This is a genomic window from Hominilimicola fabiformis, assembly GCF_020687385.1.
Classification (GTDB): domain Bacteria; phylum Bacillota; class Clostridia; order UBA1381; family UBA1381; genus Hominilimicola; species Hominilimicola fabiformis.
The window spans coordinates 57,672-166,591 of the sequence record NZ_JAJEQM010000008.1 but is presented as its reverse complement, the minus strand read 5'-3'; the positions used below and the strand labels follow the sequence as shown (position 1 = coordinate 166,591).

The 108,920-nt window shown below is 39.1% G+C and carries 98 protein-coding genes, 1 tRNA gene, 1 pseudogene, 1 riboswitch and 2 other annotated features (1 of these 103 only partly in view); of the genes and pseudogenes, 30 read left to right on the top strand and 70 right to left on the bottom strand.

Translation table 11 applies throughout. The features are described 5' to 3' along the window. Nucleotides 1-1,672, bottom strand: a 1,672-nt coding sequence (locus LKE05_RS07540; RefSeq protein ID WP_308456428.1) for an InlB B-repeat-containing protein, incomplete at its 3' end; no start/stop codon positions are given. A 312-nt stretch (nucleotides 1,673-1,984) separates the two neighbouring features. Beyond that, a riboswitch (FMN riboswitch) is annotated at nucleotides 1,985-2,110 on the top strand. Nucleotides 2,111-2,240: 130 nt separating this feature from the next. Between LKE05_RS07540 and LKE05_RS07535 the strand changes: the two genes are divergently transcribed. Further along, nucleotides 2,241-2,846 (top strand): ECF transporter S component, encoded by a 606-nt coding sequence (locus tag LKE05_RS07535; RefSeq protein WP_308456427.1) that lies wholly within the window; start codon nucleotides 2,241-2,243, stop codon nucleotides 2,844-2,846. Between the two features lie 79 nt (nucleotides 2,847-2,925). Next, the gene (locus LKE05_RS07530) at nucleotides 2,926-3,426 is read left to right on the top strand and encodes a COG2426 family protein (RefSeq protein ID WP_022230475.1); all 501 of its coding nucleotides are present in this window, start codon (nucleotides 2,926-2,928) and stop codon (nucleotides 3,424-3,426) included. A 101-nt stretch (nucleotides 3,427-3,527) separates the two neighbouring features. Here LKE05_RS07530 and LKE05_RS07525 read toward each other — a convergent pair whose 3' ends face one another. From LKE05_RS07525 to aroC, 3 genes are all read right to left on the bottom strand, one after another. After that, nucleotides 3,528-4,718, bottom strand: a complete 1,191-nt coding sequence (locus LKE05_RS07525) for a hypothetical protein (RefSeq protein WP_308456426.1) — start codon at nucleotides 4,716-4,718, stop codon at nucleotides 3,528-3,530. 65 nt (nucleotides 4,719-4,783) lie between these two features. Continuing rightward, nucleotides 4,784-5,371 carry an RNA polymerase sigma factor gene (locus LKE05_RS07520; protein WP_147513570.1) on the bottom strand — a complete coding sequence of 196 codons (588 nt, stop codon included), beginning with the start codon at nucleotides 5,369-5,371 and terminating at the stop codon, nucleotides 4,784-4,786. A 24-nt stretch (nucleotides 5,372-5,395) separates the two neighbouring features. Continuing rightward, the gene (gene aroC / locus LKE05_RS07515) at nucleotides 5,396-6,541 is read right to left on the bottom strand and encodes a chorismate synthase (protein WP_147513569.1); all 1,146 of its coding nucleotides are present in this window, start codon (nucleotides 6,539-6,541) and stop codon (nucleotides 5,396-5,398) included. A 239-nt stretch (nucleotides 6,542-6,780) separates the two neighbouring features. On the opposite strand from aroC, the gene LKE05_RS07510 reads away from it, so the two are divergent. Then, nucleotides 6,781-7,467 carry a TIGR00266 family protein gene (locus LKE05_RS07510; protein WP_117964993.1) on the top strand — a complete coding sequence of 229 codons (687 nt, stop codon included), beginning with the start codon at nucleotides 6,781-6,783 and terminating at the stop codon, nucleotides 7,465-7,467. Nucleotides 7,468-7,522: 55 nt separating this feature from the next. On the opposite strand, the gene LKE05_RS07505 is transcribed toward LKE05_RS07510, so the two are convergent. The 4 genes from LKE05_RS07505 to LKE05_RS07490 all read right to left on the bottom strand — a co-directional run bounded on the left by LKE05_RS07505 (nucleotide 7,523) and on the right by LKE05_RS07490 (nucleotide 13,125). Beyond that, complete coding sequence (locus tag LKE05_RS07505) at nucleotides 7,523-9,529, bottom strand: S-layer homology domain-containing protein (RefSeq protein ID WP_308456425.1); 2,007 nt, start codon at nucleotides 9,527-9,529, stop codon at nucleotides 7,523-7,525. 353 nt (nucleotides 9,530-9,882) lie between these two features. Continuing rightward, nucleotides 9,883-10,632, bottom strand: coding sequence for a TPM domain-containing protein (locus LKE05_RS07500; RefSeq protein ID WP_147513566.1), 750 nt, complete (start codon nucleotides 10,630-10,632; stop codon nucleotides 9,883-9,885). Between the two features lies 1 nt (nucleotide 10,633). Then, nucleotides 10,634-11,200 carry a LemA family protein gene (locus LKE05_RS07495; RefSeq protein ID WP_147513565.1) on the bottom strand — a complete coding sequence of 189 codons (567 nt, stop codon included), beginning with the start codon at nucleotides 11,198-11,200 and terminating at the stop codon, nucleotides 10,634-10,636. A 143-nt stretch (nucleotides 11,201-11,343) separates the two neighbouring features. Beyond that, nucleotides 11,344-13,125, bottom strand: a complete 1,782-nt coding sequence (locus tag LKE05_RS07490; protein ID WP_308456424.1) for a phosphoenolpyruvate carboxykinase (GTP) — start codon at nucleotides 13,123-13,125, stop codon at nucleotides 11,344-11,346. 530 nt (nucleotides 13,126-13,655) lie between these two features. Here LKE05_RS07490 and LKE05_RS07485 point away from each other — a divergent pair. Beyond that, on the top strand, nucleotides 13,656-14,408 hold the full coding sequence (locus LKE05_RS07485; protein ID WP_308456423.1) for a DUF6062 family protein: 753 nt from the start codon (nucleotides 13,656-13,658) through the stop codon (nucleotides 14,406-14,408). Nucleotides 14,409-14,436: 28 nt separating this feature from the next. Here the strand turns inward: LKE05_RS07485 and uxuA are convergent, their stop codons facing one another. The 4 genes from uxuA to LKE05_RS07465 all read right to left on the bottom strand — a co-directional run bounded on the left by uxuA (nucleotide 14,437) and on the right by LKE05_RS07465 (nucleotide 21,575). After that, nucleotides 14,437-15,504, bottom strand: coding sequence for a mannonate dehydratase (gene uxuA / locus LKE05_RS07480; protein ID WP_308456422.1), 1,068 nt, complete (start codon nucleotides 15,502-15,504; stop codon nucleotides 14,437-14,439). Nucleotides 15,505-15,517: 13 nt separating this feature from the next. Continuing rightward, on the bottom strand, nucleotides 15,518-17,530 hold the full coding sequence (locus LKE05_RS07475) for a beta-galactosidase (protein ID WP_308456421.1): 2,013 nt from the start codon (nucleotides 17,528-17,530) through the stop codon (nucleotides 15,518-15,520). After that, entirely contained in the window at nucleotides 17,527-19,482 is a 1,956-nt protein-coding gene (locus LKE05_RS07470; protein WP_308456420.1) for a beta-galactosidase, read from the bottom strand. Before LKE05_RS07470 ends, LKE05_RS07475 begins: the two co-directional genes overlap by 4 nt. A 101-nt stretch (nucleotides 19,483-19,583) precedes the next feature. Beyond that, on the bottom strand, nucleotides 19,584-21,575 hold the full coding sequence (locus LKE05_RS07465) for a glycosyl hydrolase 115 family protein (protein ID WP_308456419.1): 1,992 nt from the start codon (nucleotides 21,573-21,575) through the stop codon (nucleotides 19,584-19,586). Between the two features lie 143 nt (nucleotides 21,576-21,718). Here LKE05_RS07465 and LKE05_RS07460 point away from each other — a divergent pair, with 143 nt between their 5' ends. After that, nucleotides 21,719-22,531 (top strand): helix-turn-helix domain-containing protein, encoded by an 813-nt coding sequence (locus tag LKE05_RS07460; RefSeq protein WP_308456418.1) that lies wholly within the window; start codon nucleotides 21,719-21,721, stop codon nucleotides 22,529-22,531. A 37-nt stretch (nucleotides 22,532-22,568) separates the two neighbouring features. Here LKE05_RS07460 and LKE05_RS07455 read toward each other — a convergent pair whose 3' ends face one another. The 4 genes from LKE05_RS07455 to LKE05_RS07440 form a co-directional block, all read right to left on the bottom strand. After that, a complete protein-coding gene (locus tag LKE05_RS07455; RefSeq protein WP_022230459.1) occupies nucleotides 22,569-22,745 on the bottom strand; it encodes an alpha/beta-type small acid-soluble spore protein in 177 nt (58 codons plus the stop codon). A 91-nt stretch (nucleotides 22,746-22,836) separates the two neighbouring features. After that, nucleotides 22,837-24,870, bottom strand: coding sequence for an ATP-dependent DNA helicase RecG (recG, locus tag LKE05_RS07450; protein WP_308456417.1), 2,034 nt, complete (start codon nucleotides 24,868-24,870; stop codon nucleotides 22,837-22,839). 17 nt (nucleotides 24,871-24,887) lie between these two features. Further along, nucleotides 24,888-26,621, bottom strand: a complete 1,734-nt coding sequence (locus tag LKE05_RS07445; protein ID WP_308456415.1) for a DAK2 domain-containing protein — start codon at nucleotides 26,619-26,621, stop codon at nucleotides 24,888-24,890. Nucleotides 26,622-26,633: 12 nt separating this feature from the next. Continuing rightward, nucleotides 26,634-26,999 carry an Asp23/Gls24 family envelope stress response protein gene (locus tag LKE05_RS07440; RefSeq protein WP_308456414.1) on the bottom strand — a complete coding sequence of 122 codons (366 nt, stop codon included), beginning with the start codon at nucleotides 26,997-26,999 and terminating at the stop codon, nucleotides 26,634-26,636. A gap of 207 nt (nucleotides 27,000-27,206) precedes the next feature. Here LKE05_RS07440 and LKE05_RS07435 point away from each other — a divergent pair, with 207 nt between their 5' ends. Beyond that, nucleotides 27,207-28,253, top strand: a complete 1,047-nt coding sequence (locus LKE05_RS07435; protein ID WP_308456413.1) for a tyrosine-type recombinase/integrase — start codon at nucleotides 27,207-27,209, stop codon at nucleotides 28,251-28,253. A gap of 104 nt (nucleotides 28,254-28,357) precedes the next feature. Here LKE05_RS07435 and LKE05_RS07430 read toward each other — a convergent pair whose 3' ends face one another. Then, the gene (locus LKE05_RS07430) at nucleotides 28,358-32,467 is read right to left on the bottom strand and encodes a GDSL-type esterase/lipase family protein (RefSeq protein WP_308456412.1); all 4,110 of its coding nucleotides are present in this window, start codon (nucleotides 32,465-32,467) and stop codon (nucleotides 28,358-28,360) included. 231 nt (nucleotides 32,468-32,698) lie between these two features. On the opposite strand from LKE05_RS07430, the gene LKE05_RS07425 reads away from it, so the two are divergent. Genes LKE05_RS07425 through LKE05_RS07410 form a run of 4 tightly spaced genes read left to right on the top strand, consistent with a single transcriptional unit; the run spans nucleotide 32,699 to nucleotide 36,825 of the window. After that, nucleotides 32,699-33,400, top strand: coding sequence for an AzlC family ABC transporter permease (locus tag LKE05_RS07425; protein WP_308456411.1), 702 nt, complete (start codon nucleotides 32,699-32,701; stop codon nucleotides 33,398-33,400). Beyond that, nucleotides 33,397-33,696, top strand: a complete 300-nt coding sequence (locus LKE05_RS07420) for an AzlD domain-containing protein (RefSeq protein WP_308456410.1) — start codon at nucleotides 33,397-33,399, stop codon at nucleotides 33,694-33,696. Before LKE05_RS07425 ends, LKE05_RS07420 begins: the two co-directional genes overlap by 4 nt. 48 nt (nucleotides 33,697-33,744) lie before the next feature. Next, entirely contained in the window at nucleotides 33,745-35,706 is a 1,962-nt protein-coding gene (locus LKE05_RS07415) for a fructose-1,6-bisphosphatase (RefSeq protein ID WP_308456409.1), read from the top strand. A gap of 21 nt (nucleotides 35,707-35,727) precedes the next feature. Further along, nucleotides 35,728-36,825, top strand: coding sequence for a rhamnogalacturonan acetylesterase (locus LKE05_RS07410; protein ID WP_308456407.1), 1,098 nt, complete (start codon nucleotides 35,728-35,730; stop codon nucleotides 36,823-36,825). A gap of 270 nt (nucleotides 36,826-37,095) precedes the next feature. On the opposite strand, the gene pheT is transcribed toward LKE05_RS07410, so the two are convergent. Both pheT and pheS read right to left on the bottom strand, forming a co-directional pair. Then, entirely contained in the window at nucleotides 37,096-39,477 is a 2,382-nt protein-coding gene (gene pheT / locus LKE05_RS07405; RefSeq protein ID WP_308456406.1) for a phenylalanine--tRNA ligase subunit beta, read from the bottom strand. 34 nt (nucleotides 39,478-39,511) lie between these two features. Beyond that, nucleotides 39,512-40,531, bottom strand: coding sequence for a phenylalanine--tRNA ligase subunit alpha (gene pheS, locus LKE05_RS07400; protein ID WP_022230448.1), 1,020 nt, complete (start codon nucleotides 40,529-40,531; stop codon nucleotides 39,512-39,514). A 42-nt stretch (nucleotides 40,532-40,573) separates the two neighbouring features. Then, nucleotides 40,574-40,809: a binding site (T-box leader), on the bottom strand. Between the two features lie 125 nt (nucleotides 40,810-40,934). Here pheS and LKE05_RS07395 point away from each other — a divergent pair. Together LKE05_RS07395 and htpG are read left to right on the top strand one after the other, a co-directional pair. Further along, on the top strand, nucleotides 40,935-41,891 hold the full coding sequence (locus LKE05_RS07395; RefSeq protein WP_308456405.1) for a biotin--[acetyl-CoA-carboxylase] ligase: 957 nt from the start codon (nucleotides 40,935-40,937) through the stop codon (nucleotides 41,889-41,891). 134 nt (nucleotides 41,892-42,025) lie between these two features. Then, complete coding sequence (gene htpG / locus LKE05_RS07390) at nucleotides 42,026-43,912, top strand: molecular chaperone HtpG (RefSeq protein WP_308456404.1); 1,887 nt, start codon at nucleotides 42,026-42,028, stop codon at nucleotides 43,910-43,912. Between the two features lie 47 nt (nucleotides 43,913-43,959). Here htpG and LKE05_RS07385 read toward each other — a convergent pair whose 3' ends face one another. The 4 genes from LKE05_RS07385 to LKE05_RS07370 form a co-directional block, all read right to left on the bottom strand. Further along, nucleotides 43,960-44,580, bottom strand: a complete 621-nt coding sequence (locus LKE05_RS07385; RefSeq protein ID WP_147513547.1) for an HAD family hydrolase — start codon at nucleotides 44,578-44,580, stop codon at nucleotides 43,960-43,962. After that, nucleotides 44,577-45,824, bottom strand: a complete 1,248-nt coding sequence (locus tag LKE05_RS07380; RefSeq protein WP_308456403.1) for a glutamate-5-semialdehyde dehydrogenase — start codon at nucleotides 45,822-45,824, stop codon at nucleotides 44,577-44,579. Before LKE05_RS07380 ends, LKE05_RS07385 begins: the two co-directional genes overlap by 4 nt. Further along, on the bottom strand, nucleotides 45,824-46,639 hold the full coding sequence (proB, locus tag LKE05_RS07375) for a glutamate 5-kinase (protein WP_117965064.1): 816 nt from the start codon (nucleotides 46,637-46,639) through the stop codon (nucleotides 45,824-45,826). Before proB ends, LKE05_RS07380 begins: the two co-directional genes overlap by 1 nt. Nucleotides 46,640-46,724: 85 nt before the next feature. Then, a complete protein-coding gene (locus tag LKE05_RS07370; RefSeq protein ID WP_308456402.1) occupies nucleotides 46,725-48,041 on the bottom strand; it encodes a copper amine oxidase N-terminal domain-containing protein in 1,317 nt (438 codons plus the stop codon). 1,388 nt (nucleotides 48,042-49,429) lie between these two features. Here LKE05_RS07370 and LKE05_RS07365 point away from each other — a divergent pair. From LKE05_RS07365 to LKE05_RS07340, 6 genes are read left to right on the top strand one after another with little or no spacing between them, the layout of a single operon-like run. After that, nucleotides 49,430-50,014 carry a hypothetical protein gene (locus LKE05_RS07365; RefSeq protein ID WP_022230440.1) on the top strand — a complete coding sequence of 195 codons (585 nt, stop codon included), beginning with the start codon at nucleotides 49,430-49,432 and terminating at the stop codon, nucleotides 50,012-50,014. Between the two features lie 19 nt (nucleotides 50,015-50,033). Beyond that, a complete protein-coding gene (gene dxs / locus LKE05_RS07360) occupies nucleotides 50,034-51,869 on the top strand; it encodes a 1-deoxy-D-xylulose-5-phosphate synthase (RefSeq protein ID WP_308456401.1) in 1,836 nt (611 codons plus the stop codon). 13 nt (nucleotides 51,870-51,882) lie between these two features. Beyond that, nucleotides 51,883-52,686: a TlyA family RNA methyltransferase gene (locus LKE05_RS07355; RefSeq protein ID WP_022230438.1), complete on the top strand. Its 804-nt coding sequence runs from the start codon at nucleotides 51,883-51,885 to the stop codon at nucleotides 52,684-52,686. Nucleotides 52,687-52,703: 17 nt separating this feature from the next. Beyond that, nucleotides 52,704-53,585 carry a 4-(cytidine 5'-diphospho)-2-C-methyl-D-erythritol kinase gene (gene ispE, locus LKE05_RS07350; RefSeq protein ID WP_308456400.1) on the top strand — a complete coding sequence of 294 codons (882 nt, stop codon included), beginning with the start codon at nucleotides 52,704-52,706 and terminating at the stop codon, nucleotides 53,583-53,585. 15 nt (nucleotides 53,586-53,600) lie between these two features. Further along, nucleotides 53,601-54,290 (top strand): hypothetical protein, encoded by a 690-nt coding sequence (locus LKE05_RS07345; protein WP_308456399.1) that lies wholly within the window; start codon nucleotides 53,601-53,603, stop codon nucleotides 54,288-54,290. A gap of 18 nt (nucleotides 54,291-54,308) precedes the next feature. After that, nucleotides 54,309-54,920: a hypothetical protein gene (locus tag LKE05_RS07340; RefSeq protein WP_308456398.1), complete on the top strand. Its 612-nt coding sequence runs from the start codon at nucleotides 54,309-54,311 to the stop codon at nucleotides 54,918-54,920. Nucleotides 54,921-55,175: 255 nt separating this feature from the next. On the opposite strand, the gene LKE05_RS07335 is transcribed toward LKE05_RS07340, so the two are convergent. The 13 genes from LKE05_RS07335 to hprK all read right to left on the bottom strand — a co-directional run bounded on the left by LKE05_RS07335 (nucleotide 55,176) and on the right by hprK (nucleotide 69,000). Further along, on the bottom strand, nucleotides 55,176-56,132 hold the full coding sequence (locus LKE05_RS07335) for an NAD(P)-dependent oxidoreductase (RefSeq protein ID WP_308456397.1): 957 nt from the start codon (nucleotides 56,130-56,132) through the stop codon (nucleotides 55,176-55,178). Between the two features lie 3 nt (nucleotides 56,133-56,135). Further along, the gene (locus LKE05_RS07330) at nucleotides 56,136-56,558 is read right to left on the bottom strand and encodes an acyl-CoA thioesterase (protein WP_308456396.1); all 423 of its coding nucleotides are present in this window, start codon (nucleotides 56,556-56,558) and stop codon (nucleotides 56,136-56,138) included. A gap of 57 nt (nucleotides 56,559-56,615) precedes the next feature. Continuing rightward, a complete protein-coding gene (gene pyk, locus LKE05_RS07325; RefSeq protein WP_308456395.1) occupies nucleotides 56,616-58,370 on the bottom strand; it encodes a pyruvate kinase in 1,755 nt (584 codons plus the stop codon). A gap of 115 nt (nucleotides 58,371-58,485) precedes the next feature. Beyond that, nucleotides 58,486-59,463, bottom strand: a complete 978-nt coding sequence (pfkA, locus tag LKE05_RS07320; protein ID WP_022230420.1) for a 6-phosphofructokinase — start codon at nucleotides 59,461-59,463, stop codon at nucleotides 58,486-58,488. A gap of 25 nt (nucleotides 59,464-59,488) precedes the next feature. Beyond that, a complete protein-coding gene (locus LKE05_RS07315) occupies nucleotides 59,489-59,689 on the bottom strand; it encodes a hypothetical protein (protein ID WP_022230419.1) in 201 nt (66 codons plus the stop codon). A gap of 30 nt (nucleotides 59,690-59,719) precedes the next feature. Further along, entirely contained in the window at nucleotides 59,720-59,932 is a 213-nt protein-coding gene (gene mtrB / locus LKE05_RS07310) for a trp RNA-binding attenuation protein MtrB (RefSeq protein WP_022230418.1), read from the bottom strand. A gap of 130 nt (nucleotides 59,933-60,062) precedes the next feature. Further along, on the bottom strand, nucleotides 60,063-63,530 hold the full coding sequence (locus LKE05_RS07305) for a DNA polymerase III subunit alpha (RefSeq protein ID WP_308456394.1): 3,468 nt from the start codon (nucleotides 63,528-63,530) through the stop codon (nucleotides 60,063-60,065). Between the two features lie 16 nt (nucleotides 63,531-63,546). Beyond that, the gene (gene whiA, locus LKE05_RS07300; RefSeq protein ID WP_022230416.1) at nucleotides 63,547-64,404 is read right to left on the bottom strand and encodes a DNA-binding protein WhiA; all 858 of its coding nucleotides are present in this window, start codon (nucleotides 64,402-64,404) and stop codon (nucleotides 63,547-63,549) included. Between the two features lie 26 nt (nucleotides 64,405-64,430). Further along, nucleotides 64,431-65,411, bottom strand: a complete 981-nt coding sequence (locus LKE05_RS07295; protein WP_308456393.1) for a gluconeogenesis factor YvcK family protein — start codon at nucleotides 65,409-65,411, stop codon at nucleotides 64,431-64,433. Nucleotides 65,412-65,465: 54 nt separating this feature from the next. Continuing rightward, nucleotides 65,466-66,323 carry an RNase adapter RapZ gene (gene rapZ / locus LKE05_RS07290; RefSeq protein WP_308456392.1) on the bottom strand — a complete coding sequence of 286 codons (858 nt, stop codon included), beginning with the start codon at nucleotides 66,321-66,323 and terminating at the stop codon, nucleotides 65,466-65,468. Between the two features lie 14 nt (nucleotides 66,324-66,337). After that, on the bottom strand, nucleotides 66,338-67,237 hold the full coding sequence (murB, locus tag LKE05_RS07285; protein ID WP_308456391.1) for a UDP-N-acetylmuramate dehydrogenase: 900 nt from the start codon (nucleotides 67,235-67,237) through the stop codon (nucleotides 66,338-66,340). Nucleotides 67,238-67,256: 19 nt separating this feature from the next. Next, nucleotides 67,257-67,988, bottom strand: a complete 732-nt coding sequence (locus LKE05_RS07280; RefSeq protein ID WP_147513532.1) for a phosphatase — start codon at nucleotides 67,986-67,988, stop codon at nucleotides 67,257-67,259. Nucleotides 67,989-68,052: 64 nt separating this feature from the next. Then, complete coding sequence (hprK, locus tag LKE05_RS07275; protein ID WP_308456429.1) at nucleotides 68,053-69,000, bottom strand: HPr(Ser) kinase/phosphatase; 948 nt, start codon at nucleotides 68,998-69,000, stop codon at nucleotides 68,053-68,055. A gap of 243 nt (nucleotides 69,001-69,243) precedes the next feature. Between hprK and rpmB the strand changes: the two genes are divergently transcribed. The 4 genes from rpmB (at nucleotide 69,244) to rlmH (ending at nucleotide 72,222) form a co-directional block, all read left to right on the top strand. Further along, nucleotides 69,244-69,432 (top strand): 50S ribosomal protein L28, encoded by a 189-nt coding sequence (gene rpmB / locus LKE05_RS07270; RefSeq protein ID WP_022230410.1) that lies wholly within the window; start codon nucleotides 69,244-69,246, stop codon nucleotides 69,430-69,432. A gap of 181 nt (nucleotides 69,433-69,613) precedes the next feature. Continuing rightward, nucleotides 69,614-70,894 (top strand): UDP-N-acetylglucosamine 1-carboxyvinyltransferase, encoded by a 1,281-nt coding sequence (gene murA / locus LKE05_RS07265; RefSeq protein ID WP_022230409.1) that lies wholly within the window; start codon nucleotides 69,614-69,616, stop codon nucleotides 70,892-70,894. A gap of 62 nt (nucleotides 70,895-70,956) precedes the next feature. After that, complete coding sequence (locus tag LKE05_RS07260; RefSeq protein ID WP_308456390.1) at nucleotides 70,957-71,733, top strand: MBL fold metallo-hydrolase; 777 nt, start codon at nucleotides 70,957-70,959, stop codon at nucleotides 71,731-71,733. Between the two features lie 12 nt (nucleotides 71,734-71,745). After that, a complete protein-coding gene (rlmH, locus tag LKE05_RS07255; protein ID WP_117965099.1) occupies nucleotides 71,746-72,222 on the top strand; it encodes a 23S rRNA (pseudouridine(1915)-N(3))-methyltransferase RlmH in 477 nt (158 codons plus the stop codon). Nucleotides 72,223-72,264: 42 nt separating this feature from the next. Here the strand turns inward: rlmH and LKE05_RS07250 are convergent, their stop codons facing one another. Genes LKE05_RS07250 through argC form a run of 3 tightly spaced genes read right to left on the bottom strand, consistent with a single transcriptional unit; the run spans nucleotide 72,265 to nucleotide 75,917 of the window. After that, entirely contained in the window at nucleotides 72,265-73,971 is a 1,707-nt protein-coding gene (locus tag LKE05_RS07250; protein WP_022230406.1) for a proline--tRNA ligase, read from the bottom strand. A 20-nt stretch (nucleotides 73,972-73,991) separates the two neighbouring features. After that, a complete protein-coding gene (gene argB, locus LKE05_RS07245; RefSeq protein ID WP_022230405.1) occupies nucleotides 73,992-74,864 on the bottom strand; it encodes an acetylglutamate kinase in 873 nt (290 codons plus the stop codon). 15 nt (nucleotides 74,865-74,879) lie between these two features. Continuing rightward, on the bottom strand, nucleotides 74,880-75,917 hold the full coding sequence (gene argC, locus LKE05_RS07240; RefSeq protein WP_022230404.1) for an N-acetyl-gamma-glutamyl-phosphate reductase: 1,038 nt from the start codon (nucleotides 75,915-75,917) through the stop codon (nucleotides 74,880-74,882). Between the two features lie 220 nt (nucleotides 75,918-76,137). On the opposite strand from argC, the gene LKE05_RS07235 reads away from it, so the two are divergent. After that, nucleotides 76,138-77,385, top strand: coding sequence for a hypothetical protein (locus LKE05_RS07235; protein ID WP_308456388.1), 1,248 nt, complete (start codon nucleotides 76,138-76,140; stop codon nucleotides 77,383-77,385). A gap of 325 nt (nucleotides 77,386-77,710) precedes the next feature. Here LKE05_RS07235 and LKE05_RS07230 read toward each other — a convergent pair whose 3' ends face one another. Together LKE05_RS07230 and LKE05_RS07225 are read right to left on the bottom strand one after the other, a co-directional pair. Beyond that, nucleotides 77,711-78,610, bottom strand: a complete 900-nt coding sequence (locus LKE05_RS07230; protein WP_308456387.1) for a putative ABC transporter permease — start codon at nucleotides 78,608-78,610, stop codon at nucleotides 77,711-77,713. Between the two features lie 149 nt (nucleotides 78,611-78,759). Next, complete coding sequence (locus LKE05_RS07225; RefSeq protein WP_308456386.1) at nucleotides 78,760-80,025, bottom strand: chloride channel protein; 1,266 nt, start codon at nucleotides 80,023-80,025, stop codon at nucleotides 78,760-78,762. A 200-nt stretch (nucleotides 80,026-80,225) separates the two neighbouring features. Here LKE05_RS07225 and LKE05_RS07220 point away from each other — a divergent pair, with 200 nt between their 5' ends. After that, nucleotides 80,226-80,417 (top strand): alpha/beta-type small acid-soluble spore protein, encoded by a 192-nt coding sequence (locus tag LKE05_RS07220; RefSeq protein WP_022230400.1) that lies wholly within the window; start codon nucleotides 80,226-80,228, stop codon nucleotides 80,415-80,417. 74 nt (nucleotides 80,418-80,491) lie between these two features. Here LKE05_RS07220 and spoIIR read toward each other — a convergent pair whose 3' ends face one another. Further along, the gene (gene spoIIR / locus LKE05_RS07215; protein WP_308456385.1) at nucleotides 80,492-81,112 is read right to left on the bottom strand and encodes a stage II sporulation protein R; all 621 of its coding nucleotides are present in this window, start codon (nucleotides 81,110-81,112) and stop codon (nucleotides 80,492-80,494) included. Nucleotides 81,113-81,341: 229 nt separating this feature from the next. Here spoIIR and LKE05_RS07210 point away from each other — a divergent pair. From LKE05_RS07210 to metK, 3 genes and pseudogenes are all read left to right on the top strand, one after another. After that, nucleotides 81,342-81,686, top strand: a pseudogene (locus tag LKE05_RS07210) (cell wall hydrolase); the annotation flags it as partial. A gap of 21 nt (nucleotides 81,687-81,707) precedes the next feature. Continuing rightward, nucleotides 81,708-83,057, top strand: a complete 1,350-nt coding sequence (gene ypeB, locus LKE05_RS07205; RefSeq protein WP_308456384.1) for a germination protein YpeB — start codon at nucleotides 81,708-81,710, stop codon at nucleotides 83,055-83,057. A gap of 91 nt (nucleotides 83,058-83,148) precedes the next feature. Beyond that, nucleotides 83,149-84,333 carry a methionine adenosyltransferase gene (metK, locus tag LKE05_RS07200; RefSeq protein WP_308456383.1) on the top strand — a complete coding sequence of 395 codons (1,185 nt, stop codon included), beginning with the start codon at nucleotides 83,149-83,151 and terminating at the stop codon, nucleotides 84,331-84,333. Nucleotides 84,334-84,427: 94 nt separating this feature from the next. Here the strand turns inward: metK and LKE05_RS07195 are convergent, their stop codons facing one another. Beyond that, entirely contained in the window at nucleotides 84,428-85,609 is a 1,182-nt protein-coding gene (locus tag LKE05_RS07195; protein ID WP_308456382.1) for an iron-containing alcohol dehydrogenase, read from the bottom strand. Between the two features lie 168 nt (nucleotides 85,610-85,777). Further along, a complete protein-coding gene (gene mgtE, locus LKE05_RS07190; protein WP_022230394.1) occupies nucleotides 85,778-87,118 on the bottom strand; it encodes a magnesium transporter in 1,341 nt (446 codons plus the stop codon). A gap of 178 nt (nucleotides 87,119-87,296) precedes the next feature. On the opposite strand from mgtE, the gene LKE05_RS07185 reads away from it, so the two are divergent. Continuing rightward, a tRNA-Asp gene (locus LKE05_RS07185) sits at nucleotides 87,297-87,373 on the top strand. 76 nt (nucleotides 87,374-87,449) lie between these two features. Here the strand turns inward: LKE05_RS07185 and LKE05_RS07180 are convergent. The 26 genes from LKE05_RS07180 to rpmG form a co-directional block, all read right to left on the bottom strand. Next, complete coding sequence (locus tag LKE05_RS07180) at nucleotides 87,450-87,938, bottom strand: prolyl-tRNA synthetase associated domain-containing protein (RefSeq protein ID WP_308456381.1); 489 nt, start codon at nucleotides 87,936-87,938, stop codon at nucleotides 87,450-87,452. Nucleotides 87,939-87,941: 3 nt separating this feature from the next. Next, complete coding sequence (locus tag LKE05_RS07175) at nucleotides 87,942-88,385, bottom strand: YaiI/YqxD family protein (protein WP_117965123.1); 444 nt, start codon at nucleotides 88,383-88,385, stop codon at nucleotides 87,942-87,944. Beyond that, the gene (locus LKE05_RS07170; RefSeq protein ID WP_147513520.1) at nucleotides 88,385-88,831 is read right to left on the bottom strand and encodes a divergent PAP2 family protein; all 447 of its coding nucleotides are present in this window, start codon (nucleotides 88,829-88,831) and stop codon (nucleotides 88,385-88,387) included. Before LKE05_RS07170 ends, LKE05_RS07175 begins: the two co-directional genes overlap by 1 nt. Before the next feature lie 12 nt (nucleotides 88,832-88,843). Beyond that, nucleotides 88,844-89,728 carry a polyprenyl synthetase family protein gene (locus tag LKE05_RS07165; RefSeq protein ID WP_308456379.1) on the bottom strand — a complete coding sequence of 295 codons (885 nt, stop codon included), beginning with the start codon at nucleotides 89,726-89,728 and terminating at the stop codon, nucleotides 88,844-88,846. Further along, nucleotides 89,721-89,951, bottom strand: coding sequence for an exodeoxyribonuclease VII small subunit (gene xseB / locus LKE05_RS07160; protein ID WP_022230385.1), 231 nt, complete (start codon nucleotides 89,949-89,951; stop codon nucleotides 89,721-89,723). Before xseB ends, LKE05_RS07165 begins: the two co-directional genes overlap by 8 nt. Nucleotides 89,952-89,953: 2 nt before the next feature. Continuing rightward, the gene (xseA, locus tag LKE05_RS07155; RefSeq protein WP_147513518.1) at nucleotides 89,954-91,138 is read right to left on the bottom strand and encodes an exodeoxyribonuclease VII large subunit; all 1,185 of its coding nucleotides are present in this window, start codon (nucleotides 91,136-91,138) and stop codon (nucleotides 89,954-89,956) included. A gap of 2 nt (nucleotides 91,139-91,140) precedes the next feature. Further along, the gene (locus LKE05_RS07150) at nucleotides 91,141-92,079 is read right to left on the bottom strand and encodes a Kae1-like domain-containing protein (protein WP_308456378.1); all 939 of its coding nucleotides are present in this window, start codon (nucleotides 92,077-92,079) and stop codon (nucleotides 91,141-91,143) included. After that, a complete protein-coding gene (gene nusB / locus LKE05_RS07145) occupies nucleotides 92,076-92,489 on the bottom strand; it encodes a transcription antitermination factor NusB (protein WP_147513516.1) in 414 nt (137 codons plus the stop codon). Before nusB ends, LKE05_RS07150 begins: the two co-directional genes overlap by 4 nt. 117 nt (nucleotides 92,490-92,606) lie before the next feature. Then, the gene (locus LKE05_RS07140) at nucleotides 92,607-93,137 is read right to left on the bottom strand and encodes an Asp23/Gls24 family envelope stress response protein (RefSeq protein WP_308456377.1); all 531 of its coding nucleotides are present in this window, start codon (nucleotides 93,135-93,137) and stop codon (nucleotides 92,607-92,609) included. 59 nt (nucleotides 93,138-93,196) lie between these two features. Further along, nucleotides 93,197-93,853, bottom strand: coding sequence for a SpoIIIAH-like family protein (locus LKE05_RS07135; protein ID WP_147513515.1), 657 nt, complete (start codon nucleotides 93,851-93,853; stop codon nucleotides 93,197-93,199). Nucleotide 93,854: 1 nt separating this feature from the next. Next, nucleotides 93,855-94,349 carry a SpoIIIAG-related protein gene (locus LKE05_RS07130; protein ID WP_308456376.1) on the bottom strand — a complete coding sequence of 165 codons (495 nt, stop codon included), beginning with the start codon at nucleotides 94,347-94,349 and terminating at the stop codon, nucleotides 93,855-93,857. After that, the gene (locus tag LKE05_RS07125; RefSeq protein WP_022230378.1) at nucleotides 94,339-94,788 is read right to left on the bottom strand and encodes a stage III sporulation protein AF; all 450 of its coding nucleotides are present in this window, start codon (nucleotides 94,786-94,788) and stop codon (nucleotides 94,339-94,341) included. Before LKE05_RS07125 ends, LKE05_RS07130 begins: the two co-directional genes overlap by 11 nt. 145 nt (nucleotides 94,789-94,933) lie before the next feature. Next, complete coding sequence (locus tag LKE05_RS07120) at nucleotides 94,934-95,998, bottom strand: stage III sporulation protein AE (RefSeq protein ID WP_308456375.1); 1,065 nt, start codon at nucleotides 95,996-95,998, stop codon at nucleotides 94,934-94,936. After that, a complete protein-coding gene (locus LKE05_RS07115; protein ID WP_022229967.1) occupies nucleotides 95,979-96,371 on the bottom strand; it encodes a SpoIIIAC/SpoIIIAD family protein in 393 nt (130 codons plus the stop codon). The genes LKE05_RS07120 and LKE05_RS07115 overlap by 20 nt, the downstream gene beginning before the upstream one ends. A gap of 9 nt (nucleotides 96,372-96,380) precedes the next feature. Beyond that, a complete protein-coding gene (gene spoIIIAC, locus LKE05_RS07110; protein ID WP_022229966.1) occupies nucleotides 96,381-96,575 on the bottom strand; it encodes a stage III sporulation protein AC in 195 nt (64 codons plus the stop codon). 13 nt (nucleotides 96,576-96,588) lie between these two features. Then, on the bottom strand, nucleotides 96,589-97,080 hold the full coding sequence (gene spoIIIAB, locus LKE05_RS07105) for a stage III sporulation protein SpoIIIAB (protein ID WP_308456374.1): 492 nt from the start codon (nucleotides 97,078-97,080) through the stop codon (nucleotides 96,589-96,591). Next, nucleotides 97,074-98,000 (bottom strand): ATPase, T2SS/T4P/T4SS family, encoded by a 927-nt coding sequence (locus tag LKE05_RS07100; protein WP_308456373.1) that lies wholly within the window; start codon nucleotides 97,998-98,000, stop codon nucleotides 97,074-97,076. Before LKE05_RS07100 ends, spoIIIAB begins: the two co-directional genes overlap by 7 nt. A gap of 140 nt (nucleotides 98,001-98,140) precedes the next feature. Beyond that, on the bottom strand, nucleotides 98,141-98,323 hold the full coding sequence (gene rpmF / locus LKE05_RS07095; RefSeq protein ID WP_022229963.1) for a 50S ribosomal protein L32: 183 nt from the start codon (nucleotides 98,321-98,323) through the stop codon (nucleotides 98,141-98,143). Between the two features lie 33 nt (nucleotides 98,324-98,356). Continuing rightward, nucleotides 98,357-98,866: a YceD family protein gene (locus LKE05_RS07090; RefSeq protein ID WP_022229962.1), complete on the bottom strand. Its 510-nt coding sequence runs from the start codon at nucleotides 98,864-98,866 to the stop codon at nucleotides 98,357-98,359. Nucleotides 98,867-98,901: 35 nt separating this feature from the next. Continuing rightward, nucleotides 98,902-99,273 carry a 50S ribosomal protein L7/L12 gene (gene rplL / locus LKE05_RS07085; protein ID WP_022229961.1) on the bottom strand — a complete coding sequence of 124 codons (372 nt, stop codon included), beginning with the start codon at nucleotides 99,271-99,273 and terminating at the stop codon, nucleotides 98,902-98,904. 41 nt (nucleotides 99,274-99,314) lie between these two features. Then, on the bottom strand, nucleotides 99,315-99,899 hold the full coding sequence (rplJ, locus tag LKE05_RS07080) for a 50S ribosomal protein L10 (protein WP_308456372.1): 585 nt from the start codon (nucleotides 99,897-99,899) through the stop codon (nucleotides 99,315-99,317). A gap of 58 nt (nucleotides 99,900-99,957) precedes the next feature. Continuing rightward, nucleotides 99,958-100,092: a sequence feature (ribosomal protein L10 leader region), on the bottom strand. A 113-nt stretch (nucleotides 100,093-100,205) separates the two neighbouring features. Then, nucleotides 100,206-100,898, bottom strand: coding sequence for a 50S ribosomal protein L1 (rplA, locus tag LKE05_RS07075; protein ID WP_022229960.1), 693 nt, complete (start codon nucleotides 100,896-100,898; stop codon nucleotides 100,206-100,208). Between the two features lie 59 nt (nucleotides 100,899-100,957). Further along, on the bottom strand, nucleotides 100,958-101,383 hold the full coding sequence (gene rplK, locus LKE05_RS07070) for a 50S ribosomal protein L11 (protein WP_022229959.1): 426 nt from the start codon (nucleotides 101,381-101,383) through the stop codon (nucleotides 100,958-100,960). Nucleotides 101,384-101,517: 134 nt separating this feature from the next. Beyond that, entirely contained in the window at nucleotides 101,518-102,042 is a 525-nt protein-coding gene (gene nusG, locus LKE05_RS07065; protein ID WP_022229958.1) for a transcription termination/antitermination protein NusG, read from the bottom strand. A 35-nt stretch (nucleotides 102,043-102,077) separates the two neighbouring features. Continuing rightward, entirely contained in the window at nucleotides 102,078-102,308 is a 231-nt protein-coding gene (secE, locus tag LKE05_RS07060) for a preprotein translocase subunit SecE (RefSeq protein ID WP_308456371.1), read from the bottom strand. A 26-nt stretch (nucleotides 102,309-102,334) separates the two neighbouring features. Beyond that, nucleotides 102,335-102,484 carry a 50S ribosomal protein L33 gene (gene rpmG, locus LKE05_RS07055; protein WP_022229956.1) on the bottom strand — a complete coding sequence of 50 codons (150 nt, stop codon included), beginning with the start codon at nucleotides 102,482-102,484 and terminating at the stop codon, nucleotides 102,335-102,337. 241 nt (nucleotides 102,485-102,725) lie between these two features. Between rpmG and LKE05_RS07050 the strand changes: the two genes are divergently transcribed. Together LKE05_RS07050 and addA are read left to right on the top strand one after the other, a co-directional pair. Further along, nucleotides 102,726-106,226 carry a PD-(D/E)XK nuclease family protein gene (locus tag LKE05_RS07050; RefSeq protein ID WP_308456370.1) on the top strand — a complete coding sequence of 1,167 codons (3,501 nt, stop codon included), beginning with the start codon at nucleotides 102,726-102,728 and terminating at the stop codon, nucleotides 106,224-106,226. After that, nucleotides 106,219-108,920: the 5' portion of a helicase-exonuclease AddAB subunit AddA gene (gene addA, locus LKE05_RS07045; RefSeq protein WP_308456369.1), read on the top strand. 1,000 nt of this gene lie beyond the right edge of the window; 2,702 of the gene's 3,702 nt are visible here — the first part of the coding sequence; it begins with the start codon at nucleotides 106,219-106,221; its stop codon lies beyond the right edge, outside the window. The genes LKE05_RS07050 and addA overlap by 8 nt, the downstream gene beginning before the upstream one ends.

Below are 108,920 nucleotides of genomic sequence, written 5' to 3'. Positions count from 1 at the left end.
TAGTAGGTTTTATTTCTCCACCTGTATATGTTTGATCTGCAATGTCTGTTATGTTGTCATTTGTAAGTGTTTTCTTTTCTATCACAAATTCAACTGCATCACTTTCAAGTCCCGAATAGTCTGCTGTTTTTTCGACTGTTGCTTTTACATAATGTGTACCTGCATTTGTCGGGACTTTTTCGGTATACGTTCCGTCTGCCGTATTTGAATATGTATATTTAATTGTTCCGTATTTCGCCTCTGCTGTCGGTGTATTTGCTGTTTCACCGTATGTCCAACCTGTTATTGTAAGCGGTTGTGTAAATTCATTTGTTTCAAAAGTCGATATTTTTTTCCAAACTGCATATAGTGTTGTATTGGAACTTATTGTAATACTGCCACCCGAACGGTATTCTGCTGATGTTGCATCTTTATCTGTCGCCCAACCAAGAAAATCATACCCTGTTCTTGTCGGCACACTGTCACTTATTGTAAAAGTTGCACTGTCGCCCGCAACTATTTCGGCACTGCTACCGTCCGGTGCATTTGTACCATTGTTTGCATCATAGCCGAGATAAACAGGAAATGTTGTTACTCCGCTTGATGTTTGAGTAAGCTTTATTTTATTATCCTCAAGTTTCAATGCGTAAGAGCTGTTGCTAACTCCAATCTTTGCCATATCATTGTATGTAAGCACAACGCCTTCTGCCGCATCAGCAATAACTCTGCCTTCTGATTCGCCCTCTACCGTAAGTATTAACGGATTTTTTATTGAAGATGTTATTTCAACATATTTAGTAGCAGATGAATCAGACATCAAATAAATATCATTTCCTACATTAATATTTGCATTACCGCCTATTTGCAATGTAGCCTCTCCTGTTGTTTTACAACTATGAAAAATTGCAGAACCACTTGGTGAATCGCCTACCGCCGTGTTACCCTTTATCACACCGCCGTTTATTATCGTTGTACCGAATGATGTATTATAGATTGCGCCGCCGGAATTTGACGAATTATTTTGTATAAGACCGTCATTTATAATAAGAGTAGCATCTCTTACATAAAACGCTCCTCCACCATATCCGGCACTTGAAAGTGTCGTCTTATTATTTTCAATAATACCGCCGTTCATTTCAAAGCTACCGCCATCTAAATATATAGCACCACCGTAATTTCTGCTTTCGCAACCCGAAATTGTGCCGCCCTTCATTTTAAAATTACCGCCGTCCATATACACTGCGGGTCCATAACCGCTGGTTCTTTTATGATTTGTAATCTTTGCCCCATCATTCATTATAACAGTACCGCCGGCCATATTAATCGCAGCTGCTGCCCCACTGTCAGAAATTATCACGTTGTTACCGTCTATTGTAACATTGCCAAGTGTAAGACTTCCGCTTACAACTTTTATCAAATTTCCCGATGTACTCATTCTGTTAAGCGTTCCGCCACCCGTGAATGTAACATCGCCTTTGATAGTAATTGCCGCCGTGATACCGACATTACCGTTTATTGTCACGGTTCCGCCTGATATTGTAACACCGCCTACCGTATCACCGTCATTCCATGTTGTGTCTGCGGAAATTGTTTCCGTAATTGCCTCGGCATGTACCAAAACGGTACTTGCAGGCAACACAGAAAACATCATTGCCAACGCCAGTATGATTGATAATAATTTTTTAGATTTCATGATTTTCCCTCCTAAAATTATATTATTCCCTCAAAAATATTTTCTAAAGAATTTATTATATTTATGTATCTATTCATACTTAAATTATACACCGTACACTGATGTACGATGCAATAATTTTTGAGTATTTTTCTTCCTTTTCGACATTACATTTTTGTTACAGAGCATTGCAGTTTGAACCTGTCAATAATCTGTCAACAACTCACGAAATCACATTTTATGATGTAATTTTTGAGGATTTTCAAAGCAGACAAACTGATAAATTTAAAAAAACAGTTGCAAAATTGAAAAAAACGTGTATAATATAAGTGAGTGTATCTTCAGGGCAGGGTGCGATTCCCTACCGGTGGTTAAAGTCCACGACCCTACTCAGTACAGTAGGCTGATTTGGTGAAATTCCAAAACCGACGGTTAAAGTCCGGACGGAAGAAGATGTTTTTTTGTGTATGGTTTGCCCTGTAGCTATGCTATGGGGCTTTTTTATTTCCCATTCATAGTGTCAAGACAAAATTTATGCGAAGAACTTTTCCTAAAGATACAAAATAAATTTTTAGGAGGCTTTTTAATTATGGAAGCAATCAACAATGTTCAAAACAAAACAAGGTTTACACCGAAATTTATCGCAAGTGTAGGAATACTGTCGGGTATATCTATTGTACTTATGCAGATTTTAGAATTTCCTATCCCGTTTATGCCGCCGTTTCTAAAGTTTGATTTTTCAACTTTACCTGCTTTGATAGGCGGATTTGCATACGGTCCTGTTACCGGTATTGCGATAGCATTCATCAAAGCGGCTCTACACCTGCTAAGAACAGACACAGGCGGTGTCGGTGAACTTGCCGACTTCCTTGCAAGCGGTTCACTTGTATTTGTTTCATCACTTATTTACAAGCGTATCAAAACAAGAAAAGGTGCTGTTTTAGGTCTTGTTCTCGGTGCAATAGCAATGGCAATCGTAGGCGGACTTGCAAACTACTTTATCTTGATACCGTTCTATACAAACGTTATGCCTATGGAGCAAATTATATCGCTTTGCGGCAAGGCTAATCCGCTTATAACAAACACTTTGGGATATGTTTTATACGGAGCAATTCCGTTTAATTTAATAAAAGCACTGTTGTTATCAATCATAACATTCGTACTATACAAACAAATTTCAAAGATTTTACATTAATTTGATATAGTAATAATTGCATTTTAGAAAAATATAGTGTATAATGAATTCTGTAATTTTTATTTTAAGGAGAAGTTTTATGGATTCTATTGTACAATCTATTGTCACAGCACTTTCAGGAAAAATATCAAAGGAATTAATTGTTTTTCTTGTATCAATGGTACCGTTGTTGGAGCTTAGAGGAAGTATTCTTGCGGCAGGACTTATGAAAATGAGTTTCTTCCCATCATACATTGCCGCAGTACTGGGTAATATGCTCCCGATACCGTTCATATTGCTGTTTATTGAAAAGATATTTGCGTGGATGAAAAAAAGTAAACGCTTTCACAAAATTCCCGATTGGCTTGAAAAGAAAGCACTTTCAAAATCGGCTCAAATCGAAAAATACGGCTATCTCGGCTTATTCCTTTTTGTAGCCATTCCGCTGCCGGGTACAGGTGCTTGGACAGGAAGTCTTATCGCAGTATTATTCGGTATGAAACCTAAAAAATCACTTTTGTTTATCTTTTTAGGTGTACTTACTGCAGGACTTATAATGTCGCTTTTATCATTCGGCGTTTTAAAACAACTTATTTCTTAGACATATCAAAAAATCGGACTGACAGTCCGATTTTTTTGTTCTGTTTTTCCAAACAAAAATGCCCTCCACAACAGATAATGCTGTCGTGAAAGGCATTTATATTAACTTATAACAAGTTTAAATGTTACTTCACCCTCATAAGCAGGTGTATAGTTACTGTAACCGATTCCCTGAACGGATAATACTGAAAGCATTGACGTCAATCTGTCAGAACTCGTTGTATAAAATTCACCGTCTTCATCGTATGAATATTGTCTTATAACGCTTAACGCCTCGTCTGCGTCTTTTGCGGAAATTACGATTGAACCGATAGGTTTATTTTCTTCTGGGGCTTCAATCGGATTGCCGTCTTTATCCAACTTATAGTATCTGCCGTATGCGATTTGGGCTCCGCCCGCAAGCGAATAATCATCTTCAACACTTGATTTTACTGTTCTTGAATTATTGATATTGTCAGCAGTTCCGTCATATACGGAACGATCGTCCGACTGAACATCAATACTTGCAATCGCTATTCCGTCATCTTGTGAATAAGCTTGAATATCGTTTGAATTATCAGCAACCTCAGCAGTTGTTTTCTGCGAAACCGCACCTTCGTCCGACTTTTCAGGTTCTGCAGAAACAGACGGTACCGCATTATTTTGTACCTTTGGACTTACAGACGGAGCAGATGTGGATTTACTGTTATTTGCAACCACACTGCTTTTTACTGAATTTGTACTCGCACTTGTTTGCGGCTTTGCCGTTGCAAGCGATGATGTACTTTTCGCTGTTTTATTTTCGGGAATAGTGTTTTCAACCGTTTCTTCAAATACTGTCGGTTGATTTTCTTCCGCATTGTCTTGAGCAGCCACTGCCGGTGCTGTCGTACTTACGGCAGCATTTCCGTCACTGTCAGTCACGACTGTTTCCTCTTGAATAACACCGTCATCATTTCCGTTCATCTTATCGACGAACATATTGCTGTTAGCCGTTACAACAGCTACCAACGCAAAGCAAGCCGCAGCCGCAGTATACTGTTTCCAATTACGGCGAACATTACGCATTACACGTCTTGTTATTCGTGCTTTTTTCTTTTCCTCTTCATCTATGCGGACATTTAATTTCTCCATAAAATCCACAGGAACATTTATGTCAGGGAGAGATTTAGCCGTTGAAATAATTGAACGCATAAATTCAAGTTCACTTTTGCAATTTGCACATTCCAATGCGTGTTTATCCATTTTCTGCTTTGTTTCGTCACTCAAATTTTCATAGTTGTCCAAGCATTCGTTAAATTTATCACAATTCATTTTTACTCCCCCTTTCTTTAAATTTTCATTAATTTCTTTTTACAATATATTAGACGTAAGAAATATCAAAAAAGTTCCCGTTTATTCATTAAATTTTTCTTTAATGCACTTCTCGCACGATTAATTCGCGACTTAACCGTTCCCGACGGTATTCCGAGTACCTCAGCTATGTAATCGTAACTCAATCCCTCAATATCGCATAGTGTTATTACAGTTCTGTATTCTTCTTTGAGTTCGCTTATCGCCTCACGTACAGCTCTCTGACGTTCCGATATTTCCATATTTTCTTCCGGTGTAGGACTTTCGTCCTTAATATCCATATCTTTTTTTTCGTCAATCGCCTGATTGATACTTATTACACCCGAATGTTTCTGACGTTTTCTCAGAATATCAGAGCAAACATTCTTAGTTATCCTATAAAGCCACGTGGTAAAGGAAGATTGCTCCTTAAATGACTCTATACTTTTATACACCCTTACGAATACCTCCTGTGCCGCGTCATATGCATCCTCTTGATTTGAAAGCATTCCGTAAGCGATATTTATAACTTGCTGTTGGTAATTTGAAACTAATATATTAAAAGCTTCTCGGCTACCTTTTTTACACTTTTTAATCAAATCATTTTCGGTCAAAAATCCCTCACCACCTCTCATGGTTTATTTGCCCTACGTTTGATTTTAGAAATTCTTAATTCTGTTCATATATACATCGTAATATGCCTTTACGTCAGCCATACAGTCACCGCTGAATTTATCCAAAAACGCCTTTGCGATTTCAAATGCGATTACCGCCTCAACGACAACCGAACAAGCCGGTACAGCACACACATCGGAACGTTCGACAGTTGCCTTATGCTCCGATTTATCGTCAATATTGACTGTTCTAAGCGGATTATACAAAGTAGGTATCGGTTTCATTGCCGCCTTAACAATAATCGGCTCACCGTTTGACATACCGCCCTCAATACCGCCGGCATTGTTGGTAAGTCTGTGGAAGTCGTCCGAATATTCGATTTCATCATGTACCTTTGAACCCGGTATTTCGCTCACACCGAAGCCCATACCGATTTCAACGCCCTTGATAGCCTGTACACTCATAACACCGAAAGCAAGGTTTGCATCAAGTTTTCTGTCGTAATGAACATAACTTCCCAACCCGGCAGGCACACCTTTTACGATAGTTTCCACTATTCCGCCTACGCTTTCACCGCTTGCCTTGATTTTGTCTATGTATTCCATAGCCTTTTGAGCGGCATTTTCATCGCCAAACCCAACAGGTGAATTTTTTACTTTTTCAAAGAAATCTGCCGCAGTAAAATCAGCTGTATCTTCAACTTCGCCTATTCTCTTAACATGGCTTAAAAATTCTATTCCAAACGGTTTTAAAACCTGTCTTACGAGTGCGCCGACAGCCACTCTTGCTGCAGTTTCACGGGCACTTGCTCTTTCAAGCACGTTTCTCAAATCTCTGTGATTGTACTTCATACCTCCGGTAAGGTCTGCGTGTCCCGGTCTTGGGCATTCGACAGACTTTTCGTTATTCGCCGTTTCAGTACCCATTATACTTTCCCAATTCGCCCAATCTCTGTTTTCGATTTTAATTGCGATAGGACTTCCGAGAGTCACTCCGCCTCTCACACCCGAAAGAATTTCGGCAGTATCTTTTTCAATCTTCATTCGTCCGCCTCTGCCATAGCCCTGCTGACGCTTTGCAAGCTGTTCGTTTATCTCATCAAGGCTTATCTCAACACCTGACGGCATACCTTCGATTATAACTGTAAGACACTTACCGTGTGTCTCTCCCGCTGTGAAATATCTAAGCATATTTTTATCTCCATTCGTAACTACAATTTGTATTTTTTTTATATATAAACTACAACATAATGTATATAATCTATTTTATCACTTTTTCGTTACTTTTGCAAGTTTTAACGACAATTTTACAAAACTCGCTTTGTGTAATTGTAATAAAAAAGATATATTTAAAATAGGAATATTATGATATAATTTGAATATCACTAAAGTCACTGAGCTATTTCATACAGAAAGGAAAGGTAATTTTTATGAAAACTACAATCTGGGGAAATATTCTTCCTGCCGTAACAATCGACCTTGAACAAGGCGAAAGCATTTATACCGAATCGGGCGGTATGACATGGATGTCGGACAAAGTAAAAATGGACACCAATATGAAAGGCGGATTTATGAAAGGTCTTGGACGTATGTTCAGCGGTGAGTCATTGTTTATGGCTACATACACCGCCGAGGCACCGAACCAATCTATCACAATCGCCTCATCTTTTCCCGGAGAAATCAAAGAACTTCACATTTCTTCCGACAAAGAATTTATTTGTCAAAAATCAGCTTTTTTGTGTGCCGAGCAAAGTGTTGAACTTTCAACATATATAACAAGCGGCATAAAGAAAGGCTTGTTCGGCGGTGAAGGCTTTGTACTTCAAAAGCTTTCCGGAAACGGTACTGCTTTCATTGAGCTTGACGGTTCAGTTAAAGAAATCGACCTTGCTGCAGGCGAAAAACTTAAAGTCGATACAGGCAGTGTTGCGATTTTTGAATCAACCGTCAAATATGACGTTGAAACAGTAAAGGGCTTTAAAAATATGTTGTTCGGCGGTGAAGGACTGTTCCTTACAACTCTTACCGGTCCGGGTAAGGTATATTTACAAACAATGAATATGGCTGAATTTGCAAATAAAATTATCCCGTATCTTCCGACACCGTCATCAAAATAGCAAATAGAAATTATAACTAAAGAAGTGGCAAAAATATTTTGCCACTTCTTATTTTTTATCTGGTTAAATAATTATAAATCATAATTATACTTTCCGCTCTTGTCATTTCACGGTTTGGATTGAAATTACCGTTACCGTCACCGCTTAACACTCCCATAGCCGAAAGCAATGCGATATATCCCTTATTTTCCGTAACATCATTGAACGGTGTAACGTAAATATCGTTATATTTCGCGTAATTTTCAGCACCGATTGCACGAATCATATACACAGCAGCCTCCTCACGAGTTACTGCCGCTTCGTCATCACGTTCATCTTCCGAAATAATACTGTTTTGTGTTGAATTTCTGTACACCCAATTTGCCTGTTCCAAATTGTTTTTCAATACGATTATATCGTTACCGTTTATACTCATCAAAAGTGCAAGAAAATCCTTTTGAGTAATCTTTTCGTCAGGCTTAAATTCACCGCCCTCAAAGCCTATTCCGTAATAAGCAAGCTCTTTGATATACTTTTCGGCATAGTGACCGTCTATATCCGAATATTCAAGTTTACTGCTTGCATTCTCCGTAATTTCTTTGTTTTGATAGTCAACAAACTTACCTGTAAACGGATTGATATTTTCTGTATCTATTGTGTATACAGGGATAATCTCTCTTGTGTTGTCAGTATAATTCTGCATATATACAATGCTGTAATCCTTTACGTCAAACAAAATATTTTCAGCATCTTCCTTGCTCATTGCATTTTCGATTGACGGAAATTCGGTGTCGGTATAATTCATCCTGAAATCAGTAAGTACGCCGTTGTTTGTTGTCACGTTAGCATAGTCGCCTGTTACCTTAATACCGTTTACATATCGGATATACTGATGTGAATTTTCATCATATTTGTATTCTTTTGCCTTATCGCCTGCAAGTGTCTTTAAAGCCGAATCATCATTATTTTTTACCTCACTGTCATCTTCTCCCCAACGTGAATAATACTTTATTTCACCTGTTTTAGCATCAACAGAAGTATATATGTTGCACTTGTCATTTGACATTGATACAGCATATGTATATTCATCGTCATAATTTTTATATAAAGAAATGCTGTCTGTATTTATATTCTTAGGGATTGACAAAAGCTTGTTCGACTTTAATTTATTTTCCAAAGCGGTTCTTGAAATAAGTCCCTCTATATTGTCAAGCTCTTTTATTTCCTGTTCGGTAAGTCCGCCGTCTGCTGCTGCATCATTTGCACTTTCAGATTTGTTGCCGATGAAATATCTGTAATTTGTAACATCAACCGCATCACCCGTAAGTGCATTAATGTATTTGTCGTAGTCGTATTCCTGTGTGTATACAGGATAAGCTAACACGTTACCGTCCTCGTCAACATATGTACGATAAACCAACTCAAGTCCGAGTTTATCACTGTACGCTTTTTTTGCCTCATCAACGCTTATCGCATTATTGATTGACGGAAAATCCGCTTGTATATAGCCCAAATCAAAACCCATTACATATCCGTCTGTACCGTCAATATTAACCGAGCCGTTTCCGTTCGTGAACAATACACCGTTTACATAAGTTTTAATATAGAATGTATATCCGTTACCAAAAATACTGCCGTTGCTTCCATAAATTTTTATTTCATATGGAAAATCGGGATTAATTTGTTTTAAGAAGTTTTCCGCCGTCTTTTTTGCATCACTTTCGCTAATTTTCGGTAAATTCGGTGTGTTATTTTTATCATCAGATTTAAAACCGAGAATTGAATAGTTGGTTATAACTCCGTCTGCCGTACAAGTTATATTAACACTCTTGTTTCCGTCTTTTTCATTCCATGTAAAGTTATAAATTTTTTCGCCGTACTGTTCCTCTGTTCTGCTCGAAAATTCACTGCACTCACTCGGAATTTCAACTCTCTGTTTAACGCTTTCCAATATTTTCTGCATATTCTCTCTTGCAGATGTTTCTGTTTGCTGTGTGGCTAACGTTTCAGCGGCTAAAACTGCCGGTGATACTGCCGATACAGTAAGAGCCAACGCTGACGCTACCGCTAATAATTTTTTCATAACTTTTTCCTCCTTTTTAAATTTATCGGATTATTTTTCCTTTCATATATAATACTTTTCAGCACACCAAAAGGTTGCATTAAATTGAAAAATTTTTTTTGATTTTTTAATTAACACAAAATGGTGTTATATTAACACCCTTTCAGACTGTCGACAAATTGTCCGGAGCGTGCAAAGCATTATTTTTTATATTTACAACTTAATTTATAGCTATAACAAATAACAGGCAAGCCTATCTTCGATATACGGCTTGCCTGTGCACTTTTTGCGAAAATAAACTCTAACGTACCAACGTACGCCGATGAGTTCATTTTCACAAAATCCGAACTAATTTCTCGACATCTGATTCAATATTAAAATTTACCGCTGGCACCGCCGCCGCCGAAACTTCCGCCGCCGCCGGAGAATCCGCCTCCTCCGCTGCTGCTTCCGCCGGAAAATCCGCCGCCATAGTAACCGCCGCCGCTACGATAGCCGCCATGTCCGCCACGTCCGCCACGTCCTTTGATATTAGTGATAAATACCACAATCGCTAAAACTATGAAAAACACTACATATGTCATTATTTCAACCATAGTGTCATCATCATCTTCTTCATCGGGTGTCGGGTCTTCGAGTTCGCCGATTACCGAATCATAAATCTGCTTAATACCCTCGCTGTAATCACCTGCCGACAAAGAATCTGTTGCATTTCTGATAAATCGACCGCACTTACCGTCATTTAAAACGCCCTCAAGTCCGTAACCGACTTCGATACGAATATCACGACTATCCATAACAAGGAGAATAAGAACTCCGTTATCCGCGTCTTTATCGCCAATCCCCCATTTTCTCGCCGTTTCAATCGAAAAGTCTTCAAGGTCGTTTCCGTCTATACTTTCCATTGTCAAAACAACAACTTGCGGTCCGCCGTTAGCATTGTACGCCTTACCTTTTTCAAATATATAATCCTCTGTTTCACTGTCAATAACATTCGCATAGTCATTTATAAAAAATCTATCCGTATGATTCGGTATATCAACCTTCGCAAACGCACAAATATTTATAAATAAAACAAATATTGCGGAAATTAATGCCGCGAAACGTATCTTCCCCCTACTCATATCAATCAAAACTTACAGAAGGAGCAGATTGTGCCGCACTGTCTGCCTCAAACTGCTGTTTCTTTTCAAAACCAAGCATATTTGCAAATATGTTTGTAGGGAATGAACGTATTTTTACGTTATATTTTTGAACGGCGTCATTATAATCCTTTCTTGCAACACCTATGCGATTTTCCGTACCTGCAAGTTCATCTTGAAGTGACAAGAAGTTTTCGTTTGACTTTAATTCCGGATATGATTCCGAAATTGCAATCAATCTGCTAAGTGCCGATGAAAGTTCTTCATTTGCCTCACTTGCCTCCTCAACCGTTCCCGCACCGGCAAGTTTTGCACGAGCATCAGAAACTGCAGTAAACACTTCTGTTTCGTGTGCCGCATATCCCTTTACCGTATTAACAAGGTTCGGTACAAGATCCATACGTCTTTGAAGTTGAACCTGTATATCGGAATATGCCGTGTTGGTCGATTCTTCTAAACTTATAAGTCCGTTGTAACTTCCTATAATGCTTACCGCTATAATTACGATTACCGCTATTATAACACCGATAATTACACCTTTTTTCTTCATATTTTCTCCTCTTTTCTATAAATAATCTGTATATATTATACACTTACATTTTAACCTATGTGTCTATAAATGTCAACAAAAAAAGCAGACAAAACCATAAGGATTTTGTCTGCTTTTAAATTCTTAATACACTGTAATTAAAATTACTTAGAAAGGTTAGCCTTTAACTTAGCAAGTTCGTCAGCCATTTCCTTCGGAAGTTTATCTCCGAACTGTGCAAAATATTCTTCGATATTTGCAACGTCTTCAAGCCATACCTGCTTATCGATTGTAAGAAGACCCTTAATATCAACATTTTCGTCTTCAAGACCTGTTAGGTCGATATCTTCAGGCTTTGGTAGGTAACCGATTTCGCTTTCAACAGCGTCAACCTTACCTGCACATCTGTTAAGAATCCAAAGAAGTACACGCATATTGTCACCGAAACCAGGCCACATGAAGTGTCCTTCGTCATCTTTTCTGAACCAGTTAACGTGGAAGATTTTCGGAGCTTTGTCGCCAAGCTTCTTACCCATTTCAAGCCAGTGACCCCAGTAAGTAGCCATATTGTAGCCTACGAACGGTTTCATAGCCATTGGGTCACGTCTAACAACACCTACTGCACCTGCAGCAGCTGCTGTTGTTTCTGATGCCATTGTAGCACCAACGAATGTACCGTGCTGCCAATCTCTTGATTGATATACAAGCGGAGCACACTTAGCACGTCTGCCACCGAATACAATAGCCTCTACAGGAACGCCCTGTGGGTTTTCGAATTCAGATGAGATACATGGGCAGTTGATAGCCGGAGCTGTAAATCTTGAGTTAGGGTGAGCAAGATTGTTACCTGCTGCAGAGTATTCAGGACCGTTAACCTTTGAACCCTTCCATTCTGTTGCATCAACAGGAGGATTCTTGTCAAGACCTTCCCACCAAACTGTATTGTCTGCATTGTTAAGAGCAACGTTTGTGAAGATTGTGTTCTTCTTTGTTGATTCAAGAGCATTGAAGTTTGTCTTTACTGATGTACCAGGAGCAACACCGAAGAAACCTGCTTCAGGGTTGATAGCATATAGTCTGCCGTCAGGACCGATGTTTAGCCATGAAATATCATCGCCGACTGTCCATACTTTGTAACCTTTGTTCTTTAGGTATTCCGGTGGAATAAGCATTGCAAGATTTGTCTTACCGCAAGCTGATGGGAATGCAGCACAGATATACTTAACTTCGCCTTGAGGATTTTCAAGACCAAGAATTAGCATATGCTCAGCCATCCAACCTTGGTTCTTACCAAGATATGATGCAATTCTTAGAGCGAAACACTTCTTACCAAGAAGAACGTTACCGCCGTAAGCCGAGTTGATTGACCAAATTGTGTTATCCTGTGGGAATTGAACGATGTATCTGTCATCAGGATTTACGTCTTTCTTAGCGTGTAGACACTTGATGAATTCAGCGTTTTCGTCATTTCCAAGCTGATCAAGAACCTTTTGACCGATTCTTGTCATAATAGCCATATTAAGTACAACATAGATACTGTCTGAAAGCTCAATACCGATCTTTGAGAAAGGTGAACCTATAGGACCCATTGAATAAGGGATAACGTACATTGTTCTGCCCTTCATTGAACCTGTATATAGTTTCTTTAGCTTTGCATACATTTCGTCAGGAGCCATCCAGTTATTGATTGGGCCGGCTTCTTCTTCCGTAGGAGTACAGATAAATGTTCTGTCTTCTACACGAGCTACGTCGTTTTCAGCTGTTCTGTGATAGTAACATCCAGGAAGCTTTTCTTGATTTAGTTTAATCATTTCACCTGTTTCAACAGCCTCTGCTCTTAGAGCCTCAAGCTGTTCTTCACTTCCGTCAATCCAAACAACATTGTCAGGTTGACACATAGCTTTCATTTCTTCAAGCCATGCAAGAACTGTCTTGTTTTCTGTCATGGTAAAAATCCTCCAATACATTTTTTAATTTTATACAGTGTTATTTTGTAACATTGTTTTCTATTTTACTTACGAATATATTATAACATATTTTTTGTTTTTTTTAAAGAATTTATAATGATTTTTTTATTTTTTTATCATTTACTATCAGAAATACGTTACTTTTTCGTTAAAAATGTGACGTTTTGCACAAATAAATCATAACCTTTTTGAATTTGCAGAATACAACTTTCGTTTTTGTCCTTGAAAGGCAGTCTTTTAGGTGTTATAATAACCATATAACCGAGTCTGTCGACAAAATGCCGACAGCTCCAAAAATCACATCACAGATGTAATTTTTGAGTGTTTTCAGAGAAAAAATCACAAAGTTCCTCCAAAGTCGAAACTTTAGATTTTAAGCCATTTCTGCCGCACAGGTCGCCGGAAATGATTTTCAGTGAGGTTGCACCTCACACTCCAAAAAACATTGCAGACAAAACCACAGCGGTTTTATCTGCAATATAGCTATTTGAAAGGCAGATTTATTACTTATGAAAGAACAAATTTATACAATACCGGTAAATGAAGTTTACGATACAGACTGCGAATGTCCGCTTTGTGAACTTGAGAAAAAACTTGAAAAAGAAACGCTTGACTACGCACTCGGTGCGGCAATGATGGAGCCTGAATTTCGTATGGAATCAAACGAAAAAGGCTTTTGCAACCATCACTGTTCAATGCTTTTCGGTATGTCAAACAAACTTGCACTGTCGCTTGTGCTTGACACACATTTAGAGGAAATACGCAAAAAGCTTGATACGCTGAAAAAATCCGCGTCGGCTTTAAAAAATCAAAAAGGCGGTCTTTTTAAGAAAACAGGCTTGGCTGATTTTTCAAAAGCACTTTCCGAAAAGCTTGACGGTATATCGGACGGCTGTGTTGTGTGTGACAAAATCAATCACACTATGGAAAGATATGCCGATGTGCTTTTGTATATGTGGGCAAATGACGAAAAGTTTAAAGAAAAATTCAATAAATCAAAAGGTGTATGCTTAAAGCATATGAAATTGCTTGTTGATACAGTGCCGAAATCATTAAAAGACTCACAAGCAGCTCAATTCCTTGCCTGCCTGTTTGAAAAGCAAGAGACTGAACTTTCAAGAATACAGCAGGATATACATAAATTCACACTTAAATTCGACTATCGCAACAAAGATATGGAATGGGGTACCGCACAAGACGCACCAATCAGAACAATCGACAAAATTTCAGGTTTTATCAATAATGACTATGAAGAAAAATAAAAGTGGGGCTATTATAGCCTCACTTTTGTTATTTTGAACTTTTTTCAATAGCCTCCCACAAACCGTTTAGATATGTCGCACCCAACGCTCTGTCGTAAAGTCCGTAACCCGGCATAGCCACTTCGTCCCATATCATTCTTCCGTGGTCGGGACGGATAGGACCGTCAAATCCGATTTCGTAAAGTGCTTTCATTATTTCGTACATATCAAACGAACCGTCGGATGACAAGTGTGCCGCCTCCTCAAAATCGGTCGGTGAATTAAATTTAAGATTTCTGACGTGCGCAAAATGTATTCTTCCCTTTAATGAACGAATCATATCGGGCAAATCGTTTTCAAGGTTTGTTCCATACGAACCGGAACAGAAAGTAACGCCGTTATGCACATCGTCAACCATTTTCATCATACGAAGTATATTCTGCTTATTAATGATAATTCTCGGCAAACCGAAAACGCTCCAAGCTGGGTCATCGGGGTGAATTGCCATTTTTATATCGTACTTATTACATACAGGCATTATTCTTTCAAGAAAATACTTCAAATTTTCAAAAAGCTTTTCATCGTCAACATCCTTATACATTTCAAAAAGCTCTTTTACTTTTTCCATTCTCTCAGGTTCCCAACCCGGCATAACAGTGCCGTTCATATCCTTTGAAATAGATTCAAACATCTTCTCGGGAACGATTTTATCAATATCATCTTGATTGTATGCAAGCACGGTTGAACCGTCGGGACGTTTTCTTGCAAGCTCACTTCTTGTCCAGTCGAACACGGGCATAAAGTTATAGCACACAAGATGAATGTCCTCTTTTCCGAGATTTTCAAGAGTTTCAATATAATTGTCTATGTACTTATCTCTGTCCGATGTTCCGACTTTAATTGCGTCATGAACATTTACGCTTTCAATTCCGCTTATATGAAGTCCGCTTTTTTCGACTTCATCTTTCATTTCTTTAATTCTTTCTCTGCTCCATACTTCACCCGGTGCGGTATCGTAAAGTGTTGTTATAACGCCCGTAACGCCCGGTATTTGTCGTATTTGCTTTAACGTTACGGTATCAAATTCTGAACCGTACCAACGTAATGTCATTTCCATTTTATCTCTCCTGTTAAAATTCCTTATAAAAATCGTCTTTCATTTCCGATATTACCATATAACATTCTTTGCCGTAAAGCAATTTACAAGGCACTCGCCACGTCTTGCCATAATAGTAATCATCTGCAACAAGTTCACCGTCCGCATAAATTTGCGCCACGTCACCGACATAGTCAATCTCGGCAAATCCGTATCCGCCGTCAACATTGATTTTCTTCCATGTCAGTTCTCTTTCTCCGCCAATGCACAATTCTTCTTTATACTTCGGCTCAAACGGTGCATTTTCCACACCTGTGATTTCAACATTTGATTGCTTTGCCGACTGACCGATTTTAAGTGTTTCAAATTCACTGCCGTTCCATTTTTGACAAATATATTCGCCGTCCTCAACAGAGTGTATTTGTCCGTTTTCCTCATACAAATTACAACCTCCGCCAATATACACCGTTCCGTTTAATTTACGCATATACTTAGCATTTTCAAACGGCACTGTAACAATATTTGCACTGCCTTTGCTGAATTTGTATTCCGCTTTGATATTCGGTATTTCCGCAAAGAAATATGTATCATCGCACTTGCATAACGGCTGTGCTGTCGCATATTCAAGCACACTGTCGCCCATTTTCATATTAAACGGCATAAAGAAACTCACTTCTCCCTTTACGTCAATCGGCGTAAACTCAACATTTCCCGCACTTATCACCGCATTTTCAATATCTGCAAGTTCTGTCAATCTCTGATAATGATTTACAAACACAAACCCACTTTTGCCGTTCGTTCTCATACCGTAACGCAAAGAATTTGTATCGTCTGCCGCCACCGAATTTGCAGAATCAACCGCAATCATCGGTGCAAATTCTTCGCCGAAATCGTTTACAAACATATGCAGCATATTAAGCAATCCGTACTGTTCTCTGACCTCTCCGTACTCCGACAACGGTGCTTGAAAATCATACGAAAGTATCGGATAATCATTCGGATAGCCTGTCGCCTTTGTTTCGTTAAAAGTTGACAGTTCGCCTATTTTGTTCGTACCGCCGTGATACATATAATAGCCGACAAGATTGTTTCCGTCACCGAGCTTTACAAGCGACACCGCATATATATCCATAGGCTTTATAATCGGTCTGCGGTGATGTGTAACCTCTATACCGCCGCCAAGCTCACACGTTGCGAACGGATAACGCTCATACGGCAGCTGCCAGCCGTCACTCTGAGTTTTTGCGATAAGATCCGTTCCGATTGCGGAATCGTTTCTCATTCTGTTAAAGAAATAGTGCGGTGACGGCGACAGTCTGTTCATATGATTTTCCCACGGTGCCTCACAATAACCGCCGAATACAGGCACAACCTCATCAACGGGAATTTTCGCACCCGATGCACTGTTCCAGCCTGTAACTGTGTATATCGGTGCAATAAATCCACATTCTACGGCTATTTCTTTAAGTTTTGCCAAATGCTCGGCATTGTCGACAAATTCATTTTCAATCTGTACCGCAATTATGTTTCCGCCGTCCTTGTAGAACAGTCCTTTCACTTCGTTATATATGCTCTGATACCACTTCTTAACAACCGCCAGATATTCTTCGTTGTTGTCACGAAGTTTATAATCCTTTTTCAAAAGCCAATCGGGGAAAGCGCCGTTTCTGCACTCGCCGTGCGCCCAAGGGCCTATACGAATTACAACGTCCAAGCCGACATCTTTACATTCTTCGATAAACGCTCTGATGTCATTGTCGCCGCCAAAATCCATTTTACCCTCAATTTCTTCGTGGTATATCCAAAACAGATACGTTGAAACAATAGTTATACCGCCGGCTTTCATTTTTGCAAGTTCTCTGTGCCAATTCTCTCTGCTGTACCTCGAAAAATGGAACTCGCCCATAACGCCTATCCAAGGTTTTCCGTTTCGTGTGAAATATCTGCTTGTGACATTAATTTCTTCACCTTTCGGATTTTTACCGCCCATATTCAAATGATTTATCAAAAGCGGTTCATCTTTAAATTCTTTAAATTTGTATATCATATACTGCCCTCCAAAAATTGTACTCCGTAGCCGTCCAATACTCCGTCAAATTCCGAACCGTCAAACAGCGACACTCCTTTAATGTTTGTATCAACTTCATTTTCATTGTGATTTAAAATAATTATGCAGTCATCTTGCTTAACAACCTCCACACCGTTCGGTGTATCAACCGTTTCCACATTCGCCGACTTTGCTATAATTCTTACAAGCTCTTTCATTGCGTCATTGTCCAAATCACAGCCTACATAATAAACTCTGCCCTTGCCGTATTTGTTTACTGTCACTGCACTTTCGCCCTTGTAGTATTCACTTCCGTATGTGCATATGGTTTTTGCGGTATCCGGTTTTATTATATCACACCATATTTCCGCACTTCCGCTTACTTCGCCGTATATTTTTACAGGTTTTCTCAGCGAGTCAAATTCAACCGCCTCAATGCCCGCAATTTTCTTGAACACTCCCGGCAGTGCCATAGGTCTTACTCTGTTATATTCATCACGCGTACCGCTCCTAAACGTCAAAACAAGTGTACCGCCGTTTTTGACGTATTCCTTTATTTTTTCCGTCTCTGCGTCTGTGACTATGTTGTACGCAGGCATATACACGATTTTATAATCTTCATATTTGCCGTTTGAAACGGCTGTGTTTATGTTCAAATCACAATTTGCCTTGTAAAATGAATACAAGTGATTTTCATAATTATAGTTTTGTGCGTGACGTTTTATATCATGTCCCCATACATTGTCGTACGACTTCACAAGCAATGCATCATACTTATTTTTTGAGCCGACAATATATTTTTCAAGTTTTTGAAGTTCGTGACCTGTCTTTTGAATTTCATAAAAACGTCTTCTCGGTACACCGTCATGGTCAAGTACACCGTACCAATATTGCTCCATACCGAAAAGAGCCGTTCTGAATCTGAAATACACAACGCCCTCGCAGCCGTGTGCGATTGCCTGATATGTCCATAATCTAAGTTGATTGGGACGTGGCGTTGAGCCTAAAATATCCCAACCGGCAGGACCTGCCTGTTCCTCCATTACAACAAAGTTTTTGTTCTTCGCACCACGCATATTTTCGTGTGCCATAGACACATATTCATATTCGGACGTTCCCCATTGATTGTCGGGATAATTGTCCCACGATACAAAATCAAGATCTTTTGACAAATCATACGCGTTTATATCCGAAAAATGTCCCATTAAATTATGCGTTATCGGATTATCGGTATATTTTCTCAAAATATCAATCTGCATTTTCTGATAATTCACCCAAGTGTCAGAAGAAAAACGTCTGAATTCCAAGTCAAGTGCGGGATTGTGCGACCACAAATCGCCGTATGTACCCTCGCACGAATTATATTTCGGAAGTATTATATCGTCAAAAGAATCATAGTTTAAACTCCAGAATACGCTCCCCCATTTTTCGTTTAGATTTTCTATTGTCTGATACCTTTCCTCAAGCCATTTTGCAAAAGCCTTTCGACAATGCTCGCAATAACATCTTGTACTTCCGTGACAGCCGAACTCATTATCAATCTGCCATGCTATGACGTTTGGATTGTCCTTGTAATGTTCAGCCATTTTTTCAGTTATAATTTTCGACTTTTCTATGTAGCTCGGATTGTTTCCGCAGCCTTCACGTCTTGAACCCCAATCCTTTTTTCTGCCGTATTTGTCCCTCTGCACGATGTCATATTTATCCGCAAGCCACTTCGGCGGTGCGGCAGTCGGTGTTCCGAGTATGGTTTTTATACCGTATTCTGCAAGTATCTCTATTGCGTCATCAAGGAATGAAAAATCAAATTCACCCTCTTTTTTCTCAAAAAGTTTCCACGCAAATTCACCCATTCTTACAGTGTTAAAACCGCCCTTTTGCATAAGTTTAGCTTGACTTTCCCACTCATCTCTGTTCCAATGTTCGGGATAATAGTCTACACCAAATATCATTATTTTCCCCTCTTTCTACAAATTGTTCACAGTGCGATTTTAAAGCTTGCGGTGCCGTATGTGTATACTGCCCCAAGCGAAAAATTGTGCTGTGGGCAATTTTACTCTTGCATCGCTTTATATAGTTCTTCGTCTGTCATATGATTATCCAATACCAATAACAGCATAACCTCTCTGTCCTCGGGCGCATACATCGTTTCGCGATACCATTTGTCATGTCTGATATTATCGCCGAACTCTCTGATAACCCCCATTACCTTTCTTGCCATATACGCGGTATGCTTAATATCCGCCAAACAATCGTTATGATAAAAGCCTTGCCAAACTCCGTTTTCACTGTTACGCATTTCCTCATTCGCCTTGTCAAATAAAACCGCACTGTCACCGCAAAGCAAAAATGCTTCTTTGTAATTTTCCTTTTCAAATACCTCTATACCGTTGCAAAATTTTATTACACCGTTTGCACAATAATAATGAATTTTCGACTGTAACAATACAGTTTCGTCAAAAAGCTGTTTCTCGTTTCCGCTTAGTTTTTCACTCGTCTTTTTGCACATTTCGTAATATGAATTTATCTTGTCAATACCACTTTCGCATATAACTTTGTAATCTCTCACCTGACTGTAAAACCCGCCTTTTCCGACAAGCCAATTAAGCGGAGCAATACTGTTTTTATCGTCCTTCACAAACTTATTCGCAATAATACGCACATTCTCGGTATAAAACTGTTCACCTGCGTGTTCATCTTCATTTTTACCGAATTTAATCGTTGACTTCGGATATTCCGCAAGGCATTTTGATACGTCATAAGCCGAATTAAAATAATCGTCCGCAAATTCCTTGCTGTGACTTTCGTCCGATATATCTTCACCGAACCACTTTTTTCTCACCGCGTCAAGATAATATGTATGCGGTCTGACATTTGAACAGTTGATAACCCAAAAATCATCGCCGCCGTTTTCAAGTACGTCCGATAATTCTCTGTTCACAAAATCAACCGTATTCGGAAGCATTGTTATGTGGTTTGCGGCTTGCAAATCGTAAAACGAAACATGATAATAAATACCCTGTCTGCCGCCGTCTTTAACAGGCATTGACGACACTCGTGCCGCATGATTGTCACGTCGTCTTGTAACCATTTTACCGTAACCGTTATCGGCTTTAACCTTGATAATACCGTCGTCAAGCTCTATATAACCGTCCTTGTAAAGTTCCATTATTTCGCCGTACAGGTTGGTACAAAAAACAGGATTTTTGACGTATTTCTTAACAATATCGCATTGCTTTTTTATAATATTGCTTATCAGCTTACCTCGTTTTTGCGGAGTGTCAAATTGACCGCTCGTGTCGCTACTCCAAAATGGGCAGTCACCCTGTCCTCTAAAGCACAAATTCCAAACCACATTGCAGTCTTTCTGTTCAATTACCGCGTCTTCCCAAAGTTTATAAAAAAGCTCCGACTTTTCCATAAAATTCGCCTCAACGCCCGGATATGCTCTTGCAAAAATCTCCGCACCCAAAGGTTCTGCATGGTGATGAGTAATCCATAATCCCATATCCGCCGCCATTTGTCTGTTCAGTCTTGAATTTTTGTCAGTACCCGGAATTGTCATATTTCCGCCACAACGCAAAAGCGTTTCAAAAGCCATTCTCCAAGGCTCTTTTTTGTCACCGTTGATTTTCCATTTCATCATAAGCACTTCATCATTGAAAAACCAACCGCGATATTTTACCTTTGGTTTCGGTGAATTAATTTCGCATTTTTCTATTCTAACACTGTCTTTCTTTTCGATTTTTTGGTCAAGCCAAAACCAAAACGGCTTAATATCAAGATATTTTTCACTTATTTTCAAAAGTGCATACACAAACCCCAAATCGTCCGCCGCACTTATCACGATATTTTCTGCTATATCAATTTTATAACTTTCCTCATCTAATGTATCGTCTTTTTTTAAATGAATATCATTTCCGTTTTCATCACTTGCACCGAAAACCTTTGCCATATCACGCTTTAAAATATTAATCGCATTCATAACAGGCTTTGTTTCCGTTTCGGTATGTACCTTCGTATTCAAGTTAAACAAAAAGCTCATTGATTTTGCTCCTTTTCATAAAATCTAATTATACATTACAGCAATTTAATCATATTTTCATCTAATATATTGGTTAAAACATTGATTATCTTGGCATTGTCTGATATAATAAAAATATACTTTGAGCGGAAAGGCTGATTGATATGACAGAGAAAACAGTAAAGATATTTCCGAATATGTATTTCGGTTTGACTCACTGCTACGATGAAGTACCCGACAACAATGATTTCAAGCTTCACAATCACGATGATGTATATGAAATAGTGCTGTTTCTAAGCGGTGATTCTGAATTTTACGCAGAGGGAAATGTGTACAAATTAAAGCCTTACGATATGCTCATAACGCGTCCGTTTGAAATGCACCATATACGTTGTTTGAGTGCGAAGCCGTATGAGAGGATTATTTTGTATCTGTCGACAGAATATTTCAAGCAAAACCGTTGTGAAGAATTTGAAGATATTTTCATAAACCGTCCGCCGGGTACGGGCAACCTAATACCGTCCGACATTGTAAAGGACGATTTGCTAAACCCTATAAACCGCATAAGCGTATATATCCATAACGGCTCACTCACCGCCGCAAACGGTGTCATTATAGAATTTCTCTATCTTTTGAATACTTCAAAATCGGCAATCTCACCGTCAAAATCAAAAGACAAACGAATAAGCGACATAATTATGTACATAAACGAACATCTTCCTGAAACAATAACACTTGACTTTCTTTCCGAAAAATTCTTTATAAATAAATACCACCTGTGTAAGCTGTTCAAGAAAAATACGGGATACACACTAAGTCAATATATCAATCATAAACGCATACTTCTTGTACGCGAACTGCATACGCAAGGTCAGTCACTCCTTGAGGCAAGCACCAATGCCGGTTTTAATAATTATTCGCATTTTTACAGACAGTACGTCAAAAAAACAGGTATGACGCCAAAAAATATGAATTAAAAAAAGGGAGATACATCTGTTGTATCTCCCTTTTAGTTTATTTCATTTGATTTTCGTAGCTTTCAATCATCTTTTTAACCATCTGACCGCCTACACTGCCGGCTTGCTTTGCTGTAAGTTCACCGTTATAGCCTTGACCCAGTGTTACGCCTACTTCTCTTGCCGCTTCCATTTTGAATTGTTCCAATCCTGCTGTTTTGCTTTTCTTTGACATGATTATTTCTCCTTTACATAAAATATTTAAGTGAGTAATTAACTCATTCATAATTTATGTAAAATACGAAAATATAAACATACAATTTTTACTAATTCATAACAATGTCGTCACTGATTATACTTTCGGCACGTTTACGAAGTCCGCTGTACTTTTCGGACTCCAAATGTCTGTCCTCTGCCATAATCTTTTTCGCCGCCTCCTGCGACATAGCAAGAATATCTCTGTCCTCAAACAGATTAGCAATTCTCATTTCAGGCAAACCATGTTGACGTGTACCGAAAAAATCACCCGGTCCGCGAAGTTTCAAATCCTGTTCACTTATATAAAAACCGTCGTTTGAAATACACATAGTTTCCATACGTTTTTTTGTCACTTCATTTTTACCGTGTGCAAATAATATGCAAAATGCCTGTGCGTTGCCGCGTCCGACACGTCCTCTAAGCTGATGAAGTTGCGACAGTCCGAATCGTTCGGCATTTTCGATAACCATAATATTTGCGTTCGGCACGTTTACGCCGACTTCAATTACCGTTGTCGATACAAGTATGTTAATCTCTCCGCGCACAAACTCGTCCATTACTTCCTCTTTCAGCTTTGCTTTCATTTTTCCGTGCATAAGACCGATTTTGAACTCGGGAAATATTGCCTGCAACTTTTCCGCAAGCATTTCGGCATTTTGCAAGTCGCTCGTTTCCGTTTCCTCAATCAGCGGACATACAACGTACGCCTGCATACCGGCACTTACGTTTTTTTGTAAAAATGCAAAAATGCGTTTTCGCATACTTTCACCGACTGCGTACGTCTTAACGGGCTTTCTTCCCGGCGGTAATTCATCAATAACCGATATATCCAAATCGCCGTACAAAATAAGTGCAAGGGTTCGCGGTATCGGTGTTGCCGACATAATAAGCATATGCGGATTATTTCCCTTTGCCGCAAGTTTTGCCCTTTGTTCAACGCCAAATCTGTGTTGTTCGTCGGCAACCACAAATGCAAGGTCATAAAACTCCACCGCGTCTTGAATTATCGCGTGAGTTCCGACAACAACGTCTGCGATGCCTGTCGCAATCAAGTCATATGCACGTCTTTTTTCCGCAGCTCGCATACTTCCGGTAAGCATTACCACCGTTATACCCGTACCCTTGAAAAATTCAGCCAACGTTTCTGCATGCTGAGTTGCAAGAATTTCAGTCGGTGCCATCATTGCGGCTTGATGACCGTTTTTTACGGCGGTATAAATTGCCGCCGCCGCAACAGCCGTTTTACCGCTGCCGACATCACCTTGAACAAGTCTGTTCATCATCTTACCGCTCTTGCAATCCTTCAAAATTTCATTCAGCGTTTTCTTTTGTGCGTTTGTAAGCGAAAACGGCAGATTATCCGTAAATTCACGCACACAATTTATATCTTCAAACACAATACCGTCCTGCGATGTATTTATATCCTTTCTTCCGCTTAACGCAAGCTGAAGCACAAGCAGTTCTTCAAATACAAATCGTTCTCTTGCAATGTTGTAGCTTTCAAAGTTTTCGGGAAAATGTATGTTTTTCATTGCAAAATTAAGCTCTGCAATGTGATATTTTTCTCTTATATCGGACGGAATATATTCCTCCATTCGTCCGACTTCCTTTATTGCAAGCTCCATTGTCGACTGTAAAATTTTCTGCGTCAGTCCGCTTGTAAGCGGATAAAGCGGTACTATTTTACCCGTAAATCTCTCTTTACCCTCTTGTTCACAAACAGGGTTCACCATTTCAAGTTTACCTCTGTTCTTAGTTACCTTGCCGTATAAAACATACTTATCGCCCGTCTTAAACTGATTTTTTACATATCTGTTATTGTACCAAACCACATTCAAAACACCCGATTCGTCCGATACAATCATTGTTGAAATAAGCATATTCCTTCTTACTCTTGTTTCTCTGACAGGCGAAAAAACGGTAATGCTCACGCACACCGTTTCTCCCTCGACACAGTCGGCAATATCTTTCTTTTCCGTTCGGTCCTCGTGAGAACGCGGAAAATAGTAAAGTAAATCTTCGACTGTCTTTATTCCTTTTTTTGCGAATAATTCGGCTCTTTTCTCGCCGACACCTTTCAAATATCTTATATCCTTAGGCATATTCTAACTCCATAATATTATTCTGCGGAAATAATATAGTAGTAAAGCGGCTGACCGCCTTTCTTAAACGAAACTTCGATTTCATCGTCCGCATACTTTGTTTCAAGTGCTTTAAGCATCACATCAGCCTGCGGTTTCTTGATTTCCTTACCGTAATATACGTTCAAAAATTCAGTATCTTCGTCAACCATCTGTGAAACTACTCGGTTAAGTACATCATCAATATCCTTGCCTACCGTTACGATTTTACCCTCAACCATTCCGAGAATATCATCTTTTTTAATTTCAATACCGTCGATTTCCGTATCACGAACGGCATAAGTAAGCTGACCCGATGTAACTCTGCCGATAGCCTTATTCATAGCCTTTTCATTAGCCTCTGCCGACTTTTTATCATTAAATTCCACCATTGCGCTTATACACTGCGGAACTGACTTTGACGGAATTACAACGATTTTCTTATCCTCAACAAGTTCTGCGGCTTGATTTGCGGCCATAATAATATTTTTATTGTTCGGGAACACATAAACCGTCTTTGCCTTGACACGTTTTACGGCTTTCAAAATATCGTCCGTACTCGGATTCATTGTTTGTCCGCCCTCAATAACTCTGTCAACGCCAAGGTCTTTAAGAATATTTGTAATTCCCTTACCCATACATACCGCTACAAAACCGTAATCCTTTAATTCAACAGGTGCTTTCGGTTTAGGAGCTTTTTTAGGCTTTTCAGTCTTTTTCTCTGCCTTGACTTCCGCTGTTTTAACTTCGGCATTTTCCGAAGTCTGTTCATTACTTCCGTCAATAATAGACTTGTGCTGATGCTTCATATTATCTATTTTTAAATTAATCATTTCACCGAGTTTTATAGCCTCTTCAAGCACAAAACCCGGATGATTTGTATGAATATGCACCTTTACGATTTCATCATCGTCAATTACAAGCATACAGTCACCCTTTGGGGCAATAGTATCTCTGAACGTACTTACGCTAAGACCTTTTTGCTTTTTCTCAACGATAAATTCCGTACAATATTTAAACTTTATATCTTCTGTCTTAATTGCCTCTTGTGACTTTTTCTTTACAGGAGCAGTCTGCGTTTCAAGTGCTTCGCCTTGTCTTTCAACAACATTACCGCTCTTTAGATAAGACAGTGCACCCTCAAGCACAAACATCCAGCCTTGACCACCTGCGTCAACAACGCCTGCCTGTCTTAATGCCGGCAACATTTGAGTTGTCTTTTGAAGTGCCTTGTTACCTCTTTCAATGGCACTCTCCATTACGTCAATAATGTTTTCGTTTGTATTTGCGGCAAGCTGTGCACCTGTTGCGACTTCACGCGAAACAGTAAGAATTGTACCCTCTGTCGGCTTCATTACCGCCTTATATGCCGCATCCGAGCCGTCTTTTAAAGCAACTGCAAGTTCTTCCGCATTACATTCTGTTTTGCCTTTAAGGCTCTTTGATATACCTCTGAAAAACTGTGACAGGATAACACCGGAGTTACCTCTTGCACCTCTTAGAGTTGCGAATGACATTGTATCAGCCGCTTTTGTAAGAGTTGTGTCGCCTTTTTTCAAAAGTTCAGTCGCCATAGCCGTTGCGGTAAGCGACATATTTGTACCTGTATCGCCGTCCGGTACCGGGAAAACGTTAAGTTCATCAACAGTTTTTCTGTTATTATATAAATTATTCGCTCCGCTTATAATCATTTGAGCAAATGTGTTTCCGTTAAGCGTATTAATTTTAATCACCCCTAATCAGTTTTAGTCAACACGGACACCTTCAACACGAACATTAATTCTGTTCACTTTAATTCCAACTGTATTTTCGATAGTATATCTGACTCTGTTCACAATACTTTTACATATTGTATTAATATTTATGCCGTACTCAACGATAAGATGTATTTCTACGATAACTCCGCCTTCTTCAACTGTTATGCTGATACCTTTAGTCATACTGTCAGGCTTTAGGAGGTTCACAATTCCGTCTTTTTTATTTCTCGATGCCATTCCGACAACGCCGTAACACTTTGTCGCAACCGCACCCGCAATTTCAGAGATAACGTTGTTTGAAATGGTTACCTCGCCTAAATCACCACTTGTTTTAAGTACCATCGCTCTATTCATTCCTTTCAATTCAAAATAATCCAAAATATCTATATATCTTTATTGTACTATAAAATTCAAAAATAGTAAATACCATTTTGAAAAAAAGGCACTTGCATTGACTTAAAATAAATTATATAATAAAAAGGAGCCTGCCGAGGCTCCAAAAATCACATCTTGCGATGTAATTTTTGAGTATTTTTAGAGATAAATCAGAGGTTATATATTATGAGCAAACATTCAAAATTAATGAATTTTCTTTCGGGTATGCCGGATTTTGTTTTTGACTATATCGAAATTGCGTATAACGGTGAAAGCATTAATACACAAATCGGTTACAGTATAGATATAAAAACATTTTTGAAATATCTGCAAAAATTCAATTTCAGTTATATAGAAAAAATTGAAGATTTCACGGTAGCTGATATGGAGAAAGTTACGCTCCGTGATTTAAACGCTTTTACGGCATATCTAAAAGAATACGAAACCGACACCGTTTCGATTGACGGCAAACACATTAAACGAATCCGCCGCAACAGTGCTTACGGCATAAACCGTAAACTTTCGGGAATACGCGGACTGTTTTCGTATCTTTACAAAAACGACTTGATTTCTCAAAACGTAACGGATAAGTTGGATTTTAAAAAACTGCATCAAAAAATGAAACGTCCGCTTACATCACAAGAAACCGTCAACCTTCTTGACGTGATATATAACGGTGAAAAATATTATACAGGTCGTGACCTTACGGAATACAAGAACAGAAAAAAACGTGATATTGCACTTTTTACCGCATATCTCGGTACGGGCTGTCGTGTGAGTGAACTTATCAACCTTGATATTCGTGACGTGTGCTTTGATACTTCGTCATTCGTTGTCACCCGTAAGGGCGGTGACGAACAGGAAATATTTATGCCTGTTCAAGTGGAAAACGAATTGTTTACATATATGCAGGAACGTGTTGAAAACGAAAAAGCAAAAGACGACGCACTTTTTATCAGCCGACTCGGAACACGAATGACCGCACAAGGTGTTGAAAAGGTACTGAAAAAATATTGTGCGACTGTCGGTATATACGACCCCGACAAGGCACGTCCGCACGCATTAAGACGTACATTCGCCTGTAATCTTATCGCTGACGGCATTGATATAAAAATGGTTGCGGAGCTTATGGGACACAAAAACATCGAAGTAACCCACAAATACTACACTCAATACGCAATCGAAAAACGTAAAGAAGTTATGCAGAATTTTGACATTACGGGAAATCGATAAAAAATTGAATACATAAAAAATTTACCGCCGACAGTTTTAACTGACCGGCGGTAATTTTTTTGCAAAAAAATACACACTCCGTAGAGTGTGTATTTTAATTTGCATTATTCTGCTTGTTCAAAACCTGCGACAGCTGACTTATCCAAACTGAATTGAACCGCTTGTCTTGATGTTGTCTTTTCTGTGTTGTCTTCGGCGTCAGTATATGTTATATCTGCTGCTGCCTTTGCATTTACAGGAATAGCATTAAATGATTCATTTTTACCTGTTTTTATATTATTTTCTATCTGGTCATAAATGTTTGTAGCAACAAGTTGTGCAACAAGCTTAGCACCTTGATATGACATATGCTGATTATCAACTTCTTCATTTGTTTCGTTATTGTACAAGAAATAGTTATGTTGTACCCATGTCTTACCCAATGTCTTCCAAAGCTCACCTGACAAATCTGCAAGGTCAATCAACAATACGTCTTTATCTTCAGCGACTGTCTTATTAGCGTTAAACCATGCAGCATTACCGCTACCGGTTGACTTCTCGTGTTCTCCTACCGAACCGTATTGAGAAATACAGATTTCAGGAGTTATAAGAACCGGAATAACACCCTTTGCACGGCACTCATCTACCATCTTGCCAAGATATTCTTCCATTTTTGATACCGGAGAATTATTCTTATCTGCTCTGTCGTTTATACCGAATTGGATAAACAAATAGTCACCCGCTTGAGCCTTTTGAATAACTGATGGGAATGTATTATTGTACCAGTTAACCGCATAGTCACCTGAATGAGCGTAATCGTCAACTATAACACTGTCTTGTAGATAGTATTCGAACAATTGACCCCAACCGGTACGTCTTTTACCTGCTGCCCACTTGTCCTTTGTAGGAGTAGGTCTGTAATTTGTAACTGTTGAGTCACCTGCAATCCAAATATGAGTCTTTCTCGGCTCTAAGTCAGATTTCTTTGTTATTTCAACAGATGAAATAACTGATGAACCGCCCCAGTTATCTGCCGATACCGTAACAATACCACCTTCAACAACAACATCTTTTTGAGTGTATGTTCCAGGCACTGTAATAGGGTCTGAACCGTCACCATCAGTATAATCGGCTTCAGGAATTACATAGTAGCCGTTTACTCTGATATGAGTTCTTCCCGTTTCGGTTTTTGAGAAAGTCATGTCATATCTTCCGTCAGGAAGGTTTACTTCAAATTGGTTAGTGTTAAGATTAACACCATCTGTTTGAACCGGTTTAGCACCCTCAATTGTACTTGTTACAACTGTAGGTTCTTTTGTAAATCCGTATCCGTTGCTCTTTGTTACATTTGCTGTTACATAACCGTCAACAGTTGAGCTACCCAAATTAAATTTATAATTAGGTACAATTTCAATCTTATCTGTTGACTTTAAATCATGCTCGGTTAGTGTAATTTTATTATCTTCGGCTGTCTTTTCCAATGTTGTTCCGTCTTCAAGTGTTACTGTATAAGTAGTTGCACCGTAGCTTACTATGTCTGAAACATCAATGTCACCTGCTTCAGGATTTTCAACAACCTTTGAAAATTCGCCAACGCTTACCGGATATTCAATTGCTGAATCAAGTATAGTTGCTACAACAATTATGTCACCGTTATCATTTACTGCAAGATCACCCGTATCTGCACCTATTTCAGCTGTTTCTACGTTTGCTGAAGGTATAGTTTTTACTTCATTGCTGATAGGCTTCATATTCTTTAATGAATCCCAAAGCATAACTTTTGTTCCTGCCAAGCCTGTAACCGCAACTTCGTTTGAACCTTCTGTCAAAGCTTTATTTTCTGTTGTAACTCCAGTTAATACACCTTCTTCGTCATACTTTGCTTTAACAATTGTTATGTTTTTAGCTTCTTCTGCCGTTACATTGAATGTAACCTTTTCATCTGCATGACCTACGTTTGAAAGTGACCACTTAGGTGTTACAAGCTCTGTTATGTCATTGTTAAATTGGTCGATTACGTTTGTTACTGTGTATTTTGATGTAGTATTTGATTTATCTATTGTTTGACTGCCGTTTATTGTAGCTGATTTAACCTTAGCTTTTTCAACATTAACTTTTAGTGTAGCTGTTTTTGCCGCACCCTCACTGCTTGTTACTTTTATTGTTCCTCCGTTTACTGTTGTACCCGGAACTGTCAGTGTAGCTTTTTGTGAGTTTTGTGAGTCAGGAGTAATTGTAGCACCAGGAATTGTTGTTTCCCAAGTGAATGTTTCTCCGTCATCAACTACCATTGCGTCTACAGAATATTCCTTTGTTACGGTATGTCCCTTTACTGTTGAAAATTCTGTAGCACCGTCAATACTCATGCCGGTTACATCGATTTGAGAAACAGCAATATCTTTTAGTGCAACGTATCTGTCTGTACCGCCGCCGCAATCGCCGACTTTCAACTTAATTTCGCCTAAATCTTGTCCCGTGATTTTTCCCAAATCGGTTTCTGTATCGCCTACAGTGGCAATAGCTTTAGTCACTCCGTTAGTATTAGTCTTAAATAGCACTGTTACTTTCTGCCATTTGTCTACAGCAGGAATAGAACCTAAAGTTGTACCCAATGTAGAAGTTGTAGAACTCCATGCTGCGTTTGTACCGATGTCCAAATTTACATAATCCAAAGTAACCAAATCAGTACCTTCTGCTGTAGCCAATTTTACACTTCTTTGGAATGTGTAAACCTTAGTATTCATTGTTGTCATAAATGAAACCAATTGAGCTGTTCCCGGTTTAAATTCGATTTTTTCAGGGAATGTAATTGTATTTTCCAAATTTTTTGTTGAGCCGGTTGTTATATAGTCACCGCCACCTACTGTATGATGTTCTGTTTCGCCATAACTTGAACCGCCGACACCTGATTCATAGAATAAATAATCAGAAACAGTTATTTCAGTTGTTGCGCTCTTGCTTTCATTATTTTTTGTTGCAGTTGCTGTAACTGTAAACTTCTTTACATGGTTTTCGCCTGCGTCAAATCCTTTTGCTACAGATACGACACCGTTTGCTATTGTAACCTTTGAGTCAGCTGTTTCACTGCCTGTAGGTACTATTGTCCAACTAATATCGGCATCTTCAATAGCAACATCTTCTTGGTCTGTTACAGCCACAGTAAATGCAGCACTTGTAAACGATTCTGCTGTAGTCGGCGCTACCATACAAGATTGTCCGCCTGATATTGTAACTTTATCAGGTACAGCAACATAGCTTTTCGGAGAATATGTAATATTTGTTGCTACGGCATTTCCGTTAACCGTTACAGTTCCGGTTGCATCGTCGTCTTTTCCGACAGTAGCTTCATAACCTGCCTTTGAAACAGTATATTTATACTCGCCGTTAGCAAGCTTTGTTTCGATTTGACCGGTTGCATCTGTCACATATTTGTGACCGTCCAAAGTTACATTTGCATCTTTAACCGCATTTCCGGCACTGTCCTTGACTGTTAAAGTAACCTTATAGTACTCATCAACAAGCCTAGTTGCCGTAAAGTTATCAAGACGCATATCCGCAGTTATATTTGTTTTTCTGTTAAGTACAATTCCGACATTTGCCACGTCTGAAGCAGATTGGTCTATAAACTTTTCAGATTTAACAATTGCCGACGGAGATGTCTGTCCGTTTTCGGTAAAGCTTATGCTTAGAACGGTATGTGTTTCGAAGTCCAAAACCGCAGAAACTTTATACCACTTGAAGTTTGCAAGTGCTGCACCTTCTGAATTTTTCAATTCAGTACCGTTAAATGCAATATCTTTAGATGATACCACATCAGAAATTTTGAATATATCCTTTTCGCTTGAATCTCTGAAAATCATATCGCTGCTGTTATTTGTACCGCCGCTGCCTGAATACCAGTCAAAATCCAATTTTACAACATCAGTTCCTCCCGGTATTGTGGCAGGAATTTTCACGCTTGCCGTTCTTCCGCCGCTTTCTGCCTTGGTTGTTGCAATTTTATAATACTTGCTGTCCCATTTTGTTTCGGCACTTGCATCATCAGATACAATTTCATTGGTAAAAACGCCTGCATTAGTTCCTGAGATTTTCCAAGCAGCATCTGATGTTTCATCAAACGTATATGAAACAATCGGTGTTTCCGTGGCACTTGCCGTTACTGCAAAGCCTGTGAATACAGACGATGTTATTGCCAAAGCTGTAATGATTGACAATAGTTTCTTTTTGTTATTCATGTAATCTCTCCCTCTCTTTATTAATTTTATACGGCACACCACCGTACAATATAACATGATAGCTATATTATATACTATTTACTATTTTTTTTCAAGAGTATTTCTACGACTAAAATATTATCACTGATTTTTAAACATTATTTGTTACCTATATTTTTATAAGATATTGATTTTATATCGTTTTTCCCTTATAATAATAAGTAATAAAACAATTCGGAGTGATAAAATATTTTGAGTAAAGCAACACAATTTTTAAAAGGTGCAAGGCTCGGTATGCCTATTGCACTCGGATACATACCCGTTTCATTTTCATTCGGTATGCTTGCCGTACAAAACGGAATACCTGCTTGGGCGGCAATAGTAATTTCAATGACTAACCTTACTTCCGCCGGACAATTTGCCGGTATGAACATAATTTCCGCCGCCGGCGGTATGTGGGAAATGACAATTACAACGTTTGTGATAAATCTTCGATATATGCTTATGTCGCTTTCCCTGTCACAAAAAATCGGTAAAATGTCGCTTGCAAAACGGCTTATAACAGCATTCGGCATAACAGACGAAGTATTCGCCGTTGCGTCAACAACACCGATTGCCATTACATTTCCGTTTATGCTCGGACTGATTGCAATACCGTACATCGGCTGGACACTCGGCACAGTGCTCGGTGCTTTTATAAACAATCTGCTGCCGACATCACTTGCGGACGCAATGGGAATAACATTATACGCAATGTTTATCGCAATAATTATCCCTGCGTCAAGGAGAGATAAAAACGTACTTTTTGTACTTATCGCCGCAGTTATATTGAGTTGCGTTCTGTATTTCGCACTTCCTTTTATATCATCGGGCTGGGCTGTTATCATAACGGCAGTGTTGGCATCGGCATTCGGTGCGACGTTTTTTCCGCACAATGAGGAGGGCGAAAAATGAAAATGATTGCTTTAATGGCAGTTATGGCAATAGTGACGTACATAATTCGTGCGTTGCCTATAACGCTTTTCAGAAAAGAAATAAAATCAAAATGGCTTAAATCGTTTTTATATTACATACCGTATGCCGTACTCGGTGCTATGACGTTTCCGGCTATATTTTTCTCGACAGGCTCGGTTTTCTCCGCCTCGCTCGGTTTGGTCGGTGCTATGCTTATGGCCTTTTTCGACAAGGGGCTTATGGCTGCCGCTGTTACGTCTGTTGTAATTGCATTTGTAAGCGTATTTTTTGTGTAATATACTACCGAAATTTACATATTATATTATCAGAAAGGAACGGATGTTATGAGCTACGATATTGATTATCTGACACTGCTTTCACAGCAGTATCCGACAGTTAAAGCCGCGTCAACCGAAATCATTCGATTGCAGTCAAGGCAAAAACTGCCGAAACTTACAGAGCATTTTATGAGTGATATTCACGGTGAATACGAATCTTTTTTGCACATATTAAAAAATGCCTCCGGTGTAATCAAGGACAAGATTACGCAAATTTACGGTCGTACGTTGTCCGAACGTGACAGACAAGTTCTCGCCACTCTTATTTATTATCCGGAGCAAAAACTTGAATATATCAAGGACGAAGTGGACGATATTAACGATTGGTACAAAATCACTTTATATCGCCTTATAGAAATATGTCGCGTTGTTGCATCAAAATACACACGTGCAAAAATCAGAGAATTTTTGCCGGAGGCTTTCGGCAGTACAATAGATGAACTTATACACGCAAATACCGATTACGGCTCGGACAAGGAAACATATTATAACGAATCTATTTCAACAATCGTTGAACTCGGACAAGCCGATGATTTTATTGTGAAAATTTCAACGCTTATCCAAACGCTTGCAATCGGTCGTCTGCATATTATAGGCGATATTTTTGACCGTGGTCCGCGAGCCGATATAATTCTTGACACACTGACGAAGTACCACAGTGTCGATATTCAATGGGGCAACCATGATGTTCAGTGGATGGGTGCCGCTGCGGGTAGTTTGGCTTGTATTGCAAATGTGCTTGCTATTTCCACCAAGTATTCAAACTTTGACTGTCTTGAGGACGGTTACGGAATTAATATGCGTCCGCTTACGGTATTTGCACTTGAAACTTATGCGGACGATCCGTGCGAATGCTTTATACCTCGAAATCCGAATATGGTTTATATTTCTCAGCATGACGAAAACTTTTGGGCGAAGGTACATAAAGCTATATCTGTAATTCAGTTTAAGTTAGAAGGACAAATTATAAAACGTCACCCTGAATTTAATATGGACAACCACCTTATGCTTGACAAAATCAATTACGAAAACGGAACAATTATGCTTGAGGGCAAAGAATACAAGTTGAAAGATACCAACTTCCCTACAATCAATCCCGAAAATCCGTTTGAACTTACAGACGCCGAAAAAGAGCTTATGAATTTATTGCGTTCATCGTTTTTACGCAGTGAAAAACTTCAAAATCACGTCAAATTCTTATACGAAAAAGGCAGTATATATCTGACATTCAACAACAATTTGTTGTATCACGGCTGTATACCGATGAACAGTGACGGTACTTTTACGGAAGTTACACTTTTCGGTGAAACGGTAAGCGGCAAATCGCTCATGGACAAAGCCGAACAGCTTGCACGTGACGGTTATTTTGCCAAAAACGGTTCCGAAGAAAAAGAATACGGCAAAGATTTTCTGTGGTTTTTATGGTGCGGTTGCTACTCCCCTGTTTACGGCAAAAATAAAATGACTTCGTTTGAACGATATTTTATTGATGATGAAAGTACATGGGTGGAAATTAAAGACGAATATTATCACCTTATCGAAAAACCGAGCGTATGCAACAAAATTTTATGCGAGTTCGGAATTGACCCGAACAATTTTTCTCATATTATAAACGGCCATGTTCCCGTAAAAATAAAAAAAGGCGAAAGCCCGATTAAATCAAACGGCAAACTTTTAGTCATAGACGGAGGTCTTTCAAAGGCATATCAGAAAGTTACCGGACTTGCGGGTTACACATTGCTGTTCAATTCACACGGTTTGCTTTTAAGTGCGCATGACGCATTTGAATCTATCGAAAGTGCCATAAAAGAAGAAAAAGATATTCACTCAACGCTTGACGTTGTTGAACTTGCTCCGAATCGTTTACTTGTTGAGGACACTGACGCGGGTAAATCGTTATCGAAAAAAATCACCGACTTAAAAGCACTTGTTGACGCATATTTAAAAGGAAAAATAAAAACACATTAAATAAAGAGAGGAAATCCACAAATGAATTACGAAAAAGAACCACTGCATATTTCAACATCCGTACCCAACGGTACTTATGAAGTAACTGTCACAGTTACCGCACACGAAGATATTGTTTTCACAATACTTTCGCAGTCACGCCGTTTTATGGCACAAGATATAAATCTTGGCAAAGGAGAAAGCACAGACATTACTTTCAACGTCAGCGTATGTGACTACCACAAAAACAACGAAGATTACACAAACGTAAACGGAGTTGAAATTGATATTATGTGCGACGGTGATTTTACCGCACTTTCCGCAGTATCGCCTGTCAATATTCCGACAGTTTACATCGCCGGTGACTCAACCGTCACAGACCAGCCTGCCGAATATCCGTACAACGCTACCTCTACATACTGCGGTTGGGGTCAAATGTTTCCGCAATTTTTTAACACGGGCATTGCGGTTGAAAACCACGCTCAATCAGGTTCTACAACCGAAGATTTTAAAAATGTGAATTTCACCGCATTCAAAGACAAAATCAAAAAGGGTGATTTCCTGATTATCGAGTTCGGTCACAACGACCAAAAAATAGATACTCTTGACGCGTTCGGCGGATACACGGAGAACTTAAAATATTTTGTAAACTTTGTCCGCGAAAAAAGTGCAAATCCGATAATATGTTCACCAATCAACAGAATTATATTCCAAGAGGACGGAACACTTCTTAACTTGCTCGGTGATTACAGAACAGCAGTTAAAAACGTATGTGACGAAATGAATGTACCGTTTATTGACTTGTGGTCACGCACAACCGAATTTTTTGAGGCAGCAGGAGCGGTAAAAGCTTGGGATTATTTCTGGGGCAACGGCACTGACCGCGATTACACCCACACAAACGACATCGGCGGCAACATCGTTGCACGATTTGTTGCAAACGAAATGATTAAAAACAACGTTCAGCCGATAGCAGACTTAATCAAAAAAGATATGATTAACGTCGAAATGCCGAAACACGATTCAAGTGTCAAACCGCAAAATTCAAAAGAAATCGAACACTTAAAAACAATCGGTCTTGTCAACGTTCCGAAAGCGTCCGAGCTTGCCGACCTTGACAAAGACATCACCAATATCTAATACAGAGGCTGTCGACATAATGTCGCCAGCCCAAAAATCACCTCTTGCGATGTAATTTTTGAGTATTTTTTGTGAAAAAATCTAAAGTTCCTCCACAGTCGAAACTTGAGATTTTAAGCCATTTCTACCGCACATGTCGTCAGAAATGATTTTCAATGAGGTTAGCACCTCATACTCCAAAAAACAAAGCAGACAAAACCATAACGGTTTTGTCTACAAAATAACAAAAACTGCATTTTGAATAAAATCAAAATGCAGTTTTTTTATATCTTATCTTAATTGAGCACCGATTTGATTTTCAAGATTTTTAACAACCTTATCAAATACTTTCTGCACTTCATCACCTGTCAAACTTCTGTCTGCGCTTCTGTATATAGCACTGTATGCAACGCTCTTTTTGCCCTCAGGTATCTGTTTACCCTCGTAAACGTCAAACAACTGCAAGCTTTCAAGCATTTTACCCGATGCCTTTTTGATTACATTTTCAATATCCGCAACAGGAACTGTCTTATCAACAAGCATTGCTATATCACGAGTTACGGCAGGATACTTAGGAAGTTCCTTAAACTTAATATCAGTCTTAATATTAAGGAATACATTTTCAAAATCCAATTCGGCAATATATACAGGAGTTTCAATTCCGTATTTTCTGCTTACTGCCGGGTGAATTTCACCGATTATGCCGATTACCTTATTGCCGGCACTTATCTTTGCACATCTTCCCGGGTGGAATGTCGGGTTATCTGTTACGGCCTCATACTTAACATTCTTTACGTTAAGTTGTGCAAACATTGTTTCGCATATACCCTTAATGTCATAGAAATCTACGTTATCGCCGTACATACCCATTGTGATTTTAACAGGTTCGTTCGGAAGTTCACCGTCCGTTGTCGGAATAAATATCTTTCCTATTTCAAACAACTTGGCAGACGGATTTCTGTAATTATAGTTTCTTGACAATATATCCATCATACTTGCGATAGTAGTTGTACGCATTACCGATGTGTCCTCGCCAAGCGGATTTGTAATTTTTACAACGTTTCTCATTTCACTGTCTTTCGGAATATTCAGTTTATCGAATATTGACGGACTTGTGAATGTGTATGTGTAAATTTCGTACATACCTTGTGCTGTAAGAAGTTCGTTCACTCTGTCCTGTACCTGCTGACGTTCTGTTTTCATTCCGCAAGTAGCCTCGCCCGAAAGAAGTGTTACAGGTATTTTATCGTAACCGTAGAAACGTGCAACTTCTTCCGCAATATCCGCCTCACCTTCAAGGTCAGGTCTGAATGACGGAGGAGTTACAGTCATCTTGTCAAGGTCAACCTTGATTTCAAGTGCGTCAAAATACTTAACCATATCCTCTGTCGGAATGTCTGTTCCAAGGAACGCATTAATTTTATCAGGTCTGAAAGCAAGCGGCTGCATATCTGTTACGTTACCCATAACGTCAATCATTCCGCCGACATTTTCACCGCAGCCAAGTTCTTCTACAAGCTGACACGCTCTTTCAACGGCAGGAACTGTATTGTTATAGTCAAGTCCCTTTTCATATCTTGATGATGATTCTGTTCTAAGACCGACTCTTTGTGCTGTAAGTCTTACAGACGCACCGTCAAATGTAGCCGATTCAAAAATAACAGTTGTTGTATCGTCCTTAACTTCACTGTTAAATCCGCCCATAACACCTGCAATAGCAACAGCTCTGCCGCCGTCTGCGATTACAAGGTCGTTTGAAGTAAGTGTTCTGTCCTGTTCATCAAGAGTCTTTATAACTTCACCGTCATTTGCACGTCTTACGATAATTTTGTTATCCTGTAAATCTCTCAAATCAAATGCGTGCATAGGCTGACCATATTCAAGAAGTACATAGTTTGTTATATCGACAATATTGTTGATGGGTCTTACACCGCACGCACGAAGTCTTTCCTGCATCCAACTCGGTGACGGACCGATTTTAACGTTCTTAACCATTCTTGCACAGTATCTCTTACACTTATCCTTGTCCTGTACATCAACGCTGATTGTATCGGCGATATTTTCACTGTTTTCGTTAAACTTAACTTCAGGAATAGTGAACTTTTTATTAAATGACGCCGCTGTTTCACGCGCAAGACCGATTATGCTGAAACAATCAGGTCTGTTTGAAGTGATTTCAAATTCAACGACAGTTTCATTCATACCGAATATATCCTTAATATCCGTACCGATTTTTGTATCGTCCGGAAGAATAAGAATACCGTATTCAGGCTCATAGCCAAGCATATCCTCTGTTATACCAAGTTCATCGTGTGAGCAAAGCATACCGTAAGATTCAACGCCTCTAAGCTTGCCTTTTTTAATCTTTCCGTCAGGAAGTACCGCACCGACAAGTGCAACGGGAACGATTATACCGGCTTTTACGTTCGGTGCACCGCAGACAATCTGCAAAATCTCGCCTGTTCCTGCGTCAACCGTACACACATGAAGATGGTCACTGTCAGGGTGATCTTCACAGGTAAGCACCTTACCCGCAACTACATTCTGAACAGATTCGCCCATATTCTCCCAACCCTCAACTTTAGAGCCTGTCATTGTAAGTCTGTCTGAATATTCTTTCGGCGTAACGTCTATATCCATATAGTCATTAAGCCAACTCATAGGTAAATTCATTATATTTCATTCCTTTCAATTTCCGAATAATATATTAAAACTGGTCTAAGAATCTCAAATCATTTTCAAAGAAAAGTCTAAGGTCGTTAATATCATACTTACCCATTGCAATTCTTTCAAGACCGATACCGAAAGCAAAGCCCGAATATACTTCAGGGTCAATACCGCAGTTTGCAAGTACCTTAGGGTGTACCATACCGCAGCCCAAAACTTCAATCCAGCCCTCGCCTTTACATACGCTGCAGCCTTTACCGCCGCAAGCGAAACACGAAACGTCAACTTCGGCTGACGGCTCTGTAAACGGGAAATGGTGAGGTCTGAAACGTACTTTTGTATTTTCGCCGTAAAGACGGTGGATAAACATTTCAAGAGTACCCTTTAAATCTGCCATTGTAACACCTTTATCAACTACAAGTCCTTCGATTTGGTGGAATACAGGTGAGTGAGTTGCGTCAACTGCGTCACTTCTGTAAACTCTGCCCGGTGCTATAATTCTGATAGGCGGTTTCTTCTTTTCCATAACACGAACTTGGATAGGTGAAGTTTGTGTTCTTAAAACCGTATTTTCGTTTATATAGAATGTGTCTTGAGTATCACGTGCAGGGTGGTTCGGAGGAATGTTAAGCGCTTCAAAGTTGTAGTAGTCAAGCTCAACTTCCGGACCTTCCGCGATTTCAAAACCCATTCCGATGAATGTGTCTTTAATGTTGTTCATTACTTTTGTAAGCGGATGAAGTTTGCCTGTTTTTTGTGCCTTACCCGGCATTGTAACGTCGATTACTTCACTCTTCAGCTTGATTTCTTCAAGCTTTTCTGAGATTTCCGCTTTCTTCGTATCTATGTGGTTTTCGATTACACCGCGAATTTCGTTTGCAAGCGCACCGATTTGCGGTCTTTCTTCTTTGCTTAACTGTCCCATACCTTTTAGTACGGCAGTAAGTTCACCCTTTTTACCGAGAAATTTTATTCTTGCTTCTTCAAGAGCATCAATGTCAGTTGCTTTTTGAAGTACATCAAGGGCATTTTTTTTGATTTCTTCTAACTTTTCTCTCATTTCAAAATTCCTTTCGATATAAATTAAAAAACACTCCGTCCCATAAGGGACGAAGTGTGTAAATTCAAACTCCGCGGTACCACCCGACTTCCGATAAAATATCGGCACTCAATTATGTATAACGGCACTACCCGTCACAGACTACTTGCAAACCGCTTTCACCTATGCAGCTCCGGAATGAAATTTCAAATAAATCCTTACCGTATCGGCTCACAGCTCAATAACCGATACTCTCTTTAGGCGGTGTATACCTTACTTTGTTCCATCATTGCTTTTAATATTCAATAATAAAATATTATATCACCTTTTTTTTATTTTGTCAATCAATAACATAAAATTATTTAAAAGGATTGATTTTTTTGCCAAAAAATTATATAATTTATCCCGAAAGGGTTGATTTGAATTGAAAGAAGAAATTTTAGATATATTAAAAAATGCAGACGGATATATTTCAGGCGAACGCATAAGCGAAATGTTGAATGTTTCGCGAACGGCAATATGGAAACACATTAAATCATTACGCGAAAGCGGTTACAAAATCGAATCGGTCACGAACAAAGGCTACCGCCTTATTTCCTCGCCCGACATCATAACCGAAAGCGGTATCAAAAGCGGACTTACCACCGATTTTATCGGTCACAACTTATTTATATATGATGAAACCGACACGACAAACAATCGTGCAAAGGAAAGCAATTCCTCGCCTGACGGCAGTGTATTTATCGCTGAAGTGCAAACGCACGGCAAAGGCAGTCGCGGACGTGGTTGGACTTCTCCGCGTGGGATAGGCATTTGGCATTCAATCCTTTTAAAGCCCGAAATCTCCCCACTTGAAGTTTCGCAAATAACGCTTGTCGCAGGTCTTGCCGTCTGCAAAGCTATCGGTCTTAATTCAATGATTAAATGGCCTAATGACATTGTTATTAACGGTAAAAAAATCTGCGGTATTCTAACCGAAATGTCTGCTGAGATAAATATGGTCAACTACGTTGTATGCGGTATCGGTGTAAATGTAAACACAGAATCATTCGATGACGACATCGCCGACAAGGCTACTTCAATGTTTATCGAAAGCGGTCACAAATATGTGCGAAACGAATTAATCGCAAAATTGTTAAACGAATTTGAATGTTATTATAAGAAGTTTCTCGACGGCGGACTCAGTGCAATTCTTGATGAATACAAAAAGTGTTGCGTCACGCTCGGCAGAGAAGTAAACGTCATTTTCAAAAACGAAACGGTTCGCGGAACTGCCGTTGACGTTGACGAAAACGGTTCACTCGCCGTACAAACCGAAAACGGTATTATTCACGTCACTTCCGGTGAAGTTTCAGTCAGAGGTATCTACGGTTACATCTAAAATCGGATATATTATGAATAAATTGTAAATTGTTAGCACTCACATCTGTTGAGTGCTAATTTTGTATTGACAAATCTTACTTTGAGTATTAATATATATTATGTAAATTAATTAAACTTCAAGGAGTGATTTATATGGCAAAAGGTAATATTTCAGTTGACAGTGAAAATCTTTTCCCTATTATAAAAAAATGGCTTTATTCCGATAAGGATATTTTCCTTAGAGAACTTGTTTCAAACGGTTGTGACGCGGTCACAAAATTAAAGAAACTTGCAAGTATCGGTGAAGCTCAAATTGACGAAAGCGAAAAATTCAAAGTTACCGTATCAATATTTAAGGACGCTAAAAAGCTTGTCATCAGTGATAACGGTATCGGTATGACTGCCGAAGAAATTGACAAGTACATCAATCAAATCGCATTTTCGGGTGCAAGCGACTTCCTTTCAAAGTACAAGGAAGAGGACGACAAAGGTTCTCAAATTATCGGTCATTTCGGACTTGGTTTTTACAGTGCGTTTATGGTTGCCTACAGTGTTGAAATTGATTCGCTTTCATATCAAGACGGTGCAAAAGCCGCAAAATGGACTTGTGACGGAAGTATGGAATTTGACTTAACAGACGGTGACAGAACAGAAAGAGGTACTACAATAACTCTTAACATCGCCGAAGATTCGGAAGAATTTCTTGAAGAAAGCACAATCCGTCAAATTCTTCATAAGTATTGTGCATTCCTACCTATTGAAATATATGTTGAAGTTCCTGAGGACAAACACGAAGATCACTGTGACTGCGGTCATGATCATGAACATGAACACGAGCACGAGGACGATACACCGTCAGAGCCAAAGCCTATCAACAACACAACACCGCTTTGGATGAAAAAGCCGTCGGAGTGTACAGACGAAGAATACAAGGAATTTTACAGAAACGTATTTATGGACTTCAACGAACCGCTTTTCTGGATTCACCTTAATGTAGACTATCCGTTCAACTTAAAAGGTATTTTGTACTTTCCTAAAATCAATCATGAATTTGCAGGTCAAGAGGGACAGATAAAGTTATACAACAATCAAGTATTTGTTGCCGACAACGTAAAAGAAGTTATTCCCGAATTTCTAATGCTTTTGAAGGGTGTTATCGACTGTCCTGACTTACCGCTTAACGTATCAAGAAGTTTCTTGCAGAATGACGGTTATGTTAAGAAAATTTCTTCACATATTACAAAGAAAGTTGCGGACAAGCTTGCAAGTATTTATAATAACGAACGTGAAAACTATGAAAAGTATTGGGATTACATCAATATCTTCATTAAATACGGTTGCTTAAGAGATGAAAAGTTCTATGAAAAAGTTAAGGACGTAATTATTTATAAGGATATTGACGGTAAATATTTGACATTGGACGAGTACCTTGACGGTAAGGAAGAAAAAGACGTTTATTACGTTTCCGATCCGCAAACTCAATCACAGTACATCAATATGTTCAAAAATCAAGGACTTAATGCCGTTGTACTTCCGTCAATGATGGATACACATTTTATTTCACTTGTTGAAATGAAACAGACGGGTGTTAAATTCAAACGTATTGATTCCGCCATAAATGACATTTCGGACAACACAGAAAAAGACGATTCAACTAAAGAACAAGAAGAAAAGTTGATCGAAAAGTTCAAGAATGAAATCAAGGACGATACATTGAAAATCGAAGTGCAGTCACTTAAAGACGATTCAATCCCTGCCGTAATTTTGCTTGGTGAACAGTCAAGACGTATGCAGGAGATGTATAAGGCTTACGGTCAGCAAATGGCAGGTATGGCTGATATGTTCCACGATGAATTTACACTTGTACTAAATTCAAACAACTCACTTATCAAGAAAATAGATACATTAAATGACGAGGACGCAAATCTTGTTATTGAACATGTTTACGACTTAGCGAAAATAAGCCACAGTCCTTTGCCGGCAGAACAAATGACAAAGTTTATCGAACGCTCCAATAAATTGCTTGAAAAGCTGTTTTAATTAACAGTTTTTTCTTCCATCGTCAAAGAGGGACACTAAATTTCAGTTTAGTGTCCCTCTTTTAATATGTTTAATAATTCTTCTATTGTATCCACAGTATAATCCGGCACTTCAAATTCATTTTTAGGTGTGTTTAACTTGTGAATACCCTGTTTTACGCATACGGTTTTCATACCCAACTTTTTAGCCGGTGCAACGTCATTATCCACCCTGTCACCGACCATCACAGCATTTTCACCTTTACAGTCGGCTTTCTCAAGTGCTTTTTGAAAAAGTCTTATATCGGGTTTTGATACACCCTCCTCCGCAGAGGATATGACAAGGCTGATATACTTTGCCAAGCCGTACTTTTCAAGGCGTTTTTGTGTCCCCAACGGCTGATTGGCTATAACTCCGATTTTGTACTTACCATACAGTTGTGACAAAACATTTTCAGAATATTCATAAGGCATTTCAAGTTCACTGTGCCATTCTGCCCTATTCAATCCCGATATAATAACAGCGTCATCATACGGAATTAAATTTTTCAAAGCACAGTCGTCCATTAATTTATAAAACTCGCTTACGCTTATGTTGCTCCCTTTTACCGTATCGCTGACGCGTTTTTCCCATGCCTTGCTTTCGTCAACAAGCGTTGAACCGACATCGAAAAATATCCACTCTATCATTCTCTTATCTGACCGTCCCCGTAAATTATATATTTAATAGAAGTCAATGCCTCAAGTCCCATTGGACCTCTTGCGTGCATTTTTTGTGTACTTATGCCTATTTCAGCACCAAATCCGAACTCAAAACCGTCCGTAAATCTTGTTGACGCATTAACATAAACCGCCGCCGCATCAACCTCATTCAAGAACTTTTGCGAATGTTCGTAATTATTTGTAACAATCGCCTCAGAATGTTTTGTGTTGTACTTATTAATATGCTCAATCGCCTCATCAATTCCGTCAACGACTTTTACCGCCATAATATAATCATTATATTCAGTATAATAATCCTCGTCTGTCACGTCATTTACATCTGCAAATATTGCTTTTGAATTTTGGTCGGCTCTGATTTCAACATTCTTTTCTTTCAGTGCCTTGAACATAACAGGAATAAATTTATCCGCTATTTTTTTGTCTATAAGCAAAGTTTCGGCGGCATTGCACACAGACGGACGTTGTACTTTCGCATTAAGCACAATTTTAACTGCCATATCAATATCCGCGTCCGCGTCAACATAAACGTGACAGTTGCCTGCCGCCGTTTCAACAACGGGAACAGTCGCATTTTCAACAACCGAACGAATAAGTCCCTTACCGCCGCGTGGGATTAACAAATCCACATATCCGTTCATTCTCATAAGCTGAGTTGCTGTTTCACGCGAAGTATCTTCTATTATATTTAGTGTCCCCTCAGGTATTCCGACACCGTATGCCGCATCCTGCATAATTTTCATAACGGCTTTGTTTGAATTAATTGCTTCACTTCCGCCTCTTAAAATGCAGGCGTTTGAAGTTTTAAGGCAAAGTACCGCCGCGTCAACCGTTACATTCGGTCTTGCCTCGTAAATTATTGCAATAACGCCCATAGGCACACGTTTTTGACCGATAGTCAATCCGTTTGGTCTTTTCCACATTTTTATTACTTCACCGATTGGGTCGGCAAGTGCTTTGACCTGTCTTACTCCCTCCGCAATTCCGTCAATGCGTTCTTTTGTAAGAGTAAGTCTGTCAATCATAGCTTGACGTGTTCCGTTTTTCTTTGCGTTTTCTATGTCAATGTTGTTTGCCGCAATAATTTCATCGGCACGTTCTACAAGTGCATTTGCAATAGCCTCAAGTGCATTGTCCTTTGTAACCGTACTTACTGAAACCATTTTATATCCTGCATCTTTTGCAAGAGTGCATTTTTCCAAAAGCTCGCTCATTATTCTTCCTCCTTATCGAAATTCTTCGACACAAACAATGTTCCGACAGGCTTTCCGTCAAGTATATCGTAAAGTGAATCAACATTGTTTCCGTTTGCGATTATCATATGAATACCGGCATTTGTCGCTCTTTCGGCAGCCTCAAGCTTTGTCACCATACCGCCCGTACCTCTGCTTGTTCCCGCACCGCCTGCAACATCTCTGACTTCGTCAATATCGTATACTGTAGGAAGTAATTTTGCGTTTTTATTCTTGTGTGGGTCATCGTCGTACAAACCGTCAATATCGGAGAAAAGTACAAGTAAATCCGCGTCAACAAGGTCGGCAACGACTGCCGATAAATTATCATTGTCGCCGATTTCGATTTCGTCATAACTTACCGTATCATTTTCGTTTACAACAGGAATTATCCCCATTTCAATAAGCGTTGTAACAGTATTTTGAATATTTCTCTTTCTGCGCGGAATTGCAATATCCTCACGCGTTAAAAGCACCTGTGCAACGGTGTTGTTGTAACCCGAAAACATTTTGTCGTAAAGATACATCAGTTCGCACTGTCCGACTGCCGCAATGGCTTGTTTGCCCTTTGTATCTTTCGGCTTTTCAGCCAAACCGAGTTTACCGAGTGCAATTCCCTGCGCACCCGATGAAACAAGAATTATCTCCTTGCCTTGATTTCTTAAATCGGAAAGCACCATAGACAGTCTGTCTATAAGTTTTAAATTCATTGTTCCGTGTTCATATGTAAGCGTAGACGTTCCGACTTTGACAACAATCCTGTGCGCCATAGACACGTCCTTTAATATATCGTTCATTGCCATCCTCCTATAAAGCATATAGTTATTTCTATTATATCGCCTTATGGGTAGTTTGTAAAGTCATTTTTAGGTCATACTTTATTTAGTTCCACCAATTTACCGTCAAATCTTCATTAAACTCAAAGTAATATGGAACCTTACCATACCCACCAAAGCCATTCATTGCTTCAAGATGTCCAACAGCTACAATGTGACCATTTTCAAGATAAAAATATGATGTTTTTGTATAATCAGGCCAAATAGCTGTCGATGGTGATCTTAAAGAACTTGATACATATGATTTTATTGTATCAAACATTTCTCGCTTTTGACTGTCTGTCACTTCCTTATTCTTATTATTTTCCTTTTCTTGTTTTATATATTCATTGTATCTCCATTGAGCATCATTTTTCAATTCGCCAATCAAATCAATATCTTCTTGTGATATTTTATGTTCTTTTTCAGTCTTTTCACATTCTTGTATTGCTTCTAAATACATACCGCTGTCTATATAACTTTTAATTTGATTAATATTTGCTGAAATATCATCAAAACTTATAATTTCATTTTCCGTGGTTTGTTCATCTGACTGAGTATCTTGTGTACTAATATTAAATTGAATGTTTTGCGGAACATGAATATCAAAAAATACTACCTGTTCACCGTACATTTTTTTATAATCCTCATTATTTTTATTGCTGTACCCAATAAGAACCATCACATTATCATTATTTATATAAACATCTGATTTTTCTTCGTCATCGTCTATGGTTTTATAATATTTAAATCCTATTATATTTAAATAAGTTTTATACTCATCAATCTCCTTTTGTGTACAATCCGAAGCTTTAAATATATAATTATGAACAATATATCCATTGCTATTATCGTCACCGGCATATATAGGTATTTTAGAATATTTTTTATCAAACGGTATGAAACCGCTATCAATAGTTATAGTTCTTGTATTATTATTCCATTTAACAACACATCCTGAATCTTCCGCTATTGCTCTTAACGGCACCAATGTACGTCCATTTACAAGTTGAGGTTTGACATCTAATATTTTGCCATAATTATTTAAAATATCTATTTTAGACATATCTTTTACGCCACCTGTAATATTTAAATACGCTTTTTCATTCAATGTCATTATTATGAATTGAGAATTACGATTTGCAACAATTTGTTTATTTTCTTCATCCCATTCAACATCATATCCCAAAGCTTCAAATATACCTCTCATAGGAACCATTGTGTAATCGTCAATAATTTGCGGAGGCACATCGAATGTCAATTCTGTGCCGTCAACCAACACTTTAATATCATCATTGCTCGCATTAACTTTAACCGTCAACATAGAAAACAATAATGACATCATACATAAAATACTAACAATTTTTTTCATTTTCTTCTTCATAAGTTTCATCCTTTCAATCTTTTGTATTTGTGATACTGTAATAATAATTTCAGTTACACTTTTCCCCCTTTTAAATTTTCTCACACAAAAAAATGCGCGGTATCATAAATCTAATACCACGCATTAAAACGCAGCTTAGATTTAATGTTACCACACATTTACTTTGAATTAAAATATTCCCATAACAAAGGTATTCTATTAATACAAATTAAAGCTTGCGTTTTTAACAAAACTACAACCTTTATATTGGGAATAACAAAAGAAGAATATTCATAAAAATATCCTTTTCATTAATAATATTAAATTGTTCAAAGTAAAAATGTGGTATATTAATTATAAACAATTATATGATAATTGTCAAGCGCAAACATTTTAGTAAACAACTACTTTTTTCATATTTATTTGCATTTTATAAATATATATAAATTGTAAATTTTTTTTTGGTTTGTTGACTTTTCACAAAAAATATGTTATATTTAATTACAATTAATAGTGGTGCAGTATCCTAGTCAGTACGGCTCTTCGGAAAGCGGGCCTAAAAATCCGCCAAATGGCACATCGATGAAGTTTCTGGTGTTTTGCTTTGAACGCCCAGTTCGGGGCTGATGCTGGGAGTTAAGGTTTAGGGGCGGTTTCCAACGGCATGGTAACCTTACCCCCTTTTCCGTGGAGGCCTATGACTGTGGCGGCCCATACCTCCTAAGGGAGCAAGTCGTTACGGCATAGGGGAAAACCTGTTTTGCGGTTAGTAATTCACGTCCTCACAAGGGACGTGGTATGAATGCTGTGGGCAGCGTAGCCAGCCTTGAGTGGATATGGCGGATAGACGCCCAAAACTTTTTCGCCGCTCGGCCAGTGGCAAAAAGGCAATGCGTCTTGAAACCATATTTGCAAAAGAGGATACGGAAAGCTCAGGCTGTTTGGGAAAACTTCTAGGCTGTCGTAATTGAATGAACAGGGGATTGCAGTGCGGACTCAGTGGCAATCCGGTAACTACAAAATAGTATAAGTCTTTAATGGGAAACCGCTTTTTCGGCGACGATTAAGCAGATTTATGGGAAAGCCAACCGGACCTATGCCGCAAACTTTACTCTGTTCATTACCCTATTTAAAATTAATTGAGCCTGTCGACAAGATGTCGCCAGCTCCAAAAATTACATCTTACGATGTGATTTTTGAGTATTTTTAGAGAAAAAATCATAAAGTTCCTCCAAAGTCGAAACTTTAGATTTTATGCCATTTCTGCCGCGCAGGTCGCCAGAAATGATTTTCAATGAGGTTGCACCTCAAACACCCATAAATAAAGTAGACAAAACCATAACGGTTTTGTCTGTAATCTTAGTCGGCATTTTGCCGATTTATTATTATAGAAAAGGAGATTTACAAACTTGGATAAATCTGACTCTCACAGGCGAAAAAAATTTAAAGTACCAAAACCTGATTCAAATGTTTCGACTTCACACAAATGGACGATTTTCGTAATCTTCCTTTCGTTCGTGCTGTCATTGGTATTCAGTCTTATAACATCGGTTGCGATGCAATCGCTTAATTTATTTTTTGCATTTATAGTTTTATTCGCTATCATTGCAATAAATATTTTATTCGATATGATTGGTACGGCTGTTCAGTCTGCTGAAGAAAAGCCTTTTCATTCCCTTGCGGCACGCAAAGTCAAAGGTGCAAGAGAAAGTATTTCCGTAATACGTCACGCACCTCAGCTTGCAAACTTATGCTGTGACGTAATCGGCGATATTGCCGGAATTATTTCCGGTGCAACGACAACTCTTATTGTTTCGGAACTTGTCGCAAAATTTAACCTGAGCGGTATATTGCCGAGCCTTATACTTACAGGTATTGTCAGTTCTCTTACTATCGGCGGTAAAGCTATGTCTAAGGGAATCTCTATGAATAACGGTAATTCAATCGTTTTTACGGTTGGAAAAATAATGAGTGTTTTTAAACGTTGCAAATAACATTAATGGGGCATTGGTGATGGAGAAAATTTTAAATAAAATCGAATCACCCGATGATTTGAAAAAATTAAATAAAGACGAATTGAAAACTCTTTGCAGTGAAATTCGTGAGTTTCTGATTGACAGTGTATCGGAAACCGGCGGTCATCTCGCCTCAAACTTGGGGATTGTTGAATTGACCGTTGCTATTCACACTGTTTTTAATGTGCCTGAAGATAAGATTGTCTTTGACGTAGGTCATCAGTCTTATGTGCATAAAATTCTTACAGGAAGAAAAGACGGGTTCAAGTCGCTCCGTCAGTTCGGCGGAATGTCGGGATTTCCGAAAACAAGCGAAAGTGATTGTGACGTATTTAATACCGGTCACAGTTCAACTTCAATTTCAGCCGCACTCGGTATTGCCAGAGGGCGTGACCTTGCCGGCGACAATTACAATGTAATTTCAGTATTCGGTGACGGTGCTCTTACGGGCGGTATGATGTACGAGGCTATGAATGACGCAGGTCATTCAAAAACACCGCTTATACTTATTTTGAACGACAACGCAATGTCTATTTCAAAAAATGTCGGTGCGGTGTCAAAACACTTGCGTTCACTCAGAATGTCGCCGTTTTATTTCCGTTCAAAACACGCGGTTGAAAACTTTTTAAAAAAAATGCCTACAATAGGCAAACCTACCGCAAATATATTAAAGCAAATAAAACGTTTCTTCCGCAGGCTTGTAATCCCTACAACGATTTTTGACGATATGGGATTTATATATATGGGACCTGTTGACGGTCACAACCTAACAGAAATTATACAGTGTCTTGAATATGCAAAAGAAGAAAAACGGCCTGTCTTTATTCACGTCCACACGAAAAAAGGCAAAGGTTATGCCCCCGCGGAAAGCAATCCGCAAAAATTCCACGGCATATCACCTTTTGACAAAGCTACGGGTGAAACGAAAAAAGGCAGTGAAACATACAGTGCAAGATTTGGCAATACGCTTGTCAGATTAGCGAAAAACAACAAGAAAATAGTTGCAATCACAGGTGCAATGCCTAACGGCACAGGACTTGACGAATTTCAAGAGCAATATAAAGACAGATTTTTTGATGTCGGTATTGCCGAACAGCACGGCGTTACCCTTTCAGCAGGACTGGCAACGGTCGGATACACTCCCGTTATACCGTTGTATTCATCATTCTTGCAACGTGCATACGACCAAACTTTGCACGACGTCTGTCTGCAAAAACTTCACGTTGTATTCCCTATCGACCGTGCCGGTATAGTCGGCGCAGACGGTGAAACACACCAGGGTGTATACGATATTTCGTACTTATCACATATGCCGAATATGACAATTCTTTCACCTGCCACGCTCGATCAGCTTGAATATATGCTCGATTTTGCAATCAATAAATTTAATGCACCGATTGCAATACGTTACCCACGCGGCGGAACAGAGGCTGAAAATGTGCCTTCCGCTTTCACTTTGGGACAAGCACAGCGCATGCAAAACGGCTCGGATGTTACAATTATCGCAACAGGCAGAATGGTTAAACGTGCCGAAGAAGTTGCAAAACTTACAACGAAATCAGTTGAAATTTTAGCTATGCCTACAATAAAACCGCTCGATACAAAGAGCATAATCGAGTCGGCAAAAAAGACAGGCAGCGTTATAACCATTGAGGACAACGTAAAAATCGGCGGTATGGGAAGTATGATAGGCACATTGCTTGAAGAAAACCATATCGACTGCAAATTTAAAATATTTGCTTTCCCCGACCAACCGATTACGCACGGCTCAATAGATGAACTTGATAAATTATACGGACTTGATGCAAAGACGATTGCATCAAAAATAGATTAAAAGGATAAGAACTATGGGAAAAATAAGACTTGACGCACTTCTTGTCAAAAACGGACAGGTACAAAGCCGTGAAAGAGCGAAGGCTCTAATTATGGCAGGACAAGTGTATGTAAAAAACCAAAAATGCGACAAAGCCGGACAGATGGTTGACGAAGATACAACCGTTGCGGAAATTCGCGGCGAAACTTTAAAATATGTAAGCCGCGGCGGATTAAAACTCGAAAAAGCTATGCAGGAATTTCCGATTACCCTTGAGGGTAAAACCACAATGGACATAGGTGCGTCAACAGGCGGGTTCACCGATTGTATGCTCCAAAACGGTGCTGTCAAGGTATTCGCCGTTGACGTTGGCTACGGTCAGTTCGCGTGGAAATTACGTCAGGACGAAAGAGTCGTAAATATGGAGCGTACTAATATCCGCTATGTGACACCTGAGGACATTGGCGAAGAAATTGATTTTGCGTCTGTTGACGTGTCATTTATTTCGCTTAAACTTGTACTGCCCGTTGCAAAAACACTTCTTGCCGATAACGGCGAAATTGTCGCACTTATAAAGCCACAATTCGAGGCAGGACGTGAACAGGTCGGTAAAAAAGGTGTTGTAAAGGACATAAAGGTACACTATGAAGTTATAAAGAAAATTCTTGACTTCGCACGAAGTATTGATTTGCACGTTGCAGGTCTTTCATTCTCACCTATCAAAGGTCCGGAGGGCAACATTGAATATCTTGCATATTTGAAAAAAGCCGAATGTGAGGATAACATCACAGATGAAAAAATACAAGAAATAGTAGACAAATCACACAATCTGCTTTAAGAAAGGAATGAACAGAAATGCTTGCCGAAAATACAGTTTTAACAGGCAGACGTGCGATAACACGTTCATATGCAAAAATAAATCTTACACTTGACGTACTTTCAAAACGCGAAAACGGTTATCACGACATTAAAATGATTATGCAGACAGTATCGCTGTTTGACCTTATTTTAGTCGATAAAACGCACAGGGGTATTTCTATTTCAACAAATTTGCCGTATTTGCCTTGCAATGAAAAAAACATCGCCTATAAAGCGGCAGACGCATTTTTTAAAGCGACAGGTATTCGCGGCGGTGCAAAAATCGTAATTCACAAAAATATACCCGTAGCCGCAGGGCTTGCCGGCGGCAGCGGTAATTGTGCGGCGGTTCTTACCGCAATAAATATGCTCCACGGCAATCCTCTTTCTAATGATGAGCTTATGCATATCGGTGCGTCACTCGGTGCAGATGTGCCGTACTGTTTTGACGGCAGTACACAGCTTGCGGAAGGTATCGGTGAAATTTTAAAACCGCTCTCCCCTATGCCAAATGCGTACATCTTACTTGTAAAACCGCCTATCAACGTATCTACGGCACTTATTTACGAACAAATCGACAACACACCTATCGAAATTCGTCCCGACACAGACGGAATGATTGACTCTTTAAATAATAACGACCTTTACGGCGTTGCAGACAGGCTTTGCAACGTTATGGAAAACGTGACCGCTAAAATGTATCCGATTGTCGGCGGTATCAAAACCAAAATGATTATGAACGGCGCCGTTAATGCCGTTATGAGCGGTTCGGGTCCGACTGTTTTCGGTATTTTTGACGATTTTGAAAAGGCAAAAAAATCCGCCGACAGTTTTGCTTATCAGTTTAAGGACGTATTTCTTACACAAGTTTTAAATTAAACGAGGTGATTATTTTTGGAGAAAGACAAGGATATTATAGAAGTAATCATTGACGAACAACCGACAAACAATAAAAAAATCAAGTTTGCATATTGGGATAATCTCGCAAAGGATTTATCACCGCTGTTTATAAAAGTATCATCGGCAATATGTATTGTGATTGTTTTGGGAGTATTTTTTGTCGGCTTTTTCATACCGAAAAGCGATAACAAAATAACAAAACGACTTGAAAAATTACAAAATACAAATTCGGAATATATTACGGCACAAAACAATTATTCATCGCTTTCCGATGAAATAAATACTCTTAATTCGGATTTAGCCGATAAGAAAAAAAACTATGAAGAATTTACAACGTCGCAAAACGGTCTTGAAAAAATAAATGACGAAAACGATAAACTCGAAAAAGAAAAAGAGGAATTGCAAAACACGGTCAATACAAAGCAAAGCACACTTGATTCCTTGAATAACCAAGCATCATCGACTTCTCAATCAACCTTAACTTTGACATCGGGTACTTACGCAGTCGGAGAAAATATAAAAGCCGGTAAATATACAATTATGGGTTCGGGAAGTATTGCGATTTCGTCATTGGGAAAAGCAAGAGTAAACTCGAATTTAACCGCTGACGGAAAAGATTATGTATTAAACGATGATGAAACAATAAAAATCAAGGGCAAGGCTCAATTTATTCCGATAAAATAATGAAAGGATATGACGATTATGACGCAAAAAAAATTATATGTTATAATACTTTCGTTTTTCACGATTATAATCGGTGTGGTTTGTTTTTCACTCGGCAACTATTTTGACACAAATTCTCTTGCAACAGAAAAACTGAAAACTCAAATATCTGCACTTGAAGAAAATACATCATCACTTACCGATACAAAAAATGATTTGGAAAGTCAGATAAATGACCTAAATTCGGAATTGAGTACAAAAACCACCGTAAATAATTACTTTATGGAGGCAAAGAAAAAGAATGACGAATTAAAAAACGACATTACCGAATTAAATCAAAAGTCATCTGAACTCGACTCACAAATTGAGGAACTGCAAAATCAAAACTCGTCATTACAGGCAACCGAAAAGACAGGCAAAACATATACATTAAAGAAAGACCAAAGCTATACTTGCCCGTCAGAAATACCAGCAGGACGATATATCGCCACAGGTACGGGAACGCTTGTAATTTATTCATCAAGCGGCAAAGCTCGTGTAAGCGAAGATTTGGCTGTTGCTTATAATAATTCGTATTCCTTTACACTTTCCGAAAAAGAAAAAATCAAAGCGACTGATGACATTAAATTAACTGAAATTAAATCAAATTAGCAAAAGGGGACATTAAAATTTAGTGTCCCCGCAGACTGTCGACAAATTGTCCGGAACGTGCAAAATATTATTTTTTATATTTTACAATTTAATTTATAGCTATAACAAATAACAGGCAAGCCTATCTTCGATATACGGCTTGCCTGTGCACTTTTTGCGAAAATAAACTCTAACGTACCATCGTACGCCAACGAGTTCATTTTCACAAAATCCGAACTAATTTCTCGACCTCTGCCGGTGTGTAGACACTTTTGTTCATATATCAATGTCTACTCTGTTGCGTTTACCGCCCATCATAAACGTTTCTATATTCTTAACAATCTCATTCATACATCTGACTCTCGCTTCATACGCACCCCATGCCATATGCGGAGTTAATATAACATTACTGCGGTCTAAAATCCGATTGTACGGACTGTCATTCGTAATCGGCTCAACCGAATACACATCAACACCCAGTCCGCCTATTTTGCCGTTTTCAACCGCCGTAACAAGTGCGTTTTCATCTGCCACAGCACCGCGTGAAACATTAATAAATATAACACCGTCTTTCATTAATGAAATGCGTTTTTCGTCTATCATACCTTTAGTTTGACTTGTAAGCGGTACATGAACGGATATAATATCCGCAACTTTACACAATTCATCAAGTTCAAGCCACTCATAACCCTCATGGTATCTGCGTGAATTTGACACAATTTTCATACCGAGTGCATAAGCAATATCAGCCGTTCTCTGACCTATATTGCCAAGTCCGATTACGCCCCAAGTCTTACCTTTAAGCTCATTAAAATACGGTTTCAAGTGGTTTTGCACACCGCTTATCATATACTTTCCGCTTTTGACATAGTTATTAAATTCATTCAAATGACTTGCCAATGACAATGCCATAGAAACGGTAATCTGTGCAACGGAATCGGTTGAATAGCCTTTTACGTTGCACACACCTATTCCCTTATGCCAACAATAATTTATATCAATATTATCGTAACCTGTTGCCGTAACGCATATCAATTTCAATTTTTTTGCGTCGGTCAAATTATCTTTGTTAAGTTTGATTTTGTTTACGATTATAATATCGGCGTCCTTTATTCTGTCTTTAAGCTGCAGAGATGACGTTGTTTGATAAACGCTCACATCACCCAACTTATTAAACACAGAAAATTCAATATCGTCACCAAGCGTCTTTGCGTCAAGGATTACTATTTTCATATTTTAATCCTCCAAAAGGTCGTGCATTTTGTTCCATATTTCAGGATATAGCTTTTTAAGATTTATCGGTACAAATTCACAGTTTACAAATCCGTGACCGGTCTTTCCGACAGTCATAAGCTTCTTTTCCGGAAGTTTATAGACTTCGTAAGTGAATTCACATCTTGCAACGGTAAGCTTTGTCATTTTACAAGTTACAAGCACTTCGTCCTCATATTTTAAACCGTAATAATACTTTGCAGCCGTTTCGGTAAGCGGTAACATTATCCCCATTTTCTCCATTTCGGTATAGCTCATACCGATTTTTTTGATGAAATCCGTTCTCGCAACTTCAAACCAAGGATAATATCTCGAATGATGGACAATTCCCATCATATCGGTTTCTGCGTATCTTACTGTCAAATGCGTTTCACTTACAAATGCCATTTTTCTTTTCCTTTCCGATGTATATTATTTGGAGCTGTCGACATTTTGCTGGCAAGCTCAATTTATCTCTTCCATTCCCGAATAAACAAGTCCGCGTTTTGCGTCCATAGTAATGGTCGTGCCGCTCTTTAGTACTTTTGTGGCACCTGCCGCCGCAACAATTACAGGAATATCAAGTGCAACCGCAAGCACGCTTGCATTATTCGCCTCGCCCACTTCTTCAGAAATAATACCTGCTGATTTTTTCAAAATAGGTATCATATTCTTTGTGACGTTGTTTGTTACAACAATATCGCCGTCACAGAAACTCTTTTTAAGTTCTTCGTAGCTTGTAGCAACACATACATTAGCCGTTGCATTAATCGAATCAAGTCCGCGGCCGCTTACAAGTATATGACCGACAAGGTGAACTTTCATAATATTAGTCGTACCCGCAACGCCCATAGGTGCACCGCCTGTTATAACAACAAGGTCGCCGTCTTTGATAAGACCTGTCTTTTGAGCACATTCAACCGCATGATCAAAAAGTTCGTCGGTATTCTTTCTTGTTTCACTCATAATCGGGATAACGCCCCACGAAAGATTAAGCTGACGTCTTGCTTTTACACTCAATGTCGGTGCAATAATCGGACAAGTAGGTCTGAACTTTGAAAGCTGCATTGCAGTACCGCCCGAATATGTCAACGCAATTATAGCCGCCGCATGCAAATCATGTGCCGTTGTACAAGTAGCATGGCTGATAGCGTTTGTAACGTCCATACGCGAATCGAAATTCATTCTGTCAAGACGTTTTACATAGTCAATATCATTTTCCGTTCTTTCTGCGATTGTTGCCATTGTCTTGACCGTTTCAACCGGATATTTTCCGATAGCCGTTTCACCCGAAAGCATAATCGCACTTGTACCGTCATAAATTGCATTTGCAACGTCAGTTGCCTCCGCTCTTGTCGGTCTTGGGTTTCTTATCATTGAATCAAGCATTTGTGTTGCCGTAATAACAACCTTACCTGCTCTGTATGTTTTCTTGATAAGGCTCTTTTGAAGCACAGGCAAGTCATGCATATCAATTTCAACGCCCATATCACCTCTCGCAACCATTATACCGTGAGTTTCGCGAATAATATCATCAATATTATCAACGCCCTCGGCATTTTCAATCTTTGCGATTATTCTTATATCTCTGCCTCCATTATCTCTCAAAAGAGTTTTAATTTCTCTTATATCATCGGCAGTTCTTACGAATGACGCCGCAATAAAATCAACGTCCTGCTCGATACCGAAAAGAATATCGTCAATATCTTTTTGGCTCATATAAGGCATTGAAAGTGCGACATTTGGGACGTTAACACCTTTTTTATTTGAAACAACTCCGCCGTTTTTAACCTTACAAAGAATTTTGCTATTCTTTACGCTGATAACTTCCATCTCAATAAGACCGTCGTCAATAAGAATTTTACTTCCCACCTTAACGTCATTCGGAAGATTTGCATAAGTGATAGAAACTTGATTTTCGTCACCCACAACGTCATCTGTGCACAAAGTGAACTTTTGACCTTCTTTAAGTTCAACCTTGCCTTCCTTAAAGTCCTTTATACGAACTTCGGGGCCTTTTGTGTCAAGCAAAATTGCAACAGGAATATTAAGTTCATCTCTGACCTTTTTAATTCTGTTGATTCTTTCTAATGCTTCTTCATGACTTCCGTGTGAAAAATTAAGACGCGCAACGTCCATACCGTTAAGCATCAAATCCCTAAGCACATCTTCGTTGTCGGTCGCCGGACCCATTGTACAAATAATTTTTGTTCTTCTCATAAATCTATTCTACTCCTTTAATAAGTGTTATACCCCATTCTCTCTTATATCAAACGTAACCGTTTGTTTTTTAGCCTCATCTAACAAAAGGCGGACAAAATGTCCGCCTCATATATTATACTGTTAACTTCTTTGCTAAATCAACTAAATTCTGAGGCAATTCTTTCTTCATTGCAAGACCTTCTTCAATATCAACATCAACAATTTCATGTTGTTGCATACATACGATTCTGTTCTGCTTACCTTCAAGTAAAAGCTCAACCGCCTTACAACCCATTTCACTTGCCACAACTCTGTCACGAACTGTCGGACTGCCGCCTCTTTGAACATGACCAAGAATAGTAGCTCTTGATTCAATGCCTGTCTTTTCTTCGATTTCTTTAGCCATTTCAATAACACCGCCGATACCTTCGGCAACGATAATAATAGAGTGCTTTCTTCCTCTTGATTTACTCTCAAGAATAGGACGAAGTACGTCTTCGTCAAAACTCCACTTTCTTTCAGGAACAAGAATAACCTCAGCACCGCAAGCGATACCTGCCTGAATAGCAATATAACCTGCCGCTCTGCCCATTACTTCGATGATTGAACATCTTTCGTGGCTCTGTGCCGTATCTCTGATTTTATCGACTGCGTCTTTAACAGTGTTAAGACAAGTATCGTAACCAACTGTATACTCACTGCAACTGATGTCATTGTCGATTGTACCAGGAAGTGCGATAGTCGGAAGACCTGCCGCACATAAATCTCTCGCGCCTCTGAATGAACCGTCACCGCCGACGACAACAAGACCGTCAAGACCGAATACCTTTGCAATCTCAACAGCTTTCTTTACGCCTGCCTCTTCCTTAAATTCAAGACAACGCGCTGTTTGAAGAATAGTTCCGCCTCTTTGAAGAATTTCAGAAACAGATCTTGCATTCATTTCTTCCAATTCACCGTTTATAAGACCGTTATATCCACGTCTTACACCAAAGACTTTAAGTCCGTAATATGAACCTACTCTGACAACCGAACGAATTGCCGCATTCATTCCCGGTGCGTCACCACCACTGGTTAAAACACCTATTGTTCTTACATTTTTGTTCTCCATAATTTGTCAATCCTCCCACGATTTTTTAAAACAGTTCGTTTTCAAAAATTAAATCCTGTGCTGTTTCCAGCTCCGTACTCGGTACAAGTACCTCGTAACAACTACTCTCATTTCCATTGCAGTTATTTGTGCGTCTTAATTTGGAAATTACTTTATTCGTCAAAAGTACATCTATAAGCTTTTTTGCTGTTTCGATTGACTGCGATACATAAATTACTGTCCACATAAAATAAACCTCCTGCCGATAAGGCAAACCTTATCTCGCATCTGACATTAGCTTACCATGTTTCGTGTATATCTCAGCAGCACCGTTAATCTTTATTGCTGTTGTAACATCTGTGAATTGAGCAAGAAATACCTCTCCCTTATCAAGTTTCTCCGTATGATGAAACTTTGTATCCTTGCCGCTTGTAAGCCCTATAATATTCACACCGTTTTCAAGTGCTTTTACTACAATATACTCATCCATAATTAATACCTCGTTTCGGTAATTTTGCAAAATACTACATCTATAATATAATATAGCATTTCGCAAAATATTTCAAGAGTAAATACAATAAAATTTTTAATTATGCAAGTTTATGTTTTCGTGAATATTGCTACTTTATTTTAACATTATCCTCTCCGAAGATATTTTTTAAGTCATAAATTGCATTTTCTGTACCGTTAAACCATAATCTTCTCGGTACAGACGACATTTTTCTTGTATCTTTAAAGAAAAGTCTTACTTCCATATCACCTTGATACGGTGACAGATACTTTTCTACGTTTTTCAAATTTTCGTCATTTCTCGTTTCAAGCTGAATGTACAGTCTTTTCGGCTCTTTTTTTGCCATAAGTGCCTCGTCCAAAAGCTGAACGGACTGCATTAATATTTTAGGTGCCTCGTCTTCCCTTATCGACAATCTGCAAGCTATCGCAACAAGATTGTCTTCCTGCAAAAGCGGTGAAAATTCATTCAGAACTTTAGGAAATACTATACATTCGACAGAGCCGTATACGTCCTCCACATTAAGAAAAGCCATCTGTGCATTTGAACGTGTCGTTTTATTTTTTCTTGACGCTATGGCGGCGCATATAATCATCATATCGCCGTCCTGAAGTCCGCCCTCAACCGCATGATAGTTGCCGTCCTCGTCTTTATGCACACTGGTTAAAACATCGCTTATATTATATTTTGTAAGTTTTTTTATTTTATCCGTATATTCCTCCATCGGATGTCCGGAAAAATATAGTCCGGTAGACTGTTTTTCCATCTTTAACATCGTCTTTTTGTCAAGTTCGTCAATATTCGGAAATTGCATTTCACTTTGTTCTTCGATTGTATCAAAAAGCGACATTTGACCCGCAACATTATCCCTTGCGGCTTTTGCCGTACCGTCAAGTGCTTTTTCGTAAACAGCCAAAAGCTGTGAACGTTTAACGCCCATGGAATCAAACGCACCGCACGAAATCAATCCCTCAAGCGCACGTTTATTCATATCCCGACCTGCCATACGATCGATAAAATCAGAAAAGGTTTTAAATTCGCCGTTATTCTTACGCTCATTGACAAGATTTAAAATCATCGCACGACCGACATTTTTAACCGCCGACAATCCAAAACGAATACTGTTATTTTCAACAGTAAACGTATCCTCACTTTTATTTACGTCAGGCGGCAAACGGTCGATCCCCATTTCCTTGCAGTTTGCGATATAATGGTTTATCTTGTCAAGGTCATCAATACTCGATATAAGTGACGCCATATATTCAACGGGATAAAACGTCTTTAAATATGCGGTCTGATACGTTACAAATGCATATGCCGCCGCGTGTGATTTGTTGAAAGCATAATTTGCGAAATCGTTTATTTCGTCAAATATCGAAATTGCCGTCTGTTCGTCAATTCCGTTTTTGATACAACCCGGTATATCTCCGTCGTCACTGCCGTAAATAAAGTTTTTACGTTCAATAACCATTTGGTCGGCTTTTTTCTTACTTATAACTCTTCTCATAGAGTCAGCCTTACCGAGCGAATATCCCGCAAGTGTACGCACAATTTCAAGCACCTGTTCCTGATACACCATACAGCCGTATGTAACGTCAAGAATATTTTTCAAAAGCGGGTGCTTATATTTAATTGTTTTTGGATTTTTCTTACTTTTTATATATCGCGGAATTTGTTCCATCGGGCCCGGTCGATAAAGTGCAATACCCGCTATAACATCTTCAAGCGTATCAGGCTTTAATTCCTGCATAAACGACTGCATTCCGGCACTTTCAAGCTGAAATACGCCGTCTGTATTACCGCTTGAAATAAGTTCATATACTTCCTTACAGTCATAATCAATCTCGTCCATATTGAGGTCAATACCCCTTGTACGCTTGATAATTTTCACTGCGTTTTCAATTACGGTAAGGTTTCTAAGTCCCAAAAAGTCCATTTTCAAAAGACCGAGATTTTCAACCGTATCTTTCGTAAACTGCGTCGTTATAAAATTTTCACTGTTTAACTGCAACGGCACATAATTGACTATCGGCTCACTTGTTATAACCACACCTGCCGCGTGCGTTGACGCGTGGCGCGGAAGTCCCTCAAGTGCCATTGACGTATCAAGCAATTCCTTTATTTGTGGGTCATTTTCATAAAGTGCGTGAAGTTCCGTACTTATGTCAAGTGCTTTGCTTATCGTCATTTTCAAATCAAACGGCACAAGTTTCGCAACTTTGTCAACCTCCGCATACGGTATATCAAGAGCACGTCCGACATCACGAATCGCAAGTTTTGCTTTCATTGTACCGAATGTAATTATCTGTGCAACCTGCCCTTCACCGTATTTTTCAACAACGTAATCTATAATCTTTTGTCTGCCGTTTGGTGCAAAGTCTATATCAATATCGGGCATACTTACACGTTCGGGATTTAAGAAACGTTCAAAAATAAGTCCGTATTTTATCGGGTCAACCGTTGTTATGCCAAGACTGTACGCAACGATACTGCCTGCCGCACTTCCACGTCCCGGGCCGACCATAACACCGTTATTTTTTGCAAAATGTATGAAGTCCCATACAATAAGAAAGTAGTCCACAAACCCCATACTTTTTATTACACCGAGTTCGTAATCAAGACGTTTCTGTAATTCGTCCGATACAGGTGAATATCGTTTTTCAAGACCGCTTTGACAAAGTTCACGTAAATATTCAAACGCGTCCTTACCGTCCGGTACTGCATAAGCAGGCAAGTGCCTTGTACCGAAATCAAAATCAACATTACATCTCTTTGCGATTTTTTCCGTATTCTCAATCGCTTGCGGCACATATTCAAAAAGCGACGTCATTTCTTCTGGTGACTTGATATAAAATTCTTCCGTTTCAAACTTCATCCTGTCAGGATCGTCAACCTTTTTTTCCATTTGAATACACATCAAAACGTCTTGATACTTTGCGTCCTCTTTTTTCAAATAGTGTATATCGTTTGTCGCAACAAGTCCGATACCCGTTTCCTCCGACAATCTCAACATATCCGGAATTATTCTCTTTTGTTCGCTGAGTCCGTGGTCTTGAATTTCAAGGAAATAATTATCCTTACCCAAAACCTCCGCATATTTTAAAGCGATTTTTTTTGCTTCGTCATAGTCGCCTCTAAGCAATGCTTTCGGCACTTCACCCGCAATACAAGCCGACAGTGCGATAATACCCTCGCTATGCTCTTTAAGCATTTCAAAATCAATTCTCGGCTTATAATAAAATCCGTCAATATATCCCGCCGAAACAAGTTTTATAAGATTTTTATAACCCCTTTGATTTTCAGCAAGCAAAATAAGGTGACTTGTTTTATTATCAATATCATGTACCTTATCAAAACGGCTTCTCGGTGCCATATACACCTCACAGCCTATAACTGGGTGTATTCCCTGTGATTTTGCTTCACGATAAAAGTCAACCACGCCGTACATTGAGCCGTGGTCGGTAATGGCACACGAATCCATGCCAAGTTCTTTAACTCTTGCAACAAGTTTTTTTATACTTGCCTCACCGTCCAAAAGACTGTATTCAGTATGTGTATGAAGATGGCAAAACTGCATATGCCCCCAACCTCCTTTATATCGTTTCCGCTAACTCAACCAATCTGCTCAGTCTGTGATTTACACCCGATTTGCCAATCGGCGGATTTGTTTTTTCACCCAATTCTTTCAAACTGTCCTCGGGATATTCTTCGCGTAAAATCGCTATTTCCTTTAATACATCGGGCAGTTTATCCCATTGTTTTGCGTCCTTGATTTTTTTTATCGCAAACAAATGCTTTGATGACGCCTTCGCGGCTTTGTTCGTGTTGGCATTTTCACAATTTACACGTCTGTTGACTTCGTTACGCATTTCTTTTTCAATCTGTACCGAAAACAGTTCAAACGCTCCTTGTGCCGCGCCCATATATCCGAGTATATCCGCTATTTCTTCGCTACCCTTGATATAAACAACATTATACCCTTTACGGTATGTTATTTTTGAATTAAAGCCCTCATTTTTAAGCAATTTCTGCAAACGAAGTGCCTGCTCATCGCTTTTCGTATTAAATTCCATATGATACCCTTTTTGAGGGTCTGTAACAGAGCCGCCGCCCAAAAACGCACCTCGCACAAATGATGCTCTGCAACACGAAAACGGTATATCGTCCGATTGCGATATACCGCCTGTGATATTTTCAACCTGATATATATTATCTATAATAATACGCTGTACTTTTGAAATAACCTGTGTTTCCACCTGTATCCCGTAAGCCGTATTTATATCCGCTGTTATTCTCTTTGCAATATTTTCGTTTTCTGTTGCAAACTTAATGCTGTCACTGCCTATATTCCCTCCGAACATCAATGCTCCAGACAATTCATATGCAGCACAGTTCATACAACCGTATTCACTCTTACACAGCTTTTCTTTTATCTGTGATGAAAAAGACATTAAAATAATCCTCTCATATCTTTATCTTATTTATTTTCAAAATAATTTACGTCACTGCCCAATCTCATAATAGTTCTTGCCAAACGGCTGAAATTGTGACGTATTTTATCGTTTCGTACAAGCAAAAGATTACCTTGCACAAGTTTTGCTCTTTTGAGAACGTTTATTGAGTCAATCATAACTTCACGCGCATGTTCGGACGCGTACTTAATTCTAAGACTTTCGGGAATTATTGCGTTGTTCGCAATAACTATATCCGCAATACCCTCATACGAATGACGTTCAATCGCCGCAAGGTGATCGGACACCGTATAATTTTCCGTTTCGCCTGCCTGGCTCATTATGTTGCACACATAAATTTTTACGGCATTACTTTTTTTAATCGCATCAACAACACCGTCCACAAGCAAATTAGGTATAATACTCGTGTAAAGACTTCCCGGACCTAAAACAATTATATCGGCTTTTTCAAGAGCCTTTATAACTCCGTCAACAGCCTTTGGCTTTTCGGGATTAACCATTAATTTAACTATACCGTTTTTAGGGCCGTCATGGTGTACGCCGATATGCGACTCACCCTCAATCAGTCTGCCGTCCTCAAGCAATGCGCTTAGCGTTACAGACTCATTCGTAACGGGATACACCGTTCCTACCACACCTGTAAGGTGGCTGAATTTTTTTACTGCCTCATCAAAGCTTGACGAGGTTTCATTAAGTGCCGCCAAAAAAAGATTGCCAAGACTGTGACCTTTTAAACTTCCGTCTTTAAATCTGAAATTCAAAAGTTCGCCCATTACGGGATCAACCTCTGCCAACGCACTTACGCAGTTTCTCACGTCACCGGGTGCAAGCATACCGAGGTCACTTCTAAGTATTCCCGATGAACCGCCGTCATCGGCAACCGTTACAACCGCTGTTATATTATGAGTATGTAGCTTTAGGCCCTTGAGCATAGTCGAAAGACCTGTTCCTCCGCCTATCGCCACAACCTTTGTATCTGAAATCATCTGCCATTAACTCCTTTCACAAAGCTAACGTCGGCGAAATATTCGCCTTTTAAACTATTCCCTGCCCATATCACGATACGATACATTAACCATATAGTCACATGATTTTAAATAATCCGCAAGTTTATTTGTCATAGTAACACTTCTGTGTTTACCGCCTGTACAACCGATTGCGATTGTAAGAGAAATTTTTCCCTCCTCAATGTAAAGAGGTATCATAAATTTCATAAAATCTTCGAGTTTTTCCATAAAAGTAACCGATTTCGGGAAACTCATAACATAGTCTTGAACTTCCTTATCATTACCTGTTTTATGCTTTAATTCATCAATATAGAACGGATTCGGAAAACATCTTACGTCAAACACAAGGTCGGCGTCAAGCGGCATACCGTATTTAAAACCGAATGCCATTACATTAATTTCAAGTCCTTGCTTTGTATCGCCTGACGCATAAATTTCTTTTAATTCCTGCAAAAGTCCCTGCGCTGTAAGATGTGACGTATCTATAACATAGTCCGAAGCCTCGTAAAGAGCGGAAAGCATTTTTCTTTCCTGTCTTATTGATGCCAAAAGCCCGTTTGTATTTTCAATAGGGTGCATACGTCGTGTTTCTTTATATCTCTTTACAAGTGTTTCATCATCCGCATTGATGTACAAAAGTTTGCAATCGTATCCCTTTTGCTTTAAATCATCAATCTGTGCCAAAAGTTCATTTATCATATCGCCGACACGGGTATCAACAACGAACGCAACATTATTAAATTTACCGTTTACCGAAGTCAGCATTTCCGAAAACTTCGGTATAAGCATAGGAGGCATATTATCTATACAGAAATATCCCATATCCTCCAAATATCTTATTACTTTAGTTTTTCCGCTGCCCGACATTCCTGTTACTATTGTATATTGCATCCGATTTCTTCTCCTTACTGTTCCCCTATAAGCCTTACTTCAGGCTCTAATTTCACTCCGAATTTTTCTTCCACGGTATCTTGTACATACTTAATTAAATCCAAAACATCCTTAGCCGTTGCACCGCCTTTGTTTACAACAAAGCCTGCGTGCTTGTCGCTGACCATTGCACCGCCTACGGAATATCCCATAAGTCCCGCATCCTGTATCAGCTTACCTGCAAAATAGCCCTCCGGACGTTTAAATGTACTTCCCGCCGACGGCTGTGACAAAGGCTGTTTATCACTTCGTCTTTTATTGTAATCAGCCATCAATGCCTTAATTTCGTCATAATTGCCTTTTTTAAGTTTTAATTTACAAGATAGAATGGTATAACCGCCGTTTTCAAACATACTGTGACGATAACCGAAATCAAGCTTATCTGCCGTTTCGGTTTTTATAAGTCCGTCAGGACATATAAATGTTACGTTTTCAATTATATCCTTAAGCTCACCGCCGTAAGCTCCTGCATTCATATATATACCGCCGCCGAGTGTACCCGGTATTCCGCCGGCAAATTCAAAACCGGTAAGATTAGCCTCAAGGATTTTCTTTGAAAGCGTTGACATCAGTATTCCTGCGTCGGCATATACTTCTTCATCCTCAATTCTGCACTTTGACATACCGTTTCCAATGTGTATGACAACGCCTCTTATACCGCCGTCACCGACAAGCATATTTGAGCCGTTGCCCATAAGCATATACGGTGTATCGGTATCTTTGCAAAAATGAATAATTTTTTCGATTTCAAGTGCGTTTTCAGGCGATACAAACGCGTCTGCCGTGCCGCCTATTCTGAATGTTGTATGCTTACTCATAGGTTCATCGTAAACAACATTGTCAGTAATAGCCGAAAGTCTTTCTCTGTCTAACATATATTCCGCCTTTCCGTAATTACATATGCCACTTAAACAGTTCTTTTCCCTTTTCTTTCATATATGCTTCAAATGATTTTAAATCTCTGTTTATAACCAATTTTTCGGGGAATGAAATTTCACTGAGCATACCAAGCGCATTATTGTAATTACCCAAATCAAACGTAATGTGTGCGTCAGAACTTACAACTATTCCGACTTCTTTTTCCTTGCATATTTCCGCAATTTTTCTGCAATTCGGAATACTTGCTTTTCTGACGTCAAACGAATGATTGTTTATTTCTATTAGCTTATGATTTTTCTTTGCAAGGTCTATGATTTTTTCATAATCATACGCAAAAGCCGGTGAACCGCTGTGACATATAACATCTACAAGAGGGTTGTTGACTATCGCCAAATATGCGCTCGTATGGTCTGTTGCGTCACCGTCCTTGTAGCAAGGAGCGTGTATACTTGCATTTACAACGTCAAGTTTTTCAAGTACCTCATCGGCAAGATCTATATTACCCTCCAAGTCAAGTATATTCACTTCCGCACCGTATAATATCTTTACACCGTATATTTCACGCGGAATGGCCTTCAAATTCTGAAAATGCCAAGGGTGTGCACCGTCGGGAATAGCAGGTGCGTGGTCTGTTATCGCAATAGCCTCCATTCCTGCCTCCGACGCATATTTTGCCATTTCAAGAACTGTTGAATATGCGTGTGTACTTGCCAATGTATGTGTATGTGTGTCCAATAATATCTTCACGTTATATCTTCCTTATCTAAAAATTACAATAGTTTGGAGCTGTCGACATTTGTCGACAGGCTCTTTACAAATTACCAAGCTGACTTTCCATCTGGCTCATAAGTCTGTTGTTAAGCTCAACAGCCGCATTATATCCCATACGTTTCTGTCTGTTATTCATTGACGCAACTTCGACAATTACCGCAAGGTTTCTGCCAAGTTTTACAGGTATCGTAAGTGACGGTACGTTTATACCCATTATATTTGTATACTCATCCACCATACCGAGTCTGTCATATTGCTTGCCCTCTTCCCAAGGCTCAAGATGAATAATCATATCAATATTTTCAGTGTCTTTAACCGCACCTATACCGAATATTTCCTTTACGTCAATAATACCGATACCGCGCAGTTCAACGAAGTGACGTATAATTTCAGGTGACGAGCCGACAAGCGTCTTGTCCGAAACTCTCTTAATTTCAACCGCGTCATCGGCAACAAGTCTGTGACCTCTCTTAACAAGCTCGATAGCCGTTTCACTCTTTCCGACGCCGCTCTCACCCAAAATAAGAATACCCTCGCCGTATACTTCGACAAGCACACCGTGACGTGTACGTCTTGGTGCAAGCTGTACATTAAGATACGCAATAAGCGCACTCATAAATGCCGAAGTACCGCTCTCACTTCTCAAAAGCGGAACATTATACTTTTCAGCCAATTCAATCATTTCAGGGAAAATCTGAAGTCCTCTTGTGACGATAAGTGCAGGAATATGCTGTGACATAAGTTTTTCAATCTTCTCCGCTCTCTCGTCGGCATGGAACTGTTCAAGGTAAGTAAATTCAACCTTTCCCATAATCTGAATACGACTATTGTCAAAATAATCGAAAAATCCCACCATTTGAAGTCCCGGTCGGTTTACGTCTGTATTTGTTATCATTACAGAATCAAGATCATCAGTTTCGTAAATCTTTTCAAGTTCAAACTCCTCAATAACCTTTTTTAGCGGGAGCTTATATTCATCAACATTCATCATTTGGAACGTCCGCCTTTCATGACATTTTTATAAATATCCTATTTTATTATTATAACCCATACCGATACATTTTTCAATAAAAAATACATAAGTTTTTAGCTGTATTTACGGTTATAATATGTGCAAAAGCATAATTTTAAAAAAATTTAATAAAAAAGTAATAAAAGTCTTGCATTATTAAAAATTTTGTGTTAAAATATTTCTTGATGTTTTAACAAACGTGTCAGGAGGTGTAATGAAATGGCAAAATGTGATGTTTGCGGAAAAGGCGTTGCTTTCGGTATTAAGGTCAGCCACTCTCACAGAAGATCTAACAGAACTTGGAAGCCAAACGTAAGAAAGGTTAGAGCAGTTGTTAACGGCTCAGTTAAGTCAATGCATGTTTGTACTCGTTGCCTACGCAGCGGAAAGGTAGAACGTGCTGTTTGATTACTTTTTTAGATAGAGACAGCTTGCTATTTTTTAGGCAGGCTGTTTTTTTCTTACTTTTATTCATTACATACCGCAATTTATTTTCAAAAAATAAGTCAATTTTTTTATAAATTAAATTGCTTTTTATTGGTTTTTCTGTTATAATAGTTTAGAATAGATTTTGAAGGGGTGTATCGGATTGGAGAAACTCTTAGTCAAGGGTGGTAACAAGCTTAAAGGCGAAGTTACTATAAGCGGTGCAAAGAATGCCGCAGTCGCAATATTGCCGGCTTGCCTTTTGGTTAAAGGTAATTGCAGAATTGAAAATCTGCCTGATATAAAAGACGTAAAATTATTTTTACGAATACTTGAACAGCTTAATGCTGATGTTAAATATATAGATAAAAATACTGTTGATATAGATTGTACAAATGTTGATTCATATCGTCCGTTGGGTGACCTTACACGCAAAATGCGTGGTTCAAGCTATCTTATGGGCGCACTTTTGGGTCGTTTTTCTAATTTTATTGTTGACCCGCCGGGCGGATGTGACTTTGGTACACGTCCTATCGATCAGCATATAAAAGCATTTGAAACGCTCGGTGCTGACATTGACACATCAAAAGGTGTTATCGAAGGTTCTGCCGAAAATCTTTCTGGCGGAAATATTTTCTTTGACGTTATAACCGTCGGAGCGACAATCAACGCTATGCTTGCGGCGACAACCGCAAACGGTATTACCGTTATCGAAAATGCCGCAAAAGAACCTCATATTGTTGATCTTGCGAATTTTCTTAACAATATGGGTGCAAACATAAGAGGTGCGGGAACTGATACAATTAAAATTAAAGGTACAAAAGATTTGCACGGCGGAACATACACAATTATCCCCGACCAAATTGAAGCAGGTACATTTATGATAGCGGCAGCCGCTACAAGAGGCGATGTTGTTCTTAAAAATGTAATTCCGCGTCACCTTGAAATCATAAGTGCAAAACTTATCGAGGCAGGCGTTAATATTTCAGAGGGTGAAGACAGCGTAAGAGTTTGGGTTAATGACGATACAAAGTTTAAACACATTAATTTTATCGCTATGCCTTATCCCGGATTTCCTACCGATATGCAGCCTCAGCTTGTAACGTTCCTTACAACAATCGAGGGTACAAGTATGGCGCGTGAAGGTGTTTGGGACAATCGTTTCAGATATGTAAACGAATTAAAGCGTATGGGTGCTGATATTCGAGTTGAGGGCAAACTTGCGATTATTGACGGTGTTAATTCACTTATCGGTGCGCACGTTAAAGCAACAGACCTTCGTGCAGGTGCGGCAATGATTATTGCCGGTCTTATGGCTGAGGGTACTACCGAAATCACCGACATCTATCATATTGACAGAGGTTACGAAAACTTTGAAGAAAAGTTCGTTAAACTCGGTGGCAGTATTGAAAGAGTACAAGTCGTTGACGATTTATTGGATTAATTCAAAAATACAAGCCTGCTTGACTTTTGTCGGCAGGCTTAATTAATTTTAGGAAGGTTAAAATGGCTACTTTTGTTTCACTTATAAGCGGTTCGTCCGGTAATGCGACATTCGTTTCGGACGGCAAAACAAATTTACTTATAGATTGCGGTATGTCGGGTGCAAAATTAAAAGAATCGCTTCACGCTATTGACGTAATGCCAGAAAGCATTGACGCACTCCTAATAACGCACGAACACGTTGACCATACAAAAGGTGCAGGGGTTATTTCAAGACGCTACAATATTCCTATTTACACCACACAAGGGACTCATACAAGTATGGATATAGGCAATATCGCCGATGAAAATATTAAAATAATCACCGAAGATACAGATTTTGAAATAGGCAATATCGGAATACGTCCTTTTGCAATTCCGCATGACGCCACACAACCTGTCGGTTTTAATTTTATGATTGGCGATGAAAAATATTCGCTTGCAACAGATATAGGTAAAATAACAAAAAGTATTTTAGAAAAGATAACAGGCAGTAAAAAAATATTGCTTGAATCAAATCACGACGTTGAAATGCTGAAATGCGGTACATATCCGTATCCGCTGAAACGCAGAATATTGGGTGAATATGGTCACTTGTCAAACGAAACCGCCTCAAAAGTCGCTCTGCACCTTGTACAGAACGGCACTGAACACATTATGCTCGGTCATTTAAGCAAAGAAAACAACCGTCCGGAAATAGCTATGCTCGAAACATACAATTTACTTTCACAGTCGGGTGTCGATGTCGGCAAAGATATGACTTTGCAGGTTGCCGACAGATATAAGCCCACTTTATTTTAAACGGAGGAAAATATGAATATAACTGTTATTTCCGTAGGCAAAATTAAAGAAAAATATTTCACTGCCGCTATTGACGAATATTCAAAGCGACTTTCAAGGTTCGCGAAATTAAATATAATCGAAGTAGCCGATGAAAAGATACCCGATAATGCATCAGAAAAAGAAATGGAGCAAATAAAAGAAAAAGAGGGAAATAAAATCCTTGCAAAACTTCCGCAAAATTCGTTTGTCGTTACACTTTGTATTGAGGGTAAAGAACATTCTTCCGAAGAATTAGCGAAAAAAATCGCCGATATTTCAATGACTTCAAGTCATATTACATTCATAATCGGCGGCTCACTCGGTCTTTCCGATACCGTAAAATCAAAGTCGGCATTAAGATTGAGTTTCGGTAAAATGACACTTCCCCACCAACTTATGCGTGTCGTTCTTCTTGAACAAATTTACCGTGCATTTAAAATTAATAATAATGAAAGTTATCATAAATAATTTGATATACGCAAAAAGGAGCGAAAAATCGCTCCTTTTCATTTATCTGTTATTGTTTATAAATTCAACAACGTCATTAACTGCGTCATCAATATTCTTTTCAACTGCATTTTCTGCTGTTCTTTCCTTATATTCAACAACGCCCTCGCCGCATTTTTTACCTACGACAATTCTTACAGGAATACCGATAAGGTCAGCGTCTTTGAACTTAACGCCGGCTCTTTCGTTTCTGTCGTCAAGCAATACTTCTATTCCCTTTACCTTTAGGTCATTATATACTTTTTCGGCAATTTCACTCTGTTCTTCATTCTTAGAATTTACAGGAATAACGATTGCGTGATACGGTGCGATTGATACAGGCCAGATAATACCGTTTTCGTCATTGTTTTGCTCGATAGCCGCTGCAAGACAACGTGTAACGCCTATACCGTAGCAACCCATAATAACAGTCTTGCTCTTTCCTGTTTCGTCAAGGCTCTTTAGTCCAAGTGCGTCAGAATACTTTGTACCAAGCTTGAATATATGTCCCACTTCGATACCTTGAGCAGTCTTTATAGGCTTGCCACACTTAGGGCAAACGTCGCCTGTTTCGATTGTACGAATATCAGCAACTTCTGTCGGTGTGAAGTCCTTATTGATATTTACGTTCTTATAGTGCATATCTGTTTCATTTGCACCAACAATAAAGTTCTTCATCATTGCGACTTCTTTATCAACGTATACAGGAATATCAAGTCCCACAGGGCCTGCAAAACCAACTTCTGCATTTGTAATCTGTCTTACCATAAACGGCTCAGCAAGTTCCAAATCGTCCACACAGCCGACAAGATTTTTAAGCTTAACTTCGTTTACTTCTCTGTCACCTCTTACCATTGCGGCAACATACTTATCGTCAGCCTTATATATTATAGTCTTTGCAAAGTTATAAGCCTCTGCATTTAAGAAACTTACAAGTTCTTCGATTGTATGAGCATTCGGAGTATGGATTTTTTCCATATCAAAATCACCCTCAGGTGACGGCTTTTCTTGAGGAATACATTCAGCTTTTTCATAGTTAGCCGCATATCCGCAATCATCACAATACGCAATACCGTCCTCACCGATTGGTGACTTAACCATAAATTCCTGACTTCCGCTGCCGCCCATAGCACCGCTGTCAGCGTCAACGATAGTGAAATCAAGTCCAAGACGGTTGAATATTCTGCAATATGCGTCATACATTTTTTGATATGACTTATCAAGTCCTTCTTCCGTAAGGTCAAAGCTATACGCGTCCTTCATTATAAATTCACGGCTTCTTATAATGCCGAATCTCGGACGTCCCTCGTCACGATACTTATGCTGGATTTGATATAAAGTCATTGGATATTCTTTATATGAACGAACACTGTCAATTACAGTTTGAGTGAAAAGTTCCTCGTGTGTAGGACCAAGACAGAAATCACGGTCGTTTCTGTCTTTCATTTTGAACATACTCGGTCCGAACACTTCCCATCTGCCCGAAGCCTGATAAGCCTCTGCCGGCAAAAGTGCAGACATCAAAAGTTCCTGTGCACCAGCGTTGTCCATTTCTTCACGGACAATCTGTTCAACCTTTTGCAAAGTGCGAAGTCCAAGCGGAAGATATGAGTATATACCTGCCGCAAGTTTTCTGATAAGACCTGCTCTCAACATTAATTTATGACTTGTTATTTCCGCCTCTGCCGGTACTTCTCTAAGCGTCGGCATAAGCAAGTTAGACATTCTCATTATATAAATTCCTCTCTTTATTAATATTTATCACTCTTAATAAGCGTGCCGATACCTGTCTTTGTAAAGATTTCAAGTAACAGGCAATGCGGTATACGTCCGTCAATGATATGCGCACCCGTAACACCGCCGTCGATTGATTCAAGACAGCCAAGTACCTTTGGTATCATACCGCCGCTGATGCTGCCGTCATGTATCATTTCGTATATTTCATTTTTATGTATTTCGGCAATAACATTGCCGTCTTTATCCTTAATACCCTCAACATCAGTAAGCAAAATAAGTTTTTCCGCCTCAACAGACGCCGCAACTGCCGCCGCAACCGTATCTGCATTGATGTTATAGCTGTTGCCGTCCTCATCGGTACCGATAGGAGCGATAACAGGGATATATTGATCTGATGACAATAAGTCAATCAAACAATGCTTAACGTGAACAATATCGCCGACATAGCCTATATCAACCTTTTCGCCGTCCACTTCCGTATACTGCTTTTTACACTCGATAAAACTGCCGTCAATACCGCTGATACCGACTGCACGACCGCCGTTTGTATTAAGAAGTGCGACAATTTCTTTATTTGTTTTACCTATAAGTACCTGTTGGGCAGTCTGCATTGTAATATCGTCCGTCACACGCAAACCGTTTACGAATTTGCTCTTTACACCACGTTCGTTAAGTGCCTTTGAAATATCGGGGCCTCCGCCGTGTACGACAATCGGATTAAGTCCGATAAACTTCAAAAGAGTAATATCCTCCATCACGGAGTTCTTTAATTCTTCGTTTATCATAGCATTGCCGCCGTATTTGATAACGACGGTTTTGCCGGAAAATTTCTGTATATACGGAAGTGCCTCTATAAGTATTCCCGCTTTTTTTATAAGTTCTTGCATTACTTCCACCCTCTATTATAAATAAAATCCCGGATTTGTAAGGGCTGTCTTTTCGTCCAAGCCGAATAATAAGTTCATATTCTGAACGGCTTGTCCCGCAGCACCCTTTACAATATTGTCAAGTGACGATACGACTACGGCTCTTTGAAGTCTTTCATCATAGCACACGCCTATATCAACGAAGTTTGAACCTGCAACGTGTTTTGTTTCAGGCAAGTCGCCCACTTCCTTAACTCTTACAAAAAATTCGTCCTTATAAAATTCCTTGTACATTTCCGTAAGTTCTTCCGCACTTGACTTTCTGTTTAGATTTACATAGATTGTCGAAAGTATTCCGCGTTTTTGCGGAATAAGGTGTGGCGTAAACGAAATCATTATTTCTTCACCGGCAACATTGCTAAGCTCCTGCTCGATTTCAGAAGTATGACGGTGAGTTGCTACCTTATACGCTTTCATATTTTCAGTACATTCGCAGAAACTGTTTTGAAGTTTAAGACCGCGTCCTGCACCTGTAACACCGGATTTTGCGTCAACAATAATATTCTTTGTTTCAGCAATTTTATTTGCCAAAAGCGGAACTGTTCCGAGTATTGAACAAGTTGTGTAACAGCCGGGGTTACCGATAAGTCTTGCATTCTTAATCTTATCTCTGTGAAGTTCGGGAAGTCCGTAAACAGACTCCTTTAAAAGTTCAGGTGATGAATGTTTTTCACCGTACCACTTTTCATACACTGCCACGTCATCATATCTGTAATCACCGCTAAGGTCGATAACTTTAAGACCTTTTTCAAGTAATGACGGAATTACCGATTTTGACGCACCGTGCGGAAGTGCGGTAAATGCCACATCACAAGCACCGACCTTATCAAGGTCAAGTTCTTCACATTCCTTTTCAAGTACATGATTGAAGTTCTTATAAACATCACTTATCTTCTGTCCCACAAAACTGTGCGAACCGAGTATTTCAATACTTACCTCCGGATGTGATGTTAATAATCTTACAAGCTCAATACCTGCATATCCCGTTGCTCCGAGAACTGCCGCTTTTATCATTTTGTATCCTTCCTTCCAAATAAAAAATAAGGCACTTTATCGTTTTTTTACCCTATTTTTTGCTACTATCTAATTAATTATAATACACATTTTGAAATTTGTAAAGGGTAAAATGCCACATTATTGTAATATGCTCTTAACAAAAATCAAGTTGAATTGTCACAGATTTACTTGTATAATGTATAATATTAAGAATTATGTAAACATAGGGGGTGTGATGTTGAAAAACAGAATATTCAGGTTGTTATCTGTTTTCTGTTCGATTGTAATTTTAATGTCCTGTCTTACGTTCAGCACTGCTGTTGCTGATGAGCCTGTCGGCAAGATGGCGGCGGTATATGCTTATGTACTTAATAACTATTTGTACACTTACAGTTCAATGCACACCGAAAACGCAGGTGATTCTCTTTCAATTTCGGAGGACAATATACCTAACGGCGTTGTGTACAGTGATATAGTAAATTTTGACGCAAATGAAAATCCGTATCTTGTTATTTTCCTTGCGGACAGCGGATACACTACCGCCTCATGTCACGTTTGGAAATATGACGAAGAAACGGAAAATGCGGAACGTATCGCTATTTTAGACGTTAATTACAATCAAATACCGCTTGGTCAATCGGGTGTATTTTCTCTCGGTTCAAACGCTGAAAAACGTTATATAACATACAAGGTGTTTGAAGGTGACGAACTTGTTCACGCGGATTATTACACCGTTATCGACGGTGATGCGTTTGAATATGTAAACGCACCGCAGGTACTTTCGGAAACAGGTGTTATGGACTTCAGTTCGGAATATTTCCACCCAAATGTTGACGTTTCTCATTATAACCAAAATGTCGGCAACTTTTTCGACAAACTGAAAAACTCTGCCGCAGACAGTGTTACATATGAGGACATTGCGGAACGTTTGAGCGATGAGGACGAACATCAGATTGAAGAAGTTCTTAAAAATGTAGTAAGCTATACCGATTTTGATATTGCAAACTACACTACTATGGACGAATACCAAAACGCACTTAACGTCGAACCGAACGGTGACAGATTTTATCTGATTTCAGAGGCATATAATCTTGGTGACGAGATTTATTACGTTCGTTTCTCTACCGACCGTTCATATTACAACTATGCACTTTTGCGCAGAAGTGATATGGCTGATAACGGTTATCAGATTTTGAAGGTCAGAACGGACTGTATACCTCTTTCGGACAGAGAACTTAAACAGATAAAAGCCGATTACGACAGAAACACTTTACTTTATAAAAAATCAAAAGGTACTCTGAAGCTTTCAAAAACATCAAAGTATGATGACAGCGATGGTCTTTCAGAGCCTACAAAAGCACCGTCTATTCATATTGAGAAATCATTAAAGAGTTCAACCCGTCTGCCGGCAGTATGCTTGGGCGGCGGTATCGCAATAGCCTTGCTTACCGTTTTGTGGGTTTATCTTTACAGTGACAACAACTAATATTTAACGAGCCTGTCGACTACGTCGACAGTTCCAAAAATCACATCATATGATGTGATTTTTGAGTATTATTAAAGAAAAAATCTTAAAGTTCCTCCAACGTCGAAACTTTAGATTTTAGCCATTTCTGCCGCACAGGTCGTCAGAAATGATTTTCAATGAGGTCGTATCGGAAAGACATCCGACGCTCGCAAGAGCGGTTTTGCCGTAGTCAAAACTACTGAAAAAGCACCTCATAATCCCCAAAATAAAGTAGACAAAACCGCAACGGTTTTGTCTTATAGTCTAAAAAATCCGATGGTATGAAACCATCGGATTTTTTAGATTATTTTTTATTTTTCTTTTTTAATTTCCACGTTTTTTCTTTAAGTTTTGCAAGCTGTTCTTCGTATCTTCTTGACGTCAAATTCGGGAATGCTTTAATAATACGTTTTTGGAATATATGCGTTTCTTTAACAAGATTATCGTACTTCGCTTTAAGTTCGTCCAAATCGTCCTTATGCTTTGACTTGATTTCTTCTTTCTTATGCTCGTACTTCTCTTTCATATCGTCCAAATTCTCACGAATTTCCTGTACGTTTTCACTGTTGTATATCTCAATGCCCTTTTTCATAATATCGTTGGCACTGTCATAAATATGTTCGCCGACTTCGTCGGAAACATTATGAATTTTCTTTGCAATATCATTCATAAGTTTAACACGTTTTGTAAGATTATTAATGGTTATAACGGTTATAATAACGTCAGCCACAAACACTGCCGCAAAAAATACAACTGCAACAAGTCCCAACATATGCGGTATAAATCTTACAAATCCGAGTATAACAGGGTGAATACCTTTCATAAGCGCGATACACACAAAACCCCAATATATAGAAAATTTAAGGCATATGTAACCGCCTATGTTAAACGGCATATCCGTATAATCCCACCAACGTGCGTGGAATATTTTGTCGAGTGCAAAACCTGTAATCAGTTCCAATATTGACGTAAGCAACGCCGAGCCTACGAAAAGTAAAAATAAATTGTCTTTTATCGGCGTAAGACATAATACAACTATCACACCTCCGACACCGTATATCGGACAAACAGGTCCGTTTAGGAAACCGCGGTTTATAAAATGACCTTCATTAAGTCCGCAAAATACTACTTCAATACACCAACCGAAAAATGCGTAAATGAAGAATAGCCATAAAAGTTCATAAATTGAATAGCCTAATATCATTTGTTTGTTCCTTTCATTAATAATAATTTTAGAAAATATTATTTTTTTGTATATCATAAAATTGCTCACAGTGCTGCTTTGCAGCTTGCGGTGCCGTATACTTATACTGCCCCAAGCAAAAAGTAGTGCTGTGTGGAATTTTAGTTGTCTTACTTTGTATCCTTATTTATGTATTCCGCTTTCAACTTCGAATACATAATCTTCTGACTGCTATACAGCCCATAATATCCCGACAGCATATAACTCACACCTGCCGCAATGGCAAAAAGTATAAAGCCTTTTGAGCCGAACAATTCAATACTTAAAACTATCGACGCAATCGGACAGTTAAGCACACCGCAGAACATTGCAATCATTCCGATTGCCGCCGCAAATCCCGGATTTAAACCGAACAAATGACCGACAACACAACCGAATGTCGCACCGATAAAGAATGTCGGAACAATCTCTCCGCCTTTAAATCCCGCACCGATTGTTATTGCGGTGAACACGATTTTCAATGCCCACGCCCAACCTTTTGCATGACCGCCGACAACGGCGTGTTCGATTATATCCATTCCCGAACCGTTATAATCTCGTGAGCCTGTTAAATATGTAAGTGCGATTATCGCCAACGCACCGACAACTACTCTTATATATGGATTTTTAAACCATATTTTTAAATATCTTGCCGTATAGTGCATTGTCGTACAGAATATTATGCTTAGTTCCGCACACAATGCTGAAATAAGTATTGTCTGTAAAATCGTTATAACGCCTGTCTGCGGAATAACGGTGATTGCGAATTGAGTCGGCTCAAGTCCCGCAAATCTTGTAACCAAAAATGCCGCCAGTGACGACATAAGACACGGTACAAGTGCCGAATAATACATAATTCCCACGCTTGTTACACCAAGTGCAAACACAGCCGCCGTTATCGGTGTACCGAACAGAGCCGAAAACACCGCACTCATTCCGCACATTACAACCATATGTATATCTTTTTCGTCAAGTTTAAAAAGCCTGCCGATATTACTTCCTATACTTCCGCCAAGCTGAAGTGCCGCACCTTCTCTGCCGGCACTGCCGCCGCAAAGATGAGTTATAACCGTACTTACAAATATAAGCGGTGCAAGTGAAATAGGTACTTTTTCATCATTTCTTATTGACGAAATAATACTGTCCGTCCCCTTGTTTTCAAGCATTTTACACGCTTTGTACATTGCCACGATTATAATACCGCCTATCGGAAGAAACAGTACAAACCAATCGTGCATTGTAAAAATAATATTCGCATAATTTACACTCATATGAAACAACGCGCCGACGCACCCACCAACCACTCCGATTATTATTGAAATCAACGCCCATTTCAAAAACGTAATAACGTAATTTGACGCAGATTTCATTTTTTCAATCGCTATATCCTTTATCATATTTATCTCCCTGTTTCTTTTTATAATATATTAAATTATATCATTTTACGCCGTTTTTTTCAACATATTTATATTCTAAATATTACTAATAAAATTTTTGAATATAATTTTCATCAATGTACAAAATATTAGTGTAGTCGATACAATTCGACACAAAATTTTAAATAGATTAAGACTTTGGTTTTAAGGAGGGAAACAAAATGAGTAAAAACAAGATTCAAGTTCCTGAGGCAAAGCAAGCTATGGAGCAGTTCAAAATGGAAGCAGCTAACGAAGTAGGCGTAAACCTAAAGCAAGGTTACAACGGTGACCTTACAGCAAAGCAAGCCGGAAGTATCGGCGGTCAAATGGTTAAAAAAATGATAGCTGATTACGAAAGCAGAATGAAATAAGACATTCTGAAAGTAAACTTACTATCATAATTTAATCAAATCACAAAAACGGTGATTAAAAATGAAAATCATTTTTAATCACCGTTTATCTTTTGCTTTATTTCCTGAACTATTTCAACCAACTTAAATTTAACAACAACTTCTTTATCGTTTTTGGTAATTATATCGTAAGTATCTTTATCAAGTTTTTCGCGAAGAATTTTTTCGCTTTCTTTACTGAGCCGAACTTCCTCACCCTCTTTAAAGCACAACGGCGGATACATAACGCACCACCAATTATGTCCTTCACCGCTACCGAGAACAATCCTTACACCGTAATATTCGCCCGCCGGCAAAATCATTGACTTATATGTTTTTTCGGGAAATTCAAATTTACCGTATTCGGCGTGTGCCGTATATGAAAAACCGTTTTCACGAAGTACGTCATTCGCTATATCTTCAAATTCATTCAAATCGTTTATTATCTCATCGCGACATTCGTTTTTATCCGTTTTTGAAAGTCTGTCGCCGACATTTTTTAAAATTGCGTCACGCACCTTTAATTTAACTGCTTGGTCGTTATCATCGTCACTGTCCGCGATAATATGTAATCTTATCAAGTTATCCTGCAAATCCGCCTGTACACCATCCGAATATGCAGTTACACAAACCGTCATACAAAGTGCCACCAAAAATACCGCTATTATCTTATTCATAATTAATACCTCACTGATTTAATCTTGTATTGAAATTATTAACCTATTTTTCATCTCGCATACATATTTATTACGATTTTATGGAAATACTAAAGAAAAATCACAAGGAGGAAGTAATATGAAAAAATTAATATCTGTCGTTCTGGCATTTGCATTGATAACTTGCGGCGTCGTTTATTACACTAACGAAAACAACGCATATGCGGTAAGTGCCTCATCAAACGAAAAACAGCTTTTGGCAAGAGCGGTAAACGGTGAGGCACGCGGTGAGCCTTACGAAGGACAAGTTGCCGTTGCGGCAGTTATTTTAAATCGTGTACGTCATTCGTCATTCCCTAACACAATTTCGGGTGTTATCTATCAGCCTGGTGCATTTACGGCGGTCAGTGACGGACAGATAAATGTTCCTATCGACGAAAATTCTACGGTTTACAAAGCCTGCAATGACGCTTTAAACGGTTGGGATCCGTCCGGCGGTGCGATATACTATTTTAATCCCGACACCGCCACAAATGCTTGGATTTGGTCAAGACCGCTTATAAAAACCATCGGCAAACACAGATTTTGCAAATAATATGAGAGAGAGGAAAATAATATGGAGAGAAAAAAAAGCATACACGTTTGGCTGTATACAATACTTATTGTAGGAATAATCGCCGCAGTCATATGGGGTGCTACCGCAACGAAAAATGCAAAAGCACTTGAAGTTACAACAGAAAATCAGTACAACAGAGCGTTCCACGAGCTTGTCGGTTATGTTGACGATATAGACACTCTTTTGAGCAAAACACAGCTTACAAAAAGTCCCGCACAGCTTGCAAAACTTTCAAGCGATATTTTTCGACAAAGTGCAGAGGCAAAGTCATGTCTTGGTCAGCTTCCCACATCAGAGGTACAGCTTGACAACACGTCAAAATTTCTTTCACAAGTCGGCGATTACACCTATGTGCTTTCGCAGTCAATGATTAACGGTGAAGAAATTTCACAGGAAGAATATGACAATCTTGCGTCAATGAACGAATATGCCGCAACACTAAAAAATACCCTTTCGGAAATAGAAACAAAAATTTACAACGGAGAAGTACGCATTTCACAGTCAAGGACAAGACAGCGCGGAACAGTCGCAGACGCGGCAGATTCAAACGTACTTGACGATTTGGCTAACGTAGAAAAATCGTTTGACGAATATCCGTCACTTATATATGACGGTCCGTTCTCGGAGCATATTGAAAACAGAGAGCCTGCACTTTTGAAAAACGCACACACAATTTCACAAGAAGACGCACTGAACACCGCCGAGAAATTTGTCGGTACAAAAGGCTTGGCTTTTGAAAGTCTTTCGGAAAATACCGCAATACCGTCATACACATTTGTGAAAAACACCGACTCAAATCAAATTTCAATAAGTATAACAAAAGACGGCGGATATATTCTTTCATATCTGAACAGCAGAAATATTGACGGCGAACGTCTTGACATTAATTCCGCAACAGACAAAGCGGCTGAATTTTTGCAGAAAAACGGTTTTTACAGTATGCAGAGCAGTTATTATGAAAAATCAGGCGGTATCGCAACGATAAACTTTGCATATGTACAGGACAACGTAACGTGTTACAGTGACCTTGTAAAAGTTCGTGTTGCACTCGATACAGGTGAAATTGTAGGTCTTGAAACAAACGGATATATTATGAATCACGCAGAGAGAAACTTATCAGCCCCTGCACTTTCCGTTGATGACGCAAAATCAAAAATATCCACAGGACTTGACGTGACCGCAACAAAACTTGCTCTTGTTCCGAAGGACAGTATGAGAGAAGTACTTTGCTATGAATTTAAGGGTGCTTTTAACGGCAAAAACTTTTTAATCTATGTCAATGCCGAAAACGGTCGTGAAGAAGAAATATTCCTGCTTATCGAATCGGAAGAAGGAATTTTGACAGTATAATTTAATATATTGACTTTTTCGTGTATTTACGATACAATATATAATAGTATATTATAGGTACATTGTAAATATAGGAAAGGAAATAAAACCAATGAGTAAAAGATTATTTACTTCGGAATCTGTAACAGAAGGTCATCCCGATAAAATCTGTGACCAAATTTCTGACGCAATTCTTGATGAAATACTAAAAGAAGATCCGATGGCAAGAGTCGCTTGCGAAACTACTTGTACAACGGGTATAATCTCAATTATGGGTGAAATTACAACATCTTGCTATGTTGATTTCCCTAAGGTTGCAAGACAGGTTGTTCTTGACATCGGCTATGACAGAGCTAAATACGGCTTTGACGGTACAACTTGTGCCGTTGTTACGGCTATTGATGAACAGTCGCCTGATATTGCGCAAGGCGTTAATGATGGTTATGAAAACCGTGAACAAGGCGGTAATGACAACGAAAATTCAACAGGTGCCGGCGACCAGGGTATGATGTTCGGTTACGCTTGTGACGAAACACCCGAATTTATGCCAATGCCGATTTCTCTTGCACACAAAATGGCAAAGAAACTTACACAAGTAAGAAAAGACGGTATCCTTGATTATCTTCGACCTGACGGCAAAACTCAAGTTACTGTTGAATATGATGACGATAAGCCTGTAAGAGTTGACGCAGTCGTTGTATCAAGCCAGCATTCTCCTGATGTTGATATTCAAAAACTTCGTGAAGATATTAAGAGAGAAGTTATTTTAACAACTGTTCCGGCTGAACTTATCGATGAAAACACTAAGTTTTATATCAATCCGACAGGCAGATTTGTTGTCGGCGGACCTAACGGTGACAGCGGTTTAACAGGAAGAAAACTTATCGTTGACACATACGGCGGTTATGCAAGACACGGCGGCGGTGCTTTTTCGGGTAAAGACCCTACAAAGGTTGACAGAAGTGCCGCATATGCATCTCGTTGGGTTGCAAAGAATGTTGTTGCGGCAGGACTTGCAAAGAAGTGCGAAGTTCAGCTTGCATACGCAATCGGCGTTGCACACCCTGTTTCAATAATGGTTGATACTTTCGGTACTGCAACAGTTGATGAAGATAAGATTGAACAGGCAATCGAAAAAGTATTTGATTTAAGACCGCACGCAATTATCAAACAACTTGATTTGAGAAAGCCTATCTATAAAAACCTTGCCGCTTACGGTCATATGGGACGTGAGGACTTAGGCGTAAGTTGGGAAAAACTTGATAAAGTTGAAGAATTGAAAGTTGCAATTAAATAACTAATAAAATCCGATGGCATTAACCATCGGATTTTTTATGCACTCAAAAAGCACATCTTACGATGTGCTTTTTGTAATACAAATAACTTTTTCATTAGAAATCTACTTCTGTACCGTAGTATGTGCAACTAAACAATTTCTCCATCTGTTCCGGAGTAATTGAACGTGGGTTTGAACCCGTGCAAGCATCACCTACTGCAAGTTCGGCGATTGATGACAATTTTTCTTTAAATTCATCTTCCTTAACACCGAATTCCTGCAATGTCTTAGGGATATTCATAGCTCTGTTAAATTCTTCAATCTTAGCGATTAGAGCATTTACCTGTGCCTTTTCAGATGTTCCGCCAAGTCCTACACGTCTTGCAATATCTGCATAACGGTGCATAGCCTCTGGCTCGTGTGCGTTGTACTTAATTACATACGGCAAATAAATTGCATTTGCACATCCGTGAGGAATATGACCTGTTGAGAATGCCGCACCTGTTTTATGTGCCATTGAGTGAACTATACCAAGCAAAGCATTTGAGAATGCCTGACCTGCAAGACATTGTGCATAGTGCATTTGTTCTCTCGCGTTCATATCGCACTTATACGACTGCGGTAAGTAATCAAGCACCATCTCTATTGCCTTAATTGCAAGAGGGTCTGTGAACGGTGAATTAAGCGTTGATACATATGCCTCGATTGCGTGAGTAAGTGCGTCCATACCTGTGTATGCAACTTGCTTTATCGGCAATGACTCTACAAGCTGTGGGTCTACGATTGCAACGTCCGGTGTAATCTCAAAGTCTGCAAGAGGATACTTGATACCCTTTGCATAATCTGTGATAACCGAAAATGCAGTAACTTCAGTAGCCGTACCCGATGTTGACGGAATAGCTACAAATTTAGCCTTTTGGCGAAGTTTCGGGAATGAGAAAGGTGTACAGAGTTGCTCAAAAGTAACCTCAGGATATTCATAGAATGCCCACATGGCCTTAGCCGCGTCAATCGGTGAACCTCCGCCGATTGCTACGATTACATCAGGCTGAAAATCTGTCATAGCCTTTGCACCCTTCATAACAGTTTCAACTGACGGATCAGGCTCAACGCCTTCAAACAACTGTACTTCCATTCCTGCTTCTTTTAAATATGCTTCTACTTTATCAAGAAAACCGCCGCGACGCATTGAACTGCCGCCCGATACGACGATAGCTTTTTTACCGTCAATATTCTTTAGGTTTTCAAGTGAATCCTTTCCGTAATACAAATCTCTTGGTAATGTAAATCTTCCCATAATAAATAACCTCCTCTAATAATAAGAAAAAAGTAGTTGTTAAATTATTATCAATCTAACAACTACATTATATCACTTTATATTCAGTTTTTCAATGATTTAAACCTATTTTACAAAAAATTTACCTTTTGCATAAATTTCTTGGTTTATTTTGTACACTTTTTAAAATCATAAATTAAAAAATCTTGTTGCGATATTGAAAAATATCAAAATACTCGTTGCATCGACAATGGTCGTTATAAGCGGTGCCGCCATAACAGCGGGGTCAAGCTTACAACGCTTTGCAAGCATAGGCAGTGAACAGCCTATAAACTGCGAAATTATGACTATACATATAATCGACAGACTCACCACAGTCGCAATTTGCAAATCACCTGACATTATCCATATTCGCACACCGTTTACGATTGCCAATATAACGCATATTACAAGCGAAATTCTGAATTCGGTAAATATGACTTTTAAGAAGTCTTTCAGTTTGATTTCGTCAACCGACATTCCGCGAATTATCATTGTTGAGCTTTGCGAACCACAGTTACCACCCGTGCTCATAAGCATAGGAATAAACGATACAAGTGCAGGTATCGCCGCACACGCATCCTCATATTTTGTCAAAATAGTTCCCGTTATCGCCGCCGACAACATCAGTATCAACAGCCAAAAAATTCTGTTTTTGGCGTGTTTAAAATCAGACGTTTTGAAATACGATTCCTCCGTTGGATTGATAGCCGCCATTCTTTCGATATCCTCTGTTGCCTCGTCCTGCATAACGTCGATTGCGTCGTCAAAGGTTACGATACCGACAAGTCTGCCCTCGTCATCAACAACAGGCATTGTTACAAAGTCGTATTTATTCATATCCTTTGCAACGTCCTCTTTATCGCTCAAAGTATGCACGCATATTATGGTCTTATCCATTATATCGCACACTTTTTCATTCGGCTCGGCAAGCAAAAGATTTTTTACAGACAAATATCCCAACAGTTTTCTGTTGTCATCAGTGACATAACAAGTATAAATCGTTTCAGCCTCATTGATTGTACGTCTTATACGTTTGATTGCGTCACTGATTGTCATTTTCGGTCTAAGACTGATATAATCGGTCGTCATAAGACTTCCGGCACTGTCCTCGGGATATTTCAATATCTCATTTATCATCTGACGCATATCAGGCTCTGTATTTTTAAGAATACGTTTCACCACATTTGCAGGCATTTCCTCAACTATATCCGCCGCGTCATCAACGTAAAGCTCATCAAATACTTCCTTGATTTCATTATCCGAAAAACCGCGTATCAAAAGCTCTTGCTCATCGGTGTCCATAAGTGCGAATGTATCCGCCGCCAAATCTTTCGGCAAAAGTCTAAATAAAAGCGGTAAACTGTCCGAAGAAACCTCTGAAAACATTGCCGCTATATCCGCCTCATTCATTGACGAAAGTACATCTCGAAGTGATGAATATTTTTTGTTTTCAAGTAATGTTTCGATTGTCTTAGCCAATGCTGTCATTTTCATCACTCCTATCATTTTTAGTCCTATATATAGTATAACCTTATTTTTGCTTTGTGTCAATTTTTAATTCCGATTTTTGTGTAAAATATATTTTTGAAAAGTTTTTTTATTTTTTTCAAAAAAACTATTGACATTTGTCTAAATATAAGTTATAATAGTCAAGCAGTCAAGAGTTGGCCCGGTAGTTCAGTTGGTTAGAACGCCAGCCTGTCACGCTGGAGGTCGTGAGTTCGAGCCTCATCCGGGTCGCCAACAAAAAGGAAGTACGATGTACTTCCTTTTTTTATTTTTAATTTCAGATATAAAAAAATGCCCTTATGGGCAAATTCTATAATGTAATAACACCAACTTGATTTCCGTGTTCTTTTATTATATCAATTAAATCTTCTGCTTTTAAATACACTGTTGCGGTATTATCATTCGGATGTACGGCTATTAAGTGTCCCGTTTTTGCAAATTCTTTATCTATAAAAAATTTCACTTTTAACTCTTTATCATTTAACAGTCCGAACGGTGTAACCGCTCCCGGTATCACACCCATTATACTTTTCAACTCGTCCTCCGACGCAAAGCTTAAAGCACGAGTATTATTTTCCTTTCTAAACTTCTTTAAATTAACCTTTTTATCGGCTTTTACGGTTATAAGATAATAATTTCTTTTCTTATCATCTCTGACAAAAAGATTTTTCGCCTCCGCTTCTGGATAAGGAATATCAATCTGCGACACTTCTTCCATATTATAAACCACTTTGTGTTCGGTTACTTCGTGCAATACATTTTTTTCTTTTAAATAATCAAGTATTTCTTGTTTATTCATACTTTATCCCCTGTCCAAAATCGTTAAAAGATTTCGTTCAAACCGTTCGTCATCTTCTTTAGTTCTCTTTTTCGGATTAAACGTCTTACCGCCTTTTCTGCCGGCTCGGCGTACTTTCTGTCCCAAAAACCTTTCAAACATAAGTTTATCGATATTATTGTTATCATAAATAAGTCCGCTGTTACCGATTGCATACGCACTGCGTCCGAGTGCAAGCGACGCAACGCCGTAATCCTGTGTAACAATGACGTCACCCTTTTCACTGTCGTTTATCAGTGCAAGGTCAACTGCGTCCCTGCCCTTACTTATCGTCACAATCTTGCTGTAATCCGAGCTTAAAATATGACTTGAATCAATATACATAACAACTTCGATATTCTTCTGTTTTGCAACCTTTTCAATAATTTCTTTAACAGGACACGCGTCCGCATCAACAAGTATCTTCATCATACATACCTTATAATCGCAATTATTACGCCCAAAATCGCACCGGCAAAAACTTCAATCGGAGTATGTCCTAAAAGTTCTTTCAGACGTTTTTCTGTTTTTGAAAAATCGGCATTCATAACAGACTCAACCAATTTATTAAGTATAGCAGCCTGCTGACCTGCACTTCTTCTGACACCTGCCGCATCATACATAACCACAAACGACATAACCGCCGATATTGCAAAAGCCCCACTGTCAAAGCCTTGCGTAAATCCGATAGACATTGTAAGTGCCATTACAAAAGATGAATGTGAACTCGGCATACCGCCCGAACCGATTATTCTCTTAAAATCAAACTTCTTTTTATCCCAAACGAGTATCATCTTTAGTACCTGTGCCGCAAACCAACCTATAAGAGCCGTTATAAGCACCGAATTTGAAATAAGCTGTTGTAAATATGACATTAACTATCTCCTTTAGAATTTTCTATCAATTAAGTAATCTGTAAGATTTATAAGAAATTCCGCTTTTTCACCGAACATTTCAAGTGACTTCTTTGCTTTTTCCGAATATTCCTTTGCCAATTCCTTTGACTTTTCCAACCCTACAAGCTTTACATATGTATTTTTGTTTTCTTCCGCATCCGAGCCGATAGGCTTACCAAGCTCTTTTTCATCGCCTGTAACGTCAAGAATATCATCTTGTATCTGAAACGCAACACCGAGATTTTGAGCAAATTCATCAACGGCTTTTATTTCTCCGTCACTCGCACCGCCCATCAACGCGCCGACTGTGCAGGCACTTCTTATAATTGCGCCAGTCTTGTTAAGGTGAAGATATTTAAGTTCATCAAGGGTAATATCCTTACCTTCACTCTCCATATCGACAATCTGACCGCCTATCATACCCTCTGTACCTGACGATACGGCAAGCATATTCATTGCTTTAATCGCCCTTTGAGGATTGTTGCCGTTGTACTGCGACACAACTTCAAATGCCTTGTTCAAAAGTGCGTCACCTGCCAAAATAGCGGTTGCCTCACCGAATTTAATATGACTGGTCGGCATACCGCGTCGTAAATCATCATTATCCATTGCGGGCAAATCGTCGTGAATAAGCGAATATGTGTGTATCATTTCAAGCGCACACGCAAACGGAATAACCTCATTTACATCACCGCCGCACATTTTACAAGTATTCATCATAAGTATCGGACGAAGTCTTTTACCGCCCGCAAAAACACTGTATCGCATTGCCTTGTATATAATATTCTGCGGATTGTCTTTTTCGGCAAGGTACTTATCAAGATAACCGTCTGTAAATTTAATCTGCTCTTTCAGCAATTCCTTTATATTATTCATTGTCCGCACCTGTAAAGTCCTCTTTTACTATTTCTCCGTCATCATTTGTCATCAGTATAGAAACTTTCTTTTCTGCCGTGTCAAGCATTTTCTGACAGCTTTTCGATAATTTTATTCCCTTTTCAAAAAGTCCGAGTGACTCGTCAAGAGTCACGTCACCGTTTTCAAGCTGTTCAACAATTTCTTCAAGTTCAGCTATTGACTGTTCAAATGTCTTTGCCATATCTATTCTCCCTTTACTACACAATTTGTCTGTCCGTCTTTCATTCTAAGTGTAAATTCCATACCCTTTTCCATATCGTTCGCACTTCTTATAACAGTTCCGTCCTCTTTTGTCGGAATCGAATATCCTCTTGAAAGAGTTTGCAGAGGACTTAACGCGTCAAGCTTTGCAGCCTGTTCCGCAAGCTGACGTCTTAGCGACATAGTTTTCATTTTAATGCAGTTATCCATAGATTTAACAAGCGAATCTATCTTCAAATAATAATCGTCAATCCTATCCTTAGGAGTACGCATTTTAAATCGTTTTAAAAGCAATTTACAGCTTTCGATACGCTTGACTATATTTTGAGAAATACGGTTTTTATCGGTATTTATTCTGTTTCTGAGTTCAATCATTGACGGTACTGCTATTTCTGCCGCCGCTGACGGAGTAGGTGCTCTCAAATCCGCAACGAAATCGGCAATCGTAAAATCTGTTTCGTGTCCGACAGCCGATATAATCGGTATATTCGAATTAAATATCGCCCTTGCGGTGATTTCCTCATTAAATGCCCACAAGTCCTCTATACTGCCGCCTCCGCGTCCGACAATCAGCGTATCAACCTCATTTGTTGCGTTAAAGTATTCAATCGCTTTAACAACGCTTTCCGCCGCACCGACACCCTGTACCTGTGCAGGATATATCACAATTTCAGCCATAGGATAACGTCTTGTTATAACATTTATAATATCCCTTACCGCCGCACCTGTTGAGGCTGTAACAACTCCGACACGTTTAGGGAATTTCGGAATAGGCTTTTTATGTTCTGGACGGAAAAGTCCTTCTTCTTCAAGCTGTTTCTTTAATTGTTCGTATGCTATATAAAGTTCACCCACACCATCGGGTATCATTTCCTCTATATAAAGCTGATACGAACCGCCCGCCTCATACACACTTACTCTTCCTCGTGCAAGGACTTTCATACCGTCGCTCGGTTCAAAGTTAAGCGACTGCGCACTGCCTCTGAACATTACCGCTTTAAGCACTCCACCCTCGTCTTTAAGCGTTATATAAAGATGTCCGGAATAATGATGTTTAAAATTCGATATTTCGCCCTTTATCCAAACATTATTAAGTATTATATTATGGTCAAGTATTTTCTTTACATAACCGTTTATCTGTGAAACGGTAGCAATTTTAGGTTCCAAGCCTATGCCTCCTTATGTGCCAGATGTGCAAGATATGCTGTTCCGACTGCATTATCGGTTGAATATTCCGCTTTTGCGAAATACACATCACCGTCAAGTTTTTTTGTAAGTCCGTTTCTTATAATTCCGTTTGACGCAACACCGCCCACAATCAACACGCGGTGAGTGTTTGTGTCCGTCATTGCCTTATTTATCGTTTTAACAAGTGTATCACGAACATTTTCAAGTACGCCGAGTGCAAGAGCGGATTTATCGCATTTTTCACTCTCCGCCATGCGTGACGCTTTTGTTTCAACACCCGAAAAATTCATATACGCACCGTCAACGGCTATCGGAAGTTTTTCACCTTTTTCAGTCTTTAGAGCAAGCTGTTCCAAAGCCTTACCGGCAGGAAAATGCAACCCCATTTTTACGCCCACTCTGTCAATAAATTGTCCGGCACTTATATCCTTACTTCCGCCGATAATTTCATTGTCAAAATGAAATCCGTTGTAACGGCTTTTCAAAATTTCCGTTGTACCACCCGAAAGGTGTACCGATATAAAATCGTTTTCAAGCAATTCAAAAGAGCCGCTTGAATATATTCCCGCCATTATATGTCCGTCTTGGTGTGAAAATTCATACAAAGGCACACCCAAAGTATTAGCGACAACCTTTGCATACCCCTCACCTGCAAGGAATACAGGCATATATGATCCCTCTACACATCTCGGTCTTGTACTGACTCCAACCGCCTTAACATCTTTAAAATCAATCTGCTCCGACAATTTTTCATACATCACCGGCATTAATTTCATATGCTGAAAAACGCCGTCACTTTGACGTATTCCTCTTTCACCGTCTTTGACGTATAAAATCTGTCGTACATTTATATCGGTTTTTCCGTCAGTCCACGCAGTTGACGTTGTGTAATTGCTTGTATCAAAGCCTATTGTACTCACGCTAACTCCTTAAATACATTACCCAAAAGTCCGTTTACGAATGTAGGGTCACCGTCATCACCGTAACGCTTTGCAAGTTCAACCGCCTCATTTATCGCAACTTTCGGCGGTACGTCGTCCATATACTTCATTTCAAATATTGCAAGCTTCATTATTGAAAGTGATGCTTTTGAAATTCTTGAAAGCGTCCAACCTGCTTTCAAATACTTTGCAACCGTATCTTCAAGCTCGCTTTCGTGTTCCTTCACTCCGTCAATAATCTGTCTTATATAACCAAGATTTGTTTCACATTCGGGACGTGCATTTAAAAGCTCCTCCAAAATTACGTCCATATCATCCTCGTGCATATTCATTTGGAACACTTGTGTAAAAGCAGCGTCCCTTGCTTGACTTCTCGTCTGTTTTTTCATATTTTTATTCCTTTCCCAAAATAATAAGGCTACTTAAATTCTATGTTAAAACTATACCACAATAACATAAAAAAATCAAGGCTTATGCCTATAAGACACAATCCTTGATTTATTTTCTCAGTCTTGAATATCCTCATCGTCCATAGAATCTTCATCAGTGTCAACAGTCTGTAAAGGTGTTTCGTTTACGTTGCTGTCAAGTTCTATTTTTTCTTCTTTTTCCTTTTCAAAGCTTACGCCTTCGATATGGATATTAACCTTTTGAACATCAAGTCCTGTCATTGTTTCAACGCTGTTTTTAACGTTCTCTTGAATTTCCCAAGAAAGCTCCGGTATTCTTACACCGTAATCCACCACAATATAAAGGTCAATCGTTGCAGTTGTTTCGTTCATATCAACCTTAACGCCCTTTGACGGATTTTTCTTTGCACCGAACATTTCTGCAATGCCGCCGGCAAATGTTCCGTACATTCCCGCAACACCGTCAATCTCTGTTGTTGCGATACCTGCGATTGTTGATACAACGTCAACTGAAATTTTTATATTCCCGATTGGTTCTTCTTCAACTTCTGCATTTGCAGTTGTTTCTTCGGCAGTTTCTTCGTTTATGCCGTCTTCATTTTGAACATTCTTAATTTCTTCATCCATAATGCTACCTCCGTAAATTTTTCCGAATAAATTATTATATGTATATTATAACAGATAAATCACTTTACTTCAACTATTTTTATGTTTTGTGCTGAAATTTTAAGTTGTTCGGTTGCGATTGACGTAAGTTTTACTACATCTTCGTCCGAAAATCCGTCTTTTCGGACCATAATATTTGCCTCACTGCCGTCTACATACACACATATTTCACTGTAGCCCTTTGACTGTGCGATACTTTCGATTTCCGATTCTTTCTGTACGTTGTTTGCCTCTTCAAGAATTTTGTCACCGGCTTTTTTACGAATATCAGCGTCAAAGCTTTCGTTTTCGGCAGTTTGATTTAATATTTCAAGTGACTTTGAACGTGATGTTTCTTTATTCATCTTTGCCTGTTCAAAATAATTGCCCGAATCCGACGCGGTTTCTATCGTTACATTGCTTTCCTGACTGTCCGTTGCCTGTTCGCCGTCATCTTCCGTTACTGCCGTTTCCTCCGCTTGCTCGCTGTCGTTTTGTTCCGCGTTGTCCGTTGATGTTTCCTCCGCTACCGTATCGGAAGAAACATACTGTGCCTCACCGAGTTTCTTGCCGGTTTCAACGTAGCTTTCGCCGTCCTGTACCCTTATTGTATCTTGATACGACCAATTCAAGTATCCGGCAACTCCTATAAGTACCACAAGCGATGCCGCTATTATCTCCTTCTTCTTCAAAACCATTTTATTTTACCTCCTTCTTAAATATACATATTCTGTGTGCAGGCACGTCAAGTGATGCTGTAACCGCCTCGGAAATAGCACTTCTGACTGCACTGTTTCCGCCCCCGTCGGCAGTCACGATAACACCTCTGACTTTTGGATACACCTCTTTTACCACCATAGGTTCACCGTCTGTCATAACAGCCTTTTTATCCTCGCTTTCTTCCTTTTCTCTTGATGAAACTTTCGTTTCGTAAGCGATGTTCTTTTCCGAACTTGAATAATAGGTTATCATAACAGATACCTCTCCGGCACCGTCAATCTGTGAAAGAATGTTCGCAAGCCTCTTTTCTTCATCTTCAACACTTGTTACGGCTGCCGTAGGTTGTACGTCAGCTTTTTTATTTTTGTCCACACTTGCCACTGCCATAAGTACAACTCCAATTATTAATATTAAGCATATCAGTCTGTTATTCTTATTTTTAAATATTTTAAGTAAATCTTCCTTATTCATCATGCACCTCATAAGGTTTCAAACCGTATACCTCGCATATTCTGCTCCTTGCACGGTCCGTTAATTTATCCCCGTAAACGCGTACACTGTCTACCCCCGTAATCTCACCTTCGTCATTCACCATTATTTCACATTCCGCCGTAACCGATAATTTAAACTCTTTTTCCATTCGTGCTTTAATATCCTCGTTTATCCTGTTTTTCAGCTCCTCTATAACAAGCTCCGTCTGCATATTACTGCTGTCGGCTATGTTTTCCTGTACACTGTCAAAGCCGTCAAATATATCACTTTTTACAATAGCTGTCACAGGAGAAATGATACAGCTTATTATAACCAAACCTGTTATAACCTGTACATAACTGCGCCACTTTTCAGGTGCAATAATTCCGGCCATAGCCGAAAGCAATGTTGCACCGATTATGGTTATGATGTATTCTTTCATTGCCGTCTATGTTATCTCCTTTCGCACTGTATTACATTTTGTACTTTGAGGAAAATGCTCTAAGCAGATTGCTTATTTGAAAACCGCAGTCGTACTCAATGTACTTCAAGGTTTGAAAATGAGTGATATACGACGAGCATTTTTCTCAAATGCCGGTGGCGGCTAACATAATACTTATATTAATCATAAAAAGTACCGCTACCATAACCACTACCGCAAATATCGTTGTAACCGACTCCGACACCTCCCAAAGCATAGACGAAACACGTTTATCCGTAAGCGGTTCGGCTATTGATGATGTGAGTTTTAGCATTAACTGTATCACGCCGATTTTAAGTATCGGCAATACGCATATAACGCACATCACAATAATTCCCGATGTTCCGACCGCATTTTTCATAAGCCTTGTTCCGCTTACGACCGTTTCAAGCGTATCGGATAAAAACGTACCGACAACAGGTACAAGACTTCCTACCGCAAACTTAACCGCCTTACCGCTTACTGCGTCAAGTGCGGGTGAAGAAAAGCCGTATATCGCACTTATACCGGTAAAAATCGTTATAATCGCCGCCATAAGCCACTTTGAAATCGACTTAACCACCTTACAAAACCCCGAAAGCTGTACCTTGTCACTGATATTCCCCGCAACCGCAAGCACCGAACTGAACGCTATAAGCGGTACAAGGCACTTCTCAATAATTATCGACACAACATACACCGCCGCCGACATAACAGGCTGAAACGTCGACGCCGATACCGCTTTACCGCTTGTCGCAATCATAATCATCAACAGCGGTGAAAATTTCGTTATAAAGTCCGTCATTGCCGTAACAACCGTTGTTCCGTACTCCATAGCCGTTCCGAAACATTTTATCGCCGCCGCCGACATGAGCGTAAAGCAGGCGAAAAACGCTGCCTCACTTGTCGATTTATTTCCGAACGATGTTGAAATAGTTGTTATAATCCCCGAAATCGCCGCTATTATAAAAAGTATTATTACATCATCGGTACATTCCCTTATCTCCCCCATAATGTCGTCCGACAGCATATTTAATATATCAGTCGGATTTAACGACAAATCACCCGTCATACTCCTCTCCACCGTTTGATTAAACAAATCCTCACCCTCAAGTGTCGGTACGTCCGCATAAGCGGTTATCGGCATTATCAGCGTAAGGATAATGATTATTTTACACAGCAGAAAGTGCATTTACGCACACCTCCAAAAATTCCGTAACTATCGGCAGAGTCAGTCCCAATATAAACACCTTTCCGGCTAGCTCTACCTTTAAAGCAATCGCCCCCTCGCCGCCGTCACGCAATATTTCCGCTCCGAACTGCGTTATATATGCCACACCGACCACTTTCATAACTGCCGTAAAATATCTTGTGTCCACACCGCTTTTCTCGGTTATAAGCGAAATCTGCGAAATTGCGGTTTCAAGCGTATCAAGCGTAAAAAACAATATCACCGTCACTGTCGCAAGTGCAACAAGCAAAGCATATTCTTTCTTGTATTGTTTTACGGTCATTGACAAAATTCCGCCTATCAGCCCCACTCCTATAATCTTAAATATATCCATTCTTCTCACCTAAAGACTAAAAATATTTTTCACCGTATCAAACAAATCTCCGATTTGCTGTGACAGTATAAAAAGTACTGCCACAAGTCCGGCTATCGTTGTAAGCAAAGCTTGTTCGTCACGTCCTGCACGCGTTAAAAGCTGATTCAATACCGCTACGATTATTCCGACACCGGCTATCTGAAATATCAAATCTACATTCATAACTATATCTCCATTATATCAGCATAATAACAATCAACAGTCCGACAAGTACACCGCCGTTTCTGTACATTTTTCCGAAACGGCGGTATTCGCTCTGTGCCTGTTTTTCCTGCTCGGCTATCATACTTTTTATATATTTTATATTCTTTATCTGGTCATCAGTATCCGTTCTTCCTATGTTTTTCCCAAGTGTCATAAGTATATCTTTGTCCGCGTCTTTTAATGACAGTTTAGTACTGCATTCATTCACCGCATTTGTCCAAGCCGTTTTTACGCCTTTTTCATCCATATTTTCCGCGGCGAATTTAAACAATCCGCATTTGTCCACACGCATAAATGCTTGTTTCAGCTTATTCATACTGAAATTTATTTCACTTTCGAGCATTTCAAGCGAAGTGATTATATTATTTAAACTTTCCGCTCTTATTTTCATCGCAAAACTTATTTTAAACCCTAAATATCCACACGCAAAACCTGTCATTACCGCTCCGAGAATTTTCACCATTCCGTAAGAGCCTCCTCCACCGTTCCGATGCCCTTTCGCTTGCTTAACGTTATAATTAAATCGAAAAATTTCAGCATACGTTTTAAATCGTCGCGTCTTTTTATCATATCAATATTTCTTCCGTGTATAGTTGCAATAACCCCCGCACCGCTGTTTGTTATTCGTTCGATTGCGTCAATGTCCGACTGCTTGCCTATTTCATCTGTGACAATTACATCAGGGCTCATCGAACGCAATACCATAAGCATTCCCTCCGCCTTGTCCACGCCCTCAAGAACATCGGTTGAAAAGCCTAAATCGAATGCACTTCTGCCCTCACAAAGTGCCGCAATTTCACTTCTTTCGTCCACAACACTCACACGATACGACTTGTACGAAAGCTGACGTACAATATCTCTGAGCATTGTTGTTTTTCCTGCTCCGGGCGGTGATATTATAAGCGTGTTTTTTATTCCTCCGCCTTTTAATATCATCGGTACAACCTCGTCCGCCGCTCCGATAACTTCACCTGCAAGACGGTAATTCAGTCCCGATATATCCTTTATAAACGAAACATTGTCCTCTTTTATAACCGCCGTACCCGTTATACCGATTCTGTGACCGCCGGCTATTGTTATGTAACCGTTTTTTATTTGGTCACGCACCGAATATACAGACGAACTTGTTGCAATTTCAATCGCTTCATCTATATGCTCACGAGTGACTTTAAGCGTTGAATTCGGTATCGGCGTCAAGTTGCCTTTTGCGTTAAGATAAAACCGACCGTCACTGTAATTTATACAAAGCGGTTTACCGAGCCTCATATGTATTTCACAAGCTCCGTCAAGATTTACACCGTACATATATCGCCGTATCCCCTGTGGCATATAATTCAATATACCTTTTGAAGAAACAGCCGTTTCATTGTTTGCTATGTACATCTCCCTGTCCTCCATTCGTGTTTTGTATTTGATATATATTACTTTTCGGACACGTTTAGAACAGAAATTTTAATACAAATATTTTTACGCACAAAAAAAGAGAATGTCATAGACATTCTCTTTTAATTTAACAAGCCGAATTAATCCTCAACTTTTTTTATAACTTCCTTGCCGTTGTAATATCCGCAGGACTTACAAACTTTATGAGGCATTTTAAATTCGTGACACTGTGGGCATTCAACCATATTTGGCACACTTAGCTTCCAGTTTGCACGTCTTTTATTTCTTCTGGCTTTTGAAACTTTACCCTTAGGTACTGCCATGATTACACCTCCATAATTCTCTCTGACTTTATCTTACTTATCTTTTTCCATAATATCTACCAAAGCCGCCCAACGCGGATCTATGTTTTCCTGACTGCAGCCGCAATCGCCTTCGTTAAGGTCCGCACCGCAATGCTGACAAAGACCTTTACAGTCCTCACTGCACAAATACTTACCTTCAACATTCATAAGAAAATTGTTAGCCACTATATCATCAATATCAATTTTAACGTCCTCAAACAATATAACATCATCATCTGACGATACACTGCCGTCGTCCTGAGCAAGATTTTCGTCAATGTCGAAATCAATATCAACGACTATATCTTTCATACATCTTGCACACTGCGTAGTCATATGACCTGTACAGTTAGCCTTTAATATCAAAGATTTTCCGTTGTTTGAAACACTGCCCGAAACCTTAACAGGCTCGTTAAAATGATACATTTCCCCAAGAAAATCGGTGTCAGACATTTCAACGTCACCGTTAATATCAATCTTTCCGCCAAGTTCCTTTAGAATTGTTGATACATCTATTGTCATAACATACTCCTTGATAAATACGAATCAGAGCAAAATTACTTTAATTCTACCTTAGCGCCTGCTTCTTCAAGCTTAGCTTTCATTGCTTCAGCATCTTCCTTAGCAACAGCTTCCTTAATTGTACCAGGAGCACCGTCAACAAGAGCCTTTGCTTCCTTAAGACCAAGACCTGTAAGTTCTCTAACAACTTTGATTACGCCAAGCTTTGATGCGCCTGCTTCTGCAAGTACAACATCAAATTCTGACTTTTCAGCACCGCCTGCAGCAGCACCGTCAGCAGCACCTGCAACCATAACTGGTGCAGCAGCGCTTACGCCAAACTCATCTTCCATCATTTTTACTAATTCAGCAACTTCAAGTAGCTTTAATTCCTTAATTGAATCAAGAATTGCATTCAAATCTGCCATTTTAATTTCCTCCTATTAATTATAACTAATTTTCAAATAAATTATTCAGCATCTGCTGTTTCTTCAGCCGGTGCAGCTTCTTCAGCTGCAGGAGCTTCCTCAGCGCTCTTCTTTGCTATTAGGTCTGCGATTTCTTCGCCACCGTCAGCAATAGTTGCAAGCAATCTTGCAAGTGAAGAAATAGGTGAGTTCAAGCTTCCCATCATCTTTGCGATCAATGTATCCATGTTTGGTGTAGCTGCAAGCTTATTAACCTCGTCAAGAGAAATTACAGCGCCGTCCATGAAACCTGTCTTAATTTCAAGCTTATCGTTTTCCTTAGCAAAATCAGCAATAACCTTTGCAGGTGCAACTGCATCTTCTGAAGAAACAGCGATAGCTGTCGGTCCGTGAAGTGCTTCATCAAGAGCATCAAGACCAACTTCCTTTGCAGCAAGACGAAGAAGTGTGTTCTTAATAACAAAATACTTAACGTTAGCTTCTCTAAGCTTTCTTCTAAGTTCAGTATCCTCTTCAACGTTCAAACCACGGTAGTCTACAAGCACACCTGTCTGAGCAGCCTTCAAAATTTCAACTGTTTCGGCAACTTGTGCTTTCTTAGCCTCTAAAACCTTTTCACTTGGCATAATTCGTTTCACCTCCTGTAAGAATAATCACCTTTGAAAATCCAAAAGCAATGTCTTACATATAAAACAAAAAGCTCTCAGTCATAGACCAAGAGCTTTGTAATAGTCATTACCAAAACACCCTCGGTAGGACTTATGTCTGCAATGTACATTGCAAGCCGCCGACTGTCTACGGATTTTCAACTTTTATAGTATAGCATAATTTAAACAGCTTGTCAATAGTTTTTTTAATTTTCATCAAAAAAATTTTAACAAAATACAAAAACCGCTCATATTGTGAGCGGTTTTTATTGCTATTAAAATCAATTAGCCAATTTTAGCTGCATTAATCTTTATACCAGGTCCCATTGTTGAAGCTACAACAACGCTCTTTAGGTATTGACCTTTAGCAGCAGCCGGCTTAGCCTTAACGATTGCACTCATTAGTGCGTTAAAGTTTTCCTGAAGTTTTTCAGCACCGAATGATGCCTTACCGATTGGGCAGTGAATGATATTTGTCTTATCAAGTCTGTACTCAATCTTACCTGCTTTAATTTCGTTTACAGCCTTTGTAACGTCCATTGTTACTGTGCCTGCCTTTGGTGATGGCATAAGTCCCTTAGGACCAAGTACCTTACCAAGACGACCAACAACGCCCATCATATCAGGAGTTGCAACAACAACGTCGAAATCGAACCAGTTTTCACCCTGGATTTTTGCTACTAAGTCAGCATCACCAACGTAATCTGCACCAGCAGCCTTTGCTTCGTCAGCCTTAGGACCCTTAGCGAATACCAAAACCTTTGAAGTCTTACCTGTACCATGCGGAAGTACAATAGCACCTCTGACCTGTTGGTCAGCGTGTCTTGAGTCAACACCAAGTCTGATGTGAGCCTCTACAGTTTCATCAAACTTAGCCTTAGCTGTCTTTGTAATAAGGTCCATAGCCTCATTTGTATCATAAAACTTTGATTTTTCAACAAGCTTTACGCTATCTTGATATTTCTTTCCTCTAAACATTTCGTATCCTCCTTCGTGGTTAAACGAGATTTTATATCTCTCCCACTTCTCTTAACAAATTAGTCACCGATTAGAACGCCCATACTTCTGCAAGTACCTGCGATCATGCTCATAGCAGCCTCTACGCTTGCAGCGTTAAGGTCAGGCATCTTCTGTTCTGCGATAGCTTGAAGATCTGCCTTTGAAATTGTAGCTACCTTTGTCTTGTTAGGAACACCTGAGCCGCTTTCGATCTTACAAGCTTTCTTGATAAGAACTGCAGCCGGTGGTGTCTTTGTTACGAATGAGAAAGAACGGTCAGCATATACTGTAATAACTACAGGGATAATTAGACCTGCGTCCTTTGCTGTTTTTTCGTTAAATTCCTTTGCAAACTGCATAATGTTTACGCCGTGTTGACCTAGAGCAGGACCAACCGGTGGTGCCGGAGTTGCTTTGCCGGCAGGAATTTGTAATTTAATATAACCTGCAACTTTTTGTGCCATAATGGCCACCTCCTTGAATTTTTCATAGCATATCGCTATATGAATGTGGTAATTGCGGGCATAAAGCCCTCCCACTGTTACCAGAGGGATATTATAAACAGCATTTGCTGTCTATATCAAAATAATTTGATTGACTATTCCATATGTTCAACCTGTGTATAGTCAATTTCAACAGGGGTTTCACGTCCGAACATTGAAACAGCGACGTTAATCTTACGTGTTTCATTGTTAATGCTCGTAACTTTACCCGAAAAGCCTTCCATAGGGCCTGATTTAATTGAAACAAGATCTCCTACGGTAAAATCAATATCTTTCATACGAATAACTTCAACACCCATGCGTTCAACTTCTTCGTCCGAAAGCGGAACAGGCTTTGAACCCGGTCCAACGAATCCTGTAACACCACGTGTATTTCTGACAATGTACCAGCTTTCATCAGTCATTATCATCTTGATAATAACATAGCCCGGGAAAATCTTGTGCTGAACTACTTTCTTCTTATCACCGTTTTCCTCAATGACTTCTTCGGTCGGCACCTTGACATCAAGAATTAAATCCTGCATACCACGGTTTTCAACAGATTTCTCAATATTGGCTTTTACCTTGTTTTCATAACCCGAATATGTGTGTGCCACATACCATTTTGCTTCTTCTGCCATAACCGTTCTCCTTCCCTAACAATTCTTTTAATGAATTATAATATGTTAGTTAATAGTTGGAACAATTTTGCAAAACCAAAATCAAGTACGGACAAGATGATTGTAATTATTAAGATAAACACAATAATTACGCCTGTGTTATGAATAAGCTGTTCCTTGTTAGGCCATGTGACCTTTTTTAGCTCAGCCTTAGTATCTTTAAAGAATCTCTTGACTCTTGTACCAAAGCTTGGCTTATTTGCTTTAGATAAATTTGTATCAGCCATTTTTACACATCCTTACTCAATCAAAATTACTTGGTTTCCTTGTGAAGAGTGTGCTTTCTGCAGAACTTACAATACTTGTTCATTTCAAGTCTGTCAGGGTCATTCTTCTTATTCTTCATTGTATTATAGTTTCTCTGCTTGCATTCGCTGCACGCTAATGTAACCTTTACTCTCATTTTTTACACCTCCGCATTTATATATGTTCAGCTCTCTTTTCAAGCATAAAAAAAAGAGCTTTTATTCGAGCAAAATTATTATAACATTATTACAATTATAAGTCAAGCTATTTTTTCATATTTTTTCTTTTATTTTGTTTTTCACGTGTATATTTTCGCGATTTCCTGTATTTATGTACTTTTTTTTGTACTTTAAATATGATATAATTACCTTAATATATATTACGAAAGGATTAAAATTATGGGAGTCAGTATTATACGAGGCGCTATCTCCTCCGGCAAGAGTGATATGTGCCTTAAACAAATAAGTGAAATACACGAAAAAAATCCCGATTCAAAATGTATAATGATTGTCCCCGACCATTATTCATACGAAACCGAACGAAAATTTGTTGATTTTTTCGGCGGTATAGGACTTAACAATATTGAAGTTCTTACGCTAAGACGTATGTCCATAAACTTTTTAAGTGCCAAACAACAAAACCATCTTACCGCCCCAGGTAAAATGATGCTTATATATAAGGCTGTTTCGGCGGCGTGCGACGAGCTTTTAAACGTAAAGGATATGGATATAAAACTTATCACCTCTATGCGTCAGCAGGGTTTTCTTGACGTTATGTCGTCACTGATAAGTGAAATGAAGCGTTACCTTATCACACCCGAAATACTTTTTGAAAAGGCAAATGCATTAACGGACAACAAAACTTTAAAAAACAAACTGATTGCACTTTCAAACGTATTGGAGAAATATCTTTCTTACGTTGAAGAAAGTGGCTGTACCGATAGCGAGGACGACCTTTTTCATCTTGCCAACCGTATCGAAAACGGCACCGAATTTGACGAAAACACTTATATATGGGTAAATCGTTTTGACAAATTTATGCCGCAGCAGATTTGCGTACTTGAGGCACTTCTGAAAAAAGGCGTACATATGACGATAAGTGTATGCTGTCCTGTTACAGAATACGAGAACGAACGCGAAATTTATCTTCAGACCGAAAAGACTGTACAAAAAGTTTACGAACTGTCGCAAACATACGGTCTTGAAAACGAATACACCGCCTCTGACGGGCTTCGTCACTTAAAAGGCAAGGACGACCTATACAAGCTTTTCAGATATTGGACAGAGGACTTTGTATATCCCGACAAGCCTAAAAATACGGCACTTTTTCAAAGTCGTGACACCTACGGTGAAATCGAACGAATTGCCTGCAAAATCGTTGACCTTGTCCGCGATGACGGCTATCGTTTTAAAGATATTGCACTGTTATGCGGTGATGAAAATGATTACAGACATCTTATAGAGGCTGTTTTCTCCGAATACGAAATACCGTATTTCACCGACAGAACAATCCTTTTGAGCGACCATCCTATCGCAATGCAGATTTTATCTTTATTCAGTATTCTTGAAGACGATTGGAGCTATGATTCTGTTTTCCGTTATCTTCGTGCCGGTTTTATTTACAGAAAAGAACAACACGGAAAGTTAAAATTTTTCAAGTCGATTAATCAAGAAGAAATAGATATACTTGAAAACTTCGTGTTGAAGCACGGCATAAGAGGCGGTTCAAAGTGGCTCGGTGAAAAAGAGTGGCTTGGCGAAAACAATATCGTAGACACTGCTTTTCAAACAGAGTCTGAAGAAGATGCAAATGAAGTTATAGAAAAACTCCGTCACGAAATAGCCGCACCGATTGCGTCATTCAAAGAAAAAACAAAAGGCAGAAAAACGGCCGTAGAATTTGCAACGGCATTGTTTGAATACCTTGAGGACATCAACCTGTATAGCGGATTAAAATTCGACATCACAAAATTCCAAAAAGACGGCAAACTGAACGAATCCGAACAATTTACGAAAATATGGAACCTTATTCTTGATATATTAAATCAAGTCACAATCGCACTTGACGGTGACAAAATTAACATTTCGGAATTTGCGGAATATATAACGGTAGGTCTGTCGCAATGCGAAATACGCACTATTCCATCGGGTATTGACCAAGTGTATGTAGGAAGTGTGGAAAGGAGCAGTCATACAAGCGTTAAGGTAATGTTTATTGTCGGCGCAAAAAGCGGTACTTTTCCTACGGGTATTGCATCCGAGGGTTTTCTTTCAAACCGCGACAGATGCACTTTGCAGGAAGAATACGGCGTAACTCTTGCACCCGATACTAAAAAGAAACTTGACGAACAGTATTTTAAGGTTTACAGAGCATTATGCGCGGTAAGCGAAAAATTGTATTTCAGCTATTCAATTCAAAATGAAGAAGGCAAGTCACAATCACCGTCGCATATGATAAATGACATAATGCGTAAATTCCCTAAAATGACCGTATCGGATAACCTTTTAAACGACCCATTGAAAGACGGAATTTACATTTCCACCCCGCAAGCAACAATACACAGAATGCTTATCAATATGTCCGACAGATTTAACGGCAGTAAAAATCAGTTATGGGAAATCGTATACGATTGGTACAAACACCAAACAAAATGGAAACCTATGCTTTCGCTTATGAAACGTGCCGATTATTACAGTGAACGCGGTGTAATGCTTGACAGCGATATATCAAATATGATGTATGACGGCAAAATCACATACAGTGCAACGCGTATCAACACCTATGCCGCTTGTCCGTTCCAATACTTTTTAAGATACGGACTTAACGCACAAGAGCGTGACGTATGGGAAGTCAATTCTTCAAATATCGGAACATATGCTCACGAAGTTATCAGAAAATTCTGCGATACCGTTGAGGACGGTGCAAATACCAACGATGATAAAATAGAACGTTGGCGTAATTTGAGTGACGAAAAACGTGACGATATTATAGGCGGTATTATAAATGAATCGTGCAGCAATCTGCTGTCATCAGACGTTCGCGACAAAGAACGTACCGCGAATATTTTCACCCGTATGGGCAAAACAATTTCAAATGCCGCAATACTTGTTCAAAAAACACTTTCTGTCGGCAATTTTGCCGAGAACGGTATGGAATACGATTTTGAAGAAGATATTTCCGATACAGTCGCATTAAAAGGAAAAATCGACCGAATCGACATATGCCGCGACGGTGACAAATCATATCTTAGAATTATCGACTACAAGACAGGTAAAACGGTTTTTGATATAAAAAATATTTACAACGGCTATAATATGCAGATGGTTATATATGCCATTGCCGCAAAAATAAAAAATTCCGACACTGATGTGGCAGGTATTTATTACACAGGTGTGCGTGATGAAATAAAGGAGCTTAACTCATCAACTACAGAGGACAATATAGTTGAGTCCAACAAAAGCGTACTAAAACTTGACGGTGTAACATTCACGGACGAAGACGAACAACTTCAAACAAAACTGCTTTACAATATGGATAACAAATTCCTTGAAAGCGGTCAAGTTTCATTCACAAACATAAAAACAGGTACAAAAACAGGTTTTAAAGAAGTTCACACCACAGATGAAATTAACGGTCTAATGAAATATGTGGCTGATACAATTATTGAAATGGACAGCAATATCAGAAACGGCAAAATAAGCCTTAGTCCGTACACCACATCAAATACAAGCGTGTGTGACTATTGTTCCTACTCCCCTGTCTGCAAATTTGATAAGGATAACTGTACACCGCGTATTGCGGATTCATCGGTCAAAAAAGAAGATATTTGGGAGATATTAAAAACAAAAGGCGCGGTGTTAAAAAACAACAAATCGAAAGGAGTTGACAAAGATGCCTAATTGGACAAAAGAACAAGAAAAAGCGATATATGAGCCGTCAGGCAAGAAAAACATACTTGTTTCCGCCGCCGCAGGCTCTGGTAAAACGGCGGTACTTGTCGAACGTATCGTAAATCTTATAACCAACTCCGAAAACCCTTTTCCGATAGACAGTATATTGGTAGCAACGTTTACGGAGGCGGCGGCTACCGAAATGAAAGAAAGAATTATAAACAGAATTAACAAATCATATCGTGAGGCACTTGAAAACGGCGATATTGCACAAAGCAAATATTTAAAAGAACAAATGCACCTTACAGCAGGTGCGGATATTAACACAATCGACGCATTTTGTTTACGTGTGGTCAAAAACAATTTTCACGTTTTAGGTATTGATCCGAATTTCAGCATTATGGACACCAACGAGGACAAAATGCTCATTGACGATACATTAACCGATTTATTCGCGGCACTTTACGAAACAGAAAACGAAGAAAACAAAAATCGTTTTCAACACCTTGTAACAACTTACGCATCAAACCGCGATGACGAGGGATTGAAAAAAGTTATACGCAAACTTTACAACTTTATACAGTCATTCCCCGATCCGATAAAATGGCTTTACGACAAAGCGGCTATGTATGACAATAACATGTCGCAAAGTATATGGTTTAAGGAAATATTTTTATCAGTCCACAAAGAGAACATTTTAAAACATCACGGCGAATTTTGGGACAAGCTGATAAAAGAAATGATTGGGATTGTAAAGAAAGTATATCCCGATACAGATACTTCCGTACCGCCGGTTTGTATTCCTGAATGTGAGCAATATTGGGGAAAAATGTGGGAGTACATATGTATATGCGCCGACAGTGTAAAAGCATTAAAATCAGCTGAATCATTTGACGAAGTCGGCTCAGCATACGATACTTACATCGCCAAAACAAAGCTTGGAACAGCCGTAAGAGCATACAAAAAAGCTGAATCGCCGATTGAAGAGTGGCAGTATTACTCGAACAAATATAACTCTATGCGTGAAGATTTACTTAGCAGTACATCTTACTTGCCTAACGGCACTGCCGAGCAATTTAACAAGTATGTTCACTCGGAAGAATTGAAACAAACGATTGACGATATTGTTTGGATAACGGTTTTGTTCTCGGAACTTTATGAGAATGCAAAAGCAAAAAAGAACGTCAAAACATTCTCCGATATTGAACATCTTGCCTATCGTCTTTTCAGCGAAAATGAGAATATAAGAAACGAATATTCGCTGAAATATAACGAAATACTTATAGATGAATATCAAGATACAAACGGCTTACAGGATTCGATTTTCACGCTTATTTCAAGAGATAATAAAAATATGTTTATGGTCGGCGACTTAAAGCAAAGTATATATCGTTTTCGCGGCGGTGATCCGACTATTTTCAAGAAAAAATACAGCCTTGACAGTGATGAAATCGAAATTATACACCTTTCACAGAACTTCAGAAGTCGTATGCAGGTTATCGACAGTATAAATGACGTGTTCAGATTTAATATGTCGCAGGATGTCGGTGACGTTGATTACAACGACACTGCCGCTTTGCAGCGTGAAGAAAGCCGCGAATGTTATATAAACACCGCCGAAAATGCCCGGAATGACTACAAATCCGAATTTTACTGTATCGGAAAATCGAAGGATTCAAAAGAATCTTCTTCCGATTATCTTGAGGCAGTTACCGTGGCAAACAGAATAAAAGAGCTTGTTGACAGTCATTTCAAGGTTTATGACGGCAACGGAAAATATCGTGATTTGAAGTACAGCGATATAGTCGTTCTTATGCGTTCGACAAAAGTAAACGGCGAACTTTTGCAGGAAATATTAGAATCAAACAACATACCGTCATTTTTGCAAAAGGAAGAATATTTTGAAAAACGTGAGATAAAGCTTATGCTTACACTTATTTCACTTATCAACAATCACATTCAGGATATTCCGCTTGTAAGCGTTATGCGTTCACCGATAGGTAATTTTACCGAAAACGAACTTTCAAAAATCAGACTTGAAAACAGAACCTCATCTTTTTACAATGCCGTAAAATATTATAAACCGTCTTCCGATGATTTGACGAAAGAAGAACAGAAACTTTCAAAAAAATGCAAGAGCTTTCTAAAAGACCTTGACCGTTGGCGCGGATATGTTAAGATGAAGTCAATCTCCGCGTTGATTTGGACGTTGTATGAAGAAACGGGTTTTTACGACTTTATGGGTGCTCTCGAAGGCGGTGACGAGGCACAGGCAAATTTAAAACTTTTATATGAACGTGCAAGAAAGTATGAGGAATCGGGCTTTAAGGGGATCTTCAACTTCATTCGATATATCGAAAGAATTGAAAAGAGAAACGAAGATTTAAGCGGCGCTCAGCTTATCAATGAAAACCACAATGTTGTACGAATTATGACAATACACAAAAGCAAAGGTCTTGAATTTCCTGTCGTATTTATTATGCGCACAACTAAAAATATGCTTGCCGCAAAACCTACGGAGGAACACAGAATACAACTTCACAAAGATTTGGGGATCGGCATTGATTATATAAATTATGAAAATTTATATTTAAAAAAGCTGATGTTTACAAAATATATAAAGCGACAAAATCAATCCGAAACGCTTTCGGAAGAATTGCGTCTTTTGTATGTCGCAATGACTCGTGCAAAAGAAAAATTAAT

Coding starts and splice junctions, on each gene's coding strand:
- ispE (WP_308456400.1), top strand. CDS start 52,704: ATGCTTGCCGAAAATACAGTTTTAACAGGCAGACGTGCGATAACACGT.
- LKE05_RS07380 (WP_308456403.1), bottom strand. CDS start 45,824: ATGAGCGAGCTTTTGGAAAAATGCACTCTTGCAAAAGATGCAGGATAT.
- mtrB (WP_022230418.1), bottom strand. CDS start 59,932: ATGGATGAGTATATTGTAGTAAAAGCACTTGAAAACGGTGTGAATATT.
- LKE05_RS07520 (WP_147513570.1), bottom strand. CDS start 5,371: ATGAGAGGTGGTGAGGGATTTTTGACCGAAAATGATTTGATTAAAAAG.
- LKE05_RS07115 (WP_022229967.1), bottom strand. CDS start 96,371: ATGGATATATTTAAGATTATAGGAGTGGGGCTGATAGGCGGAATTTTG.
- htpG (WP_308456404.1), top strand. CDS start 42,026: ATGGCAAAAGGTAATATTTCAGTTGACAGTGAAAATCTTTTCCCTATT.
- pfkA (WP_022230420.1), bottom strand. CDS start 59,463: ATGGAGAACAAAAATGTAAGAACAATAGGTGTTTTAACCAGTGGTGGT.
- LKE05_RS07470 (WP_308456420.1), bottom strand. CDS start 19,482: ATGATATTTGGTGTAGACTATTATCCCGAACATTGGAACAGAGATGAG.
- LKE05_RS07305 (WP_308456394.1), bottom strand. CDS start 63,530: ATGCAGTTTTGCCATCTTCATACACATACTGAATACAGTCTTTTGGAC.
- LKE05_RS07140 (WP_308456377.1), bottom strand. CDS start 93,137: ATGGATGAAGAAATTAAGAATGTTCAAAATGAAGACGGCATAAACGAA.
- LKE05_RS07355 (WP_022230438.1), top strand. CDS start 51,883: ATGGGAAAAATAAGACTTGACGCACTTCTTGTCAAAAACGGACAGGTA.
- LKE05_RS07165 (WP_308456379.1), bottom strand. CDS start 89,728: ATGAATAATATAAAGGAATTGCTGAAAGAGCAGATTAAATTTACAGAC.
- LKE05_RS07535 (WP_308456427.1), top strand. CDS start 2,241: ATGGAAGCAATCAACAATGTTCAAAACAAAACAAGGTTTACACCGAAA.
- rpmG (WP_022229956.1), bottom strand. CDS start 102,484: ATGAGAGTAAAGGTTACATTAGCGTGCAGCGAATGCAAGCAGAGAAAC.
- spoIIIAB (WP_308456374.1), bottom strand. CDS start 97,080: ATGGTGAAAATTCTCGGAGCGGTAATGACAGGTTTTGCGTGTGGATAT.
- LKE05_RS07500 (WP_147513566.1), bottom strand. CDS start 10,632: ATGAGTAGGGGGAAGATACGTTTCGCGGCATTAATTTCCGCAATATTT.
- LKE05_RS07495 (WP_147513565.1), bottom strand. CDS start 11,200: ATGAAGAAAAAAGGTGTAATTATCGGTGTTATAATAGCGGTAATCGTA.
- LKE05_RS07335 (WP_308456397.1), bottom strand. CDS start 56,132: ATGAAAATAGTAATCCTTGACGCAAAGACGCTTGGTGACGATATTGAA.
- LKE05_RS07525 (WP_308456426.1), bottom strand. CDS start 4,718: ATGAATTGTGATAAATTTAACGAATGCTTGGACAACTATGAAAATTTG.
- LKE05_RS07530 (WP_022230475.1), top strand. CDS start 2,926: ATGGATTCTATTGTACAATCTATTGTCACAGCACTTTCAGGAAAAATA.
- LKE05_RS07295 (WP_308456393.1), bottom strand. CDS start 65,411: ATGATTTCAGATACAAAGGTTGTGGCGATAGGCGGAGGAACAGGTCTT.
- LKE05_RS07175 (WP_117965123.1), bottom strand. CDS start 88,385: ATGAAGATACTTGTTGATGCGGACGCGTGTCCTGTTAAAGAAATTATT.
- rplA (WP_022229960.1), bottom strand. CDS start 100,898: ATGTTTAGAGGAAAGAAATATCAAGATAGCGTAAAGCTTGTTGAAAAA.
- LKE05_RS07260 (WP_308456390.1), top strand. CDS start 70,957: ATGGCTACTTTTGTTTCACTTATAAGCGGTTCGTCCGGTAATGCGACA.
- LKE05_RS07170 (WP_147513520.1), bottom strand. CDS start 88,831: ATGTCATATTTACAACAGCTTATTTCAAATTCGGTGCTTATAACGGCT.
- dxs (WP_308456401.1), top strand. CDS start 50,034: ATGGAGAAAATTTTAAATAAAATCGAATCACCCGATGATTTGAAAAAA.
- uxuA (WP_308456422.1), bottom strand. CDS start 15,504: ATGGAAATGACATTACGTTGGTACGGTTCAGAATTTGATACCGTAACG.
- LKE05_RS07225 (WP_308456386.1), bottom strand. CDS start 80,025: ATGATAAAGGATATAGCGATTGAAAAAATGAAATCTGCGTCAAATTAC.
- pheS (WP_022230448.1), bottom strand. CDS start 40,531: ATGAGAGAAAAGTTAGAAGAAATCAAAAAAAATGCCCTTGATGTACTT.
- LKE05_RS07100 (WP_308456373.1), bottom strand. CDS start 98,000: ATGTACATAGCAAACAATGAAACGGCTGTTTCTTCAAAAGGTATATTG.
- rlmH (WP_117965099.1), top strand. CDS start 71,746: ATGAATATAACTGTTATTTCCGTAGGCAAAATTAAAGAAAAATATTTC.
- argC (WP_022230404.1), bottom strand. CDS start 75,917: ATGATAAAAGCGGCAGTTCTCGGAGCAACGGGATATGCAGGTATTGAG.
- rpmB (WP_022230410.1), top strand. CDS start 69,244: ATGGCAAAATGTGATGTTTGCGGAAAAGGCGTTGCTTTCGGTATTAAG.
- LKE05_RS07430 (WP_308456412.1), bottom strand. CDS start 32,467: ATGAATAACAAAAAGAAACTATTGTCAATCATTACAGCTTTGGCAATA.
- rpmF (WP_022229963.1), bottom strand. CDS start 98,323: ATGGCAGTACCTAAGGGTAAAGTTTCAAAAGCCAGAAGAAATAAAAGA.
- LKE05_RS07490 (WP_308456424.1), bottom strand. CDS start 13,125: ATGACAGAAAACAAGACAGTTCTTGCATGGCTTGAAGAAATGAAAGCT.
- LKE05_RS07420 (WP_308456410.1), top strand. CDS start 33,397: ATGAAAATGATTGCTTTAATGGCAGTTATGGCAATAGTGACGTACATA.
- rplK (WP_022229959.1), bottom strand. CDS start 101,383: ATGGCACAAAAAGTTGCAGGTTATATTAAATTACAAATTCCTGCCGGC.
- xseB (WP_022230385.1), bottom strand. CDS start 89,951: ATGGCAAAGACATTTGAACAGTCAATAGCTGAACTTGAAGAAATTGTT.
- LKE05_RS07385 (WP_147513547.1), bottom strand. CDS start 44,580: ATGATAGAGTGGATATTTTTCGATGTCGGTTCAACGCTTGTTGACGAA.
- murB (WP_308456391.1), bottom strand. CDS start 67,237: ATGTTAGACAGAGAAAGACTTTCGGCTATTACTGACAATGTTGTTTAC.
- spoIIR (WP_308456385.1), bottom strand. CDS start 81,112: ATGAATAAGATAATAGCGGTATTTTTGGTGGCACTTTGTATGACGGTT.
- proB (WP_117965064.1), bottom strand. CDS start 46,639: ATGAACGATATATTAAAGGACGTGTCTATGGCGCACAGGATTGTTGTC.
- spoIIIAC (WP_022229966.1), bottom strand. CDS start 96,575: ATGAATGTAGATTTGATATTTCAGATAGCCGGTGTCGGAATAATCGTA.
- LKE05_RS07220 (WP_022230400.1), top strand. CDS start 80,226: ATGAGTAAAAACAAGATTCAAGTTCCTGAGGCAAAGCAAGCTATGGAG.
- hprK (WP_308456429.1), bottom strand. CDS start 69,000: ATGAATGTTGATGAATATAAGCTCCCGCTAAAAAAGGTTATTGAGGAG.
- rplJ (WP_308456372.1), bottom strand. CDS start 99,899: ATGCCAAGTGAAAAGGTTTTAGAGGCTAAGAAAGCACAAGTTGCCGAA.
- LKE05_RS07410 (WP_308456407.1), top strand. CDS start 35,728: ATGAATTACGAAAAAGAACCACTGCATATTTCAACATCCGTACCCAAC.
- LKE05_RS07195 (WP_308456382.1), bottom strand. CDS start 85,609: ATGGGAAGATTTACATTACCAAGAGATTTGTATTACGGAAAGGATTCA.
- pyk (WP_308456395.1), bottom strand. CDS start 58,370: ATGAGAAGAACAAAAATTATTTGTACAATGGGTCCGGCGACCGACAAC.
- LKE05_RS07090 (WP_022229962.1), bottom strand. CDS start 98,866: ATGACAATAGATGTATCAACAATTCTAAAGGAACTTGGCGGAAAGATT.
- pheT (WP_308456406.1), bottom strand. CDS start 39,477: ATGAATTTACCTATGAGTTGGCTTAATGACTATATGGATATAGACGTT.
- LKE05_RS07510 (WP_117964993.1), top strand. CDS start 6,781: ATGAAAACTACAATCTGGGGAAATATTCTTCCTGCCGTAACAATCGAC.
- LKE05_RS07135 (WP_147513515.1), bottom strand. CDS start 93,853: ATGGTTTTGAAGAAGAAGGAGATAATAGCGGCATCGCTTGTGGTACTT.
- LKE05_RS07250 (WP_022230406.1), bottom strand. CDS start 73,971: ATGAGAATGTCTAACTTGCTTATGCCGACGCTTAGAGAAGTACCGGCA.
- LKE05_RS07475 (WP_308456421.1), bottom strand. CDS start 17,530: ATGATATACAAATTTAAAGAATTTAAAGATGAACCGCTTTTGATAAAT.
- secE (WP_308456371.1), bottom strand. CDS start 102,308: ATGGCTGATACAAATTTATCTAAAGCAAATAAGCCAAGCTTTGGTACA.
- LKE05_RS07455 (WP_022230459.1), bottom strand. CDS start 22,745: ATGTCAAAGAAAAGCAAAACAGCAGGATTGGAACAATTCAAAATGGAA.
- LKE05_RS07485 (WP_308456423.1), top strand. CDS start 13,656: ATGAAAGAACAAATTTATACAATACCGGTAAATGAAGTTTACGATACA.
- LKE05_RS07340 (WP_308456398.1), top strand. CDS start 54,309: ATGACGCAAAAAAAATTATATGTTATAATACTTTCGTTTTTCACGATT.
- LKE05_RS07120 (WP_308456375.1), bottom strand. CDS start 95,998: ATGCACTTTCTGCTGTGTAAAATAATCATTATCCTTACGCTGATAATG.
- whiA (WP_022230416.1), bottom strand. CDS start 64,404: ATGTCTTTTTCATCACAGATAAAAGAAAAGCTGTGTAAGAGTGAATAC.
- LKE05_RS07125 (WP_022230378.1), bottom strand. CDS start 94,788: ATGAAAGAATACATCATAACCATAATCGGTGCAACATTGCTTTCGGCT.
- argB (WP_022230405.1), bottom strand. CDS start 74,864: ATGCAAGAACTTATAAAAAAAGCGGGAATACTTATAGAGGCACTTCCG.
- ypeB (WP_308456384.1), top strand. CDS start 81,708: ATGGAGAGAAAAAAAAGCATACACGTTTGGCTGTATACAATACTTATT.
- LKE05_RS07130 (WP_308456376.1), bottom strand. CDS start 94,349: ATGATGAATAAGGAAGATTTACTTAAAATATTTAAAAATAAGAATAAC.
- LKE05_RS07050 (WP_308456370.1), top strand. CDS start 102,726: ATGGGAGTCAGTATTATACGAGGCGCTATCTCCTCCGGCAAGAGTGAT.
- LKE05_RS07415 (WP_308456409.1), top strand. CDS start 33,745: ATGAGCTACGATATTGATTATCTGACACTGCTTTCACAGCAGTATCCG.
- metK (WP_308456383.1), top strand. CDS start 83,149: ATGAGTAAAAGATTATTTACTTCGGAATCTGTAACAGAAGGTCATCCC.
- nusG (WP_022229958.1), bottom strand. CDS start 102,042: ATGGCAGAAGAAGCAAAATGGTATGTGGCACACACATATTCGGGTTAT.
- LKE05_RS07505 (WP_308456425.1), bottom strand. CDS start 9,529: ATGAAAAAATTATTAGCGGTAGCGTCAGCGTTGGCTCTTACTGTATCG.
- LKE05_RS07460 (WP_308456418.1), top strand. CDS start 21,719: ATGACAGAGAAAACAGTAAAGATATTTCCGAATATGTATTTCGGTTTG.
- rapZ (WP_308456392.1), bottom strand. CDS start 66,323: ATGCAATATACAATAGTAACAGGAATGTCGGGCAGCGGAAAAACTAAA.
- nusB (WP_147513516.1), bottom strand. CDS start 92,489: ATGAAAAAACAGACGAGAAGTCAAGCAAGGGACGCTGCTTTTACACAA.
- aroC (WP_147513569.1), bottom strand. CDS start 6,541: ATGCTTAGATATTTCACAGCGGGAGAGACACACGGTAAGTGTCTTACA.
- rplL (WP_022229961.1), bottom strand. CDS start 99,273: ATGGCAGATTTGAATGCAATTCTTGATTCAATTAAGGAATTAAAGCTA.
- LKE05_RS07230 (WP_308456387.1), bottom strand. CDS start 78,610: ATGATATTAGGCTATTCAATTTATGAACTTTTATGGCTATTCTTCATT.
- LKE05_RS07370 (WP_308456402.1), bottom strand. CDS start 48,041: ATGAAGAAGAAAATGAAAAAAATTGTTAGTATTTTATGTATGATGTCA.
- LKE05_RS07465 (WP_308456419.1), bottom strand. CDS start 21,575: ATGAGCTTTTTGTTTAACTTGAATACGAAGGTACATACCGAAACGGAA.
- LKE05_RS07315 (WP_022230419.1), bottom strand. CDS start 59,689: ATGTGGACAGTAATTTATGTATCGCAGTCAATCGAAACAGCAAAAAAG.
- LKE05_RS07180 (WP_308456381.1), bottom strand. CDS start 87,938: ATGAATAAACAAGAAATACTTGATTATTTAAAAGAAAAAAATGTATTG.
- LKE05_RS07330 (WP_308456396.1), bottom strand. CDS start 56,558: ATGGCATTTGTAAGTGAAACGCATTTGACAGTAAGATACGCAGAAACC.
- LKE05_RS07435 (WP_308456413.1), top strand. CDS start 27,207: ATGAGCAAACATTCAAAATTAATGAATTTTCTTTCGGGTATGCCGGAT.
- mgtE (WP_022230394.1), bottom strand. CDS start 87,118: ATGACAGCATTGGCTAAGACAATCGAAACATTACTTGAAAACAAAAAA.
- LKE05_RS07440 (WP_308456414.1), bottom strand. CDS start 26,999: ATGAATAGAGCGATGGTACTTAAAACAAGTGGTGATTTAGGCGAGGTA.
- recG (WP_308456417.1), bottom strand. CDS start 24,870: ATGCCTAAGGATATAAGATATTTGAAAGGTGTCGGCGAGAAAAGAGCC.